Origin of the sequence: Segatella maculosa OT 289, from assembly GCF_000243015.1 — a bacterium.
Lineage (GTDB): Bacteria > Bacteroidota > Bacteroidia > Bacteroidales > Bacteroidaceae > Prevotella > Prevotella maculosa.
Genome location: NZ_JH594506.1, coordinates 1 through 115,343 on the forward strand (window position 1 = coordinate 1; position 115,343 = coordinate 115,343).

The 115,343-nt window shown below is 48.8% G+C and carries 78 protein-coding genes and 1 tRNA gene; 42 read left to right on the plus strand and 37 right to left on the minus strand.

Going from position 1 to position 115,343, the window contains the following annotated elements; all coding sequences use genetic code 11:
• Positions 1–1,043: 1,043 nt before the first annotated feature.
• Complete coding sequence (locus tag HMPREF9944_RS08860; protein WP_008565856.1) at positions 1,044–2,867, minus strand: rhamnogalacturonan lyase; 1,824 nt, start codon at positions 2,865–2,867, stop codon at positions 1,044–1,046.
• Between the two features lie 205 nt (positions 2,868–3,072).
• Here HMPREF9944_RS08860 and rhaM point away from each other — a divergent pair, with 205 nt between their 5' ends.
• The 7 genes from rhaM (at position 3,073) to HMPREF9944_RS08895 (ending at position 17,311) form a co-directional block, all read left to right on the plus strand.
• The gene (gene rhaM, locus HMPREF9944_RS08865) at positions 3,073–3,384 is read left to right on the plus strand and encodes an L-rhamnose mutarotase (RefSeq protein WP_008565857.1); all 312 of its coding nucleotides are present in this window, start codon (positions 3,073–3,075) and stop codon (positions 3,382–3,384) included.
• 34 nt (positions 3,385–3,418) lie between these two features.
• On the plus strand, positions 3,419–5,044 hold the full coding sequence (locus tag HMPREF9944_RS08870; protein ID WP_044113577.1) for a rhamnogalacturonan acetylesterase: 1,626 nt from the start codon (positions 3,419–3,421) through the stop codon (positions 5,042–5,044).
• Positions 5,045–5,235: 191 nt separating this feature from the next.
• Positions 5,236–8,424, plus strand: a complete 3,189-nt coding sequence (locus HMPREF9944_RS08875) for a SusC/RagA family TonB-linked outer membrane protein (RefSeq protein WP_008565859.1) — start codon at positions 5,236–5,238, stop codon at positions 8,422–8,424.
• Positions 8,425–8,430: 6 nt separating this feature from the next.
• On the plus strand, positions 8,431–10,470 hold the full coding sequence (locus tag HMPREF9944_RS08880; RefSeq protein ID WP_008565860.1) for a RagB/SusD family nutrient uptake outer membrane protein: 2,040 nt from the start codon (positions 8,431–8,433) through the stop codon (positions 10,468–10,470).
• 36 nt (positions 10,471–10,506) lie between these two features.
• Positions 10,507–13,326, plus strand: a complete 2,820-nt coding sequence (locus tag HMPREF9944_RS08885) for a SusC/RagA family TonB-linked outer membrane protein (RefSeq protein ID WP_008565861.1) — start codon at positions 10,507–10,509, stop codon at positions 13,324–13,326.
• Positions 13,327–13,344: 18 nt separating this feature from the next.
• Positions 13,345–15,063 (plus strand): RagB/SusD family nutrient uptake outer membrane protein, encoded by a 1,719-nt coding sequence (locus HMPREF9944_RS08890; protein ID WP_008565862.1) that lies wholly within the window; start codon positions 13,345–13,347, stop codon positions 15,061–15,063.
• 226 nt (positions 15,064–15,289) lie between these two features.
• A complete protein-coding gene (locus HMPREF9944_RS08895) occupies positions 15,290–17,311 on the plus strand; it encodes a rhamnogalacturonan lyase family protein (protein WP_155814656.1) in 2,022 nt (673 codons plus the stop codon).
• 191 nt (positions 17,312–17,502) lie between these two features.
• Here HMPREF9944_RS08895 and HMPREF9944_RS08900 read toward each other — a convergent pair whose 3' ends face one another.
• Complete coding sequence (locus HMPREF9944_RS08900) at positions 17,503–21,705, minus strand: hybrid sensor histidine kinase/response regulator transcription factor (RefSeq protein WP_008565865.1); 4,203 nt, start codon at positions 21,703–21,705, stop codon at positions 17,503–17,505.
• Positions 21,706–21,859: 154 nt separating this feature from the next.
• Between HMPREF9944_RS08900 and HMPREF9944_RS08905 the strand changes: the two genes are divergently transcribed.
• From HMPREF9944_RS08905 to HMPREF9944_RS08925, 5 genes are read left to right on the plus strand one after another with little or no spacing between them, the layout of a single operon-like run.
• Positions 21,860–23,095: a rhamnogalacturonan acetylesterase gene (locus HMPREF9944_RS08905; RefSeq protein WP_008565866.1), complete on the plus strand. Its 1,236-nt coding sequence runs from the start codon at positions 21,860–21,862 to the stop codon at positions 23,093–23,095.
• Between the two features lie 38 nt (positions 23,096–23,133).
• Complete coding sequence (locus HMPREF9944_RS08910; RefSeq protein WP_008565867.1) at positions 23,134–25,524, plus strand: glycoside hydrolase family 2 TIM barrel-domain containing protein; 2,391 nt, start codon at positions 23,134–23,136, stop codon at positions 25,522–25,524.
• Positions 25,525–25,536: 12 nt separating this feature from the next.
• Positions 25,537–26,640, plus strand: coding sequence for a glycoside hydrolase family 88 protein (locus tag HMPREF9944_RS08915; RefSeq protein WP_044113578.1), 1,104 nt, complete (start codon positions 25,537–25,539; stop codon positions 26,638–26,640).
• 15 nt (positions 26,641–26,655) lie between these two features.
• On the plus strand, positions 26,656–29,076 hold the full coding sequence (locus HMPREF9944_RS08920) for a glycosyl hydrolase (protein WP_244861148.1): 2,421 nt from the start codon (positions 26,656–26,658) through the stop codon (positions 29,074–29,076).
• A gap of 47 nt (positions 29,077–29,123) precedes the next feature.
• Positions 29,124–30,446 carry a rhamnogalacturonidase gene (locus tag HMPREF9944_RS08925; protein WP_044113595.1) on the plus strand — a complete coding sequence of 441 codons (1,323 nt, stop codon included), beginning with the start codon at positions 29,124–29,126 and terminating at the stop codon, positions 30,444–30,446.
• Between the two features lie 342 nt (positions 30,447–30,788).
• Here the strand turns inward: HMPREF9944_RS08925 and HMPREF9944_RS08930 are convergent, their stop codons facing one another.
• From HMPREF9944_RS08930 to topA, 6 genes are all read right to left on the minus strand, one after another.
• The gene (locus HMPREF9944_RS08930; RefSeq protein WP_008565871.1) at positions 30,789–31,271 is read right to left on the minus strand and encodes a hypothetical protein; all 483 of its coding nucleotides are present in this window, start codon (positions 31,269–31,271) and stop codon (positions 30,789–30,791) included.
• Positions 31,261–31,767 (minus strand): RNA polymerase sigma factor, encoded by a 507-nt coding sequence (locus HMPREF9944_RS08935; protein ID WP_008565873.1) that lies wholly within the window; start codon positions 31,765–31,767, stop codon positions 31,261–31,263. Before HMPREF9944_RS08935 ends, HMPREF9944_RS08930 begins: the two co-directional genes overlap by 11 nt.
• A gap of 124 nt (positions 31,768–31,891) precedes the next feature.
• Entirely contained in the window at positions 31,892–32,674 is a 783-nt protein-coding gene (gene argB, locus HMPREF9944_RS08940; RefSeq protein WP_008565874.1) for an acetylglutamate kinase, read from the minus strand.
• Positions 32,671–34,563, minus strand: a complete 1,893-nt coding sequence (speA, locus tag HMPREF9944_RS08945) for a biosynthetic arginine decarboxylase (protein ID WP_008565875.1) — start codon at positions 34,561–34,563, stop codon at positions 32,671–32,673. The genes argB and speA overlap by 4 nt, the downstream gene beginning before the upstream one ends.
• Before the next feature lie 51 nt (positions 34,564–34,614).
• Positions 34,615–35,142 (minus strand): shikimate kinase, encoded by a 528-nt coding sequence (locus HMPREF9944_RS08950; RefSeq protein ID WP_008565876.1) that lies wholly within the window; start codon positions 35,140–35,142, stop codon positions 34,615–34,617.
• Positions 35,142–37,469, minus strand: coding sequence for a type I DNA topoisomerase (gene topA / locus HMPREF9944_RS08955; RefSeq protein ID WP_008565877.1), 2,328 nt, complete (start codon positions 37,467–37,469; stop codon positions 35,142–35,144). The genes HMPREF9944_RS08950 and topA overlap by 1 nt, the downstream gene beginning before the upstream one ends.
• Before the next feature lie 283 nt (positions 37,470–37,752).
• Here topA and HMPREF9944_RS08960 point away from each other — a divergent pair, with 283 nt between their 5' ends.
• The 9 genes from HMPREF9944_RS08960 (at position 37,753) to pncB (ending at position 51,978) form a co-directional block, all read left to right on the plus strand.
• Positions 37,753–38,334 (plus strand): DUF417 family protein, encoded by a 582-nt coding sequence (locus HMPREF9944_RS08960; protein WP_008565879.1) that lies wholly within the window; start codon positions 37,753–37,755, stop codon positions 38,332–38,334.
• Positions 38,335–38,821: 487 nt separating this feature from the next.
• The gene (locus HMPREF9944_RS08970) at positions 38,822–39,301 is read left to right on the plus strand and encodes a transposase (protein WP_008565880.1); all 480 of its coding nucleotides are present in this window, start codon (positions 38,822–38,824) and stop codon (positions 39,299–39,301) included.
• 703 nt (positions 39,302–40,004) lie between these two features.
• Positions 40,005–42,848 carry a TonB-dependent receptor gene (locus tag HMPREF9944_RS08980; protein ID WP_081475824.1) on the plus strand — a complete coding sequence of 948 codons (2,844 nt, stop codon included), beginning with the start codon at positions 40,005–40,007 and terminating at the stop codon, positions 42,846–42,848.
• Between the two features lie 55 nt (positions 42,849–42,903).
• On the plus strand, positions 42,904–44,091 hold the full coding sequence (locus HMPREF9944_RS08985; RefSeq protein ID WP_008565882.1) for a DUF4876 domain-containing protein: 1,188 nt from the start codon (positions 42,904–42,906) through the stop codon (positions 44,089–44,091).
• Positions 44,092–44,235: 144 nt separating this feature from the next.
• On the plus strand, positions 44,236–45,828 hold the full coding sequence (locus HMPREF9944_RS08990) for a DUF6850 family outer membrane beta-barrel protein (protein ID WP_008565883.1): 1,593 nt from the start codon (positions 44,236–44,238) through the stop codon (positions 45,826–45,828).
• 62 nt (positions 45,829–45,890) lie between these two features.
• Entirely contained in the window at positions 45,891–48,065 is a 2,175-nt protein-coding gene (locus HMPREF9944_RS08995; RefSeq protein ID WP_008565884.1) for a HEAT repeat domain-containing protein, read from the plus strand.
• Positions 48,062–49,486 carry a C1 family peptidase gene (locus HMPREF9944_RS09000; protein ID WP_008565886.1) on the plus strand — a complete coding sequence of 475 codons (1,425 nt, stop codon included), beginning with the start codon at positions 48,062–48,064 and terminating at the stop codon, positions 49,484–49,486. The genes HMPREF9944_RS08995 and HMPREF9944_RS09000 overlap by 4 nt, the downstream gene beginning before the upstream one ends.
• Positions 49,483–49,863 (plus strand): HmuY family protein, encoded by a 381-nt coding sequence (locus HMPREF9944_RS09005; RefSeq protein ID WP_044113581.1) that lies wholly within the window; start codon positions 49,483–49,485, stop codon positions 49,861–49,863. The genes HMPREF9944_RS09000 and HMPREF9944_RS09005 overlap by 4 nt, the downstream gene beginning before the upstream one ends.
• A 918-nt stretch (positions 49,864–50,781) precedes the next feature.
• A complete protein-coding gene (gene pncB / locus HMPREF9944_RS09015) occupies positions 50,782–51,978 on the plus strand; it encodes a nicotinate phosphoribosyltransferase (RefSeq protein ID WP_008565889.1) in 1,197 nt (398 codons plus the stop codon).
• Between the two features lie 210 nt (positions 51,979–52,188).
• On the opposite strand, the gene HMPREF9944_RS09020 is transcribed toward pncB, so the two are convergent.
• Both HMPREF9944_RS09020 and HMPREF9944_RS09025 read right to left on the minus strand, forming a co-directional pair.
• Entirely contained in the window at positions 52,189–53,394 is a 1,206-nt protein-coding gene (locus HMPREF9944_RS09020; protein WP_008565890.1) for a glycosyltransferase, read from the minus strand.
• Between the two features lie 47 nt (positions 53,395–53,441).
• Positions 53,442–54,221 carry a glycosyltransferase family 2 protein gene (locus tag HMPREF9944_RS09025; RefSeq protein WP_008565891.1) on the minus strand — a complete coding sequence of 260 codons (780 nt, stop codon included), beginning with the start codon at positions 54,219–54,221 and terminating at the stop codon, positions 53,442–53,444.
• A gap of 345 nt (positions 54,222–54,566) precedes the next feature.
• Here HMPREF9944_RS09025 and HMPREF9944_RS09035 point away from each other — a divergent pair, with 345 nt between their 5' ends.
• From HMPREF9944_RS09035 to HMPREF9944_RS09055, 5 genes are all read left to right on the plus strand, one after another.
• Positions 54,567–55,352, plus strand: coding sequence for a polysaccharide deacetylase family protein (locus tag HMPREF9944_RS09035; RefSeq protein ID WP_044113597.1), 786 nt, complete (start codon positions 54,567–54,569; stop codon positions 55,350–55,352).
• Positions 55,349–56,293 carry a glycosyltransferase family 2 protein gene (locus tag HMPREF9944_RS09040; protein ID WP_008565894.1) on the plus strand — a complete coding sequence of 315 codons (945 nt, stop codon included), beginning with the start codon at positions 55,349–55,351 and terminating at the stop codon, positions 56,291–56,293. Before HMPREF9944_RS09035 ends, HMPREF9944_RS09040 begins: the two co-directional genes overlap by 4 nt.
• Before the next feature lie 9 nt (positions 56,294–56,302).
• Positions 56,303–56,719 carry a GtrA family protein gene (locus HMPREF9944_RS09045; protein ID WP_008565895.1) on the plus strand — a complete coding sequence of 139 codons (417 nt, stop codon included), beginning with the start codon at positions 56,303–56,305 and terminating at the stop codon, positions 56,717–56,719.
• Between the two features lie 728 nt (positions 56,720–57,447).
• Positions 57,448–60,555, plus strand: coding sequence for a SusC/RagA family TonB-linked outer membrane protein (locus tag HMPREF9944_RS09050; protein ID WP_008565896.1), 3,108 nt, complete (start codon positions 57,448–57,450; stop codon positions 60,553–60,555).
• Positions 60,556–60,567: 12 nt separating this feature from the next.
• Complete coding sequence (locus tag HMPREF9944_RS09055) at positions 60,568–62,574, plus strand: RagB/SusD family nutrient uptake outer membrane protein (RefSeq protein WP_008565897.1); 2,007 nt, start codon at positions 60,568–60,570, stop codon at positions 62,572–62,574.
• Between the two features lie 699 nt (positions 62,575–63,273).
• On the opposite strand, the gene HMPREF9944_RS09060 is transcribed toward HMPREF9944_RS09055, so the two are convergent.
• From HMPREF9944_RS09060 to HMPREF9944_RS09085, 6 genes are all read right to left on the minus strand, one after another.
• The gene (locus tag HMPREF9944_RS09060) at positions 63,274–64,182 is read right to left on the minus strand and encodes a DUF1266 domain-containing protein (protein ID WP_008565898.1); all 909 of its coding nucleotides are present in this window, start codon (positions 64,180–64,182) and stop codon (positions 63,274–63,276) included.
• 57 nt (positions 64,183–64,239) lie between these two features.
• On the minus strand, positions 64,240–65,145 hold the full coding sequence (locus HMPREF9944_RS09065; protein WP_008565899.1) for a DUF1266 domain-containing protein: 906 nt from the start codon (positions 65,143–65,145) through the stop codon (positions 64,240–64,242).
• A 27-nt stretch (positions 65,146–65,172) separates the two neighbouring features.
• Complete coding sequence (locus tag HMPREF9944_RS09070) at positions 65,173–66,021, minus strand: M48 family metallopeptidase (RefSeq protein WP_008565900.1); 849 nt, start codon at positions 66,019–66,021, stop codon at positions 65,173–65,175.
• Positions 66,022–66,118: 97 nt separating this feature from the next.
• Positions 66,119–68,323 (minus strand): sodium-translocating pyrophosphatase, encoded by a 2,205-nt coding sequence (locus tag HMPREF9944_RS09075; protein WP_172633993.1) that lies wholly within the window; start codon positions 68,321–68,323, stop codon positions 66,119–66,121.
• 222 nt (positions 68,324–68,545) lie between these two features.
• Complete coding sequence (locus HMPREF9944_RS09080; protein WP_008565903.1) at positions 68,546–68,830, minus strand: putative quinol monooxygenase; 285 nt, start codon at positions 68,828–68,830, stop codon at positions 68,546–68,548.
• 531 nt (positions 68,831–69,361) lie between these two features.
• Positions 69,362–70,405, minus strand: a complete 1,044-nt coding sequence (locus HMPREF9944_RS09085) for a ketopantoate reductase family protein (protein ID WP_008565904.1) — start codon at positions 70,403–70,405, stop codon at positions 69,362–69,364.
• A gap of 251 nt (positions 70,406–70,656) precedes the next feature.
• On the opposite strand from HMPREF9944_RS09085, the gene HMPREF9944_RS09090 reads away from it, so the two are divergent.
• From HMPREF9944_RS09090 to hemG, 3 genes are all read left to right on the plus strand, one after another.
• A complete protein-coding gene (locus tag HMPREF9944_RS09090; protein WP_008565907.1) occupies positions 70,657–73,008 on the plus strand; it encodes a TonB-dependent receptor in 2,352 nt (783 codons plus the stop codon).
• A 504-nt stretch (positions 73,009–73,512) separates the two neighbouring features.
• Positions 73,513–75,585, plus strand: coding sequence for a TonB-dependent receptor (locus HMPREF9944_RS09095; RefSeq protein ID WP_008565908.1), 2,073 nt, complete (start codon positions 73,513–73,515; stop codon positions 75,583–75,585).
• A 5-nt stretch (positions 75,586–75,590) separates the two neighbouring features.
• Complete coding sequence (hemG, locus tag HMPREF9944_RS09100) at positions 75,591–76,964, plus strand: protoporphyrinogen oxidase (RefSeq protein WP_008565909.1); 1,374 nt, start codon at positions 75,591–75,593, stop codon at positions 76,962–76,964.
• A gap of 379 nt (positions 76,965–77,343) precedes the next feature.
• Here hemG and HMPREF9944_RS09105 read toward each other — a convergent pair whose 3' ends face one another.
• The 3 genes from HMPREF9944_RS09105 to HMPREF9944_RS12990 form a co-directional block, all read right to left on the minus strand.
• Complete coding sequence (locus HMPREF9944_RS09105) at positions 77,344–78,246, minus strand: patatin-like phospholipase family protein (protein WP_008565910.1); 903 nt, start codon at positions 78,244–78,246, stop codon at positions 77,344–77,346.
• An 82-nt stretch (positions 78,247–78,328) separates the two neighbouring features.
• Positions 78,329–79,186 carry an enoyl-ACP reductase FabI gene (locus tag HMPREF9944_RS09110; protein WP_008565911.1) on the minus strand — a complete coding sequence of 286 codons (858 nt, stop codon included), beginning with the start codon at positions 79,184–79,186 and terminating at the stop codon, positions 78,329–78,331.
• 43 nt (positions 79,187–79,229) lie between these two features.
• The gene (locus tag HMPREF9944_RS12990; RefSeq protein ID WP_172633994.1) at positions 79,230–79,406 is read right to left on the minus strand and encodes a hypothetical protein; all 177 of its coding nucleotides are present in this window, start codon (positions 79,404–79,406) and stop codon (positions 79,230–79,232) included.
• 868 nt (positions 79,407–80,274) lie between these two features.
• On the opposite strand from HMPREF9944_RS12990, the gene HMPREF9944_RS09120 reads away from it, so the two are divergent.
• Positions 80,275–82,296 carry a glycoside hydrolase family 127 protein gene (locus tag HMPREF9944_RS09120; protein ID WP_008565912.1) on the plus strand — a complete coding sequence of 674 codons (2,022 nt, stop codon included), beginning with the start codon at positions 80,275–80,277 and terminating at the stop codon, positions 82,294–82,296.
• A 135-nt stretch (positions 82,297–82,431) separates the two neighbouring features.
• Here the strand turns inward: HMPREF9944_RS09120 and HMPREF9944_RS09125 are convergent, their stop codons facing one another.
• On the minus strand, positions 82,432–82,965 hold the full coding sequence (locus HMPREF9944_RS09125; protein WP_008565913.1) for a porin family protein: 534 nt from the start codon (positions 82,963–82,965) through the stop codon (positions 82,432–82,434).
• Positions 82,966–83,158: 193 nt separating this feature from the next.
• Positions 83,159–84,259, minus strand: a complete 1,101-nt coding sequence (locus tag HMPREF9944_RS09130) for a glycosyltransferase family 4 protein (RefSeq protein WP_008565915.1) — start codon at positions 84,257–84,259, stop codon at positions 83,159–83,161.
• A 73-nt stretch (positions 84,260–84,332) separates the two neighbouring features.
• Here HMPREF9944_RS09130 and HMPREF9944_RS09135 point away from each other — a divergent pair, with 73 nt between their 5' ends.
• The gene (locus HMPREF9944_RS09135) at positions 84,333–85,769 is read left to right on the plus strand and encodes a lipopolysaccharide biosynthesis protein (RefSeq protein WP_008565916.1); all 1,437 of its coding nucleotides are present in this window, start codon (positions 84,333–84,335) and stop codon (positions 85,767–85,769) included.
• A gap of 996 nt (positions 85,770–86,765) precedes the next feature.
• Here the strand turns inward: HMPREF9944_RS09135 and nadD are convergent.
• The 3 genes from nadD to HMPREF9944_RS09150 all read right to left on the minus strand — a co-directional run bounded on the left by nadD (position 86,766) and on the right by HMPREF9944_RS09150 (position 89,432).
• Positions 86,766–87,407, minus strand: a complete 642-nt coding sequence (gene nadD, locus HMPREF9944_RS09140; protein WP_008565918.1) for a nicotinate (nicotinamide) nucleotide adenylyltransferase — start codon at positions 87,405–87,407, stop codon at positions 86,766–86,768.
• A 2-nt stretch (positions 87,408–87,409) separates the two neighbouring features.
• A complete protein-coding gene (gene gmk / locus HMPREF9944_RS09145; RefSeq protein ID WP_008565920.1) occupies positions 87,410–88,462 on the minus strand; it encodes a guanylate kinase in 1,053 nt (350 codons plus the stop codon).
• A 91-nt stretch (positions 88,463–88,553) separates the two neighbouring features.
• Complete coding sequence (locus tag HMPREF9944_RS09150; protein WP_008565922.1) at positions 88,554–89,432, minus strand: YicC/YloC family endoribonuclease; 879 nt, start codon at positions 89,430–89,432, stop codon at positions 88,554–88,556.
• An 89-nt stretch (positions 89,433–89,521) separates the two neighbouring features.
• Between HMPREF9944_RS09150 and tsaB the strand changes: the two genes are divergently transcribed.
• The 6 genes from tsaB (at position 89,522) to rseP (ending at position 95,329) form a co-directional block, all read left to right on the plus strand.
• Positions 89,522–90,214, plus strand: a complete 693-nt coding sequence (tsaB, locus tag HMPREF9944_RS09155) for a tRNA (adenosine(37)-N6)-threonylcarbamoyltransferase complex dimerization subunit type 1 TsaB (RefSeq protein WP_008565923.1) — start codon at positions 89,522–89,524, stop codon at positions 90,212–90,214.
• A 1-nt stretch (position 90,215) separates the two neighbouring features.
• Positions 90,216–90,818 (plus strand): DUF4290 domain-containing protein, encoded by a 603-nt coding sequence (locus HMPREF9944_RS09160; RefSeq protein ID WP_008565924.1) that lies wholly within the window; start codon positions 90,216–90,218, stop codon positions 90,816–90,818.
• A 2-nt stretch (positions 90,819–90,820) separates the two neighbouring features.
• Positions 90,821–92,131, plus strand: coding sequence for a UDP-N-acetylglucosamine 1-carboxyvinyltransferase (murA, locus tag HMPREF9944_RS09165; protein ID WP_008565925.1), 1,311 nt, complete (start codon positions 90,821–90,823; stop codon positions 92,129–92,131).
• Positions 92,132–92,196: 65 nt separating this feature from the next.
• On the plus strand, positions 92,197–92,718 hold the full coding sequence (gene rimM / locus HMPREF9944_RS09170; RefSeq protein ID WP_008565926.1) for a ribosome maturation factor RimM: 522 nt from the start codon (positions 92,197–92,199) through the stop codon (positions 92,716–92,718).
• A 16-nt stretch (positions 92,719–92,734) separates the two neighbouring features.
• On the plus strand, positions 92,735–93,898 hold the full coding sequence (locus HMPREF9944_RS09175; RefSeq protein ID WP_008565927.1) for a 1-deoxy-D-xylulose-5-phosphate reductoisomerase: 1,164 nt from the start codon (positions 92,735–92,737) through the stop codon (positions 93,896–93,898).
• Between the two features lie 48 nt (positions 93,899–93,946).
• The gene (gene rseP / locus HMPREF9944_RS09180; RefSeq protein ID WP_008565928.1) at positions 93,947–95,329 is read left to right on the plus strand and encodes an RIP metalloprotease RseP; all 1,383 of its coding nucleotides are present in this window, start codon (positions 93,947–93,949) and stop codon (positions 95,327–95,329) included.
• Between the two features lie 934 nt (positions 95,330–96,263).
• Here the strand turns inward: rseP and HMPREF9944_RS09190 are convergent.
• The 7 genes from HMPREF9944_RS09190 to HMPREF9944_RS09220 form a co-directional block, all read right to left on the minus strand.
• A complete protein-coding gene (locus tag HMPREF9944_RS09190; protein ID WP_008565930.1) occupies positions 96,264–96,848 on the minus strand; it encodes a hypothetical protein in 585 nt (194 codons plus the stop codon).
• Between the two features lie 46 nt (positions 96,849–96,894).
• Positions 96,895–97,554, minus strand: coding sequence for a toxin-antitoxin system YwqK family antitoxin (locus HMPREF9944_RS09195; protein ID WP_044113600.1), 660 nt, complete (start codon positions 97,552–97,554; stop codon positions 96,895–96,897).
• 480 nt (positions 97,555–98,034) lie between these two features.
• A complete protein-coding gene (locus HMPREF9944_RS09200; protein WP_008565932.1) occupies positions 98,035–99,852 on the minus strand; it encodes a retroviral-like aspartic protease family protein in 1,818 nt (605 codons plus the stop codon).
• A gap of 130 nt (positions 99,853–99,982) precedes the next feature.
• Positions 99,983–100,444 (minus strand): hypothetical protein, encoded by a 462-nt coding sequence (locus HMPREF9944_RS09205; RefSeq protein ID WP_008565933.1) that lies wholly within the window; start codon positions 100,442–100,444, stop codon positions 99,983–99,985.
• On the minus strand, positions 100,444–100,869 hold the full coding sequence (locus HMPREF9944_RS09210) for a hypothetical protein (RefSeq protein ID WP_008565934.1): 426 nt from the start codon (positions 100,867–100,869) through the stop codon (positions 100,444–100,446). Before HMPREF9944_RS09210 ends, HMPREF9944_RS09205 begins: the two co-directional genes overlap by 1 nt.
• 4 nt (positions 100,870–100,873) lie before the next feature.
• A complete protein-coding gene (locus HMPREF9944_RS09215; protein ID WP_008565936.1) occupies positions 100,874–101,290 on the minus strand; it encodes a hypothetical protein in 417 nt (138 codons plus the stop codon).
• A 19-nt stretch (positions 101,291–101,309) separates the two neighbouring features.
• Positions 101,310–101,999 (minus strand): hypothetical protein, encoded by a 690-nt coding sequence (locus HMPREF9944_RS09220; RefSeq protein ID WP_008565938.1) that lies wholly within the window; start codon positions 101,997–101,999, stop codon positions 101,310–101,312.
• Positions 102,000–102,816: 817 nt separating this feature from the next.
• Between HMPREF9944_RS09220 and HMPREF9944_RS09225 the strand changes: the two genes are divergently transcribed.
• Complete coding sequence (locus HMPREF9944_RS09225) at positions 102,817–103,899, plus strand: DUF7833 domain-containing protein (protein WP_008565939.1); 1,083 nt, start codon at positions 102,817–102,819, stop codon at positions 103,897–103,899.
• Positions 103,900–104,752: 853 nt separating this feature from the next.
• On the opposite strand, the gene HMPREF9944_RS12800 is transcribed toward HMPREF9944_RS09225, so the two are convergent.
• The gene (locus HMPREF9944_RS12800; RefSeq protein WP_008565940.1) at positions 104,753–105,118 is read right to left on the minus strand and encodes a hypothetical protein; all 366 of its coding nucleotides are present in this window, start codon (positions 105,116–105,118) and stop codon (positions 104,753–104,755) included.
• Positions 105,119–105,397: 279 nt separating this feature from the next.
• On the opposite strand from HMPREF9944_RS12800, the gene HMPREF9944_RS09235 reads away from it, so the two are divergent.
• A complete protein-coding gene (locus tag HMPREF9944_RS09235; RefSeq protein WP_008565941.1) occupies positions 105,398–105,841 on the plus strand; it encodes a D-Ala-D-Ala carboxypeptidase family metallohydrolase in 444 nt (147 codons plus the stop codon).
• 81 nt (positions 105,842–105,922) lie between these two features.
• Complete coding sequence (locus HMPREF9944_RS09240; protein WP_008565942.1) at positions 105,923–106,384, plus strand: HU family DNA-binding protein; 462 nt, start codon at positions 105,923–105,925, stop codon at positions 106,382–106,384.
• A 674-nt stretch (positions 106,385–107,058) separates the two neighbouring features.
• Here HMPREF9944_RS09240 and recA read toward each other — a convergent pair.
• Genes recA through HMPREF9944_RS09260 form a run of 3 tightly spaced genes read right to left on the minus strand, consistent with a single transcriptional unit; the run spans position 107,059 to position 109,950 of the window.
• On the minus strand, positions 107,059–108,078 hold the full coding sequence (gene recA / locus HMPREF9944_RS09250; RefSeq protein ID WP_008565944.1) for a recombinase RecA: 1,020 nt from the start codon (positions 108,076–108,078) through the stop codon (positions 107,059–107,061).
• A gap of 24 nt (positions 108,079–108,102) precedes the next feature.
• Positions 108,103–109,341 carry a saccharopine dehydrogenase family protein gene (locus HMPREF9944_RS09255; RefSeq protein WP_008565945.1) on the minus strand — a complete coding sequence of 413 codons (1,239 nt, stop codon included), beginning with the start codon at positions 109,339–109,341 and terminating at the stop codon, positions 108,103–108,105.
• Between the two features lie 6 nt (positions 109,342–109,347).
• The gene (locus tag HMPREF9944_RS09260; RefSeq protein WP_008565946.1) at positions 109,348–109,950 is read right to left on the minus strand and encodes a DUF6621 family protein; all 603 of its coding nucleotides are present in this window, start codon (positions 109,948–109,950) and stop codon (positions 109,348–109,350) included.
• 95 nt (positions 109,951–110,045) lie between these two features.
• Between HMPREF9944_RS09260 and nhaD the strand changes: the two genes are divergently transcribed.
• Positions 110,046–111,410 (plus strand): sodium:proton antiporter NhaD, encoded by a 1,365-nt coding sequence (gene nhaD, locus HMPREF9944_RS09265; RefSeq protein ID WP_008565947.1) that lies wholly within the window; start codon positions 110,046–110,048, stop codon positions 111,408–111,410.
• A 164-nt stretch (positions 111,411–111,574) separates the two neighbouring features.
• Here nhaD and HMPREF9944_RS09270 read toward each other — a convergent pair.
• A tRNA-Pro gene (locus HMPREF9944_RS09270) sits at positions 111,575–111,647 on the minus strand.
• Positions 111,648–111,806: 159 nt separating this feature from the next.
• Positions 111,807–113,468, minus strand: coding sequence for a nucleoside kinase (locus HMPREF9944_RS09275; RefSeq protein WP_044113603.1), 1,662 nt, complete (start codon positions 113,466–113,468; stop codon positions 111,807–111,809).
• Positions 113,469–113,594: 126 nt separating this feature from the next.
• Between HMPREF9944_RS09275 and HMPREF9944_RS09280 the strand changes: the two genes are divergently transcribed.
• Positions 113,595–115,304 (plus strand): Na/Pi cotransporter family protein, encoded by a 1,710-nt coding sequence (locus HMPREF9944_RS09280; RefSeq protein WP_008565949.1) that lies wholly within the window; start codon positions 113,595–113,597, stop codon positions 115,302–115,304.
• Positions 115,305–115,343: the final 39 nt, after the last annotated feature.

Here is a 115,343-nt window from a genome sequence, read left to right on the forward strand (position 1 = left end):
AAAGATTGGATTGGTTTTTGCATACATATTATTTTTCTTTATATATTTGAATCCAAGAAACTATTTGTGTTTTATAATTAAGACCTATTGTAGGTATAAGTTTCATCTTTATTAAAAAGTTATTTGTTTTATTTGGTGTTTTGTCTTTAATGTTGTTTTCGTGTAATTCTGATTTTAATGATACTGCTGAAAATACAACTGTTAAGATGGATAAGTACAACAAGATTGTTAGAAATTCTAAAATCTTGATAGATGAGTTTTGGATTGCTAATGAAAATAATAAAACACGTTCTATTACAGTTAACAATACAAATAAGAATTAATAGCTTATTTGTATTAAAAAATATTTTATGCGATGTAGAATAATTTCTTTTTTTATTATTATTGGCTTTATCGGTTGGATTACTGATTTCGTCATAAAGGTTTTTAATGGCAATATAACTACGAGGTATGCCGTTTCCATACTTATCGTTTCAATGATTACGGTTCTTCATATCGTGGAAGATAGATTGCATGCACGAGGTAAAATTAAAAGCAATTTGCTATATTTTCTTATTGCTGCATGCTATCCGGTCTTTATTTTCGTGTATTTCCACCTGTTGTGATTAAACCTATTTTTCAAAGTGTGCCTTGAGGACAGTAATGCCCTTGGGGCTTTTTTGTTTGTAGCCGGAACGATGTGCCGGCGGACAAGGCCGAGGCAAGACACCTTCAGCCTTGTTGCAATTCAATCTCAGCCAGATTGCGAAGCAACCCCAGCCATATTACCACGCAATATGGCTGAGATTAGCGCCCAATATGGCTGAGATTACGTGATGTGTCGGTCGGCCGGCCGACTGATGGCAGGCAAAGCGCTTAAAAAAATGAAATATGTGCACATTCTATCCATGTGGTGAAGCATCTTTTAATGATGTATATTTCTTTATTCTGCACGGTTTGTAGGCCGTTTGTTTCAACCAAATTATGCCAAGAAGCCTGTAGGGATGTACGGCCCGTGCGTCCCTACAGGCGAGATATAGCGACTGAAACAAAGTTCAATTTTTCTACTTCCATTCATAAGGGAAATAGTAGCTCAGTTCCGAAGGTTGATTATAAGCTACATTTTGTGTGGCAACACTCAGGCGATAGGGGATATCGAGCATTAAACTGGGGTTTCGAATCTCTGTAGGATAAGGCGTAAGATAGATACGCAGCTCTGTATTGTCTTTTGTACGGGTTACGACTTCCTCACGCCAATCGCCAAGGAAATCCGCAGAAAAGCAAGGATTCGATTTCGACCAATTATTGAATGCGCACCCTTCAAAATAGGTGAGAGTAAAGAGTTGCTTCTTGTTCCAATCATATTTGTAGACCGTTTCATGATCAAGCAACTCTTGTAAACTGTCTCCATCCCAATAGATGGAGAAATTGATTGACCAGTTTCGGCGGTCGAACCGCCCCACTTTACGTCCATCGGTGGCATAGATGTTTCTGTCAGCACTGCTCCAAAGCTCAAATCCAGGATTTAACGGGTCAATATTTGCTGCCAAACAACGGCCTACATCCATTTTACTTTTATTTTGGAAGACCACTTTTCCTGTTGCAGCATCATGCAATTCTACGCCATCGACACGGTTTTCATGACAATCCCAGACAAAAAGTCTGTTCGTATGCGGCTCCGGAACCAGATGTAGGGCATCTCCGTGGCCGAAGTGGGTATTATAGAGTGGCTTTCCGTTATCATCTATTGTCATGGCCCCATATATAACCTCATCTTTTCCGTCTCCATCAACATCAGCAATACGGAGATTATGGTTTCCCTGTCCCATATAGTCCTCATAACCGGGCATGTTGGTGTCGAATACCCATCGACTTGTGAGTTCTTTTCCGTCCCAATCCCATGCAGCAAGAACCGTGCGTGTATAATATCCACGGCAAAAGAGTGCCGAAGGGTGTTGTCCATCGAAATAGCCGACACCAGCAAGAAAACGATCGCAGCGATTACCATAGGCGTCGCCCCAATCTTTAATGTTGCCACGAGCAGGTACATAATCTACTGTTTTCAAAGCCTTGCCGGTTGTCCCCTCAAACACCGTCAGATATTCAGGGCCTGAGAGCGGTCGGTCAGCCGGGCGTCCATCTTGATAACACAGTCGGTTTTTATTTGCATCGCCTATCACGCGGCCCGTTCCATCTATTGTTCCGTCTGCGGTCTTACACATCAGTTCGGCTTTACCGTCATTATCGAAGTCATAGACCATGAACTGCGTATAGTGTGCACCGGATCGTATGTTTGTTCCAAGATTGATACGCCAGAGCCGGGTTCCATCAAGTTTCAGTGCATCTAAATAAGTGGGGCCGGTATAACCATAATGTGAATTATCGTGTGCGTTGCTTGGTTCCCACTTCAAGATAATTTCATATTGTCCGTCTCCATCCAAGTCACCGATAGAGGCATCGTTAGCCGAATAGGTGTAAGACCGTCCGTCGGGGGACACTCCGGGTGCAGGTGCCGACAACGGTATTGATAAGTAGCCTTGCGGTGCATGGGCTTTCATGTTGAACGATCCCAACATATTGCCTTGAATATCTTTTAGGATATAGGTTGTGTGTTTGTTAGCCTTGTAGTGGTCAACAAAGTAACAGCCCCCATTGGTCAGCGGTTGTGGTGTAATGAGATGATTATTACGATATATAAGAAAGCTCTTGTCCTTTTTATCGGTTGTCAACATTCGCCAACTGACGGCAACTGTTGAGTCGGAAAGCGGAAAGGCCACTAAAGCACGTGAGCGAATAGCATCGGTTTGAAGATTTGAAGCATAATGACATTGGGCATGCAGGGAAACATGTAAAATGATAAACGCGAGAAAGGCAAATAGTGTTTTCATATAACTTTTTATTTTCTTAATGGAATGCAGTTCCATGTTGATGCAAAAATAGAAAATAAAGTTTGTAGTTATTGGTGATATTGTTCGGCATGTACAAATTTCGTTGGTTTCGTACAAATTTCCATGTGATAGGACAAAAATCAAAACTTATAATGCTTCACAATGTACTATCTTTGCAAAAGAAATACCAAAAACATTACTATCAATGAAAAGATTTGCCTTTAAAATGTATCTAAAACCAGGATGTGAAAATGAGTATGCCAAACGACATACTGCCATTTGGCCGGAACTGAAAAAGCAATTGGTAGAGCATCAGGGAATAAGTAATTACAGTATTTTTTGGGATAAGGAGACCAATGTGCTCTTTGCTTATCAGGAGTGTTCCAAAGACACAAATTCTCAAGCCGCAGTCGATGCCATCACTCGGAAATGGTGGAATATGATGGCCGACATTATGGTTACAAATAAAGATTACTCGCCGGTGAGTGTTCCGCTTATCGAATTGTTCCATTTATAAAACACTTTGTAGAAATTGTTATTCGTATAAAAACATGAATCCAAAATTAATATTATCAGCAATGCTGTGGGTTCTTGTATCCTTAAATATAGAGGCCCAGATAGCAGAACCGCTCAGAGATGTCAATAAGGTTGTAGACAACACTTACGATAGTTTGACAATAGCCATGACCGCACGCCCCGTCCCCGGGTCAAGTCGCAAAGAGAAGAAGCCCGTTTTATTCCTTGTAGGCAATTCTACCATGCGCAATGGAACCCTTGGCAATGGCAATAACGGGCAATGGGGGTGGGGATACTATTTCCAAAAGTATTTTGATAAGAATAAAATCAGCGTGGAAAATCAAGCACTTGGCGGAATGTCAAGTCGAACCTTCTATACGAAATTATGGGCTCCAGTTCGGGATGCTATCCGGCCTGGTGATTGGGTAATTATTTCTATTGGGCATAATGACAATGGTCCTTATGACAGAGGCAGGGCGCGTGCGAGTATTCCCGGTGTGGGAAAAGATTCTCTAAACGTAACCATTAAGGAAACAGGCGAAAAAGAAACCATATACACGTATGGGGAATACATGCGCAGATATATTCGCGAGACACGTGCCCGAGGTGGACAAGCTGTATTGATGTCGCTTACTCCCCGTGACGCCTACGATGACAAAACCGGAAAGATTGTTATAAAAGAACATAGTCGTTGGCTTATGCAAGTGGCGGCCGAAGAGGGTGTGCCGTTCATTGATTTGAATGAACTTTCAGGTGCAAAACTTGACGGTTACAGCAAATGGAAAGAGAAATATCACTTCTATGGCGACCATATCCATACCAGTTCCTTCGGTGCCGAGATGAATGCTCGTTGTGCAGCAGAGGGGATTGCTTGTAGTCCAAATCCCATGTTAATTCCTCTCCAACAAATGATGTTACCCTTGGCTTTACCCATATATCAAGTAAAGCGTGAAGCTGGCAAACCTATGGTTTGGATTACCGGTGACTCTACGGTAAAGAATGAAGATAAGAACAAAGAAGGCATGTGGGGGTGGGGTGCTTTTGCCAATATGATCTTTGATAAAAGGAAAATACAATGGTATAATGCTGCTCAAGCAGGACGTTCCACGCGAACCTATTTAAACGAAGGACGTTGGGAGAGAGTCTATAATTCCTTACAGCCAGGCGATTTCGTTTTAATTCAATTTGGACACAATGACATTGGTAGTATCAATAAGGAAAAAGCACGTGGGGTTATAGCCTCATCGGCAGATACCTGCCATGTATATCGAAACGAAAACGATGGTAAGTATGAATTAGTTTACAGCTTTGGTTGGTATCTTAAGAAGTTTATCGATGATGTGAGAGAGAAGGGAGCAATACCAATTCTCATATCGTTAACCCCACGAAACGAGTGGGTTGACCATAAGATAGAACGGCGAAATGATACTTATGGAAAATGGTATCGTGATATTGTCAAAGAAACGGGTGTTGACTTTGTCGATCTGCATAATATCACAGCTGACTGGCTTGATAAACATTGCGGAAGTAAGGAAAAATCTTCAAAGTATTTCAAACACGACCATACTCATAGTAGCATGAAAGGTGCCTATCTGAATGCAAAGAACATAGTAAAAGGCTTGAGAGCGGAAAGCTGTAGTCTTGCAAAATATCTCAAATAAGAGAGTAAATCGTATGATTTTACCTAAATCCGTACATTTATCTCATATATTAATATGTTGTCTCCGTTAATTTTGTAGCTAACAACCTAAACAAGAATAAAATGAACAGAAAACAACTACAAACAAATCACCTTGATAAATCTTGAAACTCAAATATCAAGAATTGCAAATCAATTAACCTTTAATATCATATGAATAATAGGAAGCTCATAAAAGGAACATTACTGCCAATAGCTGTGGCATGTTCGGCCTTAACTTTCAGTCCGTTGAGTATGTTGCAAGCGAAAGCTGCTGTAGGTAGTCTACAGCAAACCTCCAGTATTCGTGGAACCATTGTTGATGAGGATGGCGAACCCATTATTGGGGCAACGGTTCTTGTTGTAAATGGCGGAAAGACACAAGGTACCGTCTCAGATTTCAATGGTACATTTGTAATTAATGTAAAGCCTGGAACAAAGTTGAAAATTACTTTCATCGGCTTGAAAGATGAAATCATCGAGGCCAAAAACGGAATGAAAGTAGTAATGAAGTCTGACGGTGCTGTGAATCTAAAGGCTGTGGAAGTCGTAGCCTACGGTGTACAGAAAAAAGTTACTGTCACCGGTGCGCTTTCATCTGTTAAGGGAGAGGATCTTGTAAGAACTCCTGTTTCATCCGTGAACAATATTCTTGCAGGTCAGCTTTCAGGTGTCACTACAGTACAGTATTCAGGCGAGCCTGGCTCAGATGCAGCTACAGTGTTTGTCCGAGGTCAAGGAACATGGGCTGATTCAGCACCACTTATTCAGGTTGATGGTGTTGAACGTTCAATGGGTGATATTGACCCTGAAGATATAGAAAGTATTACAGTACTGAAAGATGCTTCTGCAACAGCAGTATTCGGTGTTCGTGGTGCTAACGGTGTCGTATTGATAACCACAAAACGCGGGCAGGAAGGTAACACAAGAATTGATCTCTCGTCATCGTTCTCCATTTTGCAGCCAACCAAAATGCTTGAACAAGCAAACTCTTATGAGTATGGTAAGTTCTTTAATCAGATGCAACGAAATGACTTTGATTTTTCTTCGGGTGAACCTTTCACACCGATGTTCTCAGATGTACTTCTTGAGAAATTCAAAGACGGCAGTGATCCTATTCGCTTTCCCAACATGCGTTGGAGCGACTATATTATGAAAAAATCCACTATGCAGACAAAGCACAATATTAATATCAGTGGTGGAACAAAATCAATGCGTTTCTTCATTTCTGCCGGTTTCATGACTCAAGGCGGTCTTTTCAAGGAGTTTATCGATGATTTTCATTATGACTATCGTTATGACCGTTTCAATTATCGAACGAATCTTGACTTAGATGTCACTCCGACGACCACACTGTCATTTAATGTGGCTGGCAACGTGAGTAATTCCCAGAAGCCTCATACCAGTATGGGAGCCTCGGGCATGATTATGGAAATGACACAGTCTACTCCGTTCTCAAGTCCGGGTATTATAGGTGGTCGTCAGGTCATTACAACAACAGACTACACAGACGGTATCACCCTTCCATTTGTAGGTGGTAATGCTATGACTTATTACAACAATGCCGGTTGGGGTGGTTTTTATCATTATAACGACAACAAACTGCAGATGGACCTTCTTTTACAGCAGAAACTTAGTTTCTTAACCAAGGGATTACTTTTCAAAGTAAAAGGTTCTTATAACAGTTTGTTCGCCGTTACCAAAGGAGCCACGGTCGGTCGTGCCACTTACTTTCCTGTTATTCAAGACAATGGTTCGATAGCTTACCGAAAGGCTGGTGAAAACACCCCTCCCTCGTATGAAGAATCTACAGGTAAAGCTCGTGATTGGTATTTTGAGACCTCTCTGAATTACAATCGTAGTTTCGGTTTGCACACGGTCAGTGGGCTTCTTCTCTATAACCAAAGCAAGACCTATTATCCAGGTAGCTATTCAGATATTCCGCGCGGATATGTCGGATTGGTAGGTCGTACAACCTACGATTGGAATAATCGCTACATGGCTGAGTTCAATATCGGCTACAATGGTTCGGAGAATTTCCATCCCAACCGCCGTTTTGGTATCTTTCCCGCAGGTTCGGTAGGTTGGGTTGCCAGTGACGAAGCGTTTTTCAAACCTTTAAGGCGTGTTGTCTCATTCTTAAAACTTCGTGCATCATGGGGTTTAGTTGGCAATGATAAGATTGGTGGCAGCCGTTTTATGTACCTTTCTGACCCTTATATCGTTAATAACGGGACTATGGCAGCTCGTTCGGGTTGGGCCTATAACTATGGTATCGAGAACTCAAAACTTTACAGTGGAGCCTATGAAAAGAGCAAGAATAATCCAGATGTAACATGGGAAAAGGCTTTTAAGCAAGACTATGGTGTTGATATCAATTTCTTGAACGACCGCCTTCGTGCTTCTTTCGATTACTATAAAGAACATCGTACCGACATTTTGCTAAGTGACTTTACCGCTCCTGATTTGGTAGGCTTCAATATGCCTTATTCAAACCTTGGCATCGTTGACAGCTGGGGGTGGGAAGTGTCATTGAAATGGAATAATAAAATAAATAAAAATTTCCGCTACTGGGCTACGTTGAACCTTTCGAACAACAGGAATAAAATCATTGAAAAGAAAGAGGCGCCTTTTAATAATATGTATCAGTATGAAAAGAACCACCGCATTGGTGCCCGCTACATGTATAAGTTCTTCCGCTTTTATGATGCCGACACTCCACGTCTATATGAAGAAACATTCGGGACACCTTTCCCAAAACAACTTGTAGACTTGAAAGATGGTGACGCTGTTTTTGTGGATCTCGATCGTAATGGTGTTATTGACGGAAATGATAAAACCCGTGAACTCGGATATACCGATGACCCGGAATACATGGCTGGTTTAAGTTTTGGATTCTCCTACAAGGATATTGAGTTCAGTTCGCAGTGGACAGGTGCATGGAATGTTTCTCGTATTATCAGCGATGTGTTCCGCTATCCGTTCATCGACCGCACGACAAAAGATCGTGGTGGCCTACTGAAATATCACCTTGACAACACATGGAATCCTGAAAATCCGGGCCAGAACTATGAGTACCCTCGCGCTTCATGGAGTCATGGTGATGTAAACAACTATCAAGACTGCAGCCTTTATGAAAAAGATGCCAAGTATCTCCGACTGAAGACATTGATGATAGCCTATAATATGCACTTCACTTTCCTCAAAAAGTTGGGGGTGACCCGTGCACAGATGGCATTGAGTGGCTACAATCTGCTTACATTCACTCCTTATATTTGGGGCGATCCCGAAACTCGTGCGAGTGTATCTCCTTCTTATCCTCTTCAGAAAACCTATACCATAAGCTTGAAACTTAATTTTTAATGCACTATGATTTTGAAACTTAAACATATCTTGGGTGTGGCCCTAATCCTTTTAGGATTGGTTTCCTGCACCGATACCGTAAAGTTTGGTGATGCCTTTTTAGAGAAGGCACCCGGCGGGACTGTTACTGCTGATACCGTTTTCAGCAATCCAGAATATACACGCCAGTTCTTAGCGGGTATTTATTCGAAGATGTACTATAACCTTCCGACACTTTCTACCAACAATGCTCCGCAATGTCTTAATTATTGGAAAGGTATGCCCGATGCACTTGGTGATGATTTTCAGCTGCTTTTCAATAATACTATTGTATTCAGTAAATATTATAATGGTTCTCTGACATCAGAAATAGATGGTAGGAAAAACGGTAATATCTATCCTTTCACCAATGAGTTTATTTGGGAAAATGTACGCCACTGTTGGGTAATCATCGAGAATATAGACAAGGTGCCGGGTATGGAAAATGATGAAAAGGCTCGTATCAAGGACGAAGCACGCTGTCTATTGGCTTACACCTATTTCATAACCTTTCGTTGGTATGGAGGCTTACCCCTTGTGTATAACTCCTACACCGGATCTGAAAGCAGCTACGATTTGCCTCGTCAAAGTGTAGAGGCGACAGTAAACTATATGACCAATCTTTTAGATGTGGTCATTAATAGCAATCATCTGCCTTGGGCATATACCGGTTCAGAGGCCGCTGCCGAAACCGGGCACTGGACGAAGGCTGGTGCGATGGCCTTGAAATGTAAGATACTTGCCTTTGCTGCTTCCCCACTTTTTAATGATTCGAAGTCTTATTTTGCTGGCAAATATACTACCGATAAAGATGACTGTGCTTGGTATGGCGGCTATAAACCCGAATTGTGGCAGAAACTTAAGAATGCTTGTGCGGACTTTTTTGCCCAAATGAATTCCAATGGGCATTACCATTTGGTACAGCCATTGGGAACTACTCAGGAAGATTATCGCTACGCTTTTCGTAGTGGCTATATTCAAGAGAATAGCCCAGAGATACTGCATAGTATCCGTGTCAGTAATAAGGCTCATTATAATGACTATCTCTGGTACTTTTTGGGTTGGGGGAATAGTGCCAATGGCAGCGGTGGAAATGACCGTTACTCCTATTGTCCGACACAGGAATATGTAGAAATGTTCCCTTGGGCTGATGGGAGGCCTTTCGATTGGGAAAAGACAAAACGTGAGCATAAACTCAGTAAGATGTTTATTGACGGTGATACAGTTAGAGGTCAGCAACTATTGCAAAACATTACCTATACCAGAGACCCACGCCTTTACGAAACTGTTATGGTGAATGGAGATCGACAAAGTCTTAATTGGGGAGATGGTAAAGCCTATGGAGCGAATTGGGAAATGTGGGTAGGCGGGACACAGGTTGGACAGGCCTCGAAAACCAATTCAGGTAAATATGGTACAGGCTATCGCATGCTGAAATATATTGTAGGTGAGTGCTTCCGTCGTAAATATCCACAATGGAATGCCATTATGTTGAGTGATATCTACCTACTTTATGCAGAGGCCTTGTTGCAAGCCGACGGTAATCATACGGAAGCTATCAAATTGGTTGATGCCGTGCGTGCTCGTGTCGGACTGAAAGGGCTTGTTGAATGTAATCCTGACAAACAGCTTCTTACCAACAAGGAAAACCTGCTTGCGGAAATCATGCGTGAGCGTGCTTGCGACCTTGCCTTTCAGAATGAACGTTATTTTGATATGATTCGTTATAAACGTGCCGATTTGTTCGAGCGTCCACTCCACGGACTTCGTATCTATCGCCTTGTACGAGACGGAAGGAATTGGAAACGTGAAGAGAGTCAATGGTATAATAAATCGTTTAACAAGAAACTTAGAGAGACCGATCCCAACTTCTACGAACCATCTTATTTTGATTTTGAGCGTTTCCAAATTACAACCGGTGCTCGCTACTGGTGGAGTAATGGATTTGATCCGAAATGGTATCTACAGCCATTCCCTATTTCTGAAATTAATAAGAAGTACGGATTGGTGCAAAATGCAGGTTGGTAATCTTAGTAAGCTAATCAAAAAGAAAAATAGATGATTATGAACAAAATACAGATAATTGTGTTTTCCTTACTGGTCGGGCTCACGTTTCCGGCTGCGGCACAAGGGAGCAAAGTAGAGAAGAAAGATAAATTCTTCGGACAAACAATTGATGTGGGGGCCGATAAAGAACTGACACGTGAAGAGTCGACAGCAGCTGTCTCTGTGATAACATCACAAGATTTCGATCACCGCAGTGCCAAAAATATCGGAAACAGTATTCTTGGACAAGGAAACGGTCTGGTTTCTTTGCAAAACAATAGCCGGGTTGCTTTGCAGAATCCAACATTCTACGTGCGTGGGCTTCAAACATTGAATAGGATGAATGCACCTCTCATACTTGTCGATGGAATCGAACGTGACATCACTTCTATCACTGCCGAAGAAGTCGAAAGCGTCAGTGTCCTTAAAGATGCTGCCGCTGTTGCACTCTACGGTTACAAGGGTACAAATGGCGCAATCCTTATTACAACAAAACGAGGCAAATATAATTCGCGCACTATCAAATTTACTTATGACCATCTTTTCAATTCTTTGGTAAAGAAGCCCCGGTTTGTTGATGCCTATACCTATGGTAGAGCTATTAATGAGGCTCGCCAGAATGATGGTCTTACGCCGCGCTATAACAATAAGGAACTTGAGGCTTTGCGCACCGGTACTCTGCCCTATCTTTATCCTAACATAAACTGGGTAGATGAGACATTCCGTAATCAATTCATGACGAATAAGTATAACTTGGTATTCCGTGGTGGAGGAAAGAGTTTTCGCTATTACACGATGCTTGACCTTATCTCAGACAAAGGATACATAAAGAATCCCCATGAGAACGACGGCTACTCGACGCAAGATAAATATGTGAAAGGAAATCTGCGTATGAATCTTGATATCAGTCTGACACCTACCACAGACATACGTGTCAACTTACTTGGCATACTACAAGAAACATCACAGCCTGGAAAACAGGCCGATTTATGGTCCATGGTTTATTCATTGCCAGCGGCTGCATTCCCGATAAAAGACGAACACGGCGTATGGGCCGGCAGCGATACTTGGTCAGGAACCATCAATCCTGTGGCACAAAGCATTGGAGCAGCCTACTATAAGAATCATTCACGCTCACTGTTCTTTGATGTGACAGTCAAACAGAATCTTTCTTCTTGGCTCAAAGGACTTTCTGCTGTAGCTCGTGTAGGTTATGATAATACTTCCAATGTCTACGAAAACCATAGTAAAACGTACGTTTACAGTGTAAATGCACCTTCATGGGCCGATAGTGATACCGAACCTACGGTGAAGAAAGCCACTTATGGAACCGACAGCCCCATGGGAGAAGGAGCTGCTGTGAATGCATATTCCCGTCGATTACACTTTGATGGAGGCTTTGACTACCAACAAACATTCGGACTTCACAGCTTATTCTCGCAATTGAAGTGGGACTATGAATATGAAGATCCTGAGGGACTCAACAACACGCTGTATAGACAGGACGTCACATGGTGGACGCATTATGGTTATAACAACCGCTATTTTGCCGACCTTGCACTTGTGGAGAGTGGCAGCAGTCGATTGGCGCCCGGAACAAAATGGGCTTTTTCGCCTACGCTTTCAGCGGCGTGGGTCATCTCTAAGGAACATTTCATGCAGTATATTGGCTGGTTGAACTTTCTGAAACTGCGTGCTTCGGCTGGTATTATTAATGCCGACTATCTGCCGGGCGACAATGAATGGACCTACTATGCACAGCAGTATGCCACCAGTGGCGTTACTTATCCTTTCGATAGCGGTTGGAATTCCGAGTTCGGTCGCACTTATCTCGGTCGTATGGCCACAGCTAATCCGAGCCATGAGAAGGCCTATAAGTACAATATTGGTATAGATGCTAAACTTTTGGGTGGCCTTGACGTCACGATTGACCTATGGAAACAGCATCGCACTTCCATTTGGGTTTCGTCGGCAGGCAAATATTCGGCAGTTCTCGGTATGGATGCCCCTTATGAGAACGCCGGTGTCGTTGACAGTCATGGTTTGGAACTGGGCCTTGACTATAACAAGCGGTTAGGACATGTAATTTTCAATGCGGGTGGCAACTTCATGTTTACCAAAAACAAAATTAAAGACATGCTCGAAGAGCCTCGCCTGTATAAAAATCTCGTACAGACAGGAAATCCCTATACACAGATTTATGGACTTGAGGCAATAGGATTCTTCAAAGACGAGGCTGACATCGCAGCAAGTCCTGTGCAGACATTCTCCATAGTGAAGCCGGGTGATGTCAAATACCGTGACGTGAATGGTGATAATGTCATCGACTCTAATGACAAAGTTGCTATCGGACACAGTACCACGGCACCCGAAATCTATTATAATTTCCACCTTGGAGCCGAGTGGAAAGGCTTGGGCTTTTATGCTTTGTTTCAAGGAACGGGCAATTACAGTGCTATCCTTAATACCAAGAGCATGTACTGGCCGCTCGTGGGGAACACGACCATATCACAGTATGCGTATGATAATCGCTGGACAGAAGCCACAGCTGCAACAGCAAAGTTCCCACGTTTAAGCAGTCAAAGCAATGCTAACAACTATCAAACCTCTACCTTGTGGTTGGCAGACCGCTCTTTCTTGAAGCTGCGTAACATCGAGGTTTACTACAATCTTCCCCAATCGCTTCTCGCGAAGACGAAGGTTGTCAATGGTGCAAAGCTTTATATACGCGGAGTAGACCTGTTATGCTTCAGTCATCTCGAAAAGAGCGATCCCGAGGCTTATGGAGTCATGCCACTCAACAAGAGTATTGCTGTGGGTTTGAGCGTTATTTTCTAATCAAAACAAGAAAGAACTATGAAAATCAATAAATTATTCCAAGGTGTTTTGGTCGTATTGGCGTTGGCTTCATGCAACGACGAGATGAACTATAACGAGTACAACATCTATGGTAAAGACTATATCACGAAGAACTTCCAGAACGTTGGTGGCTTCATGACCGACATCTACAACACGGTCGACTACGACTTTGGAAACTATTCGGGCGGTGCCATGCAGGCCTCGGCCACTGATGAGAGCGTCTACAGCAAGCTGGGCAACAGCATTGAAGACTTCTACAACGGCGCATGGAGTGCCACGAATGCCAAGGGAAGTGTGTGGAACAGCATGTATGCGGGCATCAAAACATGCAACCACGTGCTTGGACAAATGCAGGGACTCGACTTTGAAGAGTTGAAACTCAACGCCGATTACGGTGCTCAGATGCACCGTTATGAGAATTACAAGTATGAATGTCGCTTCATGCGAGCCTATTTCTATTTTGCCTTAGTGCGCCAATATGGTGGCGTACCCCTTGTGACAAGCGAGCTTCCGGCCAAGGTTGTCAACACGTTGAGCCGCAACTCTTCCGACGAAGTCTTTGATTTCATCATCAAAGAAAGCAACGACATTCAAGACAAAATCGTTGCCGACTACAGCAATCTCGGTCAATTCTCTACGGGAACCGAAGAGTCGGGACGTGCCGACCGCCTTGCCGTTCTGGCCTTGAAAGCACGTGCGGCCCTCTATTGGGCAAGTCCGCTCTTCAACACGTCGAACGATCGTGAGCGCTATCACGATGCTGCACGCTACACCAAAGAGCTGCTCGACGCCGCCGAAGCACGTGGCAAGGGACTCACGGCACATTACAATGACCTCTGGGCAGCCAAGAGTTTCAACACCCCCACCATTGCCAAGGAAATCATCTTCGGCCGACGTTACTTCAAGAACCCCACCGGCGACAATCTTGTTGAGTCCAACAACTATCCCGTAGGTATTGAAGGAGGAAGCGGTGGCAACTGTCCCACCCAGAACCTTGTAGATGCTTACGACATGAAGACCACAGGCCTGTCCATCAACGAGACCGGTTCGGGCTACGATGCTGCCCATCCTTATAAAGACCGCGACCCACGCCTAACAGCAACCGTGGCTGTCAATGGTGATCAATGGCCCACGTATTCCGGAGCCACACCGCTTGAAACGTTCCAAGGCGGAGTAAACGGAGAACCGCTTACAGGTGCAACGCCCACGGGATATTACTTGAAGAAGTTCTGCAACGGAGCCATTTCGCTGGCCGGAAACGGTAAGGTGAAAGAGTCGTTCCACACGTGGCTCACGTTCCGTATGGGTGAGTTTTATCTCAACTATGCCGAGGCCGTGTTCAAATATCTGGGAAGTGCCGACGCCACGACAGCCGAATTCCCCATGTCGGCACGCGAGGCAGCCAACAAGACCCGCCGACGTGTGGGCATGCCCGACCTCAGCAGTAGCGGAGACTTCTGGACACGGCTGTGTAACGAGCGTTTTGTTGAGCTGGCATTCGAGGGGCATCGCTTCTGGGACGTGCGTCGTTGGAAAGAGGCCGACCATTATTTCAAGGAAATCTATGAAATGAAGCTCACCAAAGACAGCGATGGGAACATCAGTTACACGCGCCGAAAGGTGGAACGCCAGTGGGATGACCGGATGTATCTCTTTCCCATTCCCCAGACCGAGCGCATGAAGAACGGTAACCTCTTGCAGAATCCGGGCTGGTAAAAGGGAGTTGAGGGGCACAGAAACGTCACTTGTGCCCCACACCTCTTAGGATGAGCGAATTCCCACCGCGGTGGGAAATTAGTGCCACCGTGTTGGGAAATATTTCCCACCGCGGTGAAAAATATTTTTCACCGCGGTGGGAATTCGCCAACTCCTATATCCGTCCCCTACAACTATAGCTTTTCACGAACAAATATCCTATAACATGAATCTACACCTTTACACAATGAAAAAACTTCTATGTCTCGTTGTCGCGCTGTTGGCCTGCAGTTCAGGCCTTCAGGCACAAAACAAATCGCGCGGTTTATGGGCCTCGCTCAGTGAAGGAAAGCAGAAAAAGGTTTTCGTCAGTTGGCGAATGCGTAAGACCGACGACGTTTTCAAAACCACTTACAAGCTGTATGCCGACGAAAAACTCGTGGCCACACTCAAAGACCGAACCAATGTGAGCCTTCCACTTTCCTACAAAAACGCAACTTTCAGGCTCGAGGTGCTTGACAAACAATCGAAGCTCATCGATTCACAAGGCGGTGTCAGCTGTGATCCTGCGTTCTATCATAATATCAAGCTGAACCATCCTGCCGACGTGATATGGAGTGACGGCTCGACGATTACGTACACACCGAACGATTGTTCGGCCTACGACATGGACGGTGACGGCGAACAAGAGATCATTTTGAAATGGGCTCCGTCGAATTCGGGGGCCGATTTGAAGGCCACGGCACCTGCCATACTCGACTGTTATAAGCTCGACGGCACGCAGATGTGGCGCATCAACTTCGGACCTAACGTGCTGGCAGGCTGCAGGTTCACCTTCCTTTGCTACGATTTCGATGGAGATGGCAAGGGAGAAATCATCGTGAAGACGGCGCAGGGCAGCCAAGATGCAACAGGAAATTACCTCCATACCGGTCCTGCTGCTACAGCCGACCACTCACTTTCAAGCATCAACGCTGCCGGAGTCGTCACCAACGGCGGCCAAGAGTGGCTCACTTGTTTCGATGGTGTGACGGGCAAAGAGTTGGCCACCATAGACTATTGGCCCTTGTTTGACGTTCGAAGCAATTGGGACGACCGGCCCGGACGGAAAGACGGAGCCACCTACGGGCATCGGGGTAATTGGTTCAAGGGCTGCGTTGCATTCCTCAACGTCGAAGGGAAAGCAAAACCGTGCGCCGTCACCGTGCGGGGAATCTACACCTACAGCTATGCTGCAGCCTACACGTGGGACGGTCATCAACTGAAGACGCTTTGGCGGCACACGTCCGACGTGCCCGGACAGGGCATTTACGGCGAGGGAGCGCACAGCCTCACCACGGGCGACATGGATGGTGATGGCTTTGACGAAATCATGGTGGGTACGGCAGCACTCGACGACGATGGTTCTTTGCTTTGGCGTACCGGTCTTGCACACGGCGACGCCACGCATCTGGGCGACTTCGACCCTTCCAATCCCGGACTTGAGGTGTTCACCATCACCGAATACGGCACGGTGGCCTACGATGCTGCCCTCATCGACGCCAAGACGGGTCGCATCATGCGTGGTTTCAGGCAGACGGGCGGCGACACGGGCCGCGGAATGCCCCTTGATTGCGATAGTACGTACGCAGGTTCGGAGATGATGTATTGGGACAACCCGAATCTCATCGCTTGCGACGGCACGGAAATCGCCCCATGGCGCGTGGGAGGCGCAAAGAACTCGTCTATCAACTACCGTATTTACTGGGACGGTGACTTGCTCGATGAGTATCATGACCGTGCACATATTGACAAATGGAACTCAGACACCAAGACATGGGACCGCATGACCACGCTTTATGCCAATGGTTATGGTGCAAACAGCATCAACGCTACGAAGTATAATCCCAATCTGCAATGCGATCTCTATGGCGATTGGCGCGAAGAGGCCGTCTATTGGGCACAGCACGAGGGCGACTATTATTTGGTTTCTTTCACATCTACGCGCGAAAGTCAATATAAACTGCCGTGGCTGCGTGACGATCACGTCTACGACATGGCCGTGACATGGCAAAACTGCGGATACAACCAGCCTCCTCACCTCGGTTATAGTCCTGTAGAATACTACAAGGCGCTGAAAGACAATCCTGCAACGGCCATCACAAAGCCTTTGGAAACAGCTTCCGACCACGTTCGGACCATATATAACCTCGGTGGGGTGAAGCTAAATGACAACCGTGTTACGCCGGGTATATATATCATTGACGGCAAGAAAGTTGCCGTGAAATAAACCGCTGCATTCAAAACAAGTGAAGACGCTTTTCTTGTTTCAGCCATATTGCGAGGTAATATCAGCTATATTGTGCGCTAAAAAGACTGAGATTACCGTGCAATATGGCTGATATTAGGTGTCGCAATTGAAACCATCAACTTAGAACTCGTTATTCATAAAAACAACCTGATAGTGTTGCTTTTATATTTCTATTTGTATTTACTCGGAGCGACACCATATTTGGCTTTAAAACATTTGTTGAAATAAGATGGATCTTGAATACCTACGCGGTAGCTCACTTCGGCTATCGTGTACTTTCCAGACGAAACCAATTCTGCAGCAATGCGCATGCGCTCGTTCATGATGTATTTGTTGGGTGAAATACCATAGAGGTCTTTCATTTTCCCATAGAATTTCGTGCGTCCCATTTTCATCATTTCGGCAAGTGCGTCTACTGAGAGCATACAATCATCGAGATGATTGACTATAAGCGCTTCCACTTGCTCTTTGAACAACCTTTCTGCTTTCGATACGATGATTTCTCGTGTACCAGATGATGTAACTTCGAGGGGTTTCTCGTTACGCCATTTGATGAGCTGCACCATTCGGGCAACGAGCAGCCGATAGTTGCAAGGCTTGATCATGTAATCATCGGCCCCAGCTTGGTAGCTTTTGATTTGGTGGGCCTCGTCGGCAAGGGCTGTCAGCATGATAATGGGAATGTTTTTTGTCGTTTCGGTCTTCTTGAACTTCTTCACTATTTCGTAGCCGTCTGTATCGGGCAACATCACATCGCAGATAATGAGTGCGGGCTTCAGGGCCAAGCAGCCTTCATAGCCGGTTTCTCCATTCATGAACCCTTTGGTGTTGAAATAAACGCCTACTTCATGCCTGATTTGCTCCATCATGTCGAAATCATCTTCGATAATTCCAACAGTGATATCATTCAGTGCACGGGGAAGAATTTCGCGGATAAAGTTATCTATAGGCTTGGTATTCCCGTCTTCTACAAGCTCCCGACTTACGGATTGTCTGTATTCTTCGGCGCTGTAGACGGTCTCAGTGTCGGGCAAGGAGATGGTGAAACAACTTCCACCGACGTCATTTACCTGCCGATAAGTGATACTTCCATGATGTAATTTGGCTATTTGAGCTGCGTTATAGAGTCCGATGCCGATGCCGCCTTGAGCCGTTTGCCCGTTCATGAAAGGTGAGAACATTGATTGTCTGAGCTCGGAACTGATGCCGGCTCCATCGTCTGTGATGCAGATGAGCACATTTCTCTCGTTGCAGGTAATCTTTACGTCGATGTGTCCCTTTGAGGGTGTGTATTTCACTGCATTCGAAAGAATGTTATAAACCATCATTTCAACACCTTGTCGGTCGAAGTAAATTTCGTGGCTGCGGTCAAATGCAGTGAATGTCATAACCAATTCTTTCTGCTGTGCGACGGTATAGAGATCTTGAAAGATATTGCGTGTAAAGGCGATAATGTCTCCTTTCTCAACGGCAATCCTCATGTTTCCCGTGTTGATCTTGCGGAATTGCATCAGCTGGTTCACCAAGCGAAGCAGTCGGTTAGTGCCTCTACGGGCAGTAACGATGGCCGTTTTTGAAACCGTTTCGGCCTTTTCTAACCGCTCAATCGAGTTTTGAATAATGGCCAACGGGGTGCGGAACTCGTGCGTGATATTAGTGAAGAAGTTGAGTCTGAAGTCGGTCAGTTGTCGTTCTACCTCAAGTTTGCGATTCAATTTCAAGCGTTCGTACCAGAAATGTTGACCGGCGAAAGCGATGCCAGCAATGATAACGACATAGAGTAGCCATGCCCATGTCGTAGCATACCACGGCGATTTAATCGTGATTTGCAAGACGGTCTCGGGACTCCAGCCATTACTTGATTTGGAACGTACGTGGAACGTATAGTTTCCCGGACGAAGGTTGTCATAGTCGGCAAAATTGTTGCCGGTAGAGTGGCGCCAATATCGGTCTGATCCCTCAAGATAATACTGATAGACTTGGCTGCTGATGTTTCTGTAATAGCAGTTAGAGAAGAAAAGGGTCAGCGAGTTTTTATCATGAGGAAGCTCAATTCTTCTTGTCAGCGACAGGTTCGTGTCCGATAATATGCTTGCACCTTCTTCATAGATATCCGTTCCATTAATGAGTAGGTCGGTAATCAGTACCGTTCGGTTGGCTGCATGGTTCTCAGGAATCATGCCGGGGCTGACAACAGCAAGCCCATTTCCGGAGCCGAAAAGTATCCTTCCGTCGGACATAGACATAGAACTATTGGTACAGAAGGCATTGCTCAGAATATCGGAACTCAGTTCATAACGGTAGATTTCTTCTCCTTGTTCGTTGACACGCGACACCCCTTCTTCCGAACTTGCCCAAATATACCCTCGTTGGTCTTGTTCTATACTCTGCACATTGTTGTTTGACAATCCGTCAATACGGGTGAGTTGGGTCATTTGCATATGGTCGATTCCTCGACTAAAATCCAGCTTGAGCAGTCCGCAACCTGTCACTCCTACCCATAACATGCCCTTGCGATCAATACGCAGGCAGGTGACTTCGTCGCCGGGAAGCTTTCCGTTCATGACATTGAATACCTTGAAATCAACATCAGAGATATGTTTCTTTCTTGTGTCCACAGCATACAAGCCGTTATAGGTGCCAAGGAAGAGAATGCCATCGTTCCGGAGTTCCATATTAGTGATGCGCGCCTCGTTGAAATCTTTATTTATCAGCCGGTGGAATTTGAGGGGTGATTGGTTTTGATTGTCAACCATATAGAGTCCGCTATTCCATGTTGAGACCCAAATACGTCCGCGTTTGTCTTCCACGATATCGGTACATTCATGACTACTTATTCTGTGGTTTATTTGTAAATCAGAATAGTTCACACTGCCATGGTATAACCCCATGTCGCGTGTTGTGGTCCATGAAGTGCCTTTCGAGTCGGTGATGGAGTTCGTAATCTGCCCAGGCAAGGTTGCAATGGGGCTAAACTGAAAAGACGAAACATCGAAAACATAGCTTTTCTTGTCTTTTGTGTAGATGCAAATCTGGCCTGTTTTATTCTTGAAGATGCTCTGTATATGATTCGACCAGTCGCCCCGTTTTCCCGGTTGCGGATAGGCATAGGTTACCATCCTGCTGAGCAAGGGACTCAAGAGACTGATCCCTGTTCGTTCGGAACTGATCCATATCGCCCCGGAATGGTCAATGAGCACGTCAAGCAGAAAGTTTGAATTAATAAGTGGTACAGGATCTTCAGCCGTATAACGCGTAAGTTTATCTTTCGGATAGTCGTAAGTGAAGAGTCCACCACCATAGGTGGCAATGTAAAATAGTCCGTTCTTGCTGCGTGCCACTTTGTAAATGCCATTCTTGTCAATGGTTGATAGCAGGTTGGGAATAATATCCAGTGTCCTCATCTTGCCTTTAGGAGGGAAGATAAACAGCTTTCCACTTTTGTCAGCAACAAATTGATAACCATCGACAACGTCTTGTAAGTGACCGTTTGTGATCATGAAGTCGGTTGGTTTTTCAAATCTTTTCCGCTTGATATCGTAAATGAAGGTACCCGTGCTTGCAAGAATATACCATTTCCCCTGCCAAATGAAACTCGACCTTATCGCACCTATCCGTCCCATCATCGCGGGCAAAGGGCATTTGCTGATGATATTGCCGTTGCCATTGTAGGCGAAAACCTGCTGTGACTTGCGTGAATAGGCTAACACTTCGTTTCCGTTAGCGATACACCAGAGCATCTCTTCACCACGCGACAACCACTTTACATGCCCTTGAGACGTGATGAGAACCATTCCCGAACGCGTTGCAAGGAATATATGATGCTGCGAAGTCTCTGCAAGTTGGCGAATATCGTTGTCGAAAAGTCTACGATTGGCAACGGTATAATCGGTAGTTTTAAATCTTCCCTGCCTGTAACTGATGTGGCGTAAGCCGAATTCTCTGCTCCAAAACCAATAGCTTCCCGGTGAGATATGGCATTTATGGAAAGCGCGAGTCATCTCTTTTTTGTCGGAAAAATCTACAAAACGTCCTTTCTTCAAATTGTAACAACCATAGGTGTCGGTCGAAGTGAACACCCATAACAAGTTGTTTCTTTCATCGGGATAGAACTTTCCCACATGCTGAATGGACTTATGGGTAAGTCCTAAATCGTTGAAAGCAACAAAACGATAGCCATCATAGCGGTCAAGTCCACCCGTTCCGCCGAGCCATATATATCCAGTAGGGTCTTGATAGAAGCTGTAAATGGTATTCCCAGACATGCCGTTGATGGAGGAGATGTGTTTTACAGCATACTGATTATGATTCTGTCCCGACATCAGAGACAGTTGAATGAGCAAGAATATAAAAGAAAGGATGCGTTTACTCATTTGTATGATTATTCTTAGAGACCGGAGATGAGCTTTTAACTAATGGCAAATATACTAATATTTTTTTATTAAGTGTACTAAAATACCGTTTTTCGTACTATTTCCCCGAAGGTTATTCCCGAGTTTGGCTATCTTTGTAACAAACAATCTTGGAATGAAAAAATTACGAACTACCTTTTTTCTATGCTTCTTCTCGACAGTTTTGTTGGCACAGACTTTTGATATGACGCTCCAACAGCCCCAATATTCGGACGCCATTGGCTATGGATACGATGTCATGGCTGCTCCACCGAAAGGGTCACAGAAGCCTTTCTTCTTTTCTGTGAAAGTACCTGATGGCAACTATCATGTTACAGTTACACTTGGTTCAAGTAAGCGTAAGGCCCAAACGGTAGTCAGAGCGGAAAGCCGTCGCTTATTACTTGAACAGACAACAACAGACAAAGGTAAGTTCAAGACCTATACTTTTGTTGTCAATAAACGTTCTCCAATTATTGATGGAAACACGAATGTAGTCCTTAAACCAAGGGAGAAGGACTATCTCGATTGGGATAATCGGCTTACATTTGAGTTTAACGGACCTACACCTGCAGTGAAAACAATCGATATCCGACCCGACACAACCGCTGTGACAATCTTTCTTTGCGGTAATTCAACGGTAGTAGACCAAGCCAAGGAGCCTTGGGCAAGCTGGGGTCAGATGATTCCGCGATGGTTCGATGCATCAATTGCCATCAGTAATCATGCAGAGAGCGGACTCAGTGCAACGTCTTTTATCAACCAAAGACGCCTTGACAAAGTGGTTTCCATGATGAGGCCCGGAGACTATGTGCTGTGCGAATTTGGACATAACGACCAAAAAGAGCACCGTTTCGGTGATGGTGCATATTACAACTTTGCCCATTCTCTGAAAATATTCATCGACCGGATAAGAGCAGCAAAAGGAATAATCATCTTTGTTACACCAACGCAACGCCGACTTTTTAACAAAGATAGCCACCGTATTCTTGAAACCCATGGTGACTATCCCGCTGCTATGCGCGAGGTGGCACGTCGAGAGTGTGTGCCAATCATCGAACTTCATGAGATGACCCGCACTTTTTTTGAAACGCTCGGTGAAGAAGACAGTAAACGAGCACTCGTATATTACGCAGCGGGAACATTTCCTGGACAGATGAAGGCTTTAGCTGACAATACCCATTTCAATGCTTTCGGCGCCTATGAAGTTGCAAAAATGGTCGTCATGGGTATGAAGCAACTCGGACTACCGATTGTTTCTGCATTGCGGAAAGATTGGCACGACTTTCTACCGACAGCCCCCGACAGTTGGCAACGCTTCACATGGTATCCCACTCCGGTTTATGATACGATGAAGCCCGATGGTAACTGATATTCTTTTTCAATCGTATGGATATCTAAAATTCAATCATGAGAACTATACTAACAACTTTTTTGTTCGCTTTGATAATGGCCGTTCCTGTTGTTGCACAGCGCGACACCATCAGTTTGAATGATAGCTGGCAGTTTCACCGCTTTTCAGAGGTCGAAAAACTGCCAACATCGTTTGCCGGACTGAAGTTCGAAGAAACCATCTGTCTGCCCCATGACTTTCAGATTTCACAACCGTGGATAGCTCCTTCGCCCGAAGAGAAAGGCGATGCCACGAATGCGGCCGCCAATATCAAGAGCCGTCTGTCGGCACGTGGCTTCAAAGAACTTACCAAAGGCATCTATCGACGGACGATAATACCCCTTGCTGCCTGGCGAAACAAGCGTGTGTTGCTTGATTTCGGAGGCATCATGCTGGTGGGTGACGTCTATCTCAATGGCCAACATATAGGAAAAACCGATTATGGCTACCTTGGTTTTGAATGCGATGTAACCGACAAGCTCATCTATGACAAGCCCAATGAAATCATTGTTACGGCTGAAACACAGGGCCCAAGGAACTCCCGATGGTACACCGGTGGTGGACTTTACCGCGGTGTTCGCATCATCGTCACTGATAAACAAAACCATTTCAACCGCCACCCGCTCTATATCACAACGCAAGAAAACCGAAAGGTAAACATTCAGGCAGACTTTTGCTACATGGAAAATGTGGACACGGTTTGTGTGGGTGTACGCATTCTTGATGCCAAAGGCTGTGTGGTAAATAATGATAAGTTTAATTTACGCTATTACAAAAACTGGCGATCGCATGAATACCGGCTACCAGCTATCACGCTTACAGCTCCCCAGCTGTGGGATACGGATCATCCTTATCTCTATACCGCAGAAGTCACACTCTATAACAGTAAAGGAGATGTACTTGATTGTGTTTCCGACCGTTTCGGCGTGCGTACTATTGAGTTCGGACCGGCCTTCGGCTTCCGTCTTAACGGTAAGAAAATGCTGTTAAAGGGCAATGCCAACCATCATACCTTGGGTGCTCTTGGCGCAGCTGCCTATCCCCGGGCCATAGAAAAGCGCATTCGGTTACTCAAAAGTTTCGGTTTCAACCATATCCGTTGTTCACATAATCCTTATAGTGAAGACTTTTATCGGCTTTGTGATGAATATGGTATATTGGTTGTCGATGAACTCTATGATAAGTGGTTGAAGCAGTATTCCGGCGGACGTGTGGACTGGACCTTACAATGGCAGAATGATATTACAGAGTGGGTGAAGCGTGACCGTAATCATCCAAGTGTCATTCTTTGGAGCTTAGGGAACGAACTTCAACAGGAAGCCGGTATGGCCAACAATGATTGGGGTGTAACCAATTATCAGTTGCTCAAGACTCAACTCCACCGCTATGACAGTTCCCGGCTTACAACCGTAGCCATGCATCCTCGCTATCGCTCGCTCGAAACGAACGCTGTTCCGTCTCCGCTCGCCATTGCCACAGAGGTAAATGCCTATAACTATCGGTACATGTACTTCCCGGGCGATAGTAAACTCTATCCAGAAAAGATCTTTTATCAGAGTGAAGCAAGCACCTCAGCCATGGGAAGTAATTTCTTTGAAATGGCTCTTGACAGTGTTGTCGGACTGGCTTATTGGGGCAGTATCGACTATATTGGTGAGAGTAATGGCTGGCCTGCAAAAGGCTGGAGCCAAGGTTCTTTTGATATTTCCTTGCAACCTAAACCAATAGCCTATCTCCTAAAGAGTATGTTCTCTGCCGACCCCATGGTTCATATCGCTGTGGTAGAGGAGGGAAAAGCTACCCGTTGGTGGAATGGAGTGAATGTGGGCACTTCCTTTTTATCTGAGAATTGGAATCGCATTGCCGGTTCTAAGGTCAATCTTCATATCTTTACCAATACTGAAGAGGTGACCTTGTTGCTCAACGGAAAAACGATAGCTCGCAAATCAAATTCACTTGATCCTAAAAAACGAAATAAAATCACATTCAACGATGTCGCTTATATGCCGGGGACTATTGAAGTAGTGGCCTATAATGGGCATAAGGTCGTGGCACGTCATCATTTGGAAACCACCAATAAGGCTGAACGGCTGCGACTTGTGCCTGATAAGCAGACATGGAAAGCGGATGGTGTCGACTTACAGCATGTGCTTGTCGAGGTTGTGGACAATAAGGGAAGGCGCATTCTCAATGACAACCGTCAGGTTATATTCTCTGTAACGGGAAATGCTCACCTTGTTGGTGTAAGCAATGGCGACATTTGTTGTAATGATAGTTTTGCTGGTCAGAAGATTCGGCTCTTCCAAGGCTCAGCTATGGTTATTCTCCGAGCCGAAAAGACTGTAAGTAAGGTGACACTTCAGGCTATAGCAGAAGGTTTGAAGGCGGTTTCCATAAGACTCATGTAGACTTATTTCACGATGTATAAGCAACTATTACCAATCGTTTTTTTGATGATGTCTGTGGCATCAATAGCCCAGACGAATGAAAGCGTTCTCCTGCTTTCAAGAACAGTGAATGATTACTTTGTGAAACAGTGGCCCGATCCGACTATTGCCACCCATGTGAAGAAAATAAGACCGAGCCATCTGTGGACACGAGCCGTGTATTACGAGGGGCTAATGGCTTTATATAGCATTGATGCACAACAGCGTTATATAGACTATGTAGACAGATGGGCCGATTATCATCAGTGGACGGCACGTGATGGGGTCCATACAACCGATGCAGACAACCAGTGTTGTGAGCAAACCTACCTTGACCGTTATGCGATGGTTGGCAATCCTAAGATGATAAACAAAACCAAAGAGAACCTCGATTTGCAGATGGCTACAGGCCGAAAAGACTATTGGTGGTGGATAGATGCTATTCAGATGGCACTTCCGGTCTATGCCAAATATGCATGGATAACAAACGAACGCAAATATATCGACTATGGTATGCTGAGCTATCGAGACGCACGCGACCGCCGAGGACTATTCAACAAGGAAGATGGATTATGGTGGCGCGACAGTGTTTATAAAGCACTTTACAAGGAACCTGACGGGAAAAATTGCTATTGGAGCCGTGGAAATGGTTGGGTGTATGCTGCTTTGGTGCGCACGATGGAGACGCTTTCACCCCACGACAGTTACTATAAGGAACTGAAAGAGGATTTTATCTTGATGAGTAAGGCCTTGCTGAAAGTACAACGAGCCGATGGGTTTTGGAATGCCTCTTTGGTTTCAACGTATTGTGAAGGGCCCGAAATGACTGGAACAGCCTTGTTTCTCTATGGTATGAGCTGGGGTATAAAAAATGGTATACTTCGTGTAAACGTTTACCGACCTAGTTGCGACAAAGCATGGAAAGCAATTGCTTCTTGTGTATACGAGAATGGCTTCTTGGGTTGGAACCAAGGTACGGGAGCTGACCCGTCTGCAGGGCAACCTGTAACTTATTCAAGTGTGCCCGACTTTGAGGATTATGGAACGGGATGCTGGCTGTTGGGAGCCTCATCCTATGCAAAGATAGTCGGACAATAGGAAAATGAATTGAAAATGAAAAAGTATTTGCTGCTAATGATACTGGTGGGGCAGGCTATGGGAGCTATTGCACAATCGTGGCCTGTCTCTTCCGTAATAACGAAACCGGGCACCCGATGGTGGTGGATGGGGTCGGCCGTGGATTCGGTTAATTTAAGGTGGAACCTTGATCTGCTGTACAAGGCGGGTATCGGAACCGTAGAGATAACGCCAATCTACGGCATACAAGGGAATGAAAAGAAAGAATTGCGCTACCTCTCGGCCGAATGGATGAGAGCACTAAGAGCAACAGAAGCTATTGCCAAGGAAAAAGGAATGCAGATCGACTTAAACAATGGCACGGGATGGCCTTTCGGTGGTCCATGGGTACCTAAGAACGAAGCGGCCTGCAAGGCAGTTTTCCACGATACGGTCATTGATGGGCGACGAAAGGTCACGGTTGAAGTGGGACGTACGGGGCAAAAGGTGAAACGTGCCGCACCCGGTGGAGAGGGCTTTGTCATTGACCATTTCGACAAATCTGCCGTTAAGAACTATCTGAACCATATTGATTCGGCCTTCAAGACTTCTGCAACCCCTTACCCCGCAACCTTTTTCAATGATTCCTACGAGGTCTATGGGGCCGATTGGACACCTGCGTTGCCCACAGAGTTTAAGAAGCGTAGGGGCTATGACCTGCTAACGGTGCTCGACAAACTCGTTGATGGCGACCCCCAAATCGTTAGTGATTACAGAGAAACACTCAGCGATATGCTCTTGGAAAACTTTACGCATCAATGGGTAGATTGGGCACACAAGAATGGCGTAAAGGTCAGAAATCAAGCTCATGGTTCGCCGGCTAATCTGATAGACCTCTATGCCGAAGTGGATATTCCGGAGACAGAGGGATTCGGACTCTCTGATTTCGGTATCAAAGGACTGCGTACCGATAGCGGATTCACCCGCAAGAACGACAGCGACATCTCCATGTTGAAGTATGCTTCTTCTGCAGCGCATATCACAGGAAAGCCACTTACGTCGAGCGAAACCTTCACTTGGTTGACAGAGCACTTCCGAACATCGTTGTCACAAATGAAGCCCGACTTGGATTTGATGTTCACTTGCGGCGTGAATCGCATGTTCTTTCATGGCACGACCTACTCTCCGAAAGACGAAGCATGGCCGGGTTGGAAGTTCTATGCTTCGGTGGATATGAGTCCAACGAACTCCATTTGGCGTGACGCCTCGGCTTTAATGACCTATATCGACCGCTGCCAACGGTTCTTGCAAATGGGACAACCTGATAATGACTTCCTTGTCTACCTACCCATAAAAGACTTTTGGAAGCGCGACACCAAGAATCTGTTGATGCAATTCGATATTCATTCAATGGCCAAAAAGGCTCCCGATTTCATCAAAACGGTTTTGGAAATCGACTCTCTTGGGTATGATTGCGACTACATTAGCGACCGCTATCTGCTCTCTACACAATATGTTGGCGGAGAACTGCAAACAGCATCGGGTACACGCTACAAGGCTTTAATCATACCTGAAGGTGCCGATATTGACACAAGGCTGCGTCAACATCTGAACGACTTAAAACTACGAGGGGCAAACATCATGGGTATTGATCCTGAACGAATGGCCTTGGTAGCCCACCCCGAGGAAATGAGACTTGAAGGCATTCGTACCATTCGGCGTAGGAATGTAACTGGATGGCATTATTTCATGGCTAACCTGTCGCCCCACGACATTCGAAAGCCTATTACATTAGCCGTTCCATTTAAGGATGCCTACTGGTTCGATCCCATGAATGGGGACATCAAACGCGCAGAAATTGTTCATGGCAAGGTAATAATTGACCTTCGCTCTGGAAGGTCGCTTATCCTACAAACCTATAATTCTCTTCTTGCGCCCTTAAAGAAAAGAAGAGCAAAACGGAATGGCTGTGAGAAGGTATTACTTAACGGACCTTGGACTCTGAATTTCATGGAATCAACCCCAAAAGTAGCCCGCACTTTCAAAATGAAAAGCCCCCATACATGGGAAACGCTTAACGATACCTCTGTAAAAGTGCTGATGGGCACCGGCTGTTATACGACTTATATTTATCTTGACAAAGCAAAAGCAAAGAAGCATTGGCAGATAGAATTGGGCGATGTGCATGAGAGCGCCCGTGTATATATCAATGATAAACCAATTGGAGTGGCTTGGGCGGTTCCTTTCGTGCTTGATTGCAAGGATGTATTGAAGGAAGGATATAATAAGATAAGTATCGAAGTGACCAATCTGCCGGCGAATCGCATTGCCGATATGGACCGAAAGGGTGTGAAATGGCGCAAGATGAAAGAAATCAACATCGTCAATTTGGAATATAAGAAGACTACCTATGCTAATTGGAGTCCAGTCCCGTCGGGGCTTACTTCAACTCCCTTTCTTTGCGAAACAAATAACTAAAAGAAACAATGTCACCCGAAAAGTGTCAACCTATAATTTATGTATTTATGAAGAGAATGTTTTTGATGATGATGGGGCTTGTTTATCTCCTGAATGGCATGGCTGCAAACAAACCAAGGCATACATGGCCCGACGGAACACCGATGGACAGATGGTTCTGTGACACCACGCGCATTGATGTCAACAGCTTGGGGCGGAAGTTCATCGTAACCGATTATGGCGTTGTACAAGATAGTACCATTGTGCAAACCCGCCGATTACAGGCTGTGATAGATTTAGCTTCGCAGCAAGGTGGTGGTGTGGTGGTCATTCCACGTGGTGTCTTTTTGAGTGGAAGTTTATTTTTCAGGCCGGGCACACATCTCTATCTTGAAGAGGGGAGCAGACTGAAAGGCTCCGACCGCATTGAGGATTTTGAAATAAAAAAGACGCGCATAGAGGGAGAAACCTGCGATTATTTCACTGCACTTGTGAATGCCGACCAAGTAGACGGGTTCACGATAAGTGGTAAAGGCACTATTGATGGCAACGGTTATCACTATTGGAAACAGTTTTGGTTGCGACGCCAATGGAACCACCAATGTACCAATAAAGACGAACAACGTCCACGTTTAGTCTATATCTCCAATTCCAAGGATGTGACAGTGCAGGATATTAGATTGGTGAATTCTCCATTTTGGACCAATCATCTGTATAAATGCAAGCGCGTGCGCTATCTCGGTTGCTATATATTCGCACCAACTGAGGGCGTGAAAGCCCCAAGTAGCGATGCTATCGACATTGATGTTTGCACCGATGTACTCGTTAATGGGTGCTATATGCACGTGAACGACGATGCTATTGCACTGAAAGGAGGCAAGGGTGTTTGGGCAGATACCCTTCCCGAAAACGGAGGAAACGAGCGCATCTTGATAGAGAATTGTCACTATGGCAGGGTGCATGGCTGTCTCACGTTGGGCAGTGAAAGCCTTTACAATTGCAACATCATACTGCGAAACATACGTTGCGATGATGTCAACCGAGTGCTTTGGCTGAAGATGCGTCCCGACACACCACAGCACTATGAGTATGTCACTATTGAAGGAATCAGGGGAAAAACGGGCAGTTTCCTTGTTGTTCGTCCGTGGACACAGTTTTATAAGCCCGAAGAACGTAAGGATATGCCGCTCTCAAGATGTAATAATATTACGATGAAGCATATAGAGATGCTGTGCAAGAATTTCTTTGATGTGGGCAAATCAGAGAAATACAAGCTCGATAACTTTACTTTTGAAAACATAAATATCACCGATGAAAGAGGAGCTTTCTCACCAGAAACCATAGAAAAGACGATGGTAAAGAAAGTTATAATTAATGTTGTTAAAAAATAAACGAGTTTCTTCTAAAGACAATAAGCAAGTTTTTTACCGCAAATGAGCGTAGTCGTCATAAGGCATATATGAAGGAATCATCCTTTTGATAAAGTAACTTGAATGTTTGATCGAATGAAGAAGTTACCATCTACACCTATTTATACTACGATGGTCCATTCGATACGATGGGATATTTGATGAAATCGAACAGAGACCTATAAATCAAAAAGGCCCGCACTCAAGAAGAGTAGCGGGCCTTTCATCGTTAGTATGTTATGAAAAATTTGAGAGAATTGAAACTTCGCAGTTTCATTGTTGTTTTAATTAAACGTGATTTATAGAGAAAGCATAGAAATGTTCTTATTTCAGAATGGACGTTGCAGGCGTTCCAACGGCATCGATGCTGCTATGTTGCATAGTGTCGATGGCTGCCGAGTCTCCGAGAGCGACCGAACGGCCCTTATGGGTGGCATTGAGGCCTGAAACGGGGCTTTGTGGTGCCTCATCGTTCATGGAAACCTGTGCTGCATTGCCCAATGTCAACATGATGGCTACCACGGCTGCTGCCTTGAACAGCGGTTTAAGCTTCTGCTGCAACGTGATGATGCGAGCCTTTACAGGCACAGGTTCGTTGATGAGCGACATGATTTTCTCGTTGAAATCATCACCCAGTACCTCTTCTTTCGGCTCGGAAAGCGTATAATCGAACAGCGCCTTATAGCGGAGCAACTCTTCAGGAACGTCTTTTTGGCTGAAGAAAGCCTTGAGAATGTTCTCTTCTTCAAGCGAAGTGCGGCACTCCCAATAGCGTTCAAGCAATTGTGTGATGTATTTATAGTCCATAATTGTCTATTTCTTGAAATCTTTGTTTGACTGTTTGCCGGGCCCGATAGATGTTTATTTTCACCTGTTCTTCGGTGATTTCGAGCACGGCGGCAATGGCTTTATAACTCTTTCCTTCGAAATCGCGGAGCTGCATGCAGCTCCGCTGCTTCTCCGGAAGGCCGTCTACGATTTGTTTCACCACCTTGATTCTATCCCGATGAATGATGTCCTCGTAGGGATTATAGGCGCTGTCCGGTGCGTCTTTCCTGTCGAGTGAGTCGCTGTTGTTGCCCAACTTCTTGATGCTGTCAAGGGCTATGTTGCGGCAAATGGTGAAGCTGAAAGCCTCAATAGACTCGATTTCGTCCCAAGAATCTCGCTTGTTCCAGACTTTTATCAGTGTTTCTTGCACGATGTCTTCGGCTTCTGCGCTGTCAAGCGTGATGCGCAACGCAAGTCGGTAAAGCTGATTCTTCAGCGGGAGTACATCGTTTTTGAAGCTGATATTTTTCATCTGCGCTCTATAGGATTGACGAATGGGAGGTGAATTTGTTACAGAATGGCGTTTGTTTTAACTTTCATTAAGTGTAAATGGGGCGGGAAAAGCACCCTGATTGCGGTCTTAAACCGCGGAGAAATCATTTCCGACGTTGTATGACGGTGCCGTGTTTGCCGTCGATGGCCGTTGCAAGTGTAATGATAACCTTGCTTACGCCGTGGTCTACGGCCGCAAGTGCGTTCTCAAGTTTGGGAATCATGCCGCCCGAAACAGTGCCGTCGGCCACGTAACCGGAGAATTCTTCGCGTGTGATAATGGGAATAAGGCTTGCCTCGTCAGCAGGATTACGGAGCACACCGGGCTTCTCAAAGCAATAAATCAGCGTCACATTGAAGAACCGGGAGAGTGCTTTTGCCACCTCAGAAGCCATGGTATCGGCATTGGTATTGAGGATATTGCCCTGCCCATCGTGGGTCAATGGGGCCATGACCGGGGTGATTCCTTGTTGGAGAAGCAGCTGTAAGGCATAGCCATTGACGTGGTCTACATCGCCGACAAAGCCGAAATCGATACCGTTTTTCAGCGGACGCTTGTGACTTTCAACGGCATTCATGTCGGCTCCCGTCAGGCCCAAGGCATTGATACCACAGGCTTGCAGACGCGCCACGAGGCTTTTGTTGACCAAGCCGCCATAGACCATCGTCACCACTTCGAGCATTTTAGCGTCCGTGATGCGCCGTCCATCGACCATTCGGCTCTCTATTCCGAGTGCGCCGGCAACCTTTGTGGCCCTGCGACCTCCGCCATGTACGAGGATTTTATGGCCCTCGATGACCGCGAAGTCTTTTAACAATCGGGCGAGTTGTGCCTCATCTTCGACCACTGCTCCGCCCACTTTGACGATTGTGAGTGTCTCTTTCATTCCAAATACGTATATCCGTAGAGGCCCGAACGATAGTTATTGAGGAATTCCTTGCCTTCTTCGAGCGAAATCTTTCCCTGTTTGACGCTCTTGGTCACCCATTGTTCGAGCTGGCGCACCAGTTTCTTGGGATTGTACTGCACGTAGTCGAGCACCTCTTCCACGGTCTCTCCGTCGAAAATCTGGTCGATATTGTACTTCCCATCCTTTACGGAAATATGGGCAGCATTGGTATCTCCGAAGAGATTATGCATGTCTCCGAGGATTTCCTGATAGGCGCCTACGAGGAAAACCCCAAGATAATAGGGTTCGTTCTTCTTCAGTGGGTGCAGCGGAAGCGTGTGTCCTACGTGTCCATCGGTGACGAAATTGGCGATTTTTCCATCGCTGTCGCAGGTGATGTCCTGCAAGGTTGCGTTGCGAGTCGGCCGTTCCGTGAGTCGTTGAATGGGCATAATGGGGAACAACTGGTCGATGGCCCAGCTGTCTGGAAGGCTTTGGAAGAGCGAGAAGTTACAGAAGTATTTGTCGGCAAGCAGCTTATCCAAGTTGCGAAGTTCCTCGGGAATGTGCTTCATGTTCTTTGCCAATGTATTGATTTCCCGGCACACACTCCAGTACATAGCTTCGATTTCGGCCCGCGTTTTCAGGTCAACAATGCCGTGAGAGAACAGTTCTAACGCCTCTTCGCGTATCTGTTCGGCATCGTGCCAGTCCTCCAACATCGAGCGAGAGTCAAGATTATCCCATATATCATAAAGGTCTTTGACGAGTTGGTGGTCGCTTTCTTTGGGCTCAAACTCCTCACGCATTTCAGGAAGGCCAGCCGTTTCGAGCACGTCGATGACCAAGACCGAGTGGTGAGCTGCCAGACTTCGGCCGCTTTCCGTGATGATATTGGGATGCGGAATCTGGTTTTTATCGGCAGCATCCACAAAGGTATAGACACAGTCATTCACGTATTCTTGAATGGAATAGTTAACGGAACTCTCGCTACTTGAGGAGCGTGTACCGTCGTAATCGACCCCTAATCCACCGCCACAGTCCACAAAATCCACATCATATCCCATCTTATGGAGGTTCACATAGAACTGTGCTGCCTCGCGAAGTGCCGTCTGTATACGTCGGATTTTCGTAATCTGACTGCCGATGTGGAAGTGAATCAGCCGCAGACAGTCGCGCATTCCCACGGCATCGAGCTTTGCCAAAGCGTCTAAAAGCTCGGCACTGGTGAGGCCGAACTTCGAGGCATCGCCTCCGCTTTCGGCCCATTTGCCCGACCCCGAAGAGGCCAATTTGATGCGAATACCAAGGTTTGGCTTCACATTCAGCTTCTTTGCGGCCTTCGCAATGACGTCTAATTCGTTGAGTTTCTCGACAACGATGAAGATACGTTTGCCCATCTTCTGTGCCAACAAGGCCAGTTCGATGTAGCTTTCGTCCTTATATCCGTTGCAGATAATGAGCGAATCGCTCTGACATTGCACGGCAATCACCGCGTGGAGTTCGGGTTTCGAGCCGGCTTCGAGGCCCAGATTGAACTTGCGTCCGTGGGAGATAATCTCCTCAACAACGGGCTGCATCTGATTTACCTTAATGGGATAGATGATGAAGTTCTCGGCTTTGAAGTCATATTCTTTCTTGGCTTTCTGGAAACAACTGAAGGTTTTCTCGATCCGGTTGTCGAGAATATCCGAAAAACGCAGCAGCACCGGTGCCGTAACATCACGCAAAGCGAGTTCGTCCATCACCTCGCGCAGGTCTACTTGTCCATTGTCTTTGCACGGTGTTACGTAGACATCGCCTTTCTCGTTGATGCCAAAATAAGAGGTGCCCCAGCCGCTGATGTTGTAAAGTTCCTTAGAATCGTCAATCGTCCACTTTTTCATGCGTTGTCAAAAAACGTAAATGTTAGAATTGTTGCTTGTCGTTGCTGTGTTTCAAAGGCTCAGCATGCCTTTTAACCGCTCGACGTAAGTCTTGATTTTCTCGTAGTTGTCCATCAGGTTTACATCGAGTGTGTGCTTGGCTTTGGCGTAGAAAGGTTCGCGAAGTGCCAGCTGTTCGTGGATAAAGGCCTTCACTTCGTCGGGCGTTTTGTCCAAAAGCAGGGGCCTTACCGTGCGCCCCATCTTCAGATGACCATGGAGCACGTCGGGCGTTGCCTTGAGATATACCGTCTCACCCTGCTGGTTCATGTAGTCGATGTTGTCGAAGAAGCACGGCGTTCCTCCCCCGCAACTGATGATGACATGCTCGAATTCGGCCACTTCATGCAGCAGGTTGTGTTCTATTTTTCGGAAACCTTCCTCGCCATGCGCATCAAAAAGCTCTTTGACGGTCTTGTGCATACGACTCTCGATATACCAGTCAAGGTCGTAAAACGGCATACCTGTCTCGCGTGAAAGGGCCTTTCCGAGCGTCGTTTTGCCGGCTCCCATGTAGCCGATGATGATGATTCGCCCCATTATCTCTTTCGTCCGGCCTTCGGTTCGGGCGCATTGTTCACGATGTCCATGCACTCCTTGTAGGTCAGTTCGGCCGCTTTCTCGTGCAGGTTCTTCGGCATACGGTAGTTTTTCCCGTCATATACGATGTAAGGACCATAGCGACCGTTGAGCACTTCGAGCTTCGTGTCTTCGTCAAAGGTCTTGATATGCCGCTTCTGTTCCTGCTCGCGCTTCTCTCCGATCAGCCGAATGGCCGTCTCAAGTGTGATGGTCATGGGGTCTTCTTCCTTCGGAAGCGACACGTATTTCTTGTTGTGCATCACGTAAGGTCCGAAGCGTCCGGCACCAATCACTACGTCGCTGTCCTCGAACTGGCCCACGGTGCGCGGCAACTTGAACAGTTCCAAGGCCTCTTCCAAGGTGATGGTCTCGATGCTCTTGTCACTTGGAAGCTGAGAAAAGCGCGGTTTCTCGTTGTCATCGGCCGAACCGATTTGAACAACAGGCCCGAAGCGTCCGATTTTCACGAACACGGGCTTCCCGGTGCCGGGCTCTTCGCCGAGTTTCCGTTCACCTGCCTTGTGTTCCGAGCGTGCATTCATCACTTTATCCACTGTTGGTTCGAAGCTTTTGTCGAAGTCTTTCATCATCATGCCCCATTCTTCCTTTCCTTCGGCAATGCGGTCGAACTGCTGTTCCACCTTGGCAGTGAAGTTATAGTCCATGATTTCGGGGAAGTTCTGCATCAGGAAGTCATTGACCACGATGCCGATGTCCGTCGGAAGCAGCTTTCCTTTCTCGCTGCCTGCCATTTCCTTGCGTTCCTTGCTCGTGATTTTGTTTCCTTTGAGCGTGTCGACGACATACTTGCGCTCCTCACCTTTCTTGTCACCTTTCTGAACATACTCCCGTTGTTGTATGGTCGAGATGGTCGGAGCATAGGTCGAAGGACGCCCGATGCCGAGTTCTTCGAGCTTATGTACAAGACTTGCCTCCGTATAACGAATGGGACCCATGCTGAAACGCTCGGTCGAAGTGATTTCACGACGCTGAAGCACGTCGCCCGGTTGCATGGCTGGCAGCTTGTAGCCTGTTTCTTCCTGACCGGTTTCATCGTCGTCGGTCGACTCGCGATACACTTTCAGGAAGCCATCAAACGTGATTACCTCTCCCGTGGCAATGAATTTGGTCTCCGTTCCCTCGACGTTTATCGTGACCGTGGTCTTGTCTATCTGCGCATCGGCCATCTGACTGGCGGCCGTTCGCTTCCAAATCAGGTCGTAAAGTCGCTTCTCCTGTGCTGTTCCTTCTATCTCGGTCGCGCTCATATACGTGGGACGGATAGCCTCATGCGCCTCTTGCGCACCTTTTGCATGGGTCTGATAGTTGCGCGGACGGCTGTACTCCTTGCCCCATAGCCTGATGATTTCGTCCTTACTTGTGTTGATAGCCAATGAAGAAAGGTTCACCGAGTCGGTTCGCATATAGGTGATGCGCCCGTTTTCATAGAGCCGTTGCGCCACCATCATCGTCTGGCTGACCGTGAATCCCAGCTTGCGTGCGGCCTCTTGTTGCAGGGTCGACGTGGTGAAAGGAGGGGCCGGCGTGCGCCGCAACGGCTTTTTGGTGATGCCGCCCACGGTGAACTGCGCGTCTTTGCACAGCTCAAGGAACTTAATGGCCTCGTCGTGCGTCTTGAACCGCATGTCCGTTTCGGCCTTCACCTCGCTTTGGCTGCCGTCGCTGTTGGTGATTCCGAACAAAGCGTTCACGCGGTAGTAAGGCTCGCTCTTGAAGGCTTGTATCTCACGCTCGCGTTCCACGATCAGTCTCACGGCCACACTCTGCACGCGTCCTGCGCTCAATGCGGGCTTCACCTTGCGCCATAGAACGGGAGATAGCTTGAAACCCACCAAACGGTCGAGCACACGGCGGGCTTGTTGGGCGTTGACAAGGTTCATATCCAGCCGTCGGGGCGATTGGATAGCGTCGAGAATGGCCGACTTCGTGATTTCATGGAACACGATGCGGTTGGTCTTCGCTTCATCTAAGCCGAGAACTTCGCAAAGGTGCCACGAAATAGCCTCTCCCTCGCGGTCTTCATCGGACGCAAGCCATATCTTCTTGGCTTTCTTGGCATTCGACTTGAGTTCCGCAACCAGTTTCTTCTTCTCGTCAGGAATCTCATAATCAGGCTCCAGCGTCTTGGAATCAATACTCAGTTCCTTCTTTTTCAGGTCGCGAATATGACCGTAAGAGGACATCACTTTATAGTCTTTGCCCAAAAACTTCTCAATGGTTTTGGCCTTGGCAGGGCTCTCTACGATAACTAAATTCTCTTGCATACTCCTTATGAACTTTTATCCAAGGGCGCAAAAATAATGAAAACTTTCACGTCCCACCTTATTATATGCGTTTTTTTCTACTTTTTTAAGAAATTGTTTTTGCCGGATAGGCTTATCACACAAAGGGAATTTCCTACCACGTTTGTGGCATTTTTCATTTTTATTGCATGCCGCAGGCGTTCGTTTGGAATTTATTCCCTATATTTGCACCGCTGTTTCAAAGTTCAGGATAGCGAGACAGTAATTCATCATAACATTATTAACGAATAAATTTTATAGAAAGATGGAAAAGATAACATCGTTGCTGCAGGCCGTTCTCAATGTTTCGGCCTCACTGAAGGGCCTTGGCGTCCATTTGATTCGCGTCGCAATCTTCATTATTTTCATTTGGATCGGCGGTCTGAAGTTCTGGAACTATGAGGCCGAAGGCATCGTTCCGTTCGTAGCCAACAGTCCGTTTATGAGCTTCTTCTATGAGAAAGAGGCACCCGAGTACAAGGATTACAAACTGAAAGAGGGCGAATTCGACAAAGTGAAGCATGAGTGGCACCAAGAGAACAATACGTATGGCTTCTCGCATGGCTTGGGTTTGCTCATCATGTCATTCGGCATCTTGACGCTTTTGGGCATTTGGTTCCCCAAAATAGGCTTTGTCGGGTCGGGACTTGTCATATTGATGACCTTCGGCACACTCTCTTTTCTCGTCACAACGCCCGAGTGTTGGGTGCCTGATTTGGGCAGTGGCGAGCATGGCTTCCCATTATTGACAGGCGCAGGCCGCTTGGTTATCAAAGACACGGCTATCCTTGCAGGCGCAGTGGTTGTGTTGGCCGATTGTGCCCAGCGCATTTTGAAGAAGAAATAACCCCGCGGCGGACGCATGTAGGGACGCACGGTTCGTGCGTCCGCCTTTCTTGAAGCCTGCAAGCACGTAGAAATGGGAATAAAACAGACGCACGAGCCGTGCGTCCCTACATACTTATTGTTGCCATTTGATTTGGAATAGCTTCTTATGCCATAAGGAGCAAGCTGTATGTAGGGACGCACGGTTCGTGCGTCCGCTCAAACGCGCTCATAAAACCAAGTATATTTCATTCCTGTTGCATCAAACGGAGCGGACGCACGAGCCGTGCGTCCCTACATACCGAGGCCCGCAAGCTTGTTCTCCTCTCCTTTGGAGGGGCCGGGGGAGGCTTCCCATGCGGAGAATGTAGGGACGCACGGTTCGTGCGTCCGCTCTCTTTGGAGCCTGTAAACACGTAAAGATATGTAAATTTTCACAAAAAAAGCGCGCAAATACTTGCCGTTTAAGCTGAAAATCCATACTTTTACAGCTAAACCAAACCACAATCATGGAAGAAAAACATTACACTCAACGAAAAACGCCACGTGCCTATTTCCATAATTATGATGCCGGAAACTATTTCATCACTATTTGTACCGCTTTCAAAAAGCATTATTTCGGCGAAATATACCATGATAAAATGACATTGTCACCCATCGGCGAATATTGTAAGATGCAATGGGAACAGCTTACGGCCCATTATCCTTATGCCACGGTCCCATTGTTCGTGGTCATGCCCAATCATGTGCACGCTATCGTGTGCGTGGAAAAGGAGAAAAACAAGGCACGTTATCGGCCGACATTGGGCATTGTGGTGGGCGGAATAAAGCGTGAAGTGAGTATGTTTGCGCGCCATCATGGTTTTGATTTTGGTTGGCAAGCGCGTTATCACGACCATATTATCCGTAATTCAGAGGATTGTAACCGTGTTGCCGAATACATTGAGAACAATGTTGCGCGTTGGCAACAAGATTGTTTCTACGGATAATAGAGACGAACTTGGGCGGACGCACGAGCCGTGCGTCCCTACATTCTCCGCATGGGAAGCCTCCCCCGGCCCCTCCGAAGGAGGGGAGAACGAGCTTGCAGGCCCCCGCATGTAGGGACGCACGGCTCGTGCGTCCGCTCAAATACGGAGCAAGTCGACACATAAACAAGCGGATAAGTAAACAAGTTGTTGGAGGTTTCACACAGCCCGTATGCCCCTACGCCCGTTACATCAGCCATATTGCGCGCTAATCTCAGCCATTTTGCCGTGCAATCTCACCCATTTTAGCGCGCAATATGGCTGAGATTAGTTTGCAATATGGTTGAGAACGGTTTTCCGCAAGCTTGTTCTCCCCTCCTTGGGAGGGGCCGGGGGAGGTTTTCAGTGCGGAGAATGTGGGGACGCTCGACCCATACGTCCGCTCAAACACGCTCATAAAACCAAGTATATTCCATTCTTGTTGCATCAAATGGAGCGGACGCACGGCTCGTGCGTCCCTACATACCGGGGCCCGCAAGCTTGTTCTCCCCTCCTTCGGAGGGGTCGGGGGAGGCTTCCTCCATACAAAAAACAACTCTTGGCCATGGAAATCGCCATGGAATACCCATATTTAGGTATTGCGACATCATGAGGTTTGTCCTATCTTTGCAGCAAATGAAATACTTTTAATCAAATCGGTTTGCAGCTTTATTCAGAGAGAGATATGACAAAAAGGGACGGACTGCTTCGGAAGATATTACGAATCGTGACGGTGGCCTTCTTTTTTTGCCCCTTGATTCATGCCCAAACAACAAACGGGCTTCGTGGTGTTGTGACCGACACGAAGGGCAATCCGGTGGAAACGGCATCTATCGTGCTGAACAATTCGCTGATTGCCATGTCCGATGCGCAGGGAAATTTCAACTTCACGAATGTCAAAACGGGCGAGTATGAATACCGTGTTTCGTGCTTGGGCTTTGAGGAAATGCGCGGAAAGACAACCGTCAAGGCTGACGGAACTGACCGACTCGTCGTTCGATTGAAGCCATTGACGCTCACATTGAGAGAGGTTACGGTCACCGCAAATCAGCAGGCAATGGGCTCGAAGTCGGTCATTGGGCAGGATGCCATACGCCATATCCAGCCCAAGAGCGTTGCCGATATGTTGCAATTGCTGCCCGGTGCGCTCACCGTGAACCCCACTTTGAACAACTTGGCACAGGCCAATATCCGTGAAATAAACGAAAACGCGGCCAATGCCTTGGGCACTGCCGTTATTCTCGACGGCATACCGGTGAGCAACGATGCCAACCTTCAGGTCTTGTCTACCTCGAAAAGCGGGGAAAAGTTGAGCAAGGGGGAAGACGGAATGAACAAGCAGAACACTGCCGGACGCGGTTCAGACCTGCGAACCATGGGAGCCGACAACATTGAGTCGGTGGAGGTGATACGCGGAATTCCCAGTGTGGAATACGGAAACCTTACATCTGGCGTGGTCATCATCAAGACCAAGGCAGGCTATAGTCCGTTAGAAGTGAAGCTGAAAGCCGATCCTTTTTCCAAATTGGCCTACGTTGGCAAGGGTTTCAAGCTAACACAAGGTGGTACGCTCAATGTGGGTGTAGACTGGTCGCAGTCTTATTCCGACATCAGACTGCGGTATCAAGGTTACGATCGCATTACGGCTTCGACCGCTTATTCCAATATTTTCAACAAAAACTCGGCCCATCCGATTACGTTCAACGTGAATGCTTCGTTCTACAGCAACGTCAACAGCTATCGCAAAGACCCGCAGTTGCAGCAGTTGGACCTGAACTATAAGAACGAAAATACGGGCGGCAGACTGGCTGTTCGGGGCAGTGTGCGGTTGAACGGCTTCTTTCCTGTCCTGACGTATGACCTTTCCGGACAGCTTGCCCGCATGCTTGATACCCATCACGACCTGATAGAAAATCCCGATGGTGTGGTCACCAACAGCACAACCAACGGCGAAGCGCCGGCCCGTTTCCTCACAAAAGCCTATTACAGTGACTACCGTATAGAGGGCATTCCTTATAACCTCTATGCGCAAGTCAAGACCAATAAATACATACAGCTTGGCAATCGCGACTTCACCAACGTGAAACTCGGCCTTGAATACCGCCTCGATGGCAACGAAGGGCGCGGACTCACCTTCGATATCAACAATCCGCCGCAGGCCGGTGGAGCCCAAACACTGCGCCCGAGGTCCTATCGTGACATTCCCGCCTTGCAGTCGTTGTCGGCTTTTGTGGAGGATAATGCGACCTTGCATATCGGTGTGAGCACGCTACAATTTGCTGCCGGCCTGCGCATCAGTAACCTTTTTCTCAACGAAAGCAAGGCCCATCGGCCGGCTATCTTCGTGGCCGAACCGCGCATGAACATGGAATATACGTTCCTTACTAAGCAGAATAACGGGCTTTTTGACAAGCTCGCCGTGAGCGGAGGCTTTGGTATTTCCAACAAGATGCCCACATTGCTCTACCTTTATCCCAACAAAGCTTACTTCGATAGCAACAGTCTGAGCTACATGGGTGGCTCGGATCCCGGTTCATCATTGGCCATTATGACCACCAAGGTGATTGCCGACACGCAGAACCCCGACCTACGTCCGACGCGAAGCACCAAATGGGAGCTGGGAATGAACGCGCGCATCGGAAAGATGAAAGGCTATGTGACGTTCTTCCGCGAGCGTCATCGCCATGAATATGGCTTCAACGGCCAGCTGGAATGGCTCAACTATAACATCTATAACGTGCCCGTAGGAGCCTCAAAGCTAAGCTATACTGATGGTACGGTGCACTATGAGTACGGTGGAACGACCCACACGGCCACCATTACGCCCGGCAATGAAATGGTGACATGGGGAAGACCGGCCAACAACAGTCGCTCGGACAAGTGGGGAATAGAGTATTCTTGGGACTTCGGAACCTTTGCGCCGCTGCGCACTTCACTCAATTTGGACGGTGCATGGTTCCATATCGAGCGCAAAGAAGAGTGCACCAAGCTCAATTTCATCAACAAGACGTTCGATTATGTCTCGGTGTTGCCGGCCGGAAAAGGCTTGGTGGAAGACCGTGTGAACACGAACTTCCGCTTCATTACCCATATCCCCGAAGTCAAAATGATATTCACAACCACGCTGCAAGTGGTGTGGTACGAGCGATCCTACCTTGTTTATGAAGACAATCACGGCAACCCTCGCTATCATCTTTCGTCGGATGGCACGCATTACGTGGTGTCGCCGTTGGGTTTCTACGACCGACAAGGGCAGTGGACCGACTGGCAACGGGCCTTTGAAGACGACAATCGCTATCGTTTGTTGGCCGACCGATACCTGCTTTATGGCTTCCGTGCCGACACCGTCAAGCCGTGGGTGATGTTCAATTTCCGCTTCACCAAGGAGTTAGGCAGCCTTGCCGAGCTCTCGTTCATGGCCAATAACTTTCTGAACATACGCAAATATCATATCAATTCCAACACGCAAGGCAAGAGTCAACTACACCCCGACACCTATTTCGGGGCTGAAATCAAACTCAAGTTCTAAAACAATGCACGCGTAATGATTGAATCAGCAACATAACAAACCAAACACAAATAAAATGAAAACAACAAGTAAACTCCTGGCAGCCCTCCTTTTGGGAAGCGCAGCCCTGTTCTCATCGTGCAGCAGCGACGATAAAGAAACCGTAAAGAACTATCCGATGACCGTGAAGTTCATGATGAACGACGGTATGTCGTGGAGCAACCTCTCCGACATGAAGCTCATCGTGACCAACGACAAGGGCCTTCGCGACACCATCGACGTGAAAGCCGACACCACCATCACCTTCGTTCAGGGGCAATATAACTTCATCGTGACCGGAAAAGTGAAGGATGAGGCCGCTGCCTACGCGCAGGGTGCTGCCAATGCCAGCCTGTTCGGGGCCGCTACGGTGAACATTTCGCTCAACAAAATCGTGCGTTCACCGCTCGTGTTCAAGTCCATCTTCACTACTGGTGGGAAGCTGTATTACATGAAAGACAGCTATTTTGAAATCGTAAATAATAGCGATGAGGTGCAATATCTCGACGGATTGATTCTCTCTGCCCCGTTCGGTCAACAGAAAGGAAAGAACGCTTGGCAGGCCAATGGCTATGAAGATCTCTACGCAAGTGGGCAAGGTCAGGTGCTGGCTTTCCCCGGATCGGGCCATGATTATCCCTTGAAGCCGGGCCAAAGCATTGTGATTGCGAATGATGCCACCGATCATAAGCCTCTTGCCAAGTCCGAAAACTGCCCCGATTTGTCGAAAGCCGATTGGGAGGTCTATCTTTCTTATGCAAATGGAGAGGTCGATTACCCGGCAGAGAATCTGAACGTCATCTTCAAGAACAATCCTTATATGAAGGCTTTCGGGCTGGGTGTCATGGGCCGCGCTTATCTCTTGGCACGCCTTCCTAAGGGAATGACACCTGAAGCTTATGCCGCAGACAAGAAGAACGTGATGACCGAACCGGGTAATCCGGGCGCAAAGATGGAGTATCTGATGATACCGAGCAAATATGTGCTTGATGCCGTTGATATTTGGAATGAAGAAAGCACCGAACATTATGGCACTTTCCTGCCGAAAGACGATGCACAAGGCGTGCTGGCCAGTAAGGCTTGGGAGGGAAAATGCGTGCGCCGCAAGGTCACGAAGATTGTAAACGGCCGCCCATATTACCAAGACACGAACAACTCGGCCAATGATTTCTTGAACAATCAGCCCCTTACACCGGGCGTTACGCCGACGGCTGTAGACAAATAACAATGTGTCTGAACCGGCACATCCCCCTCTCACGTCGCTGAGACCCGGGTCTCACGTGCGTGAGATCCCCCTCTCAGCGCAATGAGATCCCCCTCTGAATGAAACGAGAGGGGGATGTTTCAACTTCTCAATCACTGACGCATCATGAGAAAACCCGTATGCTTTGCCTTATTCTGCGCGATGACGTGTGCCGCCCATGCCCAACCTTCAGGCGGAACATCGCTTGCCGACCGCCCCGATGCCAAGGAAATCAACTTCCTTGACAATCCTTTTGCGGGGACATCGAACCCGGCTGCGCTGTCGTTCAACACCATTCATACGCTCACCCGCGCCACGGTGAACACCCAATTCTTGCGCGGTGGCTTCCATGCCATAGATGAATCTCGGCGCGACAACGCCCTCTCGGTGGATATCTTCGGGTTGAAGCGTATCGGCAGGTTGAGCCTTTCGGGCAACATCGCCTACCTGAATGCGAAGGGCTATGACCACCGTTGGAACAACACTGCGCTGCTCTCCGACCGCAATCCGTTCGTCTTGGCCGACTCTGTGGCAAGCGATGTGAACCGCGAACAGTTTGGCATGCATGCTGCAGCAGCCCTTCGGTTGTCGGAAAAGCTTGTGGCTGCGTTGAAATTTCGGTTCACGACGGTTGCGCTTTCCGACCAAACAGACCCCCGACCGAAGACCAATGCCATGCATTTTGAGGTCGTTCCGGGCGTTATCCGACAGCTGAACGGGCACAACCGCATAGGGGTTGCCGGGCACATCGACGTCTATCGGTCGGACATCTCACACACCGTGATGAACAATTTGGTGAACAATGTGTATTTCCTGATGCGGGGAATGGGAGATTATGTGCAGTTTACCTCGGGCGGTAATGCAAATTATACGCGGAATTATTGCGGAACTCGCCTTGCCGGTTCGCTGCAATGGCACTACATAAAAGGTGACGCTTTCGGCAATATGCTCGAAGTGCGCATGGCTGAGAACCGTGAAATGGCCGAAGATGGAGGTGCGTCCTATACCTATAAAGGCGGTGATTACGACGTCGCACAGCTCGATTTCTACGATCGGTTGACGTTCCGCACGGGCACAAGCCTTTGGCATCAGTTCATTTTGCGTGCCGCCTTGGCTGCCGATAATGGCTTCTGGTATGATCAGGTGAAGCGGGTTGACACGGAACATGCCAACAGAACCTACTATGAAGTGCTGAACAAATCGAAGGTGCACCGCTCCGTTTATACGCAGGCCGGCCTGGAATATCGGTTAGATGAGCGCAAGGGAACAGACTGTTCCGCGTGGACAGCCATTTTTAAAAGCGGAGTTTCCACGCAGGAAACCACGCATTACGAGGCCGAAAGCTATAAACAGAAGTACAGTATGCTGCATGCGGAGGCCGATTTCACAAAGCGATGGAAATGGAACAACAGTAGGATTGCGGCCACGTTGGGCGTATGTTATGCCGCAAGATTGGGCAATTCCACCTATAACTCGGTGCGCGACAAACTCGTGGACAGCTATTCCAAGCCCATGTTTGAATATGCCACGGCCTCACAGACCGGTATTAAGGCACGCCTTTCTATGGATATTCCCGTCAGCATGTATGGCACACCGACGTGGGTCACGCTGTATGCGCAAACTCTGAACACGTTTTATACGGGTAACAACCGCTATTCCGCGTGGTATAAGAATACGTCGCGCAGCGTGATAGATGCCGGTGTGAGCCTCACGCTGTAGGTTGGCAAACGATAGCATGAGCAATGAAATCTTTAATGAACAATATGAAAACAAGAAACAAGATGAAAAAGCGTTTAATCGGCCTGCTGCTCGCGTGGCTCTCGGCTGCGGGAATGATGCAGGCAGCCCCGGCAAAGCATGGGTTTGCCATCGTTGTAGACCCCAAGAGCCATGCCGAGGCCAAGACAGAGATAAATGAATATGCGCATGCCATAGAGACCTTGCAGGGCCTGAAGGTGCATATCGTCATCGACAAGTGGGGCGTTCCCGACTCTATCCGAAAGGAACTGTACCGCCTCTACCGCCAAAAAGACGGTATTATCGGTGCCGTGCTCATGGGAGACATACCGGTTGCCATGATACGTGACGCGCAACACCTCACGAGTGCCTTTAAGATGGACCAGCAACATGACCGGAAAGAGTCGTCTGTTCCATCGGATAGATACTACGATGACTTTGACCTTCGGTTCGAATATATCGGAAAAGACGATGACAATCCCTATTTCTATTACTCACTTTCTGCCTCGTCTGCACAGGTAGTTCAGCCCGAACTGTTCACCGGTCGCATTCGTCCTACGGCCAAGGGTGCGCTCCGTTACGAGCAGTTGCGCCGTTATCTGCGCAAGGCTACAGCCGAGAAGCAACGCCACAACAGGTTCGACCAAATGATGTATTTCAGCGGACACGGCTATATCTCGGCTTCCATGGAGGCCCGCATGGATGAGAAATTGGGCTGGTATGAACATTTTCCATGGCTGAAGACACAAAAAGATGGCATCAGCTACATTGATCACAGCCAACAAGACAACGTGAAGTTCCTCTTGATGAACGAACTCCAGCGGCCGGAACTCGACTTTGCGATGCTCCATCACCACGGCGCTCCCGACACGCAATACTTGAATGGTGCACCACAGATAGCCTCTTCGGAGGAGGCCAAGGCCGTGATAAGGGAATATTGTCGCAACTATCTGCGCACACGTGTGCAGAAAGGACAGGACAAGGACAGTGTGACGCAGGTGCTATGCAAGCGTTTTGACATTCCGGCCACGTGGCTTTCAGATGCTTTCGAGCCGGCAGTCGTTCGCAAGGACTCGCTTTCTGCGGTCAACAAAGACCTTGTGCTTGCAGATTTCTCCACCTATTCGTATGCTCCCGACTGCCGTGTTGTGGTGTTGGATGCCTGTTTCAACGGTTCGTTTCATCTTGATGACTGCATCGCCGATGAGTATATCTTCGGACAAGGTCACACGATTGCCTGCATTGCCAACACCGTAAACGTTCTTCAGGACAAGTGGGCCGACCGCTATGTGGGCCTGCTCGGTCTCGGAATGTATGTGGGCAACGTGGCCCGTTTCAGCGGTTATCTGGAGTCACATTGCATCGGCGACCCCACGTTTGCCTTCACTCCGGCCGTGAAAATGGAAGAGGTGAACGACCTGTTGGCCTCGAACGACCCTGTGAGGTGGCAGAAATATATCGGCGAAAACACCCTGTCCGACCTTCGCTCGATGGCCATGGAGAAGCTATGGCAGCAAGGCAAGCTCTCTTCGGCACAGCTGTTGCGCATCTTCCGCACGTCAAAATCGGCCTTGGTGCGCTTGCAGGCCTTGGTGTTATTGGCCGAAGCACGCGATGACAACTTCATCGAAGCGATGAAACTTGGCGTCGATGACAGCTATGAACTCGTGCAACGCTTTGCCATCAACTACATCGGGAAGAGCGGAGATGAACGCCTTGTGCCGGCCTTGATAGGCAAATCAATCTCAAACAACACCTCGGAACGTTGCAATTTCAGCCTGATGAACGCCATGACCATGTTCCGGAAAGAACCACTGCTGGCTGAATTTGCCCGCCAATTCGATCGACCCGAGGTGCGTTATGTGCAGAAAAGCCAAGTGAGAAAGGACATAGAAAAGGCGATAAACAACAATGCCGGTAAATGGACGGAGTATATGGAGAACATCATTGGCAGCGATACTCCGATCAAACGTCGCCTGATGAGCATCCGAACCTCACGCAACTATTGTCCGCCCTACTATGTTCCTCAACTGTTGGAATACCTTGAGAAGTGCGACAATCCCGATATTCAAGTAGCCCTCTTCGAGACTTTGGGCTGGCGACGCTACTCCTATATGGCTCCTCGCATTGCAGCTTTTGCCAAGGCTTGCAGTGAAGACAGCCGCTATGCAGAGCCGGTTCGCAAAGAAGCCTTGAAGACCTACAACCGTTTGAAATGAGAGGCACGCTGCTCTTTCTACTGCTGTGGGCATTGAATATGGGGGCGGCCGCGCCCTCGTTTGCCCCGCTTCCCTTGGCTGTAGACAACTCCAAGGCAGCCGCTTTCCCGCCCATCATCGACCAGAAAGGGGGCTCCTGCGCGCAAGCCTCAGGCATTGGCTACATGTTCACCTACGAGGTCAACCGCCTGTTGAGGCGCAATGCTGCCGCAAGTGAGGCCAACACGTTTGCCTATCTCTTTACATGGAACTTCGTCAACGGCGGAGAAGATGCCGGAGGCTTCGTTGATGAAGGGCTGACCATCGCCAAGAACTACGGTGTGATGACGAATGCCGACTACGGATATGCCTCGGCCACGCAGTTCAAATGGGCTTCGGGCTTCGACAAATACCTGCGTGCCATGCGCTATCGCGTGCGCCAAATCCGCTCGTTGCCTTGTACCACCGATGCCGAGATAGAAGCGATAAAGCGTTATCTCTATGACAAAGGCGACGGAATTGGCTCGGGAGGCGTGCTCACCTTCTCTACCCGAAGCATCGGATGGCTCATCGACAACAACTATCAAGGGCCGAGCATGACGGGATATCACAGCCTGCTCAAGTCGCTTGCCACGACCGGGGCACACGCCATGACCATTGTTGGCTATGACGACCGCGTGGAATACACCGACGCCGACGGCACATTGCATCATGGGGCGTTCATTGTTGTGAACTCATGGGGCACATTCTGGGGCGACAATGGCCGCTTCTACCTGCTTTACCGCTTCTTTACGCACCGCTCATCGGCCTCAGAACAGGTGTTAGGCAGCACGATGTTGGGGTGCGAGGCTTGTATCCATGCCCCTTCCCTCGTGTATAAAGTGCGGCTGAACTACACTTCGCGCAACGATCTTTCGCTGACCTACGGGGCCTCTGACAATCCTTTTTCCACCTCTATGCTGCAACGTTACAACAGTGTCATCTTCGATAATCAGGGCGGAGACTACAGCATGCAGGGCAGTTATACGTCGGATAAGGGCGGAAACATGGAACTTGCACTCGATGTTTCGGGCTTGCTTCCTTCGCCTGCGCACCGGTTTGGCAAGTGTTTTCTGAACGTTATCCGTTCGCAACAAGGTCGGAAATACGGGGAAGGAACGCTTGAATATCTTTCTGTTTTCGACTATCGCGATGCCGACGCCCCGAAAGAGTATGTCTGCCGCAACGTTTCGGGCACGCCGTTGGCACTCGGAAGCAATCTGTTCGGCGTGCAGTTGCGCCATGCCGGGCACTTCTCGGCCAACCGCCACAGTGCTGTTACGCCACAAGGCACGCTCGACACGCGCACATTCCTGCTGCGCACAGCCGCCGGACACTATGCCAAGCTGTGCTTTACGGGCTCGCCCGACCGTCCACGACTCACTTATACCCTTTTGAAATGATGGAAAAAAGGTTCTTTTTCATGCTTCTCGTAGCAACGCTCTTGCTCGCTTCGTGTGGTGAAGACCATGATGTGTCGCCTGCAGACTCGCCGGTGGGCAAGCAAGGGGAGCTGGCGCTGCCGGTCGATGATGCCCATTGGACTTATTATTCCTTGGAACAAGGGAAGATTGTGGGCACGAGCCTGTTCGGCGATGGCAACGAAGATGCCCGTTGGAAACAGCGCACCGACTGGGATATTGCCGTGTGTGGCGACCTGTTGAGGACCAACAGCGGCAGTTCGGGCGTGGGCGAAGGGGGCCTGCAAGTCCTCGATCGTGCGTTTCCTTCGGTTGAAGAGGCACCCCGAAGCGGATATACGGTCGATGATTTTCAATGAAACGGACTTCCAAAACACTGTTTTTTCGACCGTTTTTTTGTCTGATTTTTTGTTCAAATGTTGCGTAAATTAATGTTAAACAACCAGCGTTTTACATTTATTTACAAATGGAAAGGTTGATAATCAGCCGGTTATGCTCCCTAAGAGAAATGATCAAGAGAAAAGAAAGACGAAGAAAAAGAAGTAGAAAGCGTCGCCGTCGTCGCCGTTTCTCCTCAAGTTGATTTTTAATTTCGTCGCCGCCGTCGTTTCCGCTTTTGTGCTTAAAAAACAGTGCGGGCTGTATGGGTCATAAAAAAAATCTGCGAAAGTCTTGCAATCGCTTGCAGAATTTTGTATCTTTGCATGCAGACGAAACCGAAAAACATGCCCCTTGTGTCGCATGCAACGTTGGTTGGGAGAGGCAACACAGCGCAAGCGAACCAATATGACTGAGACAGCATGGCAAAATGACTGATATTACCATGCAAAAAGACTGAAATTACCGCGCAATATGGCTAAGATTGAATTGCAGAATGGCTGCGATAGGCATGTAGGGACGCACGGTCCGTGCGTCCGCTCAAGGAGATTGAAATACAAATGCACGATTATTAGGGCGGACGCACGAGCCGTGCGTCCCTACATGCCTCTTGCCTGCAAATCATTTTTTAATAGAACTAATCATAAAGTTCAATGTTCAATGTTCAAAACTCAAAGTTAAAAACCTCAAAGTTCAAAGTTCAAAATTCAATGTTCAAAGTCAAGGTCCGTACATGCGTTCGAATCGCTCGCCCCATCAGCCATTTACGCATCAGTTCGGCCATGAGGCACTGCCCGTGCACATTGAAAATAGCAGGCAATTGGAGTTATTTTTAGAGGAACTTTTCCCGAACTTCGGGTAAATATCGTATATTTGCAGGCAAAAGAGGAGTAGAAACAATGAGACAAATCATCAACCATTTCACCGACGACGACCTTTATAAGTTCTCCATGTGCTGTGCCGTCATCGACAATTATCCCCGTGCACAGGTGCGTTATCAGTTTGTCGACCGCAACGACACGGTCTATCCCGATGGCTTTGCCGACGAACTGCGCCGCCAAATCGAGGCCTTGGAGGGCGTGGTCATCACAGATGAGGAGATAGGCTTCATGAAACGGCGCTGTACGTTCATGCCCCATTGGTTCTTTCAATACCTCCGTGGCTATCGGTTTTCGCGCGAATGGGTGAAAGTATGGCAGGAAGAAGGTCGCTTGCACGTGGAGTTCGAGGGCAGTTGGTCAGACACGATCCTCTTGGAAGTAAAGGTGTTGGCCATGATTTCCGAGCTTTTCTACATGATGACAGGCCAAACGGAGCTGTTGAATTATGAGCGGTTGTATCAGAAAACACGTGAAAAGGCCGACCGATTGTTGGCTGCCGGCTGCGTATTTTCAGACTTCGGAACACGTCGCCGTGCCTCTTTCGAGGCCGAAGATACGGCTGTCAGAGCCTTGAAAGACAGTGCGTTGAGCCACGATTGGGCAGGGAAATTCGTCGGAACCAGTAATGTTTACATCGCCATGTTACACGATTTGCAGCCCGTGGGCACTATGGCACATGAGTTCATCTGCGCCATCGGTGGCATGTTCGGACCGCAAATGGCCAACCATCTGGCCATGAACGCATGGCGAAATACGTTCCGTGGTGCCCTTGGGACCTATCTTTACGATTCCTTCGGCTGGGATATCTTCGCGCTGAACTTCTCGGAAGACTTCGCAAACCTGTTCAAAGGACTGCGCATAGACTCGGGAAACGACTACGAACAGTTGCAGAAAATCGTTGCAAAATACCGTTCGTTCGGCATTGATTCCCGGTCGAAACAGGTGGTGTTCTCCAATGCTTTGGACACCGACCGCGCTATCGAAATCCAGCAATATGCCCGTAATCTCTGCTTGCCTTCATTCGGTATCGGCACCCATTTCACCAATGATTTCGAGGGAATTGAGCCGATGAACATCGTCATCAAGCTCGTCGGGGCGAAGATAACCGAGCGTTGGCCCTACTATAACGACACGTGTAAGCTGTCGGAAGACCCCGGAAAGCACACCGGGAAGCCCGAAGTTATCAAGCGATTCAAGGAGGCTTTGCATATATAGGGAGCCTCCCCCGACTCTCCTAACACCCACCCCGGCCCTCCCAAAGGGAGGGAGAGCGAACTTGTAAGGGGAGAACCAGTATCTATGAGAATGCTATTAGCTCGCTCTCCCCTCCTTTGGAGGGGTCGGGGGAGGTTTTCTCTGCTCGCGCTCCCTCCCTTTGGGAGGGCCGGGGTGGGTATCAGAAGGGGCCGGGGGAGGCTTTCTCCATTACCTTTCCAACAGCTTTTTGAGTTGATGGTCAACCGTTTGGAAAGTGAAATCGGCTGCCCGACGGTGCACACCTTCAAGGATTTCCGCTTGCAGATGGGCGTCGCTCAACAGTCGATTAACCGCTTTGGCAAGACTTTCTGCGTTGCCCACGGGTACAAGCAGGCCCGCTTTGCCGTCGTCGAGGATTTCTCTTGGCCCCGTAGGGCAGTCGGTTGCCACCATCAACTTGTTGAGCAAGAGGCCCTCGACGAGCACTGTTGGCAGTCCTTCGAACTTGGCACTGTGCACAAGCAGCCTACTTTGCAGTATCCACGGATAGGGATTGGCGCAGAAACCGAGGAACACCGTGCGGTCATCGATGCCCAATTCGTGGGCTGTTTGGCGGAGTTCGGCCTCCGATTTACCTTTCCCGATGATGTATAACCACTCCTCGCGCCCGAATTTCTCGCGCAACATGGCATACGCCCGCAGCAAGGTTGTGAGGTCTTTCTGCGACTCTTCCAATCGTTCGACAGCCAAAATGAAAGGTCGTTCGAGGCGTTCATCGGTGGGTATTTGGGCCGCTTTCCGTTGGATAAGTACCGGGTCTTTCGCGTTATAAATCACATCCAGCTTTGCTTTCAGGCGGGGAAAGAGTCGGATTCCCTCTGCTTTCATGGCCTTGGAAATGGTCACGACCCGGTCATAATGCTCCAATTCACGACCTATCCGCTGCATTCTTCGCGCGTTTTGTTGCATAGACTGCGCGAAACTGAAGTGGAAGAAGGCAATCTTTTTCACGTGTATGGGGCGCAGAAACGAATAAGCACAGCAGTCGAAATCGATGAAAATATCGGTCGTGGCGGCCAGTTTCTCAATCGCTTTTCGTGCTTTGTAGCGGCGAACAGGGTTGATAACGAGTTCGTCAAAGGCCTTTGCAAGGGGCGAAGCCTGCTTGAGTGCACGCCTTTGGGGAATGTATGTGAGGACTTTCGACCGTGAGAAATAAACGACATTCACGCACTTTGGTACCTCCCGGGCATAGACTTCGAGGTGGCCCATGGCCGTTGCAATAGCGAGGGTGAGCTGAAACCGGTCATCTTGGGCAAGGTGTTTCAGGTATTCTGTCAGCACGGTATCAATCCCACCGTCGAGAAATCGCGACATGAGAAAGACGATACGGAGCGGCGGTTGCCAGTCGGTTGTAGGTTGTTCGTGCAGCATAATGAATGGTCAATAGGGATTAAGGCGGTGTGGGGAGCCGTTAAGGTTTATGAAGAGTGCCGTTTTTCCTGCCTTTCTTCGATGAGTTTGGCCACGATGGCGAACTGATAACCAGCGTCGAGCACGGCATGTATCAATCCCGGAAGGCCGTCCAAGCAACCCCGTTTCAGGAAGTAGGACTTGAAAAAGCGGAAAGCCGGGCGGCAAAGCAAGGCCATGATGCCATGGTTTTTCTTGCGTCGGCGGGGCACTTCATAGTCAGAATAGGTGTTGTTTTTCGCAATGATGTCGGCCACGGTGTCGTTGGCAAGGTGCTCAAAGGCAAGGTCTTGCCTCGCAGAAGGTATCTTGATGACTCGCCCGTTTACCTCCGGTGAGGCGTGAATGACGGGCGGCCAATGACAATGCTCGCGTTTCAAGAACCGAAGCACATAGTCGGGGTAGCTGCTGTGCATCATTCTTCCCATGAAATAGTTCTTGCGTGGAATGGCAATCGCGGCGAAACCGGTCGGCTTTTGAATAGCTTCATAGAGATAATGGCGCAAGGCGCAGGGCACAATCTCGTCGGCATCGACCACCAACACCCACGGATTTTCTGCCCTGTCGATGGCAAATTGGCGGGCCGGTTCAACAATGCGGTGTTCGCCTTTGGGGAAGGTGACAACCTTGCAACCGTGGGAATGCGCGATGTCGAGCGTGCGATCGGTGCTCTCCATGTCGCAGATGAGCACCTCGTCAAAGTCTTTCACCGCTTCAAGACAGGCATTCAGGTGTCGCTCCGCATTGTAGGTGTTGATGACAACCGTGATTTTTTCATTTCCGTTCATGTTTGCAAATATACGAATTATATTCTTTTCCGCTCTTGTTTCGGTCCGATAAAAAAACTTCGTGGCCCAAAATAAGGGTCGGGGTGGGTTCTTTCATACCGCAAAATAATCCGTTCAAAGTCATGGTTTTATCGGAGTTTATTACTACTTTTGCCTTGTGATTGATGAAAATTCGGCCAAATGGTGCGCTGTCAACTGGGCGATAGGGCACGAACAAGGCAACATCGCATTGCATCGGGGCCAAAATCGGGACCCAAAACGATGGAGGCCGAAGAACAAGGCGCATGGGAAAAGCCTTTTGAAGCATCAAAACAGGCATTTAAGAACAGTAAAAACGGGAATGATATGATATTGTTGAGTTTTGACACCGAGGAGTTTGACGTGCCTCGCGAGCATGGTGTAGACTTCTCACTCGAAGAAGGAATGCGCGTTTCTGTTGAAGGAACCACTCGGATTCTCGATATATTGAAGGCCAACGGCGTGCGGGCTACGTTCTTCTGTACAGGAAACTTTGCCGAACAAGCACCCGAAATCATGGCGCGTATCAAGGCCGAAGGGCACGAGATTGCCTGCCACGGCGTTGATCATTGGCGGCCGAAGGCAGACGATGTGTTTCGTTCAAAGGAGATTGTTGAGCGGGTTTCGGGCGTGAAAGTGGCAGGATATCGGCAGCCCCGCATGTTCCCTGTGTCGGATGACGACATCGAACGGGCCGGATTTCTCTACAATTCATCGCTGAACCCGGCCTTTATTCCCGGCCGATATATGCACCTCACGACGCCAAGGACATGGTTCATGCGTGGCCCCGTCATGGAGATTCCGGCCAGTGTCAGCCCACATTTGCGCATACCTCTCTTTTGGTTGGCCCTTCATAACTTCCCCGAATGGCTCTATCGCAGCTTGGTTCGCCAAGTGTTGCGCCACGATGGCTACTTCGTTACCTATTTCCACCCTTGGGAATTCTATGATTTGAAGCACCATCCTGAGTTCAAAATGCCGTTCATCATCAAGAATCACAGCAGGAAAGCACTCGAACAGCGACTCGACCGCTTTATCAAAGCCATGAAAAATGACGGGCGTGCGTTCGTCACATTCATGGAATTCGTCAACCGACAGAAGAAATCCGTATGATAAAACTTGCCACAGTCTCACCCTGCTACAATGAAGAAGAGGTGTTGGAACAGTCGGCCGACCGGCTCACGGCACTCTTTGAAGACCTTATTCGTCAAGGGAAAATCGCGGAAGACTCGCTGATTGTCTTCGTCAACGACGGCAGTCGCGACCGCACATGGGAGATTATCACCCGGCTACATGCCCGAAATCCGCGTATCCGGGGCATCAACTTGGCGCACAACGTGGGCCACCAGAACGCCATTATGGCCGGAATGATGACGGCAAAAGACTGGGCCGACGCCGTGATTACGCTCGATGCCGACCTGCAAGACGACTATCTGACGTGCATTCCGCAGATGGTTGACGACTTCATGGCAGGCAATGACATCGTCTATGGCGTGAAGGTTTCGCGCAAGGCCGACCCGTTGCTCAAGCGAATGTCAGCGCAAGCGTTCTACCATCTGCAGGAGAAAATGGGCGTGAACAGCATCTTTAATCATGCCGACTTCCGACTGTTGAGTCGCCGGGCCTTGGAGATGCTGTCGGGATATAAGGAACGTAACCTCTATCTTCGCAGTCTTATCCCACTCATCGGACTCCGTTCAACAACCGTAGACGACCCCATCAGCGAGCGCGAAGCAGGGCATTCAAAATACACTTTGCGCAAGATGCTTGGCTTGGCCCTTGACGGTATCACGTCGTTCTCGGTGAAACCGATTTACTATGTGATTTATCTTGGCCTCGTGTTCCTGCTGATCAGCCTCGGTATTCTGGCCTATGTCATTCATGCCTTCATCAGTCATACGGAGGTAGCTGGCTGGGCTTCGCTCATACTCAGCGTGTGGCTTGTCGGCGGAATGCTGATGGTTTCGATCGGAGCCGTGGGCCTTTACATCGGCAAAATCTATGAGGAAGTGAAGCAACGCCCGCTTTATAACATCAGTGAGATATTGAAGTAGCAAGCCCGAATGACCGCTTTTATCAAACGACTTTGGCTGCGTTGGCAGAAAGACTTCTGGCGATTGTTCCGTTTCGGCATCACCGGAACGATCTGTTCGGCCATTCATTATGGCATCTATTGCCTGTGTCTGCTCGTCGCCGAGGCCAACCTTGCCTATACGGCCGGCTATGTCGTGGGCTTGGTTTGCAATTACGGACTCACCACCTACTTCACTTTCAAAGGTAAACCCACGAAGGGCAACGCCGCAGGCTTTGCCGGTAGCCACCTGCTGAACTATCTTTTGGAGATAGGATTGTTCAACCTTTTCCTTTGGTTGGGCGCGGGTAAGTGGCTTTCGCCCATTCTCGTGATGCTGATAGCCGTTCCCATCAACTTTGTGTTGCTCAGGTTGGTGTTCGTTCGCAGGCAGAAGGTGGCCCGATAGAAGTTCAATGAGAAAGAATTCAGTTGACAGTTGACGCGTAAACGGGTGAACAAGTTGATTGTTTACGCGCTTGTAGGGACGCACGGCTCGTGCGTCCGCCTTAATAATCGTGCATTTGTGTTTCATTCTTCTTGTGCGGACGCACGAGCCGTGCGTCCCTACATGCCTCTTGTCAACAATCCATTTTATCATTCAGCTAATCATAAAGGTTAAAATTCAATGTTCAAACTTCAAAGTCAAAACCCCTACATGCCTGTTGCTGCCATTCAACAATCTAATTTCAGCCATTTCGTCGTGTAATCTCACTCATTTTACCGTGCGAAATCACCCATTTTAGCGTGCAAAATGGCTGCGATTGGAACGCAAGGCGTAAGTTGTTGATAGCCATTTGGCTGCATGTAGGGACGCATGGGCCGTGCGTCTGCCCAACCAATCCTGCATGATGTGATTTCAATACAAGGGCGGGTCGTTCGCAACTTGGTTTTCCATGAGCGAAAAAAACAGCGTGGAAAGAAAAAAATATCGGCTGGAAATGATGAACATATCATGATTTTCTTTATATTTGTAGCCTGAACAATAACCTAAACGCAATTAAAACCAACATGAGACACGTTACTTTCTGAGTCCGAAAGGACATGGAATAGCTGCCACCGTGCAGGGTATTCCGCTCTATCATCGCTTAAAAAACAAACTAAAAACAACGTATTCATTTCTCAAAAAACACTGTTATGAACCTAAACATCAAACCATCAACCTTGCTCATCGTGCTGTGTTCCGTCGCCGGGACATTGGCAACGCAGCAGGTTTCGGCACTCCCGACGGTGCAAAACGCGTCGGTTGTGCAGCAAGTTCGAAAGGTATCGGGCACCGTAAGCGATGCCATGGGACCACTGATCGGGGCAACCGTGAAGGAAAAAGGAACGTCGAACGGAGCCGTTACCGACCTCGACGGTCGCTTCACACTGTCGGTTCGGCCCGGAGCAACACTCGTTTTCTCCTACATCGGCTATGATGAGCAGGAGCTATCCGTGGGGAACAACGCCACGTTCAACGTGACTTTGAAAGAGCAGGGCCGCAACCTGAACGAGGTAGTTGTCATTGGTTACGGCACACAACGGCGTGAAGCGGTCACCGGTTCGGTAGCCAATGTGAGGGGAGACCTTGTGCGTGAGGTGCCCGGAAGCGACATTTCGAATGCCTTGCAGGGCCGTATTGCGGGCGTACAAATGATGCAAGCGTCTTCAAAACCGGGCGCTTCGATGCAGATTCGCATTCGTGGTACGCGTTCATTAACGGCAAGTAACGACCCATTGGTGGTGCTTGACGGGGTTCCTTTCGCCGGAAGTATCAATGACATCGACCCGAACAACATCAAATCGATGGACATTTTGAAAGACGCTTCGGCCACGGCCATCTACGGATCGCGCGGTGCCAACGGTGTAATTATCATCACAACATACAAGGGTTATCAGGATCAAAAGCCCACAGTAACGTACAATGGCTACGTAGGCATGAAGACGTTGTTCCACCGTTATCCCATGATGGACGCCGAAGCGTTCACGGAATTGCGCCGATATGCCAATAAATACCAATACGGAACGGACGAGATTGCGTGGGGAGAAGCCGGAAGTGTGGACACGGATTGGCAGAAATTGCTGTTCAAAAACGGCCTGACAACCAATCAAGACATCGGTGTTTCGGGTGGCTCTTCACATGGAAGTTACAACTTTGGTCTATCATATTTCCGCGATGAAGCAGTCATTCCGACGCAGAACTTCAATCGTTATGCGTTGCATGCCGCCATTGATCAGGAGATAGGGAAGTATGTCAAGGTGGGCTTCAGCACCAATGCCAACTACAGTATCACCAATGGTGGGTCGTTGGGACTCTACAATACGCTCAGTGCGACGCCCATCACGAACCCCTACAGGGCCGACGGAACGCTGAAAGAACGCGTGAACATGGCCAGTGATACGCAGTGGGTGTATGCCAAGAAAAGCATCGAAGGCTTGGGAGATAATTTCAAAGACCGGACAAAAGCCTATGGTGCATATAACAATTTCTATGGAGAAGTGAAGATACCCGGCGTAGATGGGTTGAAATACCGCATCAACTTAGGACTTAACTACCGCCATAGCGACTACGGAAACTACGTGGGTACGGGCGTATTCTCAGACACTCCGAATGCCGATTCGCACGCAACTTCGCGCGAAAATACCACGACCAACTGGGCGATTGAGAACACTTTGAACTATGATAAGAGTTGGGGAAAGCACACCATCAACGCTGTCGGGCTCTATTCGGCAGAGCAAACGGTCTTCAAACAGACCTATATGTATGGCTTAAAGGTGCCGGCCGGCTTCCAATTCTACAACATCGGACAGGCCCAGAACGTTACGATAGACCCCTCGCAACAGGCCTATTACAAGAGTGGATTGGTGTCGGTGATGGGTCGTTTGATGTATAACTACGACAATAAGTATATGCTTAGCGTGGCATTCCGTTCAGATGCGTCGTCACGTTTGGCCAAAGGACACCAGTGGCACACCTATCCTGCGGTGTCATTGGGCTGGAACATGGCCCGAGAAACGTTCATGCAAGATGTCAAATGGCTTGAGACTTTGAAGCTACGTCTGGGCTATGGCGAGACTTCCAACCAGTCTGTGAACCCTTATTCCACTATGGGAACGCTCAGTACGCGCCCATATAACTTCGGTGAAAGCTATGCCGTTGGCACTTATGTCAGTTCACTTCCCAACGCAGCTTTGGGCTGGGAGTATTCCAAAACATGGAACTTCGGCGTGGACTTTACGCTGCTGAAGGGGCGATTAAGCGGAACATTGGAGTATTATGTGCAGAATACAGAGGACTTATTAATGGGGGTTAACCTGCCTTCAACAACGGGTGTGAACAGCTATATGGCCAATGTGGGCAAGACACGCAACCGCGGTTTTGAGCTATCTCTCAATGGAACAATCCTCAATAACAAGGAGGGTTGGACGTGGGAAGCCGGACTTAATTGGTATACCAACAAGAACGAGCTGATAGAACTGGCCTCCGGAGCAACGCGAGATGAAAGCAATTGGTGGTTTGTCGGATATCCCATTAACGTCGTATATGACTATGAAAAGATCGGAATATGGCAGAAAGATGAAGAGCATATCCGCCGAATTGCAGAGCCGGGAGGCAATGCGGGCATGATAAAAATACGCTATAACGGTGAATATGAGGCCGATGGTGTGACCCCGAAACGGGCATATGGAGAGGCCGACAGGCAGATTATAAAGATGGATCCGGCTTGGGAAGGCGGCTTCAACACACGTGTTTCCTACAAGAACTGGGACCTTTCACTCGTCGCTTCCTATCGTCATGGAGGCAAACTTATATCGACTATCTATGGCTCACAGGGCTATTTGAACATGCTAAGTGGGCGTCGTGGCAACATTAAAGTGGATTATTGGACAGAGAATAACCCTACGAATGATAATCCAAAGCCCGGAGGTATCGAGAGTAGCAACAATCCAAAGTATGGTAATTCCTTGGGTTATTTCAGCGCATCTTACCTGAAAGTGCGTACCATCACGCTGGGTTACAACTTCAATCAGCCTTGGCTTAAAGCCTGCGGTATATCGAAAGCCCGCGTTTATGCAACGGTTCAGAATCCCTTTGTGCTCTTTTCTCCCTACACGAATAAGTCGGGTATGGACCCGGAAACCAACTCCTACGGTAACGAAAACCAGGCCGTTGGCTCGTTCTATAAGTCACATTTGCTCGTTGTGGGCTTCAACACGCCTGCTACCCGCAACTTCCTTCTTGGCGTAAACATCACTTTTTAAACGACAGAAAAGATGAAAAAACATCATAATACAATCGCAATCGGCATCTTGGCAACGGGACTTTCGCTCGCAGGATGCTCCAATGTGCTGGACGAAGTGAATCGACAGACCTACACGCCCGGCTATTTTCAAACACAAGCCGGTGTAGAATCGGGCATAACCTCGCTCTATGCGAACCTCCGTTACTATTGGGGCAATGGCTATTGGCTCATTGCCAACGAGACAGGAACAGACGAATACACCTACGGACACGGTGGAAATGGAAACGATTTGCCCATTGATATGTCGGGAAAAGGCGCACTCAACGCCACAAACTGCCGTGCCGACGTGCTCTGGAACGTGGCTTTCACCGATATCAACACGGCAAGTGGCGTGCTTGAAAACGGCGCATCAATCGGTGTCAGTGAGGCAATGCTCTCCGAAGCTCACTTCTTTCGTGCCCTTGACTACTTTGAATTGGTACAGACTTTCGGTGGAGTTCCGTTGGATTTAGGCTCGGGTCAGCTGAAATTCAACACTGCTTCGGTTCGCACTTCCAAGCGAAATACGGTGCCAGAAGTGTACACCAAGGCCATCTTTCCCGACCTTCTGACAGCCATAACCCACCTTCCTGACAAGGGAAGAGTAACGGGTGGGGTGACGAAAACGGCTGCCCGACTCGTGCTGTCAAAGGCATATCTCACCTATGGATGGTGGCTCCAGAACCCCAATGGCATTCCTACTTACCCCGAATGTGACCGTACTGACCCCGATGGACACACGGCTTCGTGGTATTTCCAGCAGGCTTATGACATTGCAATCACGGCAATCAAGAACCCCGGAGCCTTTACCTTGCAACCCAGTTTCTATCAAGTAAATGTGGGAACTAACGACCGTAATGCCGAAATATTGCTTTATGCAGACCACACACAAAGCAGTAATTACTACGATGGTGGCACGAATTTCGATTGGGGAAACGGCAATTCACCCGGCAATTTTGCCCGTTGGATGTGTCGATGGGACTACACTTTCCTTGAGTCTTCCAGCCATCCTGTGAAGTGGACCAAGTTCCGTTCGGTGCAAAGACAGGCCGTTCAAGGGAAAGACCGCCCGTGGAAAGAGATGGCAACTCCAATTGAAGTGATGACCAAAACCTTTAAGGAAAAGACGTTCGACTCGCGTTTCGACGGCACGTTTGCCTATCAGTTCCGGGGCAATTGGGAGCTTTCGGGTGCCAATTCCGATGGAAACGGCAATGCAAACGTAGCCTATAACGCCAACATGTTGCCCATCAATGCAGAGGATTCCGTGCTGACTTTCATCGATGACGATGCCATCTTGGGCAGCATCGTCTATCCCGTTAAGGGCGCAATCAACGCTGCAGGCGATGGAACAAGCGCTGCCGGATACAGCAATGTGGGCGGCGGTGTGCTGCCGGGACGGGCAGATTGGGTGATTGGTGCGCATGGTATCAGTCGCTACGCCTATCTGAATAACTGGAAGAACGGCATCTATCGCACGGGAGACAAGGGACTTGGCAAGCCCAACGGCGACAGTCCGCGTCCTTATCCGGTGCTGAAACTCTCCGAACTTTACTTCATTGCCGCCGAAGCCGCAGTGAAAGGAGCAACTACAGAGAGCGGATATACGGCGCGAGACCTTGTGAATGTGATCCGTGCACGGGCAGGAAAGTGGACGTATGACAATAATCGTCAGCGCGAAAAGATTGTAGATCATAGTGCAAAAATGGTGGCTGCAACGCCTGCAACCATCACGATTGACTACCTACTCGACGAGCGTAGCCGTGAATTCTTTGGTGAAGGATACCGTTGGTGGGACCTTGTTCGCACGCAGACTTGGGCAACCAAGGCCGCAACCTACACCATTTGCGGACTTCAGGCGGGCGACCATACGCCGCAAACCATCACGCGAACCATCACGAAAGACCATTACCTGCGCCCGATTCCGCAAGGACAAATCGACGCTTTGCAGATATCTGCAGCCGAAAAGACGGCTTATCAGAATCCGGCCTATCGGTAATAACGGTCCAATCTCACCCATTTCACCGTGTAAAATGGGTGATTTCACCGTGTAATATGGGCCATATTACCGCGCAATATGGCTCATTTTAGAAACCGATATAGCCGAGCTGAAAATGTAGGGACGCACGGTTCGTGCGTCCGCTTAAACGAAAATACTTTCATAAAGCGGTGAGGAGAGTAGAGAAACGCTTGGTTGGAGCGGACGCACGAGCCGTGCGTCCCTACATGCCAACAGCGATGTTGCGCAACACAACTGACGGGATTGCGACGCAATCAACGCACTTGTAGAACTTGAAGACATGAACAGTGCCTTTCCCCCGACGTTTCATTGCGATGCAACCAACGCCCTACGGGGGCGGACCTCGGCCTCACTTTCTCTTCGGTTTCTGCTACCGAACCTTCCGAAAAAATCCCTTGTCGGCCCCGAAATGGGTGGACAAGGGATTTTTCTTTAAGGTTTGAACTTCGAAACTTTGACGTTTGAGCTTTGAAACTTTGACGTTTGAGCTTTGAAGCTTGAACTTTATGATAAGCTAATCTTTCAGTTTAAGCCTTCAGACTTTGAAGTTTGAACTTTGAAGCTTGAACTTTATGATAAGCTCATCTTTCAGTTTAAGTCTTCAGACTTTGAAGTTTGAAGTTTGAAATTTGAACTTTATGATCGGTTGACAGTGTTTGTATTGCACGAAAGCACTGCTTATTTTGCGAACGAGAAGTGCTGCCAAGGACTGTCAGGTTCGTTCATGAGCTTCTTGACCGTGGGGGTACGGTACTTTAATTCATAGCCATCGGCACCCCAAAGGCAATAGCCGATGAGATAACTCTTACCGTAATCCTCCCACGAAGTGAGCGACTTATGGGCCAGTTCGTCGGCAAAATCAACATATTCCCACAGTTCCTTCTCACTGATATACTTTGATTCTGCACACCAACGTGCAACGGATATCAAGCGAGTAGCATCGAAAGCGATGCCGCCGATGCGTGAAAACTCGGCCTCATCCTTTACGATTCCCTCTTTAACAAGATTGCCGATATACTTGAAAGCACGTCCAATCTGCTCTGCACACGCCTTTGCATCGTTTGGATTTACAAAGGTTTCATTGAGATACTCCTCTATGGCTTTCTGCCCTTTCAGCTTGAATGCCTCGGCAATATGAGAGGAATAGTCTTTCTTGCATGCAATCTTCAAATCGTTTAAAGCATCAACGGCCGTGTCATGATCATCGATGTTCCAATCCTCTTTCAGCCTATCTTCGCGTTCTTCTTTTTCAAGTCCGGTCTTAACGGAGTTCAGATAGCCTTTGTCGAACATTGCATATATGGCGCCCAACAGTATTTTTCGCTGTTGGTCCTCGGTTAACGAAGTCTTCTCATCCATGCGGAACCCACCCTTGAAGAGGCGGAGAAAGCCCCTTGCCTTAAAGAAGTAGCGGTAAAGTGTGACGGCAACCACCACTATAACGATGGCATAGACAATCCATTTAACGGCTCCACTGGATTCACCGGACTCTCCTGCGGGAACCCGGACACGGAATCTAAGGGCGAAAACTTGCTGTGCTGCGAGGCACAACATCAGCATCATGCTTGTGATAACTCTCTTTTTCATAAATGATATGTTTGATTTGGTGAAACAATTTCAAGTCGGAAGTGGTGAACTTGCGCCTTATTTCGCGAAAGGAATGCGCTTCCAAGGACTCTTCGGGTTGGTGTACATCTTCTTGGCGTAGCCTGTCATCACCTCGAAATAGTTGGCCGTGCCACACCACAGACAGCGTCCGATGATGTAACTCTTGCCGAAATCCTCCCAAGAAGTGAGCGTGCGGTGGGCGATTTCGTCTGCCGCATCGGCATAACGCCACAGTTCTTCCTCGGTGATCCAGCCCTCTTCGGTACACATTCGGGCCACAAACACGAGCCTACCTACGTCCCATGCGTCGGGTCCGATACGTATAAAGTCGGCCTCATCTCGTATGATTTGCTCCTTTATCAGCGGTTCCAAGGACGCAAAGGCATATTGCACTTGCTCCCAACAGTCCTGCATGTCCTCCTCATCTTCAAAGCTTTCGCTGATATATTGCTGGATTTCTTTCTTGTTTTTGAGCTTCAATGATTCGGTAACTTGGGTGAAGAAGCGGCGCGAACCAGCATCTTTGAAATAGTCCAACTTGTCTTTTGCCGTCGCCGAATCGGTGATTCCGTAGGCTCGGGACAGCAGTTCCCGGCGTTCTTCCCTGCCCATTCCGGTCTTGATGACATTCATGGGCGAACTCTTTTGCGTTGAATAAACCCCGCTCAAAAGCATCTTTCGCTGTTGGTCCTCGGTCAGTTGGGTGTCCTCTTCCATGCGAAGAGTTCCGCCAAACATGCGGAACAGCATCTTCACTTTCGCCCAATGGTTGTACAAGGTGACGAGGAGGAACACACCACCGAAAGCAAGAATGAACCATAACGTAGTGTAACTGCTGCTTACGGGAGCTTCCAGTCGATTCTCAGTAAGCTTGGATGCCGCTGCATACTGGGCCGCGAAGCACAGCAACGGCAGAAGGATTGTTGTTGTTTTCTTTATCATATAGGTGTCATTATTAGGGATTTCGGCTTATTTCTTCTTGCCTTTTGCAGTCTTCTTTGCCGCAGGTTTCTCGGGCATCTTGTTCTCCGGACGTTCAAATCCGTCTTTCTTTGCCCGCTCACTCATGGTCTTGATGCGCTTATCGAGGTCGGGATGAGAGGAGAACATACGCTTCCATTTGCTGTCTTTTTGGTAACCTGCGTCCTCTTCGAGCTTCTTTAACTTCTCAAACGACAATGCAATAGCCCACGGGTTCTTGCCGTTTTTCTTCAGAAACTCATAGCCATAGCTGTCTGCACTGCTCTCTTGTTTTCGCGAATATGAGGCATTCAGCAACGTTTCTCCAAGGTCGCCGAGTTGCGAATCAGTGAGTGCTGCAGCCTTACCGTTGGTAGATGAGACGCCGTCTTTTAGTGCCGAAGTGAGCAAAGCCGTGCGGAATGCGTCCTTAGAATCCTTGTGTGCGACGTGTCCAATCTCGTGTCCAATGACCCCAAGCAGCTCTTCATCGGTCATAATGTCCATCAAAGAGGAGAACACCCGCACGCTTCCGTCGGCACAAGCAAAGGCATTCACGTCGGTAACATAATAGACCTTGAAGTTCAAAGGAATGCCTTCAACGTTGGTCAGGCCTGCCGTTAGCCTCTTCAGACGCACGGTATAGGGATTCTTTTCAGGGCAAACCTGATTGTGTTTGTCCATCCAAGCGACGTATTCCCTGACATAATTCGCCATGTCGGCATCGGTCAGCGTCGCCGCTTTCACTGCCTTTGCAGCCCCACTGACGGCTTTTTTAAGATTAAACTGTGCCATCACCGGCATTGAACTCACCATACAGCATGCTGCAATCAGCAGGCGTAATACTACTTTTTTCATACAATAACTTTTTAATATACTGTTAATCGTGTAACAAAAGTATATAAAAAATCGGTAAATCTGTATAGTCTCACGGTCTTTTTTACGTTTTTTCGTTTCAGATAAACGCCACGGTGAGTCCCGCCATGACGATGCTTACCATCGACATCAGCTTGATCAAGATGTTCAGACTGGGGCCCGAAGTGTCTTTAAAAGGGTCTCCAACGGTGTCACCCACGATGGTTGCCTTGTGCGTTGCAGCGCCTTTGCCACCGAAGTGTCCTTCTTCAACCATCTTCTTTGCGTTGTCCCACGCACCACCGGCATTGGCCATGAACACCGCCAACGTGAACCCTGCCGACAAACTGCCCACCAATAAGCCCAAGACTCCGGCCACTCCGAGCACCATTCCCACTACGATTGGAATGGCAATCGCCAGCAAACTCGGCACAATCATCTCTCTTTGAGCACTCCGAGTGGATATTTCTACGCAGCGACCATAGTCGGGTTCGGCCTTTCCTTCCAGTATTCCTTTGAGCTCACGGAACTGCCTTCGCACCTCTTCCACCATGGATTGGGCAGCCCGTCCCACGGCTCCCATCGTCAAACCACAGAAGAGAAAGGCCGCCATTGCACCGATAAAGGTACCCACAAGCACCTTGGGATTCATCAAATTCACTTGAAAGAAGTCCATGAAATCAGGCATCGTGGCCCTCGAAGGGTCGAAAGATTGCCCCGCAACATCTATGAAACGGGCTCCTTCTTCCACGGCTCTTGCCATCGCTATCTTAATCTCTTCGACATACGAAGCCAGCAAGGCAAGGGCCGTCAATGCCGCACTTCCGATGGCAAACCCCTTGCCCGTGGCGGCCGTTGTGTTGCCCAATGCGTCGAGCGCATCAGTACGTTGGCGCACTTCCTTGCCCAGTTCGCTCATCTCGGCATTGCCTCCTGCGTTGTCGGCAATGGGACCATAGGCGTCAGTTGCAAGCGTTATGCCGAGCGTTGAGAGCATTCCAACGGCCGCAATGCCGATGCCATAGAGGCCACGACTGATGGAATCGGCCCGCATGCTCATGTCGAAACCGTTGGCACAAAGGTAACTCAGCAGGATAGCCACAGCGATAACGAGCACGGGAATGCACGTGGAAATCATGCCGGTGCCCAAACCTTTGATGATTACCGTGGCCGGACCGGTCTGGCTTGCCTCGGCTATTTGCTGCGTGGGACGGTAACTTTGCGAGGTATAATACTCGGTTGCCTGACCGATAATGACTCCTGCAACAAGTCCACTGATGACAGAAAACGACACACCGAGCCAGTTTTCAATGCCTAAAAGATAAAGAATAACGAACGAGGCCACGGCAATCAGCACCGCACTCACATTGGTTCCGAGTCCCAAGGCCCGCAACAATTGCTTCATCGTTGCCCCTTCTTTCGTGCGAACAAGGAAGATTCCGATGAGCGAAAGGAATATTCCTACGGCCGCAATAATCATCGGTGCGATGACAGCCCGCAGTTGCATGTCGCCTTTCATGGCAAAAGCTGTGGCCCCAAGTGCGGCAGTTGAGAGGATACTTCCGCAGTAGCTCTCATACAAATCGGCCCCCATTCCGGCCACATCGCCCACATTGTCGCCCACATTATCAGCTATCGTGGCCGGATTTCGCGGGTCGTCTTCGGGAATATCTGCCTCAACCTTGCCCACAAGGTCGGCTCCCACGTCGGCTGCCTTGGTGTAGATGCCACCGCCGACACGCGCAAACAACGCCTGCGTAGAGGCGCCCATGCCAAACGTGAGCATGGTTGTCGTGACGGTAATCAGGGCCGTTTGCTCGCCTTCATAAACGTAATTGAGAATCAGGAACCATAGGGCAATGTCGAGAAGTCCCAGCCCCACGACCACAAGTCCCATCACGGCGCCACTTCTGAAAGCCACTTTCAGTCCGCTGTCCAAGCCCTTCCGTGCCGCATGCGCCGTGCGTCCGGAGGCATAGGTGGCCGTTTTCATGCCGAAAAAGCCCGAGAGTCCCGAGAAGAAACCACCCGTCAAGAAGGCCACGGGCACCCAAGGATTCTGTATTTTCAGCACATAAGCCATGAAAGCAAACACCAAAGCGAGCACCACAAACACGATGCCAACAACCTTATATTGCTGCCGCAGGTAGGCCATGGCGCCTTTCCTGACGTGCATGGCGATTGTTTTCATCTTCGTGGTTCCCTCATCTTCTTTCATCATGGCCGTGAAAAAATACCACGCCATGCCCAATGCAACGGCCGATGCCAGCGGCACAAGCCAAAAAACGGTAGGAATGTTCATCATGCGTTTCTATGTTAAGGTAATTCAATTCGTGCAGTGTTTGGGAACAAATATACGAATATTCGTCGCTTATTGTCCCCATTTTGGATTATTTAACAAAGGAAAAGCCCTCCGAACATGCGTTTGAAAGGCGGGGAGAAAGGGCACGACAATCCATCAGGACGCACGAAACCGCACGCCCTTTTTGCCCATCGTTGAGGCCAAAAACACTACGCTTGCGTCGTCTTACCGCTCAAACTTCTCGATGCTCAGCCCCTTTTCGCAGAGCGATTCCAACTGAGGCACAAGGCGGGTGAAGTGCTCTGAATGCGCATGCTTATCCAAAAGTTCGCTGTTTTCCCAGCTTTCACAGAACATATATACGCCGGGTTGGGTGGTACTTTCAAAGAGATCGTAGCCCTTGTTGCCCGCATCTTGGCGCGATTTCTCGACCAATTCGTCGGTCACGGCCTTCACTTGGGCGGTGGTCACGCCCGCTTTCACTACGAAAAATGCATTGATACGAATCATAATCCTAATGTTTTATTGATTGATTGAAGTGCCACAAAGATAGTGCTTTTTGCCGAACAGGCCATCGTTTTTTGCATATAATCGCACCGAACGGCTGTCCTGACCGCCCTTTTTCACGCTCCTTTCAATGCCGTCGGAGTGAGATGGCGATGTAGGGACGCACGGCTCGTGCGTCCGCGTAAGGGGATTACAAACGAATATGCGTGGTTGATGGAGCGGACGCACGAGCCGTGCGTCCCTACATGCGTCGAACCATCAACTTGTCCACTTGTTTACGCGTCCACTGACAACTGAAACGTGAGCGGACGCACGAGCCGTGCGTCCCTACATCATTCGCAGTGATTATCAACGACTTTCATCTCATGTTCCAATCTCACCCTTTTCACCGTGCAACCGCAGCCATATTACACGCTAATCTCACCCTTATTGCGCGGTAAAATGGGTGAGATTGGAACGCAACATGCAAAGGGTTGATTTTCAATCCCGTTGCGCTGTCTGAAACGGCTGCCTTCCGGTATTCCCGATGGCGGTTCATGCGTCGTGATGTTCATGCACCGACGGTCCGACACTGGGCGAATGGGCCTCGGAAAGTGGTGACCTTTCGGTCGTCTCGGGCAGCATATACCGCTCCACATTGTCGTTGAAGAGCGGACATGCAGCCGACTGCGTCTTTCCTTCACGGTAGACAAGGCGGCAGACATGGAGCAAATCGGGCACGTTGGCATGCAATAACATGATTCGACGCGTTAGGATTTGGGTGGCAAACATGCGCTTCATCAAGGGTGCGGAAAGCCAAACGGGGAGCCGAAACGGGAGCACTTCGCCCCTGTAATGGCGCAAGTTGACGCCCCGACCGGCTACGATCTTCATACATTCGCGCACCGTCAGCACCGCACGGCGCAGGAGATGGGTGCTGTCCATCAGCCTTTCCACGCACTCGTCTGCCCGCTTTGGGTCGGCTTCGGCAAGGGCTATGATGGTCGAAATCACGCCGGCATTGATGCTCATATGCAGCCATATCCACTCCAACATGTCGTGGGGGCACTCGCTTTTTATGCCGGATTGGAGGAAAGAACGGGTGATATCGTCGTAGTTTTCGACAGCGGTTCGCTCGCGGGATTCAAGCATAATGTGGTCGAAAATCACGCATTCCAGTCGGCAATCTGCCTTGTTCAGTCGTCCTCCTGCAACGGGATAGCCCAACAGATAAGGCCTTCCGGCCATGATATGTTCGATATGTTCGCGGCTTTCCCATACGCCGCAGAAGAGCAATATCGTTCCTTCGAAGCGGTTGTCGCGAAGGGTTTCGAGCGCTTCTTCAAGGCGGAGGGACGACAGACTGACGATGATGAAGTCGTAGCGGCTGCCGGGTGTGGCGTGCGTTATAGGATAATGGTCTTCCGTTTGCTGCCCTTTCTTATCGTTCCGACCGTCAAGCAGCGACACAGAGAGGCTTTCGGTGGCATGGTTCTGCGACGTGGGACGAATGTAATGTGCCACATCGTGCCCGCTTTTCCGTAGGATATAGCCATACGTAGAGCCGATGACACCGAGCCCGAGGATTAATATTTTCATGCGGATAAGGCTTTAATGATGATGAAAATTCATGCTGCAAAGGTAGTCATTCAACAAGGAATATCGGGTCTTTCGGCTGGAAAAATAACATTGTTTCAAACATGCAACCGGCCGAAATACCGAAAACCGAGTAATAAAACAAGGTATGCGGGGCGGCTGTGAATTGCCTATTAATAGGTATTGCGAGCCGAAAACGGAAGGCGTATCTTTGCATTTGACAAATCAAACCGTAGAATTTAAAACGCAATCATATGAAAATAAAATGCTTTTTAGGCTTGATGGCACTGCTGTGCACGCTTTCCTTGCCCGGTAAGGCGGGCGAACCGGTGGCGAAAAACCGCACCGATGCGAACATCTATGGGCATGTTGTCCAAGCAAAAGACAATGAACACCTGGCCTATGTGACCGTTTCTGTGAGGGGAACCACGCTGACAACCGCCACAGATGCTACCGGTCACTATTACTTAAAGGACCTTCCTGTGGGCAAACATACTGTTGAAGCGAAGGCATTGGGCTATCGAACGGCTACCCGTGAGATAGAAATCAGCGCGAATAGTTCGCAAGAAGTGAACTTCACACTCACCGAAGATGCCATCGCTTTGGACGAAGTTGTGCTCACAGCCAACCGCTCACAGACGCTAAGGCGCGAGGCTCCGGCCCTCGTAAACGTGTTGGACAGCAAGCTATTTGACCAAACCAACGCCATGTGTATGGCGCAGGGACTGAACTTCCAGCCCGGTGTACGCACCGAAAACAACTGCCAGAACTGTGGCTTCTCACAGGTGCGTATCAACGGACTTGACGGACATTACAGTCAGATATTGATTGATTCGCGCCCTATTTTCACCTCACTCAACGGCATATATGGCTTGGAACAAATCCCTTCAAACATGATCGACCGCATCGAAGTGGTGCGGGGTGGCGGCTCAGCGCTATACGGTGCGTCGGCCATCGGAGGCACCATCAACGTCATTACCAAGGAACCTGTGCGCAATTCTGCCGAAGTGAGCCACACAACGACGTCCATAGAAGGAAAGGGAGGCATGGAGAATAACACCACAGCCAACGTCTCTGTGGTGAGCGAAGACGGCAAAACAGGCCTCTATGTCTATGGCCAACACCATTACAGACCAGGCTTTGACCACGACGGAGACGGCTATACTGAATTGCCAAACCTGCGGAATCAGACGCTCGGATTGAGCGCTTTCTACAAGTTTACGCCTTATTCAAAGCTCTCATTGCAGTATCATAACATCAGTGAATTCCGAAGGGGAGGCAACAACTTGGACCTTCCGCCCCACGAAGCCAACATCACCGAGCAGCTCGACCACGACATCAACGGGGGCAACTTGGCCTACGATCTCTCGTCAAATGACTACAAGAACCGCCTGAAGGCCTATTTCTCGTTCAGCAATACCACGCGGAAAAGCTACTATGGTGGCATCGGTGAAGGTTCTTTCGCCGACCGAATTGCAGCGCAAAAAGCCTACGGACGCACCACAGATTTCACTACTGTTACGGGCTTACAATACCTCCATCAGTTCGATAACCTGCTCTTTTTGCCATCCGATCTCACCCTCGGTGCAGAGTATAACCATGACGCATTGAAAGACAAAATCATCGGATATAACCATCTACTTGAGCAGAAGTCGAGGATTGCCAGCGCTTATTTGCAAAACGAATGGAAGAATAAGACGTGGAGTTTCCTGCTGGGTTGGCGCATAGATAAGCACAATCTGATCCGTCATGCCATCTTCAGTCCGCGCGTGAACCTGCGCTATAACCCCACAGAAAACATCAATCTGCGGGCCAGTTACTCCAGTGGTTTCCGCGCACCGCAGGCATTCGACGAAGACCTTCACGTGGGGTTTGCAGGCGGAGAACGCATCGTTACGCGTTTGGCAAGCGGACTTAAAGAGGAGCGTTCACACAGTTTCAGTCTCTCGGCCGACCTTTATCAGACGATAGGAAGCGTGCAAACGAACTTCCTCATCGAGGGTTTTTACACCCATCTGACCGATGTTTTCGCCCTAAGACAGCTCAACACAAAGGACAGCGAGGGCAACCGCGTGCAGGAACGCTACAACGGAAGCGGCGCAAAAGTGCTCGGACTGAACCTCGAAGGCAAGGCTGCTTTTACCTCATGGTTCCAACTTCAGGCCGGAATGACGCTGCAGCAAAGTCGTTATGACGAAGAAACGGAGTGGGACGAAGACGCTCCCAAGGTGAAAAAATTCATGCGCACGCCCTCTGCCTATGGCTACTTCACGGCCTCGTTCACGCCACTCAAGAACCTCTCGGCCTCGCTTTCGGGCAACTACACGGGCCGAATGCTCGTCGGACATGCCAAGCATACGCTCGAAGACGGAACCGAAGTAGGGCCTGAAGCCGTTGACACACCGGCCTTCTTCACGCTCAACACGAAACTGGCCTACAACATCCGGCTCTCCGATTACGTGAAGCTGGAGCTGAACGCCGGCATTCAGAACCTCACCAACGCCTATCAAAAGGACTTCGACCGCGGTTGGGGACGCGACTCGGCCTACATCTACGGTCCGGCTCAGCCCCGTTGCTTCTTCGCCGGCGTGAAAATCGTTTATTGAGAGAGCCTCCCCCGGTCCCTCCAAAGCAGGGGAGCGGGGAGCTTGCGGGCTATCATGCCCGTGAAACAGCGCGTGGAAGTCGGCGGAACGGGGAGAAAGAGGCTGCAAGATAGAGAGAACTTGTGGCCTAAGTAGGGGAAAGCTATCGGCCAAATAGGAAGTATCTATTGACGAAATAGGGAGAAGAGGACGACAGCTATAGGAGTTGTAACATTCCCAACACGTTGGGAAACCGATAGGTCCTATAGTTGTCGCTATCAAGTCCTATAGTTGTGCACGTCAGAATAGGCTTTTGTGTCGCGCAATACCTATTATTATATAACACAATACATATTGTTATTCAACGCAAGGCCTGCGCTTGTGCCTCGCAAGGCGTATGTTCCCACTGTGCAAGGGACATGCTTCGGGCGCACGACCCGGGGCGCCTCACATTCCTTATAAATAATGATTGCACGGCCGAATGCAAAGCTTTAACTTTGCAAACGAATTCAAAAAGACGAAAACATGAGATTTATGTTATCCCTACTCGGGGTATGCTTTGCGACGGCCGCAGGTGCAACGGAAGCCGACTCAACCATCGCAAGCCGGCACGAACTGCGTGAAGTGGTCGTGACGGGGTTCAAACAAGACAACGTGAAAGATGCGCCTGTGTCGGTTTCGACAGCCGGAAGCCGCTTCATTCAGGACAACGAACAGCGCGGACTGCGCGAGATGAGCACGGTGTTTGCCAACTTCTTCATGCCCGACTACGGGGCACGGCAGAACACGCCCATCTATATTCGCGGCATAGGTTCGAAGATCAACGCGCCTTCCGTGGGACTTTACGTCGACGGAATGCCCTATTTCGATCGCTCGGTTTTCGACATGGAGCTTGCCGGAATCAGTGGGATTGAGGTGCTTCGTGGGCCACAAGGCACGCTCTACGGCCGCAATTCGACGGGCGGACTCATCAATATTTCGACCCATTCGCCGCTGGATTACCAGAACACTATGGCCCGAATTGGCTACGGATCGCGCAACGATATGCAACTCACTTTGGGTCATTATGCGAAGCTGAACGAGCGTTTCGGCTTCTCCATATCGGGCAATTACCATCACAACGACGGCTTTTTCTATAATCGAACCCTTGGCGAGAAGGCCGATGACAGCAACACTGCGAGCGCCAGACTGGGCTTTGCTTGGCGGCCGACCGACCGCTGGACGATGCGCATGAGCCTCATCTTCGACCACACGCTGCAGGGCGGTTATCCCTATGGTGCCTATGATGTGGCGGCAAACCGGGTCGGAGCGGTCGGCTATAACCGCCGGAGCGACTACCGACGCAACCTATTCTCGGGCGGAATGAACTGGCTCTACCGCGGCGAGGGCTTCAGCTTCAACAGCCAGACGTCCTTTCAATACAGCAAAGACCGGCAACACATCGACCAAGACTTCATGCCGGTCGACCTCTTCTTTGCCATCACTGCGCTGAAACAACGCCTCGCCAGTCAGGAGTTCACGCTGCGTTCGACGCGCCACGACAGCCGCTATCACTGGATTGTTGGAGCATTTGGCTTCTATCAGAAGCTCAACAACATGGTCGAAACACAGTTCCTGACGCCGAAATTCGCCACACCGAAGTTCTATGACAACCCCACTTGGGGCGGTGCCCTCTATCATCAATCCACCTATGACCTTACGCAAAGCCTGCATGCTGCCGTGGGATTGCGCTACGATTACGAGCGCGTGGGAGAGGATTATGAGGCTTATAAATACGCGTTGGCAGCGGGAATGGACAGCAAGGTGCTGACGGCTACGTTCAAAGACCACATGCATTTCAGTCGGGTTACGCCGAAGTTCACGCTCAGCCAACACCTCTCGGCCGACAAAATGGTGTATGCTTCGGTAGCAGCCGGCTACAAAGCAGGTGGCTATAACCTGACGTCGACCACGAAAGACCTGCCGGCTTACGACCCCGAATACAACTGGAACTACGAGATTGGTGCGAAGTTGACCTTCTTCGACAGGGCACTTCAGACCGAAATAAGCCTGTTCTACATCGATTGGAAGCATCAGCAAGTGACCTCGACCGTGCCGGGTCTGGGCAATATCATCAACAACGCGGGTCACTCCGATAGTAAAGGTGTCGAGCTTTCGGCCGTCTATAGGCCCCTCACGGGCTTGGAACTGCGGGCCAATTACGGCTACACCTACGCCCGATTCCTGCGCTATGAGAAGAGTGCGACGGTCAGTTACACGGGCAATATGCTGCCGATGGTGCCCCGACAGACGATGGCTTTCGCGGCCAACTACACCATTCCGCACGTCATGGGCTTGGATAAACTGATGCTGAATGCCGCACTCACGGGCGCAGGTAAGATTTATTGGACCGAAGACAACACGCTCCGGCAACCTTTCTACACCCTGCTCAACCTGAAAGTTGCCGCAACCAAGGGGCGGTTCACGTGGGAACTGTGGACCAAGAACACCACCAACACGCGCTACATGGCCTATGCTTTCGTGGCTCCCACCGCCTATGCGCAGCAAGGCAGGCCGTTCACGATGGGCACGTCGCTCTTGTTCAAACTCAATCCCTGACGCCTATGCAGCCATTCCATGATACCATCGTCATCGGTGCAGGCCTCACGGGCCTCACAACCGCCCACACGTTGCGCAAACGCGGCGTGGATTGCATCGTTTTGGAGCAGGAAAAGCGCGTCGGCGGACAGATACATACGTTCCAAGATGGGGGCTTTGTGTTTGAAAGCGGGCCCAATACGGGTGTCATTTCCTACCCCGAAGTGGCCGAACTTTTCGATGAATTGCAACCTTACGGCTGCCAAATTGAGACGGCACATGAGGCATCTAAGCAGCGATGGGTATGGAAAAAGGGACGCTTCCATGCGCTTCCTTGCGGTCCGAAGTCAGCCTTTTCGACTTCTTTGTTCACGTGGACCGACAAGCTGAGAATACTGGGCGAGCCGTTCCGTAAGCCCGGAACCGACCCCGATGAAAGCGTAGCCGAGCTTGTTATCCGACGCTTGGGACGCTCCTATCTCGACTATGCTGTCGACCCATTCATATCGGGTGTCTACGCCGGAGACCCGTTCAAGCTCGTCACCCGCCATGCCCTTCCCAAGCTTTATAACCTCGAGCACGACCATGGCAGTTTCATTCGGGGAGCCATAGCCAAGTATAAAGCACCCAAAACCGACCGCGACCGGCGCGCAACGAAGCAGGTGTTCTCAGCCAAGGGCGGCTTGGGCAGACTGATAGAGGCCTTGGAAAGGTCGGTTGGCAGCGACAGAATCGTGCTCGAAGCGACCCACGTCACGGTGCAACCCACTGCCGACGGAAGGTGGGAAGTGAGTTATCGCACGCCCGACAACGCCACATTGACGATGCAATGCAACCATGTCGTCACCACCGTTGGTGCCTACGCCTTGCCGTCGCTGCTGCCTTTCGTTGACAAACGGCAGATGGAGGCCATTGCCTCGCTGCATTATGCGCCCATCGTGCAGGTGAGCGTGGGCGTAAACCATACGGGTGGCGTCAGACAACGCGCATTCGGCGGCCTTATTCCCTCGTGCGAGCGGCAGCAAGTGCTCGGCATTCTCTTCCCGTCGTCGTGTTTCGACGGCCGAAGTCCGCAAGACGGCGCACTCTATTCGTTCTTTCTCGGCGGAATGCGGCGTCCGGAGATGCTCTCCATGAGCGATGATGCCCTGCTGGCATGTGTCTCTGAGGTCATGAACCGCATGCTTTCGCTGCCCGAAGGCACGCAGCCCGACCTCATTCGCATCTTCCGTCACCCGCGGGCCATACCACAATACGAGCGAACGAGCACCGAACGGTTCGCCGCCATCGCTGCCATTGAACAGCAATACCCCGGCCTTACGCTCGGCGGAAACATCTGCGGGGGCATCGGAATGGCCGACCGTATCCGTCAGGCCGTCGATATGGGAAACAAGATATAAGAGGTGGTTGCACCATGCGCAGGGGATAGGCATGTAGGGACGTACGGCTCGTGCGTCCGCCCAGCACGGTTGACGAGTAAACAACTGAAAAACGGAGCGGACGCACGGCCCGTGCATCCTTACATGCCTCTTGTCAGCTAATCATAAAGGTCAAAGTTCAATGTTCAAAGTTCAAAGTCAAGGTCCCTACATACCGCAAAGCATGCAACTTGTCCACTCGCCTATTCGTTAACTGTCTACAGAAGTGCGTTTCAATCTCACCCATATTGCACGCCAAAATAGGTGAGATTGCCGTGCAAAGTGGCTGCGATTGCGTGCTAATATGGCTGCGATTGCAACGCCGTCTTATTGCGATTAAGACCGGAGGGCAGGCATTGCGCTATCGGTTCAGGCTCAGAAACTGTTGCCAAAGCGATTGATGCGTCTGCTCATAGTGGTCGATAGCCTTGAGTGTCTTGCGTTCTCCGATTTGCGAGATGGCCTCGGCCTTGTCGAAGTCTAAGGTTCCGTATCGCTTCATCGGCGCCTGAACGACGATATCCGGGTGCGAAAGCTTGATTTGCTGGCGCGTGTTCTGTTCCAACATGATGGCGATGGTGCGCATCAGCAGCGTGACATAGTTGACGTTGAGGCCTTCGAGATGGGTGAGCACGCGGTTCATGATGGCCACCGGCATCGATTTGCCGAGCAACTTCTTCTCAACGAAGTGCTGCATGAGCAGTTCGCCGCGGTAATCGTGCGTGCTCACGTTGATGCCCACAAGCAGGTCGTCTGTCCGGCGAGCCACTCTGTTCAGCGGAAGCGCGTTGACAAGGCCACCGTCTACCAGCAACATCTCCTTGCATCTGACGGGATTGAAGAACAACGGAATGGAGATGCTCGCCCGAATGGCGTTATACAGGCTTCCTTTGCTGAAGATTACCTCGCGGCCGCTGTTCCAATCGGTCGCCACGGCCGTATAGGGAATGGGAAGGTCTTCGATGTTGACGTCGGGAACTACCTCTTTCAGGGCGTCCATCACCCTGTTTCCCTTCACCAAATGGTTCAGACTGAGCGAGAAATCGACCAGCGAGAGCACCTTCCGACGGTCGAGCTTGAACATCCACTGCTTCACTTCGGGCAGCTTCCCCGCCGCATACATGCCGCCGATGAGCGCACCCATCGAGCAACCCGCTATCGACGAAATCTCATACCCGCGGCTCTCCAAGGCTTCGATGGCCCCGATGTGAGCCAATCCGCGTGCCCCACCGCTCGACAGTGCCAATGCAATCTTCTTCTTCATGCTTTCATCAATAAAAGAGCCACGGACCAATCGCGCAGACCGGCCCGTGGCTTCCCGTAAAAATAGCGGAACCGTCGCGGCATCAGCCGTAGATGACCTTGCCGTTCTCGTCCTTATAGTCGTCCAACGCCTTGCTGTATTGGTTCATGGCCCGCAGGCTCATGCCCATGTTCGAGAAGCCTCCGTCGTGGAAGAGCGTCTGCATGGTCACCTTGCGCGTCAGATCGCTGAACAGCGTCACGCAGTAGTCGGCGCAATCGTCAGCCGAAGCGTTGCCCAGCGGCGACATCTTGTCGGCAAAGTCCATCATGTTGTCGATATCCTTGATGCCCTTGCCCGCCGTCGTGGCCGTGGGCGACTGCGAAATCGTGTTGATGCGCACGTTCTTCTCGCGGCCATAGATGTAGCCGAAGCTGCGTGCGATGCTTTCCAGCAGGCTCTTGGCGTCGGCCATGTCGTTATAGCCGAAGAACGTGCGGTGCGAAGCCACATAGGTCAGCGCAACCACCGAGCCATACTCGGCGATGGCGTCCACCTTCTTGGCGGCCTGCAGCATCTTGTGGAAGGAAATGGCCGAGATGTCGAGCGTCTTATTGAGCCAGTTGTAGTCGAGGTCGTCGTAAGTGCGGCGCTTGCGCACGTTCGGACTCATGCCGATGGAATGCAACACGAAGTCGATTTTGCCGCCCAACAGCTCCTGTGACTTGACGAACACGTTCTCAAGGTCGTCGTAATTGGTGGCATCGGCCGCTATGACCGGCGCACCGATCTTCTTTGCCAGCACATCAAGTTCACCCATACGCAGGGCCATCTCGGTGTTACTCAGCACAACCGACGCCCCCTCTTCAGCACAGCGTTCGGCCACTTTCCATGCAATAGACATGTCGTTCAGTGCACCGAAGATGATGCCGCGCTTACCTTTCAATAAATTGTATGCCATAATTCTCTACTTTAATGAATAGTTGCGTGCAAAGTTACGTCTTTCAGACAAGATAACCAAAGAAAAGCCGCGCGAACTGCATGCCGCACACGAAAAAGATGCGCTGCAGCCACATTCCGCCGCTGCCCGAATAGCCGCTGCAGCGTGTCGCTCTGCGCTTCAGCCCTGTCCCTTTCCGCGCCACAGTCCTACCGCTCTTATCTATAAACCGCACCACCATTCATTATACAGTGATGTAGAATGGATTATACTCCCGTGTATAATGAATTATACAGCTGTGTATAACGGATTATACTCTTGTGTATAATGAATTATACAGCTGTGTAGAATGAATTATACTCTTGTGTAGAACAGCTTATACAGCGGTGTAGAATTCTTTATCTCCTATGAGAGGGTTCGTTTCCTACCTGCAGATAATTAATTGGACACGGCTGTCCAATAAGCTGGACACTCCTGTCCAATGAGTTGGACACGTCTGTCCAATCGATTGGACAAACCTGTCTAATTTGTTGGACACGTTTGTCCAATTCGCTCATGCTATAAGGTTGATTTGCATCCTTACGGTGGGAGTCGTTGCTTCCCTGCTTGTTGTGTTTGAACGGACGCACGGGCCGTGCGTCCCTACATGCCTCTTGCCTGCAAATCATTTTTTGACATAGCCAATCCCAAAGTGTTCAATGTTCAATGTTCAAAGGTCAAAGTCAAAGTCCCTACATGCTTGTCATGGCTATATTGATGTGCAAAATGGTTGAGATGGCAAGCTGTGCGAGTGCATGTAGGGACGCACGGCTCGTGCGTCCGCTCAAAACGCTGCGTACATTCGCTCCAACAACCATGCTATTTACTTGCCATTCATCTTGTGCGGACGCACGGACCAATGTATATTGACTTACATTCACAACGGAGCGGACGCACGGGCCGTGCGTCCCTACAGGGGGAAGGCGTTGCTTCTCTGCCTTGCGTGCCCGTTTGCTGCCTTGCTTTTTCGCTTTGCATGGCAAGAAAGAGGATACACTTTATTGCAGAAGCGAAAAGAATTGCATATATTTGCCTTCGTGAAACGATTCGTTTAACTCAACCCTGACAGCATGAAAAAGAATTTACTAACCCTGCTTTTGGCCTCGACGACAGCCTGTATGGCCACTGCACAGCCTGCCGTTGCGGGCTATCCCTATCGGCAAGTGCCCTTCACGAGCGTCAGACTCGCGCCCGGTTCGTTCTTCGGCGAACGACTGAAAGCCGTGCAGAAGGTGACGATTCCGCTGGCGTTCGGCAAGTGCGAGACGGAACATCGCTACGAAAACTTCGTGAAGGCGGCTCATCCGAGCGACGATTATGTGGTTGACCAGTTCATGCGATTCCCCTTCGACGACACCGATGTCTACAAAACCATCGAGGGTGCGAGCTACATGCTGCAGAGCTTCCCCGACAAAAGGCTTGAGGCTTACATCGACAGTGTGCTCGACATCGTGGCCAAGGCGCAGGAGACGGACGGCTATCTCTACACGGCACGCACGATGAACCCGCGGCATCCGCACCCGTGGGCTGGCATGAAGCGGTGGGAAAAGGTGGAAGAGCTGAGTCATGAGCTCTATAATCTGGGCCATATGCTCGATGCTGCCGTGGCACATGAGCAGGCTACGGGGTCGAAGAAGTTCCTTGATATCGCGCGACGGTATGCCGATTGCGTGGTGCGCGAGGTGGGCCCGCGGGCAGGACAGGCGTGCGTCGTCCCCGGTCATCAGATTGCTGAGATGGGACTCGCCAAACTTTATCTTGCCACAGGCGATAAACGCTATCTCGACGAGGCGAAGTTCTTCCTCGACTACCGCGGAAAGACGGCCATAAAGAATGCCTACTCGCAGAGCCACAAGCCCGTGACGGAGCAACGTGAGGCAGTGGGGCACGCTGTTCGGGCCGGTTACATGTATGCCGGTATGGCCGACGTGGCTGCACTCACGGGCGACACGGCCTACGTGCATGCCATCGACCGCATCTGGGAGAACATTGTGGGCCGGAAGTACTATCTGACGGGTGGCGTTGGGGCGCGACACAGCGGCGAGTCCTTTGGCAACGACTACGAACTGCCCAACCTGACGGCTTATAACGAGACGTGTGCGGCCATTGCGCAGTGCTATTTGAACCTTCGGCTCTTCATGCTTCACGGCGACGGAAAGTATATCGACTGCCTTGAACGCACGCTCTACAATGGCGTCATCAGCGGCATGAGCGTCGATGGTGGCCGCTTCTTCTATCCCAATCCGCTCGCGTCGGACGGCAATTATAAGTTTAACGCCGACGGCACACTGACGCGCCAACCGTGGTTCGGCTGTGCCTGCTGCCCGAGCAACCTGAGTCGGTTCATTCCTTCAGTGCCGGGGTATGTCTATGCCGTGCGGGGTGACGACGCTTACGTGAATCTTTTCATGGCAGGCTTCGCAACGCTGAACGTAGGCGGAAAGGAACTGACGCTCGAAACCATGACCGACTATCCGTGGGACGGCAAGATTACGATCCGTGTCTTGGAGAATGCCAACAAGAAAGCGTCGCTGATGGTTCGCATTCCGGGCTGGGCGCGCGGCGAGGTGGCTCCCGGCGGACTCTACCGCTTTACCGATAAACGCGAAAACGGCTGGCGCATCGCCCGCAACGGCGGATATCTCTATCCCGAACTGCAGGAGGGCGGCTACATGCGCATCAATAACGTTAGGAAAGGTGACGTGATTACGCTCGAACTCAACATGCAACCGCGAACGGTCGTGGCCGACAAACGCGTGAAAGACGACCTCGGTAGGGTGGCCGTGGAGTGCGGTCCGCTGGTCTATTGTGCCGAGGCAGCCGACAACAATGGCGTGCAGTTGCAGCAAATATACGTGAAAGCGAATGCCGATTTCAGCCTCGTGAAGGGCTATAACATCTGGAATACCGAGGCCGACGGCCAGCCGTTCGCCGTCAATGCGCTCCGGACAACGGCCCAAGAACTGACGAAAGACGCCGATGGCAACCTGGCATTGAAGCGCGTCGGCCTTACGTTGATACCCTATTATGCTTGGAATCATCGCGGTGCAGGACGCATGGACGTGTGGCTGAAGAGCACCGATGTGGAATAACCGAAGGCTCCCGGCCCCGGCTTATACAAACAATTAAGGGCAGCAAAGCCTCATATTGATTGGCTTCGCTGCCCTTATGTCGTGTTCTTCTGACGGTTGTCCGGTCCCTTTCAGGGGCAGACTACCATTGAAGATTTAGAGTTCGAACTTGTAACCTACTGTAATCTGGAATACGCTGTTCTTTGCGCTGATGTCCTTGGAAACCTTGGTTACGCCGAAGTTGTAGCGACCGTCGATGACGAAGTTGCTATATTCGTAAGACAGACCCACGGGAATAGAGAGGTCGAATGTCTTAGCTTCGTCGGCTTTGTCCTTGTCAATCATGAAACCGGGCTGAACACCGAGCTTCACGGCAAGGCCCTCAACAGGATAAACATTGGCCAAGACCGGCACATTGAGGTAACTTGGGGCCCATTTTGCGTCAATATTCTTCGCTTTGTAGCCCTGACGAGAGTACAAAAGACCGCCACTCAGCGAGATAATATCATCTACTTGATACTCCAATTCGGCTCCACCAACGAAGTCAACTCTTGCTTTTCCGTCAACCTTTGTGACGTTTGCGATGTTCAAACCTGCCTTTGGTTGAATGGTCAAAGTACCTACTTCGTGTTGTGCAAACATTGCAACCGATGAAAGCAACAGGGCTGCTGACAATAAAACCTTTTTCATAATACTTAACTTTTTAGTTGATAATACTGTTTATTTTCATTAAAGCGAAAATGCTTTTAGGTTTTCCTTTCTTATCGTTTCTGCTGCAAAGATATATCTTTTTTAATTTATTTGCAAAACTTATCCACATATTTTTGTTTCTAAACGCCAAAATAATTGATTTATGACAAGCCCACCTTGCAAATCCGTCGTCTTATATCAGGCCGTATAACGCCTCATATCTCCGTCTCATCACGGCCATCGAGAAGTTCTCCTCGACGAAGTGGCGTGCCTTTTCCTGCAGTTCGGCCCGGTTAATCACGGGCAGAACATCACTGAAAAGGCGTTCATAGGCTGCAAGGTCGTTGTTTTCTACCCGCAACGGCCAGTCTTCGGGAAGCGTATCGCGCAGTCCCGGGCAAGCATTCATGATGACCGGAAGCCCATTGAAGCTGGCTTCGAGCGAGAGAATGCTCAGCCCTTCGAAGCGCGAAGGCATGAGCAAGAAGTCGAATGCGGCAAGGAATGCGGCCAAATCTGCCAGCGGTTCGCCGATGGCAACATTGTCGCAACCGGCCAATTGCGCCGTCAACAGCGGACAGAGCGACCCACTTCCGACGACATGGAAATAATATCTTGCATCGCCGTTCAGGCTTTTGATGATGGCGATAAGCGTGTCGATGCCTTTCTGTTCCTCGAATCTTCCGGCAAAAAGCACATTGATTTTATCGGCTTTCAGGTGCGGATAAGGTCGCTGACCGACGGGAGCCACACCATTATATATAATAGGTGGGTCGGCATGATAGGCATTCTGATAGTTCAACCGCACGGATTCGGAGATGGCCACATTGGCATCGTGTCGGATAAAAAAAGCCTCCACGCGCCGCCCCGTGCGCTCCATTCCCGTCCAAAGGCGCGTGTTGTGAATGGTCCGCACAATCTTGCAACGCTTCAACAGCCATGGAAAAAGGCAGAAAAACCAGTAAATAGCCAAGTCGGGCATCTCGGTATGACAGTGTATGACGCGTGGCCTATGCCTCAAAAATAGCCACAGGAACCACAGCGGAAAGGTCAGTGCGGCCAGCCGTTCGAAGAGATAATGAAAGTGAACCTCGGGGACAAAGCCGCGATGATAGCGGACATGGTGGGCCCGAAGCTCCGCGGTCAGCACCTTGTTGAAGGCACCATACGCCCTGATAAGCTCCACGACGTGATACGAAATGCCCTCCGTGGGCGACTCGGCCATATTGATGGCCACGCGTTCCGCACCGCCTACGTCGAGATGGGAGATGATATGGAATACCGTCTGCTGCATATTTGCAAAAGTAAGGCTTTTCTTTTGAACTTCAATCAAATAGTCGTAATTTTGCAATCAAAATGAAACGCGAATGGCAGAAAGTTTGAAAGAGAAGACAGCAAAGGGACTTTTTTGGGGCGCTTTGAACAGCGGAACGACGCAATTGCTGAACCTTGTCATCGGTATCTTCCTCGGAAGGCTCATCAGTCCGGCCGAGTATGGCATCGTGGGTGTGCTGAACATCTTCACACTGATAGCCGGAAACCTGCAAAGCAGCGGCTTCTCGCAGGGCCTCATCAACCTGAAAAGCCCGCAGGCACGCGATTACAACTCGGTGTTTTGGTTCAACATCCTTGCCGGTTTCGTGCTTTATGTCGTGCTGTTCGCCTCGGCTCCGCTCATTGCTTCCTATATCCGGCAACCTTGTTTGGTGCCGCTTTCGCGCTTGGTCTTCCTGAGTTTCGTCATTTCTTCATTCGGAATAGCCCACGGGGCCTATATGACAAAGAACATGATGAACCGCGAAATCGCCATCATCGGGGCCATTGCGCTCGTCTGTTCGGGCAGCATTGCCATCGTGTTGGCCTTTTTGGGCTTCTCCTATTGGAGCTTGGCGTGGCAGCAAATCGTCTATATTGCGGTGCTGAACCTTGGCCGTTACTGGTTCACGCCATGGCATCCGTCGTTCCATTTCACGTTCGAACCCGTCAAACGCATGTTCGGTTTCAGCGTGAAAGTGCTCATCACGAACATCATCAACACCGTCAGCAACAACATACTCACGCTTGTTTTCGGCCGACTTTACCCCATTAAGGCCGTCGGAGACTTTACGCAAGCCTACAAATGGGACTCAATGGCCAACTCATTCGTGGCCAATGCGATAGGCCAAGTGGCCCAACCGGTGTTGGCATCCGTGCATGAAGAGCGTGGAAGAGCAGTGCGCGTGTTCCGCAAGATGATGCGCTTCACGGCCTTTTTCAGCTTTCCGGCCATGTTCGGACTGGCCATCGTGTCGCGCGAGTTTATTCTGGTTACGATCGGAAAACAGTGGGTCGATGCCATTCCCTTGCTGCAAATGCTGTGCATCGGCGGTGCTTTCGTGCCCTTTTACACGGTGTATCAGAACGTGGCATTGGGCAATGGACGCTCCGACGTTTATATGCGTTGCAACGTGATGCAGATTGTTTTGCAAATCGGCATCATAGCCCTTTTCTATCAATATAGCATCAACAAGATGGTGATGGCCTACACGTTGTTCACCATTGCATGGCTGATGGTGTGGCAGTTTGCGGCACATCGCATCATTGGCGTACGCTTTTCGGCGGTGATGAAAGACGTTCTTCCGTCGCTCCTTGTGGCCTCCGGCGTGATGACGGCCACCTATTTCGCCACGTGCCTCATTGCTTCTCCCGCCTTGTTGCTCGTGGTGCGCATCGTCATCGCCACCCTGTTGTATGCCGGAACAGCCAAGCTGCTGCGCATGGAGATGATGGAAGAGGTGGTGAAGTGGGTGGAAAGAAGGAAATAGGGGGCTCCCCTGACCCCTAAAACCTACCCCCAGCCCCTCCCAAAGGGAGGGGAGAGCGAGCTGTGTGGGCCTCTTTAGGGTGGAGAGGGAGCCTCCCCCGACCCCTCCAAAGGAGGGGAGGGCGAATAGCGTGGACTTCTTCAGGGCGGAGAAGAGCCTCCCCCTAACCCCTCCAAAGGAGGGGAGAGCGAATAGCGTGGGCTTCTTTAAGGCGGAGAAGAGCCTCCCCCGACCCCTCCAAAGGAGGGGAGGGCGAGCAGCGTAGGCTTCTTTAGGGCAGAGAGAGGCCTCCCCCAGCCCCTCCCAAAAGGAGGGGAGAGCGAGCAGCGAGGGGATATTGGAAAGCATAGTAGTAAGAATGGCGTTGCAAGAACTATCGGTTAATTTCCCTTGCAGTCATTAATCGTAAAATCATCGCATTGGAATGGCGTTGCAATCTCAGCCACATTGCACGGTAATATGGGCCATATTGCACGGTGAAATGGGTAAGATTACCGTGCAATGTGGCTGAGATTGCAACGCAAGGTGTAAGTCGTTGGTAATCAATATGCCTGACGTGACAGGCTGCGCGAATGCATGTAGGGACCTTGACTTTGACCTTTGAACATTGACCTTTGACCTTTAGGATTAGTCCTATTATGAAGATGATTTGTAAGCAAGAGGCATGTAGGGACGCACGGCTCGTGCGTCCGCTCAAAACGTCGCGTGCATTCGCTTCAACAACCATGCTATTTGATTGCCATTCATATTGCGCGGGCGTACGAACCAATGTATACTGACTTACATTCCTAATGGAGCGGACGCACGAACCGTGCGTCCCTACATGCCTCTTGTCTGCAAATCATTTTTTGACATAGCCAATCCCAAAGTTCAATGTTTAAAGTTCAAACTTCAAAGTCAGCCAATCCTAAAGGTCAAAGTTCAATGTTCAAAGGTCAAAGTCAAAGTCCCTACATGCCTGTCATGGGCGTATTGCAATGCTCAAGGCCAAAGTTTCTATGTGCTTTTCTTGGGCATATTGATGTCATAGTCCCCATGTTGCGCCATATTCTGATAATATTCGCGCGTGAGTTCTTCGATTTCGGGCTTCACAAGACCGTGAATGGAGCGACCGTCTGCCACGCGTTGGCGGATAACCGTGCTGTTGAAATCGTAGAGGGGCGTGTCGATGAGGGTGACACCCGGTGGAAGTGCGGCGGCATCGACGGTGGAGTTATGACGCGGATAGACGATGATGGGATAGTCACGGAGGATTTTTTCGTGGTCTTTCCAGCGGTCGAAGGCGAGCCAGTTGTCGGCTCCCATAATCAAGGTGAAGTGGTTCTGGGGGTAAGTCTCGGTGAGTTTGCGGAGCGTGTCGTACGTATAAGAGGGTTTGGGTAGGCTGAATTCGAAGTCGCTGGCCACGAGACGGGGCTCGCCTTCGAGGGCAAGTTGGGTGAGTTTCAGGCGCAGATTGTCGGCTAAAAGGTCTTCGGTTGCCCGCTTGAATGGGTTAAGTGGCGACACCATGAACCAGATTTCGTCGAGCGAAGTGAGCCGGAGCAGTGTCCTTGCCAATGCGATATGGCCCGTATGTATGGGGTTGAACGAACCTCCATAGATGCCGATGTGCGTCGTATGCTGGGTTTTGGCCACGATTATCGTTGATTCAGAAACGTAGAAAGCAGTTCGTAGGTTTTTTGTTTGGCCGTTTCGAGGTCGTCGTTGACCACGATATGGTCGAATTTCCGGGCGAAAGAGAGTTCGTAGTCGGCCTTGGCCAGTCGCTGTTCGATAACTTCTGGCGTATCGGTTCCACGGCTATTGAGTCGTCGGCGCAGCTCTTCTATCGAGGGAGGTTGCACGAAAATGCTCATTGCCCGGCTGCCATAGCATTGCTTGATGTTGCAACCTCCTTTCACATCGACATCGAAAACGACGTTCTCTCCCCGTGAGATTTGCTGCTCAACCTGCGACTTCAACGTGCCATAATAGCGGTCCTTGTAGACCTCTTCATACTCAATGAACTCCTTATTTTCAATCTTTTTCTTGAATTCTTCGGGCGAGATAAAGAAGTATTCCACGCCATTTTGCTCCGTTCCCCGAGGCAAACGGCTCGTACATGAAACGGAGAAATGCAGGTTGAGTTCGGGATGTTCCTTCACTAACCACTGTACAATCGTGCTCTTTCCCGAGCCCGAAGGGGCGCTGAAGACGAGGAGCCTCCCCGGAAGCCCATGCTTATCCACCGGAAACCCACCCCGGCCCTCCCAAAGGGAGGGTGCGCTTGCTTGCGAAAGACTTGCTGGTTTGTTATCAAAAGAGTGCATATTGCTGATTTCTTTCATTTTATTTCTGATTTTATCTAACACGAAATGGAGTCTTGAAAAGATGTCATCATTGCTGAAACGCAGTATGGTAAAGCCTTTGGTTGCAAGCCATTGACTTCGTTCCTCGTCTTTCTTGCGCTGCTCTTCCGTGCAATGATAGTCGCCATCTACTTCGATGATGAGTTTGAGTGCAAGGCAAACAAAGTCGGGAATGTAGTCGAGCACGGGGTGTTGTCGCCTGAAATGCACTCCCATTTGGTTGCCACTGAGGTGTTGCCACAGCGTTCTTTCGGCCTCCGTTGGGTTATTTCTCATCTCTTTCGCCCGCTGAAGCAGCAGATGATAGGTGTTTGCGTCGTTCGTTTCGTAGCGATATTTCATTAACGAAGCTTTTCTTACATCAAAAAACAGTCCGAACAGCTCGCCTCAAGCACGCTCTCCCTCCCTTTGGGAGGGCTGGGGTGGGTGTTTACTACAGCACATTCAGCACCTGTTCCTTGATTTGTTCCAGCTCATCTTTCATCATGACGACGATGTTCTGCATCTCTGCTTGGTTGCTTTTGCTGCCGGTTGTGTTGATTTCGCGGCCCATTTCCTGTGCGATGAAGCCCAGTTTCTTGCCCACGCCGCGGCCGTCTTCGTTCATTGTTTCGCGGAAATAGCGGAGGTGATTGGTCAACCGTTGCTTCTCTTCGCTGATGTCCAGCTTCTCAATATAATAGATCAGCTCTTGCTCCAAACGGTTTTTGTCGTAGTCGACACCGGGGATTTGCTCCAGTCCCTTGACGATGTTCTGGCGTATTTTCTCCGTGCGTCCCTTCTCATAAGGCTCGATGCCGGCAAGAAGACGCTCGATATTGTCAATCTTTTCGTTGAATTTCAGCTGCAAGGCCGAGCCTTCCTGCTTGCGGAAAGCCACCAAAGCGGCAATCGCTTCATTGATGGCTTGCAAGGCAAAGGCCCACTCCTCGTCGGAGAGTTGCTCCATATCGGTCTTCGTAGTGACGTCGGGCAGGTGCAACAACGTATCGAACCAATCGGCAGGTTCGGGGATACCGGTCTGCGAGGCAATGGTTTTGAGCTGCCGGTAGTAGTTTTCTACGAGGGCAGCATTGATAGGTGCCGCATCGACGATGGCCTCTTTCTCGATCCAAATCGCAAAGTCCACCTTGCCCCGCTCAAGGCTTTTGGCAATCAATTGTCGTATTTCCATCTCCTTTTCCCGGTAGAGTGGCGCAATACGGGCAGCGAGATCCAAGGCCTTACTGTTGAGCGATTTGATCTCAACATTAATCTTCTTCTCTTTAAAGATGACCACGGCTTTGCCGTAACCTGTCATGGACTGTATCATGATTCAATCGCGTTAAATTTCTGCAAAAGTAACAATTTTGCAGGAAAAAAGCGTAAATTTGCACTTTATTTAGATTATATTTTCATCGTATGTCGTGCATATTGAACCTTGAAACGAGCACCGACGTATGCTCGGTTGCTGTCAGTAACGACGCAGCATGCATCTTCAACAAGGAAGACCACAGCGGACCTCACCACAACGAGACGCTCGGCAGCTTTGTCGATGAGGCGCTTTCGTTCATCGACAGCCATGACCTCGTGCTCGATGCCGTGGCCGTGAGCTGCGGACCGGGGTCGTATACGGGGCTGCGCATCGGCACTTCGATGGCCAAGGGCATCTGTTACGGTCGCGATGTGCGGCTGATTGCCATACCGACATTGGAGCTTTTGGCTGTCCCCGTGCTGCTTCAAGAGCTCCCGAAAGCCGAAGATGCGCTGCTCGTTCCCATGCTCGACGCCCGCCGTATGGAGGTCTATGCGCAGGTGTTCGACCGCGCATTGAACGAGATAAGGCCCGTTCAGGCCGACATTGTGACTGCCGAGACCTATCGAGATCAGCTTGACAAGGGTCCGGTTTACTTCTTCGGGAACGGTGCGGCCAAGTGTATGAGCACGATAAACCATGCGAATGCGCATCTCGTGGAGGGCATTCTGCCCCTCGCCAAGAACATGTTTCCGCTGGCAGAGAAGCGCATTGCGCAAGGAAAGTACGAAGATGTGGCCTACTTTGTGCCCTTCTATCTGAAGGATTTTGTGGCCAAAACGCCAAAGAAATTACTGTGATATGGATATAAAAGGATTGGATTACAATACGCAACGCGAGAAACTCGTGATGCCGGAATACGGACGTGAAGTGCAAAGCATGGTGGATTACTGTGTCAAGCTGGCTGATAAGGCCGAGCGACAAGCCTGTGCCGAGACCATTATCACCATCATGGAGCGTATGTTTCCGCAGGGAAGAGAGAGCACAAACTACCGCCAAAAGCTGTGGGACCAGCTGGCCATCATGAGCAATTTCAAGTTGGATATCGACTGGCCTTACGACATCAGCGAGGCCAACAAGATGGTTTCGCGGCCCCAACCGATGGCTTATCCGATGCAACGGATAGCGGTCAGGCACTACGGACACATCATTTTCGAACTCTTCGAAAAGCTTAAAGCAATGGAACCCGGGCCGGAACGCGATGCCCTTGTGCGCCTGACAGCCAATCAAATGAAGGTGGATCTCATGGCATGGAGCCACGGATCGAACGACAATGAAAAGGTTGCCGCAGACCTTGCACGCTACACTGACGGCAAGATACAGCTGGATTTGGACTCTTTTGTGTTCAATAAAATCGTCGAACGGCCTGTTGCCAACACGGTCAACAAGCGCAAGAAGAGATAGCCATGGAGTCATTCATCATCGAAGGAGGGCATCGGTTGAAGGGCGAAATCACGCCTCAGGGAGCCAAGAACGAGGCATTGGAGGTTATCTGTGCCACGTTGTTGACGGCCGATCCGGTCAGAATCAAGAACATTCCCGAGATACTCGACGTCAATAACCTCATCAAGTTGCTGCAGGAAATCGGTGTGAAAGTGACGCGACATGCGCAAGGTGACTTCACGTTTCAGGCCGACCAGCTCAACCTTTCCTACCTCGACAGTGTGGCGTTCGTGCAGAAATGCGCCTCGCTTCGGGGCAGTGTGCTGATGATAGGCCCGTTGTTGGGTCGCTTCGGCAAGGCCACCGTGGCCAAACCCGGTGGAGATAAGATCGGAAGACGACGCTTGGATACGCACTTCCTGGGCTTCAAACACTTGGGAGCCAAGTTTGTTCACGACCATGAACGCGATGTTTTCCAAATTCAGGCCAAGCATCTCAAGGGCACATATATGCTGCTTGACGAAGCTTCGGTCACGGGAACGGCCAACATCATCATGGCGGCTGTGATGGCAAAAGGCACAACCACCGTCTATAATGCAGCCTGCGAGCCCTACATTCAACAGCTTTGTCACTTGCTGAATGGCATGGGTGCGCGCATCAGCGGCATTGCCAGCAACCGCATTACGATAGTGGGTGTGGACCAATTGCACGCGGCTGAGCACACGATTCTGCCCGATATGATCGAGGTGGGCTCCTTTATCGGCATGGCAGCTATGGTGGGTGACGGCGTACGCATCAAGAACGTGTCGTGCAGAAACCTTGGAATCATTCCCGATACCTTCGAACGCTTGGGCATAAAAATACAGGTTGAGGGCGACGATTTGGTTGTTCCGCGTCAGCCTCATTACGTGGTCGACTCCTTTATCGACGGCACTATCATGACCTTGGCAGATGCGCCTTGGCCTGGACTTACACCGGATTTGATTTCCGTTCTGCTGGTTGTGGCCACACAGGCACGCGGGTCGGTGCTCATTCACCAAAAGATGTTCGAGAGCCGCCTGTTCTTCGTTGACAAGTTGATAGACATGGGCGCCCAAATCATTCTCTGCGACCCCCACCGGGCCGTCGTCATCGGGCACGACCATAAGAAACGGCTGCGTGCAGGGCGAATGACAAGTCCCGATATCCGTGCCGGTATCGCCTTGCTTATTGCGGCCATGAGTGCCGAAGGAACCAGTTGGATAGCCAATATCGCACAGATTGACCGCGGCTACGAGAACATCGAAGACAGACTGAACCGCTTGGGAGCCTGCATCAGGCGTGTAGACGAATAGATGATACAGGAAGAAGGCATGTAGGGACGCACGGTCCGTGCCTCTGCTCATGCGTGAACGAATAGATGATACGAGAAGAAGACATTTACAAGATAGGAAAGCTGGGGAAGCCCCATGGTGTGAAGGGCGAATTGTCGTTCCTTTTCAGCGACGATGTATTCGACCGCGTCGATGCCGACTATCTTGTTGTGGACATGGATGGCATTCTCGTGCCCTTTTTCATCGAGGAATACCGCTTCAAAAGCAATGAGAACGCACTCGTGAAGTTCGAGGATATCGACACGCAAGAGCGTGCCCGAGCGCTCACGGGCCATGCGGTTTACTTTCCGCGCAGCCTCTCCGACAGTGACGAGGCACACGTTTCGTGGGCCGAAATCATAGGGTTTGCGGTCATCGACAGGCAGAGTGGCAAGCTCGTGGGGCATATCACGTCGGTCGATGAAGCCACGATCAACACCCTGTTTGAGCTGGAAACCACCGCTGGAGGCCATGTCTTGCTGCCTGCCCACGAGGAGTTGGTCCACGAAGCCGACCTGCAGAAGCGCGAAATCCGAATGACGATACCCGACGGTCTGCTCGACTTATAAATCCAAGAAAAAGGAAATGGAAAAGAAGAAACAACAGCTATGTATCCTCGGTTCTACCGGAAGCATCGGCACACAGGCCCTCGATGTCGTCCGACAGCACCCCGACCGCTACGAAGTTTATTGTCTGACGGCCAACAACAGCGTTGAGAAACTGGCCCGGCAGGCCCGTGAATTCAAGCCCGCAGCGGTGGTCATAGCCAACGAGGCCCATTACGAAGCGTTGCAAGAGTTGCTCCGTGACGAGCCCATCAAGGTCTATGCCGGCAAAGAAGCCTTGGAACAAATCGTCTCAGCCGAGCCCATTGACATGGTATTGGCTGCGATGGTGGGCTTCTCGGGCCTTGTCCCAACCATCAAGGCCATTGAATCGCACAAGAAAATATGCTTGGCCAACAAAGAAACCTTGGTTGTTGCGGGTGAGTTGATTTGCCGTTTGGCCAAGGAAAACCACGTGCCTATCCTGCCTGTCGACAGTGAACACAGTGCCATTTTCCAGAGTATCGTGGGCGATGCTGACAATGAAATCGAGAAAATCCTGCTCACGTGTTCGGGCGGTCCCTTTCGTTTGTTCACCCAAGCGCAGCTGGAAAGCGTCACGGCGGCAGATGCCTTGAAGCACCCGACATGGGACATGGGGGCCAAAATCACCATAGATTCGGCCTCATTAATGAACAAAGGGTTCGAGGTTATGGAGGCAAAATGGCTCTTTGGTGTGCCGGCTGAGCGGATAGAAGTGCTCATTCACCCGCAGAGTATCGTGCATAGTGCCGTGCAGTTTGCCGACGGTGCGGTGAAGGCACAACTGGGCATGCCCGACATGCGGCTGCCCATACAGTATGCCTTCTCCTTTCCCGAACGCTTGCATCTCGAGGGGGAGCGGCTTGATTTGGTCAAACAGCAACGCTTGGAGTTCTTCGAACCCGACCGAAACAAGTTCAAATGCCTCGCTTTGGCCTACGAAGCCATCGACAAGGGAGGCAATATGCCGTGCATACTGAATGCGGCCAACGAGATTGTCAATGCGGCCTTCCGCGACAATCGTTGCTCTTTTCTCGGCATGGCCGACGTGATTGAGCGCACGATGCAGCAGGCAACGTTCGACAAGAGTCCCGACCTTGACGTCTATCTGCAGACAGATGCCGAGGCACGTGCCATTGCCCAAGGGCTCATTCCGAGCTGAACGGGCAGGCGAAACCAATCATAAAGTAAACAAAAACAATAAATAAGAATGGAAGTAATCGTAGTAAGAGCGTTGCAGTTTGTGCTGGCAATCTCTCTGTTGGTGCTGCTCCACGAGGGCGGACACATGTTTTTTGCCAAGCTCTTCGGCATTCGGGTTGAGAAATTCTATATCTTCTTCGATGTCGGCATCGGCAAATGGGGTGGCAGTCTGTTTCGTTTCAAACCCAAGAACAGCGATACCGAGTATGGCATGGGCTGGCTTCCGCTGGGTGGTTACTGCAAGATTGCGGGCATGATTGACGAGAGTTTCGACACCGAACAGATGGCCAAGCCTGCCCAACCGTGGGAGTTTCGCACCAAACCCACGTGGCAACGCCTGCTGGTGATGATTGGTGGCGTCACCGTGAACTTCTTTCTTGCCCTCTTCATCTACTCGATGATCATGTTCGTTTGGGGCGAAACCTACGTTCAACCCAAGGATATGACGCAGGGAATGGTGTTCAACGACGAGGCAAAAAGCTATGGACTGAGAGACCACGACGTGCTCGTGGGCACCGAAAAAGGTACGTTCAAGGAGTTCGATGCCGACATGTTCCGCACGCTTTCAGAGGCCCGGTGCGTCGATATCGTGCGCAATGGAAAGCCGATGCGCCTGAACCTGCCGGGCAATATCAATCTCTTGAACATGATCAAGACCACGCCTGCCTTCTGTCGGCCTTATCTTCCTGCAACAGTCGACTCTGTTATGCCCGGCGGTCCGGCCGAGAAACTGGGCCTGAAAAAGGGATATAAGCTGCTGGCTATCAATGGTGTGAAAATCACTTCGGCCAATCTTTTCCTCGATGAGCTTAGCCGTTTGGGCGATGAATTGGCCGCTGCGGAGACGCATGCCGACAGTATGCGAATAAGGACGGTGCAGTTGGTTTATCAAGGTGAGCGGGTTGACACCGCAAAGACCGTGCTCACGCCCGACCTGAAACTGCAGATTGCCTTCCCAAGTGTGGCCGGTCTCTACACGCCCGTGCACAAAAGCTACGGTTTCTTGGCCAGTTTCCCGGCCGGAATTGCCTACGGTTGGAACGTACTCAAAGGCTATGTGGGCGACATGAAGTATATCTTCACGGCCGATGGTGCCAAGAGTTTGGGCGGTTTCGGGTCCATTGGGAGTCTTTTCCCCTCTACGTGGGACTGGTATCTCTTTTGGAAGATGACCGCCTTCCTCAGCATTATCCTTGCCTTTATGAACATTCTTCCGATTCCCGCCCTTGATGGTGGCCACGTGATTTTCCTCATCTACGAGATGATTACGGGGCGCAAACCGGGTGAGAAGTTCATGATCAGGGCCGAATATACCGGCTTTGCCATCCTTATCCTGCTGATGGTCGTGGCCAACCTCAACGATGTCCTGCGCTGGCTGGGGTATATGTAGGGGCACATCGGGCCTGCGGTGCCCGATGCATACGCTGTTTGTGTCTTTGTTGAACGATAATCATTTCCCATATTATCGTACGTTATGTGGAGGGAGAGCTATTCGAAATTGTTTTTAGCTTGGGTGGACGCACGAACCGTGCGTCCCTACAGGTTTACAGCATTTTCCACACGCTATGATAAGGCTTTCATGAGCCTGTAGGGACGCACGGTTCGTGCGTCCGCTCCATCAATTTGCACACTTGAATATGCCGTTCAGAATTGTTTTAGCTTGGGCGGACGCACGGCCACCGTGTAATATTGTCCGTCAATGCTGTTCATTGCATAGCTATATGTCTCTCCCTTGGGTTACAGTTCTTTTTCTTCGGCCGTAAAAGGAACGGCAAACTTTTTGTATTTGAGTTTTAATTGATAGGAAGATACGGTGTCATTAAAAATAATCAACGTGTCCACCGTCTTATTGGTCTAATCAACTGCGCCTTTGATGTGTTTTGCTGTGAAAGCGAACAGAAAGAAAAGGATAAGACACTGATTGCTAAGAAGAATATCTTTTCAAACTTGAAAGCATCATTTTCAGAGAGATTGCCTAACCTATCGAACGTGTACAGGCAAGTTTATATGGTCAGTACGCGGTTTGTTAAAACTACTTTCATGCCAAAATGACATATATGTTCCCATTGTATAACCAACCCTTGGGTAACTTTGCATACTTGGCATTGTAGAAATAGCCATTGCCAGACAATTTTACTTCCTTGTCTATGGTCTTCTTTATTTGGAAAACCAAAGGAAACTCAATATACTGATGATATCATTATCAACTTTCATTAAAACAGGGAAATGAGAATCTGCTTGTGCTACGGAAATAACGTTGTCGATTTTATCATCACAAGATAAAAAGAAACTTAAAACTAAAAAAATAAAAGGATTTTTCATAGCTACCTTACTTTTACAGATATATATATATCATCTATCATGTAGTTATTGCTAAAGTCCCTATGACTGAAAGTAAAGAAAATACTGTCGTTCTGAAGAAAGGAGGAAATTAGTTTCTTATCCTTTTTCCGTAGTTGTTGAATACTACCAATTTTCACTTCGCCGCTATGAGGATAGGATTTAATATGCTTCCGCAAAAGTTTTTTTGCCTCTTGAGACAATTGTTGATATCGAATAATCACAACATATTCACGCTGCTTTCGAGCTATTTGCCACCAATTTTCACCCTTGGGAGAGTATCCGACTTTCCCATTTACATTAAATAATATTATTCCATTGAAATCCCATCCTTTATTTCCTGAAAAAAGGCTACTACTGCATTTATAAGCGTGACCTAATAAGGTGACAGTTTTAGGGGATAATCTATTTATTTGGAAAGCTAATGGAAAATCAATATATGTAATAGAATCACGTGCTATACCAACAGTAATGGGATAGTGCGAATCTATCTGTTGGATAGAAACATAATCCTTTCCACTTGTACATGACAAGAAAACGAATAAACTTATAAACAATAACTGTTTCATAAAGATTTTAAATCCCTTTTCATTTCAAACAATCTAATCATATATTTTATTTCTTCCCATACGCAATATCATCTTCAATGACATCCCCATTACGTGCATCAATAGTAACAAGATGGAAATAAACTTCAGTCTTATCTTTCCATGTTATATACCAATGGGGAATGTTGGATTCATCTACATACCGATCTACAGTTGTTTGGTCATCATAAAGATTGATGTTACGTTTTTTTGCAAAGGCCAAGATATTCTGCCAAGAGTACTTCTGATAAGGTTTATCCATATCGGTTTCTTTGAGTAGATTTCCCTTCTCATCATATTCTCTCCAAATGCCACAATGAAAATCCTGAAAATAATATTCGCCAGATACTTTAAGATGACCATTAAGGAAATAATAGCGATACTCTCCAAACTGGCTTCCTTTTCTACGTCGCATTTTAAGGTATCCGTCATCATCTTTCCCTATGTATACTACGTACCCCATAGAATCTGAATATCTACAATCTGTAGCTGGGCCCATAAACTGAATATCAGGAAATTTTTCCTCTTCCATTTTCCTATATTCAAGGATTCTTTTGTTGGCATCAGCGGTGTCAAGCCTTTCCAAACAAACCTTTTGCCTGCTTTTTCTCGATATACTCTTTTTAGGCGTAGATGCAACACACGCCGTGAAGAGAATAGACATCATCAATAAAATAAACTTTCTCATCTTTCCTGCGTATAAAAAATGCACTTGCATGCTGTTTCGCATTCAAAAATAGATAAAAAACAAATACAAAGCAAGGATATAGAAAGAAAATCACGGAAACAAAGGAATTGAGTACCAAAATATTGCTTGAAATGCCTTTAAGTACACAAAGAAAGCTCGCTATTATTGAAGGACGCCACACGATTTCATGTCTTTTAGAAAGAAAAGGATATGTTAATTATCAGCCTATTACAGTTTTTCTTTTCTGACTTATACAATTAAACATAGCATTTTCTGCCACTATTAAAAAGAAAAAGCGTGAAGGCAATCCGTACCACCTCTATTTCCGACCGGCCGAAGCTATCAATTCGCCACTCTTAGCCATGGAGTACACCCTTCTTTCCATTTTGTATATTCCACATCTGCCAATCTTAATACATTCTCAGACAAAACAATTAGAGTGAAACTTCAAATCCCCGTAAATAAGAGCATATCGCCATTTTATAATTTTGATGCATCGTTTAAATCTTTTTTTCCTTCTTTCTTTTTACCTATTATGATTAAGGAGTTTCCTCTAAAATTCAATGCCGATTTATACGACCTTTTATCAAGGCAAGACAAACACTTGGTCATAGCTTTAATACAATCCTCATATCTTTCTAAAAAGAAATACAGTTCACCTAAAGTTTCCCAACTATATCCATGTTCAGCGCAGAGCTGTACAGATTTTTCTGCAAAAGACAATCCTTTTGCGTATTGTTTAAGACAGCAATAAGTCCATGCTATATTATTATACACGGTTGCATAATCGAAAGTTTGTGGCTGTATCTGATACTCATATTTCAGAATGTTCTGCAATAGTTCTATCCTACGAGGGTCATTATCTTCCATGAGTAGTGATGAGGAAAACATTATATTTATATCAGTTGGAAATATAGCCTTTGCTTTTTCCAATATAGATTGTGCTTTGTTTGTATCCTTTAGCGTATGATAAGCTCCTGCTAAGTTTATGTAATCTTGTGGTTCTATTTTATCTTTTATTGGTTGTATCTCTAAAATATTGTTATAATATGAAATACATTCCTGAGCTGATTTAGCTGTTCTTGCAAGCCATAAAGTCGACATCATGGTGAACCATGTTAGCTGTTCATATTCTATTTTGAGTTCTTCATTATTTGATGTCAATGCTTGTGTGAATAGTTCATTATTTTTTCTCATGGTATAAATACAACTATTGAATGCATCACGTGCTTTATCTGTTTGTTTTCCAAAATAGCAAGAAAGCCCCAACTGGAAATATCTTTTTATATTGCTCGGTCTATTAGGTTCATAGGCTATTCCCTTTTCATAATTTTCTGTAGCTTTTGAAAAATCTTCTCGTTGAAGATAGACATCACCTAATCCTAAATATGCCATAGGGTTAGGGCATAAGTCCAGACTCTTTTGGTAGTTTGTCTCAGCATTCAAGTATTCCCCTTTATTGTATTGTATTTCTGCTAAGTATGAATAAGATGCTGCACGTAAGTCCTTATCAAATACAGGAATCTTTTCGAATTTTGATATTTGTTGAAGGAGGGCATTTTCCGCCTGTTCCATTTTCCCCATTTTATATAAATATACACCAAGATTATACCCAGCTTGTTCATTCATATTATCTTCGCCTAATGCCTTATGGCAGTATTTGATAGCTAATTCCTTTTGATTAGAACGATAATAAGCGGTAGCCATTTCTCCATATATAAGAGATTTTGTTTTTTCTTCAACAGCATATTTCATGCTTTCATTTAGAATAGATATGGCCGTTTCGTATTTTTCAGCCTCTATGTATTGAAAAGCTTTATAATATAAACTTATAGCTTGTTTATCAGATTCAAAACCCTTTCCATTTTGGATGATCAGTTTATTCCCATCTAATTGGATTGGCCCTAGTTTCTGAATTGCAGACTGGCCTAATAGAAGTGGGGCCTCTAGGTTGTGAGATATGGCAGCTTTTACATTTTGAATTTTGATTCCACCAATTTCCACTTCTCGTAACAAAACAGTTGTATTCTCCACAATTTCACCATTCCCAATTTGTGAGTGACTTGTACCTGTAAAATCGTTTTGTTTTAAATAACCATTCTTTAACATAAACATAGCTTCTGTCATTGATAGGTAAACTTCTGAAGCACCTGTATCAAAGATGAAATTTAATTTTAATCCATTAACCTTTCCCGGCAAAGAGTATACTTTGCCTTTAGCTGTCATTTCAATAGTCACTTGCCCTGATGCAAATGTAGCATTTATAACTAATATGACGAATAATAATATTTTTTTCATTGCATTCTGTATTTGGGTAAATAAATAGTAATCAGTAAAATATCCATATCCCTATAGACAAGCGAATGGCGATAGTACGCTTTAATCGTTTAATATTTTGTCATATAAACCCATATTTTATGGTTTTAGATTATTTTATTCTTCTGAGATTCTCAAATGATTGTCCTTGTATTACTTCGGCTGTTTGAGCATTTAATATGTTAACAATGAAATTCTTCGGTACAAGAGAACTTCTCGATGTATCGAAAAATTCAAAAACTTGAAGTGGCACCTTATTTCCATGAAAATCATATAAAACAAGATATGTGTTCACAAACATTGTAGAAGAGGAAGATTCTCTTTTCTGCTTTACAATCTCTCCAGTATATAACACAGTTGTATTTATCACAATTGTCATGAACTCTTTTCCTTCAGCAGAAGAAAAGGCTATTACTCCTTCTCCATTTCCATTAAGCGTTTCGATAACATTACCTTTGGAATCTAAGTTACTAATCGTTCTAAAAGAATAAACTTTGGTTTGCTTTATGTTCTGGGTATACGAATAGCTACAAACAAAAAGCATTACTAAGATTGTTGCTAATATTTTTTTCATTACATTCTATATTTGGGTAAATAATCGTAAGATATAGAAGCCGTATTATCATACGACGAGTAACTCACATAAACGTAGAAATAGGAATAGCTAAAGGTAAAGGCATTATCGCTTTCTGAAACATATTGATAGTTCGTTTTATAAAAAGCATTGACAACTGATACAAACCAATCATGAGGGTAATTCCCTTCTCCTTCAATAAGCATAAACTCTGACACTACACGATTGCCTTTTATGCCAAACATCATATTATCCCCATCTTTATATAAGGTTTGGTCAGCATATTCTCCCCAATATCTTAATTGGGGGAATTCTATTGCCAATTGTACTAAAGTCTTCCCCAGATTATTCTTCGGCTCCGCTTGTGAATAAGCAACTATTGAAACCATCAATCCGAATATCAATAGAATATTACGTAATTTCATATTGTTATTCCTTTTGTTGTTTCTTCAATTGTTTTAGTGCTTCTAAGGCTGCCTTAGCTTGATAATAACCCTTACTCTTTGCTTTCTTATACTCTTTCTTTGCTGATTTATAATCTCCAAAGGATTGAAATACTTGCCCTCTGTCATAATATAGCTTTTCAGTATAGAAGCCTGTATTAAGGGCATAATTGGAATAGGTTATGAATCCACTTTTATCCCCTTTCCCCAAAGCTCTGTATGCTTCATACAGATACTCATTAAACATTTTTTCTCGGTATGCCCTATCAACAGCTTGCGCTTGTGCTTGTAGCATTAGTTGCTCATACGAAAGGGGACGGAACTTTGCATTTATGACCGTCTGTGAATTTACAAAAGTTGTTGTAATTACTAACAATAATAATGAAAGGCTTAATTTTCTCATTTGCTATTAAGTATTTAGATTAAATCTTTATCGTGAATCTAGCTTTTATTTCTTCAAGGTCTTCAATGGCAAACGACAGAGTGTCATTTTTATATTGTTTTTTGACTTTACTAATAATCTGTTCTATCATCCTGATCAAAGGGAATACATAGATTTTACACTGTGCATCGTCTGATTTATCTTTAAACGAACCTTCCCACTTCCGTTTTGGAAGTTCTACTATTATTTCTTCTTTGTCATCAAAGCAAATGGTAAACTTCTCTGTAGGTTTCTTATTTCTTTGATTATAATTTACTAATCCAAAATTATGAGCCAATGAGTTCCTTAGATTTTTTATAGCTTTAGTTTCATCTTCACCAAATGTCTTTGGACAGAAAGCACTAATTGCTTTTTTTATTCCATTTTCTACTTCTTCTTCCTTACAGAATAGAGTTCCTATCTGCTCCAGCGCATTCAGATAAAGCAATAATGCAGAAAAGAGTTCCGCTTCATCAGAACATAAATCGGTGTTTATCCCATTTTTAGCTTGGCCAACAAGATTATGCCGAAAGGAAAACTTCATATAGTTAATATCGTCTGTCCCCTTTATCCCTAAATGAAATTTTGCACTTTCTAATGCTAACTGAAGGGTGCTTTTTCTACTTGTGTTCTGCCTTAGCCCTAATATCAGTTCTGCAATTTCTTTTTTTTCGGTCGTATCGATAAGCATAAATTTATTATCCAAATGGCTAATAAACTCCCCAGATTCAGCCGATTAAACTATAAGGTTCCATATATCATAAAGCGTGGGAATCTGTACATGTCACTCGTCCCACACTCTGAGGCCTTCGCATTACCCAATCCTGTCTGAACGAGCAACGCAGAAGCCCACGCTGATATGTATATAGTTCATCTCTTTTTATTAGAGATAAAGATATAACATATCCATGAACATCTACCGTTGCTTTGTTTTGACAGGATTTGAAAGTTGCGAAGTTTCAGAGTGTCAAGAACAATGCGTCAAGTAAACGCTAATTCCATATATGCATTCTCACGAATTTCTACTTGTTTATAGATTTCAAATGAGAACGATGCAAATATAATACTTTTTTCACAAAAAAGCAAAAAGAGAGTATGAAATAAAGAAAAAGTTCTGAAAATCTAAAAGAAAACAGATCTATTTATACCTTTCTATTAGTAAGGAGTTATTTGCAAGCAGAGCATAGCAAATAGAACGGTTACCATTCCACTATACGCAAATCTACCAAGTGCATGAAACATACTTGACAAAGGATTATCGCTTTTCTATTCAAACTTATAAAAAGATTTTTCCCCGAAAAACTTGCAAAGGGGGTGCAAGATTTTGTATATTTGCAGAAGCCAGGCTGCACTCGGCAATTTGAAAACAAGTTTTCATTGCGCTCGTTTGCACTGTCTTTGCAGAAGCCAGGCTGCACTCGGCAATCTGAAAACAAGTTTTCATTGCGCTCGTTTGCCCCGACTTTGTAGCCAAGTAAATAAGGATAACACTTAATAATCACATCAAAATGGAAAACAAAAACACGCAAAGGGTGGGAACGACTGCCCGAAGGAACACCGTAAACAATGCTTCGGAACTCTTCGTACGCTTCAATCTCTCGATGCTCAACGCTTATGACATGGTACTCGTACGCGAAAAGTACGGCATAGCGGGCTGGGGTATCGTGCTCTACATCATGAAATACCTCTTGGAACGGCGCACCGAATGCCGCGCTCCACTCTACGCTGTGGCGGAGATTGCACATGCTTGCCACAAGAATCAGAAAACAATCCTGCAACTCATTTACGATCTCCCCGCACTCTTCACCATCGAACCCGATGGACAGATTTTTACGAGCCCCTATCTCGTGCGATTTTTTGTTAAAAATAGCACGGAAAAAGAGAAATCAAATAGAAATTTAAATAAATTAACAAATGGAAGCGTTGATAATCAAGCGATTAACTTTCCTAAGAACTATGAACTAGAACTAGAACAAAGAACGACGAAAGAGAAAAAAAGAGAAAGTCGGCGGAAAAAAATGTCCGCCGTCGTCGCCGATTCTTCTGTCGATAAAACTGTTTCTGAAGACGCGGAGGCCGTCGACGCCGACGTTGTGGTCGAAGGAAAAGTTGCTGAAGACACGAAAGCGGTCGCCGTGGCCAATGCTTCTGCCGACAAAACCGCTGCGGCTCCAAGGCATGCCGTGCCAAAAGCCACCAGAAAGGCTCCTGCTACCGCGGTCCGCGCACCGTCGCCACAGCCCGTGTCGCCCACTTCGCAAGCCACACCGCCAGCCGACGTGGCTACATCGTCGCCCGACACGACTGCACAACCCGACGAAGGCGTGCCCCGTGAGCTGCTGGCCCTACTCTATGCCGACAACAGCTACATGGCGAGCCTCGAACACATGGTCGACCTCGCTGTGCATGCCAACCTCTTCGTGCGCCGCAACCTGCTGCTGTGGTTCCAAGGCTACTGCCGAATGCACGCCAAACGCATTCGGTCGGCCTCCGATGCCAAGGACTACTTGGCCAATCTGCTGCGTCCCGGCAGCAACACCCGTGCCCAATTCATGGCCTATCAGAACCGGATTTATGAAAGGCAAAGGTGAAAGCCCCAAAAGGAGGAGAAGCCTCTCCTTGTCCCTCCAAAGGAGGGGAGTGACAACTGTCCGCGGGGCTGCTCTCCCTTCCTTTGGAAGGGACGGGGGAGGCTTTCGGAGTGTGGCTTTCGGGGAAGGTTTCTCTTTGAAAGGCTCTCCCATTGCATGGCAATATGCCCCATTTCAGCGTGCAATCTCAGCCACTTTGCAGGGCGAAACGGGCCATATTGCACCGCGAAATGGCTGATATGAGGAGTAGGGACCTTGGCTTTGAACTTTGAACTTCAAAGTCAGCTAATCCTAAAGTTCAAACTTCAAAGTTCAATGTTCAATATTCCTACATACATTCGAAAGACCATTGAACGGAGGCTACTCTATTGAAGGGGGCTGAGGGAGGGTCCGCAAGCTCGGTCTCCCCTCCTTTGGAGGGGTCGGGGGAGGCTTCTCTTGGAAGGACCCGGGAGAGGCTTTCCCCCCTCCCTTTGGGCCGGAGAAAAAAATAACCCCCGTGCAAACGCACGGGGGCCCGTCTAACCTGAATCTTCTTACCACAAAATCAAATGCTAACAGCTATTGAGATTAGACGGAAAACACCGGATATCGCATCCGATCTCCTCCTATCACGCTGCAAATATACGGCTTTAATTCCGAAGCATTGTTATACATTTTACGTTTCGATTTGCACATTTCGCTGATATTTGCATCATTTGGCAGAAATTCCATAAGGAAGGAGGTGCGCAGGCGCGGTAATCCCGTCTGTTCGCCCAATATTGATGCGCGTGAACGTCCGCAGAAAAGGGCCACGCACACCGTCGGTCGGTGCGCACGATACAGCCGTTTGATTGGAAGAACGCGTTGAAATTCAAGGCTGTTCACGCTCGAGCGAGACCGCATGGATATAGCGGAACAGGGGGCGGTCAACAGTTTCGAGGGCCAACGCGTATCGGCGCATGAACGGGGGACGGTGAAGGTTGCGCCGCTGTCGGGCTTTCGAGAGATAAGACCGCGGATTGTGGGGTTCGTGGAGGTTGAGGCGCAGGCAGACGTCGTGGGTGAGGCGGCCGAAAGAGTAGCAGCGGCCGGTGGCATCGCAGAGGTCGCAGCCCATGCACACGGCATTGATGGCCTCCAGCAGGTCGGTGGTGGTGCCCTTCCATGTATAGCGGTCGGGCGAAAGGGCGAGGATAGCGACGATTTCGCTTTTCATGGATTCTAATATTCTTTCCATCTTCAACTGGTTTTTGGTTCATTGGTGGGCCTTCCGGCCGGTCTTCGTCAGCAAAGCAGGCGAGCCGGACAGGTAATTCTTAGGTGCAAAGTTAGCAGTTTGAATGGAAATATATTTTCACTCTGGCCTGTTCGGGCGTTAATGGAATTTAAAACAGCATCTTTTTCGGAGCGTATCAGTTTTTTGTATCAGATAAAACTTGACAAAGGGGTGCAAGATTTCGTATCTTTGCCATGTGTTCAGGATAACAATTTTCTTATACCTTAATAACAAAAACAAATGAGAAAAACAACAGAAGAAATGTATTCGCCTCATTTCTCAAAACAGGAAATGCAACGGTCGGGCATGGCGATAAGACTCGGGATAGAGAATCAGCCCGGCCGTGAGGAAGAGGAAAACCTGCGGCAGCTGTGCCTCAACGTGCTGGAACCCCTCCGCATGCGTTTCGGACGCATCATCATCACAAGCGGATATCGCTCAAATGCCCTGAATAAGGCAATTGGAGGAACCTTCAACTCACAGCACATGCGCGGGGAAGCAGCCGACATTCATATCCCCAACGAGGCAATCGGGCGGCGCTACTACCTGTTCATCAAGCACACACTCGTCTTCGATCAACTGCTCTTTGAGCACCGAATGCGCAATGGTTGCATGTGGCTCCACGTGAGCTTCCGCCAACCTCCGCACCACAATCGGGGCGAAGCCATGGAAATGACTATCTGAAAGCAAACGTTTCGCAATATTCCAATTGGAAAAACACTATCAATTTTATTAACAATTTAACAAAAAGAAAGGGTAACTATTATGCCAGTGATTTACAAAATCTACAAGAACAACAACAAGAAGCACCCGGGTTACGGTAAGTTCTACGCACGGGCCATGCACAACGGCACTGCCGACCTGAACGACATCTCGGCCATCATCGAGCGCAACTGCTCCATGAAGAAGAGCGATGTGCAGGCCGTGCTGACCGAACTGGTGGAGGTGATGACCGATCAGCTTCAAAGTTCCAAGCGCGTGAAGCTCGATGGGTTCGGCAGCTTCAAGATTTCCATCAGCACCGCGGGCGCAGACTCGGCGGGAAACTTCAACCCCACCAAGCACCTCAAGGGCATGCGCGTGCTCTTCACGCCCGAAACACGTGTTGACGGCAGCTCTCACAAGCGCGTGAAGGCTATGCTCAGCGGTGCGACGCTGAAGGAGATGGACCAGTATGCCATCGTGAAGGAAAAGAAAAGCAAGGCCGGTGGACAACCCCACGCATAAAACAGAAAGGAGGTAAATATGAACAAGCTCAATCTATGGAGAATCATCTTCCACGTGATTATCAATGTGGCTACAACCATTCTTGAAAGCCTCTCCCGACCGCAAAAGGAGGAGCGGACAAAGTAGTAAAGGCCGAGTGAACGAGGGCGCACTGAAGGCCCAAATCATGTGAAGACCGGGCAGGGTAGTCTAACCAACCACCCTGCCCCTTTTGTTTTGAAGTCTGAAGTTCGAGGTTTTGAACATTGAAGTTTCATTCCTTCTTATCCTAAATGAAAGGAGGAGATACCAGAAAATCTTGTTCGCTGTTCGCCTTAATGGTGGTAGTGTCACGGTTCCCATTCGGTTCCCCAAGTATATTTTATAACCATTCATGTTGTTAAAGACGGCCACAAAGGGACTATAGGGCCACATGAAGAAGTTTATCTGATGAGCAATATAAGTCATATCAGCCATATTAGCACACAAAATGAGCGGGATTACACGGTGAAATAGGTGGGATTGAAATGTAGGGACGCACGGTTCGTGCGTCCGCTCAAGGGAATTGAAAGCAAATCGCGCGATTGTTGGGACGGACGCACGAGCCGTGCGTCCCTACATACGCATCAACAATCAACTTGTTAACCTGTTTACTTTGTCAACCGGCCAACTGAAAACGGGGAAGCGGTGCTTTCTTACTCTTTCCGGGCTTCAATGGCCTGCATGATGAGCTTTTCGAGCTCTTCACACAGCTCGGGATTGTCGCGGAGCAAGGTCTTGGTGGCATCGCGACCCTGTGCCAATTTGGAACCGTTATAGCTGAACCAACTCCCGCTTTTATTGATAATATTGTATTCAACGCCGAGGTCGAGAATCTCGCCCACCTTACTGATGCCCTCTCCGAACATGATTTCGAACTCAGCCTTGCGGAACGGAGGGGCCACTTTGTTCTTGACAACTTTTACACGTACTTGGTTTCCGATGACATTGTCACCGTCCTTGATGCTCGTGACCCGCCGGATATCGAGGCGGACGCTGCTATAGAACTTCAAAGCATTACCGCCCGTGGTGGTTTCGGGATTGCCGAACATCACGCCAATCTTCTCGCGCAACTGGTTGATAAAGATGCAGCAAGTGTTGGTTTTGCTGATGGTCGAGGTGAGTTTTCGCAGGGCTTGGCTCATCAACCGGGCTTGCAGGCCCACCACATTGTCGCCCATGTCGCCCTCAATCTCCTTTTTCGGCGTCAGTGCGGCAACGGAATCGACCACCAATATGTCTACGGCACTCGAACGAATCAGTTCATCTGCAATCTGCAAAGCCTGTTCTCCGTTGTCCGGTTGACTGATCCATAGGTTGTCAACATCGACACCCAACTTGGCAGCATAGAAGCGGTCGAAGGCGTGTTCGGCATCGATGAAGGCCGCAATGCCGCCTTTTTTCTGCGTTTCGGCAATGGCATGGAGGGCCACGGTGGTCTTACCAGACGACTCGGGGCCATAGATTTCGATGATTCTTCCACGCGGATAACCGCCCACACCGAGGGCCACATTGAGGCCGATGCTGCCGGTAGGGATCACTTCCACATGCTCAATCTGCTCGTCTCCCATGCGCATGATGGAGCCTTTTCCAAAGTCTTTCTCTATTTTAGACATTGCTGCCTGCAGTGCTTTCAGCTTTTCGCTCTGCGGGTTGCTTTCGTTTTCTTTTGTCATATCTTTGTTTTTTAAATGAATTTCTTAGAGTTCCAAGTCGCCATCGAACACTTCGTGCCACGGAAGTCCCTGCGTGTTGAGCTGTTCCATGAACGGATCGGGGTCGAATTCCTCCACGTTCCACACGCCGGGCCGCCTCCACAGGCCCTTGACAAACATCATTGCACCAATCATCGCGGGCACACCCGTGGTGTAACTGACGCCTTGCATGCCCGTTTCCTTGTAGGCTTCCTGATGCTTACAGTTGTTATATATATAATAGGTGTGCTCCTTTCCGTCTTTGATTCCGCGTATCCGGCAACCGATAGAAGTCTCTCCATCGTAGTTTTCGCCCAAGTCTTGCGGGTTGGGCAGCACGGCTTTGAGGAATTGAAGCGGCACAATCTTCACCTTTGCGGTCTTGGTGGGATCGCTGGAAAGCGGCGCTTCATACTCAACCTCATCGATACGAGCCATTCCGATGTTCTGAATTACGTCGAGATAGTTGAGGTATTGCTGTCCGAACGTCATCCAAAAGCGAGCCTGTTTGATGGTGGGATAGTTCTTAACCAGCGACTCCAACTCCTCATGATGCATCAAATAGCTGTCGCGCGGTCCGATGTTTGGGTAGGTAAGGTCCTTGTGAACAGCCAGCGGTTCGGTCTCAATCCATTCGCCATCCTTGTAATATAGGCCCTTCTGGGTTATCTCCCTGATGTTGATTTCTGGGTTGAAATTCGTTGCAAAAGCCTTGTGATGGTTGCCCGCATTGCAGTCGACAATATCGAGATATTGCAGTTCATCGAAGTGATGTTTGGCCGCATAAGCCGTGTAGATGCCCGAAACACCGGGGTCAAAGCCGCAACCCAAGATTGCAGTAAGCCCTGCCTTCTCGAACTTATCCTTGTAAGCCCACTGCCAAGAATACTCGAAATGCGCCTCATCCTTAGGCTCATAGTTGGCCGTGTCGAGGTAGTTGCAGCCGCAAGCGAGGCAGGCCTCCATGATTGTCAAGTCCTGATAAGGCAATGCAAGATTGACGACAAGTTCGGGTTTGTAGGCATTGAAGAGCGTTTTGAGCTGGTCCACGTCGTCTGCATCCACCTCGGCTGTCTTGATATTCATGCTGTATCCCTTGGCATGGATGGCCTCAACGAGTCGGTCGCACTTGGCTTTGCGCCTACTTGCAATCATCAATTCCGTGAAGACATCGGCGTTTTGTGCCATCTTAAAGGCTGCAACGGTGGCCACACCACCGGCTCCTATCATCAGTATTCTACTCATATTGGTTTATTTGATTTCGTCAGCTTTGATTCCGAGTGCACTCATCAGCGCGTAGCCCAATAGCTCTTGGCGGAAGTTCCCACCCTCCATGGGTTGCATGGCAAAGAGGGTGATGCGCTTGTTGTCATCGTCTGCGCCGTGCAACAGCCTGCGTAACCGGTCCCACGCATCGCCGTTACCGTCGGGAATGACCATGATGCGGCGCACTTCCTCGTGCTCCAACAGCGTGCGCATCACGTTTTCGATGTATTCTTCCTTGCTGATGGTCTTGCCACATGCCACAGAAGTGAGTGTGAACTCGCCCAACCGCGGGTCGGTAAAGGCCTTTGCATGCAGTTCATGCGCATAATCCGACGGTGCGAAATTCTCCATCTTCGGGTGCTTTTCGTCGTGAACGAGCACCACTTGCACGTCATTTCTTCCCGCACGCACGCCTCCGTCGAGTGCCACGCACACGGCCCATTGACTCAAATCTGCCTTGGGAAGGGGCCTGTTAATCATGCGTTCGAAGTTGACAATCAAGTCGAAAGCCACCGAATCCATGTAGTCCGCATCGGCAATGATGATATTTTCGCTCATCCGAATGCCGTCGTTTGCTTGTGCATTCATGCTACAAAGATAGCGTTTTAATTTGACAAACACGTGGCAGATAATATTTTTTTCTTAACTTTGCAGTGCTTATCAGAATTAAATCTATTGAGAATATGAGCTTATTAACCCTCTCTATCGTCGCCGTATTCGTCATCGGCTATCTCTTTATCGCCTTGGAGAGCGTCACGAAAGTCAACAAAGCGGCTGTTGCGCTGCTGATGTTCGTGGCCTGTTGGACCCTTTTCATGGTCTCACCCGGTAGCTATCTGCCCAATTTCACAGGCCATACGCTCGTCAACGAGGTGAGCAGCGCCATCGAACGCCACTTGGGCGGTACCTCGACAACGCTCTTCTTCCTCATGGGAGCGATGACGATTGTCGAGATAGTCGACCAGAACGGCGGCTTCAACTGGGTGCAGTCGCGCATGAGTACCAAGAGCAAACGCAGCTTGTTGTGGAAGATTGCCTTCATGACCTTCTTCCTTTCGGCCATCTTGGACAACCTGACGACCTCCATTGTCATGGTGATGATTCTGCGAAAGCTTGTATATGACCACAAAGACCGCCTCATCTATGTCTCCTTGGTCATCATTGCTGCCAACTCGGGGGGAGCGTTTTCGCCTATCGGAGACGTGACAACAATCATGCTATGGAACAAAGGTGTCATCACAGCCTTGGGCGTTATCAGCGAGATTTTCATTCCTTCTGTGGTGTCGCTCCTTATCCCTGCGCTCATACTTCAGCTGGGACTCAAGGGCGAACTCACCACTTCTGAGTCGCTACCTTACGACAAACGCGACGGCGAAGTGCTTGAGTTCACGGGCTTGGAACGCAAGATTATCTTCGCCATAGGTGTGGGCGGACTGATGTTCGTGCCCGTCTTTAAGTCGATAACCCACTTGCCTCCGTTCGTAGGAATACTGCTTGTGCTGGGCATTTTGTGGACAACGACCGAACTGTTCTACCGCCGTTTGCACCGCTATAACAAGGAAGTTACGTTCCAAAAGCGCGTCTCCAATCTGCTGAGTCGCATCGACATGAGTACCATTCTCTTCTTCCTCGGCATCTTGATGGCCGTGGCTTGCTTGGAAGAAATCGGCGTATTGACCGCCATGGGCGGTACTCTGAACAGCGCATTCAACGGAAATCACTACCTTGTTACGGGCATTATCGGTATCCTTTCCAGCATTGTTGACAACGTACCTTTAGTGGCCGGGTGCATGGGAATGTATCCCGTTGCGCCGTCAGGTGACATGGCTGTGGACGGAATCTTCTGGCAGTTGCTGGCCTATTGCGCAGGAGTCGGCGGCAGCATCCTGATCATTGGGAGCGCCGCGGGCGTGGTTGTCATGGGATTAGAGAAGATTACGTTCGGTTGGTATATGAAGAAAGTAAGTTGGATAGCTCTCGTGGGCTATCTGGCCGGCATCGTGAGCTACGGAATTATCCGTACGTTCATCATGCCCGTGGCATTGTAATGGGCATGTGCGCCTCTCTTTTGCGGCGCTTATTCTATACTTGTTTTTTAAACGCAATCGGTTTAGCCATCATCTAACCCGATTGCGTTTTTTATTTCGGGCTTATTCAACGGGGAATATAACGAAGCGAAGGAGTTGAAATCAACTCCTTCGCTTGGTGAAAGTCGGGATGACCAGACTCGAACTGGCGACCTCGCGCCCCCCAGACGTGTGCGCTACCTACTGCGCTACATCCCGAATTCAAGTGCAAAGATAAGCATCAATCGCGACATAACCAAATTTTAAGGCCACGATGTTTGAAATTATTTTCAAATATCAGTCCTATCCATTATATATAAGGTAGGAACGGAGGGCTTAAAAGGCTGCCAGAGGGCAAGCCCAAGCCTTATACGCACCTCAATATTTGAACGAACTGCCGCCAAGGAATTCTCTTAACAGCGATGTGGGCGGGAGATCGCGATTTCCGATGGGCCGGATATACTTCAGAAACTTCAGCAACCGATAGGCTTCGCTGTATTCAGGAGCCGTTTCGGGCACTTGTTCCAACAGTGGTTCGGCCTGTGTTTTCAGCACGGCAAGCTCGAAAAGCATGGCCGTATTGAACACTGCGTCGGCATTCTCCTGATAAGGGAATATCCATTTGTTCTCTCCTGCACGCACCGATGGCCACCTTCGAATGGTATCTCCTGCACGTACACCGCGATATTTATAATCTCGGACGATACGCCGCAGCAATCGGTTGTCGGTCGTGGGAATATAGTTGTGGTCGTCCAGCAAGATGGTGGTCAGGGCCGAGGCGTAGACGCGGAACTTCTGCTGTTCGGGCACCTGAGCCGTCAGTTCGGGATTGAGCGCATGAATACCTTCCACCACAAGCACATGATGATGCCCCATCTTGAGCCGTTTCCCGCTCCGCTCACGCTTGCCCGTCTGGAAATTATACTTTGGAAGTTCCACCTCCTCGCCATGGAACAAGGCATTGAACTGTGCGTTGATGAGCGCCAGATCAAGGGCATAAATGCTCTCATAGTCGTATTCTCCCGTGGCATCCTTGGGTGTTTCGTCACGGTCGACGAAGTAGTCATCGAGACTGATTTGCAAGGGTTTGATGCCATTGGCAAGCAGTTGGACGGACAACCGCTTGCAGGTTGTGGTCTTTCCCGACGAAGACGGACCCGCCAAAAGTACCAGTTTCACCCCCTCGCGACGGGCTATCTCGTCGGCAATCCGTGAAATCTTCTTCTCCTGAAGGGCTTCGCTGACGTTGATAAGGTCAGTGGCATGGCCCGTGGCAACGGCCTCGTTGAAATCGCCTACGGTACGCACGCCGAGGATTTCCTGCCACCGATGGTGCTCTTTGAATATCTCGAACATCTTATCCTGACGTATCATGTCGGGCAATTCGGCCGGATTGTCGAGCGAAGGAATGCGCAACAGCAGGCCGTCATAATATTTTTCGAGGCCGAAGAGATAAAGCCCTCGCGTGTTGGTGAGCAGCGATCCATAGTAGAAGTCCACGTAATCGTCGATTTCATAATAGGTGGTATAAAGCTTTCCTGCGCTTTCCAAGAGCTTGGCCTTAGCCTCATCGCCCCGGTCACGAAACATTTTTATGGCCTGTTCTGCCGGCACTTCAAAGCGTTTCACAGGCATCTTGGCGTCGATAATCTCTTGCATTCGGTTGCGAATGCGCTCGGCATCTTCCGCTTCCACGGCGTGACCGATTTGCAGATTGACGTAGTAGCCGTTGGAAACCGGTATGTCGATGACAACCATACTCTTGGGATAGAGGTCGTGAACGGCCTTGCAGAGCACGAAGAACAGCGTACGTGTGTAGTTGCGCGAGGCCGACGGGGCATGCATATCGAGGAATTCAACGTCCTTACTGTGGTAGACCCGATAGTGCATCCCTTCCACCTTGTTGTTCACTTTGGCGCAGATGGGCCCGAAAGGCATCGTGAGATTAAATTGCGAAAAAACTTCAGAAAGTGTGCTTCCGATAGCAACTTTCTCGGTTTTTTTATTATTTTTGCAACGTATTTGTACGACTTGTTTCATATGATTTACATAATAATGATGTATAATATCAATGGCTTGCGTGGCAGTGATGCGCATCAAGCCGTTCAAAGGTATGAAAAATTTTGTACTTTTACAACATTCTGACCTTACAAATTCAGTGAAAATATGTCGATTTGGATTATTTTTAAGCTCATAGGTGCACTTGCATTGCTGATGTTCGGTATGAAATCAATGAGCGACAGTCTGCAGAAAATGGCCGGACCTCAGCTGCGCCACGTGCTCGGAGCAATGACAACCAACCGCTTCACAGGCATTCTTACGGGTACATTCATCACGGCAGCGGTGCAGAGTTCCACTGCAACAACGGTGATGACTGTGTCGTTTGTCAACGCAGGATTGCTCACTTTGGCACAGGCTATCTCTGTAATCATGGGCGCAAACATCGGAACCACGCTTACAGCATGGATTATGAGTGCCGGCTTTTCCTTCAATATCACCGACTTTGTTTGGCCGGCTTTCTTCTTTGCCATCATTCTTATCTATTCCAAAAAGCGCAAAATCATCGGCGATTTCATCTTTGGTGTCTCTTTCATGTTCCTTGGTTTGGGAACGCTTCGGCAGGCAGGCATCGACATGGACTTGGCGCATAACCAACCCGTTCTCGACTTTTTTTCCTCCTTTGATCCCGACAGTTTCGTCACAACCTTGGTGTTTTTGATCATCGGAAGCATTCTTACGATGTGCGTTCAAAGCTCGGCTGCCATCATGGCCATAACGATGATACTTTGTTCAAACGGCGTTTTGCCCATCTATCAAGGCATCGCTTTGGTGATGGGAGAGAACATCGGAACAACCGTTACGTCGAATATTGCCGCCTTGACAGCCAACACTCAGGCCCGAAGGGCAGCCTTTGCCCACATGTTCTTCAATGTGTTCGGTGTCGTTTGGGTGCTGATTATCTTCAAACCCTTTGTCAATATGGTTTGCGGTTTCGTTGGTTTTGACGAGTTTATGACCAAGGACAACCCTGCTTTTTTAGCCAATACGGCTAAATTGAGCTTTGTGTTAGCGACGTTCCATACGACATTCAACGTCTTGAACACGGCAGTTTTGGTGGGTTTCATCAAGCAGATTGAAAAGATAGTATGCTATGTCATCAAACCCAAAAAACAGGCCGATGAAGACGAATTCCGCCTGCATTTCATTCAGACCGGTATCATGAAGACCCCCGAACTCTCCGTGCTTGAAGCGCAAAAAGAGATATCCAGCTTCGCAGAACGCATACAACGAATGTTCGGAATGGTGCGCAGTCTGCTCATGGAGAAGGAAGAAAAGGCGTTCCTGAAGACGTATAACCGCATCGAAAAGTATGAGGGCATCAGCGACAACATGGAGATTGAAATCGCAAACTACCTCAACGAGGTCAGTGATTCGCATCTGAGCGATGAGACTAAGGCCAAGATTCGTGCCATGCTCCGCGAAATCAGCGAGATAGAAAGCATCGGCGACAGTTGCTTCAACATGGCCCGTACCATCAACCGGCGGTTCTCTGGCAAGGAAGACTTCACCGAACAGCAATACGAACACATGCATCAGATGTTCGAACTCACCAACAGTGCGCTCGAACAAATGAACTATATGTTCAGCCATAGCCGTGAAGTTATCGACGTGAACCGCTCGTTCAACATCGAAAACGAAATCAACAACTACCGCAATCAACTGAGAACACAGAACATCAATGACGTGAATTCACATACCTACACCTATACCATCGGTACGATGTACATGGATATTATTCAGGAATGTGAGCGACTCGGCGACTATGTCGTCAATGTCGTAGAGGCCAGAATGAACGTGAAGCAGCACGAAGTGTAAGGCCTTTGTGGATTGCGGCCGTCATTTTGAATGCTGAAT

Coding starts and splice junctions, on each gene's coding strand:
- HMPREF9944_RS09000 (WP_008565886.1), top strand. CDS start 48,062: ATGAGAGGCACGCTGCTCTTTCTACTGCTGTGGGCATTGAATATGGGG.
- HMPREF9944_RS08950 (WP_008565876.1), bottom strand. CDS start 35,142: ATGGGGCGAATCATCATCATCGGCTACATGGGAGCCGGCAAAACGACG.
- HMPREF9944_RS08870 (WP_044113577.1), top strand. CDS start 3,419: ATGAATCCAAAATTAATATTATCAGCAATGCTGTGGGTTCTTGTATCC.
- HMPREF9944_RS09200 (WP_008565932.1), bottom strand. CDS start 99,852: ATGAAAAAAATATTATTATTCGTCATATTAGTTATAAATGCTACATTT.
- HMPREF9944_RS09045 (WP_008565895.1), top strand. CDS start 56,303: ATGACCGCTTTTATCAAACGACTTTGGCTGCGTTGGCAGAAAGACTTC.
- HMPREF9944_RS08895 (WP_155814656.1), top strand. CDS start 15,290: ATGAAAAAACTTCTATGTCTCGTTGTCGCGCTGTTGGCCTGCAGTTCA.
- HMPREF9944_RS08910 (WP_008565867.1), top strand. CDS start 23,134: ATGAGAACTATACTAACAACTTTTTTGTTCGCTTTGATAATGGCCGTT.
- HMPREF9944_RS09035 (WP_044113597.1), top strand. CDS start 54,567: ATGATATTGTTGAGTTTTGACACCGAGGAGTTTGACGTGCCTCGCGAG.
- murA (WP_008565925.1), top strand. CDS start 90,821: ATGGAGTCATTCATCATCGAAGGAGGGCATCGGTTGAAGGGCGAAATC.
- HMPREF9944_RS08925 (WP_044113595.1), top strand. CDS start 29,124: ATGAAGAGAATGTTTTTGATGATGATGGGGCTTGTTTATCTCCTGAAT.
- HMPREF9944_RS09160 (WP_008565924.1), top strand. CDS start 90,216: ATGGATATAAAAGGATTGGATTACAATACGCAACGCGAGAAACTCGTG.
- HMPREF9944_RS09040 (WP_008565894.1), top strand. CDS start 55,349: ATGATAAAACTTGCCACAGTCTCACCCTGCTACAATGAAGAAGAGGTG.
- tsaB (WP_008565923.1), top strand. CDS start 89,522: ATGTCGTGCATATTGAACCTTGAAACGAGCACCGACGTATGCTCGGTT.
- HMPREF9944_RS09240 (WP_008565942.1), top strand. CDS start 105,923: ATGCCAGTGATTTACAAAATCTACAAGAACAACAACAAGAAGCACCCG.
- topA (WP_008565877.1), bottom strand. CDS start 37,469: ATGCAAGAGAATTTAGTTATCGTAGAGAGCCCTGCCAAGGCCAAAACC.
- HMPREF9944_RS08885 (WP_008565861.1), top strand. CDS start 10,507: ATGAACAAAATACAGATAATTGTGTTTTCCTTACTGGTCGGGCTCACG.
- HMPREF9944_RS09195 (WP_044113600.1), bottom strand. CDS start 97,554: ATGAGAAAGTTTATTTTATTGATGATGTCTATTCTCTTCACGGCGTGT.
- HMPREF9944_RS09105 (WP_008565910.1), bottom strand. CDS start 78,246: ATGAAGAAGAAGATTGCATTGGCACTGTCGAGCGGTGGGGCACGCGGA.
- HMPREF9944_RS08980 (WP_081475824.1), top strand. CDS start 40,005: ATGACAAAAAGGGACGGACTGCTTCGGAAGATATTACGAATCGTGACG.
- HMPREF9944_RS08920 (WP_244861148.1), top strand. CDS start 26,656: ATGAAAAAGTATTTGCTGCTAATGATACTGGTGGGGCAGGCTATGGGA.
- HMPREF9944_RS08985 (WP_008565882.1), top strand. CDS start 42,904: ATGAAAACAACAAGTAAACTCCTGGCAGCCCTCCTTTTGGGAAGCGCA.
- rimM (WP_008565926.1), top strand. CDS start 92,197: ATGATACGAGAAGAAGACATTTACAAGATAGGAAAGCTGGGGAAGCCC.
- HMPREF9944_RS09225 (WP_008565939.1), top strand. CDS start 102,817: ATGGAAAACAAAAACACGCAAAGGGTGGGAACGACTGCCCGAAGGAAC.
- HMPREF9944_RS09050 (WP_008565896.1), top strand. CDS start 57,448: ATGAACCTAAACATCAAACCATCAACCTTGCTCATCGTGCTGTGTTCC.
- HMPREF9944_RS09055 (WP_008565897.1), top strand. CDS start 60,568: ATGAAAAAACATCATAATACAATCGCAATCGGCATCTTGGCAACGGGA.
- HMPREF9944_RS09130 (WP_008565915.1), bottom strand. CDS start 84,259: ATGCAGCAGACGGTATTCCATATCATCTCCCATCTCGACGTAGGCGGT.
- gmk (WP_008565920.1), bottom strand. CDS start 88,462: ATGAAATATCGCTACGAAACGAACGACGCAAACACCTATCATCTGCTG.
- HMPREF9944_RS08930 (WP_008565871.1), bottom strand. CDS start 31,271: ATGGACTATAAATACATCACACAATTGCTTGAACGCTATTGGGAGTGC.
- HMPREF9944_RS09120 (WP_008565912.1), top strand. CDS start 80,275: ATGAAAAAGAATTTACTAACCCTGCTTTTGGCCTCGACGACAGCCTGT.
- HMPREF9944_RS09025 (WP_008565891.1), bottom strand. CDS start 54,221: ATGAACGGAAATGAAAAAATCACGGTTGTCATCAACACCTACAATGCG.
- HMPREF9944_RS09220 (WP_008565938.1), bottom strand. CDS start 101,999: ATGCTTATCGATACGACCGAAAAAAAAGAAATTGCAGAACTGATATTA.
- rhaM (WP_008565857.1), top strand. CDS start 3,073: ATGAAAAGATTTGCCTTTAAAATGTATCTAAAACCAGGATGTGAAAAT.
- HMPREF9944_RS09110 (WP_008565911.1), bottom strand. CDS start 79,186: ATGGCATACAATTTATTGAAAGGTAAGCGCGGCATCATCTTCGGTGCA.
- HMPREF9944_RS09135 (WP_008565916.1), top strand. CDS start 84,333: ATGGCAGAAAGTTTGAAAGAGAAGACAGCAAAGGGACTTTTTTGGGGC.
- nhaD (WP_008565947.1), top strand. CDS start 110,046: ATGAGCTTATTAACCCTCTCTATCGTCGCCGTATTCGTCATCGGCTAT.
- HMPREF9944_RS09125 (WP_008565913.1), bottom strand. CDS start 82,965: ATGAAAAAGGTTTTATTGTCAGCAGCCCTGTTGCTTTCATCGGTTGCA.
- HMPREF9944_RS09255 (WP_008565945.1), bottom strand. CDS start 109,341: ATGAGTAGAATACTGATGATAGGAGCCGGTGGTGTGGCCACCGTTGCA.
- HMPREF9944_RS09275 (WP_044113603.1), bottom strand. CDS start 113,468: ATGAAACAAGTCGTACAAATACGTTGCAAAAATAATAAAAAAACCGAG.
- argB (WP_008565874.1), bottom strand. CDS start 32,674: ATGAAAGAGACACTCACAATCGTCAAAGTGGGCGGAGCAGTGGTCGAA.
- HMPREF9944_RS09080 (WP_008565903.1), bottom strand. CDS start 68,830: ATGATTCGTATCAATGCATTTTTCGTAGTGAAAGCGGGCGTGACCACC.
- HMPREF9944_RS09235 (WP_008565941.1), top strand. CDS start 105,398: ATGAGAAAAACAACAGAAGAAATGTATTCGCCTCATTTCTCAAAACAG.
- HMPREF9944_RS08995 (WP_008565884.1), top strand. CDS start 45,891: ATGAAAAAGCGTTTAATCGGCCTGCTGCTCGCGTGGCTCTCGGCTGCG.
- HMPREF9944_RS09005 (WP_044113581.1), top strand. CDS start 49,483: ATGATGGAAAAAAGGTTCTTTTTCATGCTTCTCGTAGCAACGCTCTTG.
- recA (WP_008565944.1), bottom strand. CDS start 108,078: ATGACAAAAGAAAACGAAAGCAACCCGCAGAGCGAAAAGCTGAAAGCA.
- HMPREF9944_RS08960 (WP_008565879.1), top strand. CDS start 37,753: ATGGAAAAGATAACATCGTTGCTGCAGGCCGTTCTCAATGTTTCGGCC.
- HMPREF9944_RS08900 (WP_008565865.1), bottom strand. CDS start 21,705: ATGAGTAAACGCATCCTTTCTTTTATATTCTTGCTCATTCAACTGTCT.
- HMPREF9944_RS09190 (WP_008565930.1), bottom strand. CDS start 96,848: ATGAAACAGTTATTGTTTATAAGTTTATTCGTTTTCTTGTCATGTACA.
- HMPREF9944_RS12800 (WP_008565940.1), bottom strand. CDS start 105,118: ATGGAAAGAATATTAGAATCCATGAAAAGCGAAATCGTCGCTATCCTC.
- HMPREF9944_RS12990 (WP_172633994.1), bottom strand. CDS start 79,406: ATGGTGGTGCGGTTTATAGATAAGAGCGGTAGGACTGTGGCGCGGAAA.
- HMPREF9944_RS08875 (WP_008565859.1), top strand. CDS start 5,236: ATGAATAATAGGAAGCTCATAAAAGGAACATTACTGCCAATAGCTGTG.
- HMPREF9944_RS09215 (WP_008565936.1), bottom strand. CDS start 101,290: ATGAGAAAATTAAGCCTTTCATTATTATTGTTAGTAATTACAACAACT.
- HMPREF9944_RS08915 (WP_044113578.1), top strand. CDS start 25,537: ATGTATAAGCAACTATTACCAATCGTTTTTTTGATGATGTCTGTGGCA.
- speA (WP_008565875.1), bottom strand. CDS start 34,563: ATGAAAAAGTGGACGATTGACGATTCTAAGGAACTTTACAACATCAGC.
- rseP (WP_008565928.1), top strand. CDS start 93,947: ATGGAAGTAATCGTAGTAAGAGCGTTGCAGTTTGTGCTGGCAATCTCT.
- HMPREF9944_RS09150 (WP_008565922.1), bottom strand. CDS start 89,432: ATGATACAGTCCATGACAGGTTACGGCAAAGCCGTGGTCATCTTTAAA.
- HMPREF9944_RS09095 (WP_008565908.1), top strand. CDS start 73,513: ATGAGATTTATGTTATCCCTACTCGGGGTATGCTTTGCGACGGCCGCA.
- HMPREF9944_RS09070 (WP_008565900.1), bottom strand. CDS start 66,021: ATGAAAAAAGTAGTATTACGCCTGCTGATTGCAGCATGCTGTATGGTG.
- HMPREF9944_RS08880 (WP_008565860.1), top strand. CDS start 8,431: ATGATTTTGAAACTTAAACATATCTTGGGTGTGGCCCTAATCCTTTTA.
- HMPREF9944_RS09065 (WP_008565899.1), bottom strand. CDS start 65,145: ATGATAAAGAAAACAACAACAATCCTTCTGCCGTTGCTGTGCTTCGCG.
- HMPREF9944_RS09020 (WP_008565890.1), bottom strand. CDS start 53,394: ATGCTGCACGAACAACCTACAACCGACTGGCAACCGCCGCTCCGTATC.
- HMPREF9944_RS09280 (WP_008565949.1), top strand. CDS start 113,595: ATGTCGATTTGGATTATTTTTAAGCTCATAGGTGCACTTGCATTGCTG.
- HMPREF9944_RS08990 (WP_008565883.1), top strand. CDS start 44,236: ATGAGAAAACCCGTATGCTTTGCCTTATTCTGCGCGATGACGTGTGCC.
- HMPREF9944_RS09090 (WP_008565907.1), top strand. CDS start 70,657: ATGAAAATAAAATGCTTTTTAGGCTTGATGGCACTGCTGTGCACGCTT.
- HMPREF9944_RS09175 (WP_008565927.1), top strand. CDS start 92,735: ATGGAAAAGAAGAAACAACAGCTATGTATCCTCGGTTCTACCGGAAGC.
- HMPREF9944_RS08905 (WP_008565866.1), top strand. CDS start 21,860: ATGAAAAAATTACGAACTACCTTTTTTCTATGCTTCTTCTCGACAGTT.
- pncB (WP_008565889.1), top strand. CDS start 50,782: ATGAGACAAATCATCAACCATTTCACCGACGACGACCTTTATAAGTTC.
- hemG (WP_008565909.1), top strand. CDS start 75,591: ATGCAGCCATTCCATGATACCATCGTCATCGGTGCAGGCCTCACGGGC.
- HMPREF9944_RS09075 (WP_172633993.1), bottom strand. CDS start 68,323: ATGATGAACATTCCTACCGTTTTTTGGCTTGTGCCGCTGGCATCGGCC.
- HMPREF9944_RS08935 (WP_008565873.1), bottom strand. CDS start 31,767: ATGAAAAATATCAGCTTCAAAAACGATGTACTCCCGCTGAAGAATCAG.
- HMPREF9944_RS08890 (WP_008565862.1), top strand. CDS start 13,345: ATGAAAATCAATAAATTATTCCAAGGTGTTTTGGTCGTATTGGCGTTG.
- HMPREF9944_RS09060 (WP_008565898.1), bottom strand. CDS start 64,182: ATGAAAAAGAGAGTTATCACAAGCATGATGCTGATGTTGTGCCTCGCA.
- HMPREF9944_RS08970 (WP_008565880.1), top strand. CDS start 38,822: ATGGAAGAAAAACATTACACTCAACGAAAAACGCCACGTGCCTATTTC.
- HMPREF9944_RS09085 (WP_008565904.1), bottom strand. CDS start 70,405: ATGAAAATATTAATCCTCGGGCTCGGTGTCATCGGCTCTACGTATGGC.
- HMPREF9944_RS08860 (WP_008565856.1), bottom strand. CDS start 2,867: ATGAAAACACTATTTGCCTTTCTCGCGTTTATCATTTTACATGTTTCC.
- HMPREF9944_RS09260 (WP_008565946.1), bottom strand. CDS start 109,950: ATGAATGCACAAGCAAACGACGGCATTCGGATGAGCGAAAATATCATC.
- HMPREF9944_RS09205 (WP_008565933.1), bottom strand. CDS start 100,444: ATGAAAAAAATATTAGCAACAATCTTAGTAATGCTTTTTGTTTGTAGC.
- HMPREF9944_RS09210 (WP_008565934.1), bottom strand. CDS start 100,869: ATGAAATTACGTAATATTCTATTGATATTCGGATTGATGGTTTCAATA.